The sequence below is a fragment of the Barnesiella sp. An22 genome (assembly GCF_002159975.1).
Taxonomy (GTDB): domain Bacteria; phylum Bacteroidota; class Bacteroidia; order Bacteroidales; family Barnesiellaceae; genus Barnesiella; species Barnesiella merdigallinarum.
Genome location: NZ_NFJR01000008.1, coordinates 1 through 115,343, shown reverse-complemented (window position 1 = coordinate 115,343; position 115,343 = coordinate 1). Strand labels below are relative to the sequence as shown.

At 54.6% G+C, this 115,343-nt stretch carries 90 protein-coding genes and 2 tRNA genes (1 of these 92 running past the window's edge); 49 read left to right on the top strand and 43 right to left on the bottom strand.

The annotated features are described in order from the left end of the window. Positions 1–533, top strand: the final stretch of a protein-coding gene (locus B5F38_RS09395) for a glycosyltransferase family 2 protein (protein ID WP_087409032.1). 640 nt of this gene lie to the left of the window's left edge; 533 of the gene's 1,173 nt are visible here — the last part of the coding sequence; its start codon lies beyond the left edge, outside the window; the stop codon is at positions 531–533. Next, positions 530–1,066 carry a GNAT family N-acetyltransferase gene (locus B5F38_RS09390; protein WP_087409031.1) on the top strand — a complete coding sequence of 179 codons (537 nt, stop codon included), beginning with the start codon at positions 530–532 and terminating at the stop codon, positions 1,064–1,066. Before B5F38_RS09395 ends, B5F38_RS09390 begins: the two co-directional genes overlap by 4 nt. Here the strand turns inward: B5F38_RS09390 and B5F38_RS09385 are convergent. Further along, positions 1,063–1,650 carry a YqgE/AlgH family protein gene (locus tag B5F38_RS09385; RefSeq protein WP_158096865.1) on the bottom strand — a complete coding sequence of 196 codons (588 nt, stop codon included), beginning with the start codon at positions 1,648–1,650 and terminating at the stop codon, positions 1,063–1,065. The genes B5F38_RS09390 and B5F38_RS09385 overlap by 4 nt on opposite strands. A 190-nt stretch (positions 1,651–1,840) precedes the next feature. On the opposite strand from B5F38_RS09385, the gene B5F38_RS09380 reads away from it, so the two are divergent. Then, a complete protein-coding gene (locus B5F38_RS09380) occupies positions 1,841–2,761 on the top strand; it encodes a cation diffusion facilitator family transporter (RefSeq protein ID WP_087409029.1) in 921 nt (306 codons plus the stop codon). A gap of 60 nt (positions 2,762–2,821) precedes the next feature. Here the strand turns inward: B5F38_RS09380 and B5F38_RS09375 are convergent, their stop codons facing one another. Next, entirely contained in the window at positions 2,822–3,577 is a 756-nt protein-coding gene (locus B5F38_RS09375) for a LuxR C-terminal-related transcriptional regulator (RefSeq protein ID WP_087409028.1), read from the bottom strand. 104 nt (positions 3,578–3,681) lie between these two features. Between B5F38_RS09375 and B5F38_RS09370 the strand changes: the two genes are divergently transcribed. From B5F38_RS09370 to B5F38_RS09345, 6 genes are all read left to right on the top strand, one after another. Then, complete coding sequence (locus B5F38_RS09370) at positions 3,682–4,338, top strand: DUF1349 domain-containing protein (protein WP_087409027.1); 657 nt, start codon at positions 3,682–3,684, stop codon at positions 4,336–4,338. 350 nt (positions 4,339–4,688) lie between these two features. Then, positions 4,689–5,162, top strand: coding sequence for a hypothetical protein (locus tag B5F38_RS09365; protein WP_087409026.1), 474 nt, complete (start codon positions 4,689–4,691; stop codon positions 5,160–5,162). A 90-nt stretch (positions 5,163–5,252) separates the two neighbouring features. Next, positions 5,253–6,986 carry a lysine--tRNA ligase gene (lysS, locus tag B5F38_RS09360; protein WP_087409025.1) on the top strand — a complete coding sequence of 578 codons (1,734 nt, stop codon included), beginning with the start codon at positions 5,253–5,255 and terminating at the stop codon, positions 6,984–6,986. 26 nt (positions 6,987–7,012) lie between these two features. Beyond that, the gene (locus B5F38_RS09355) at positions 7,013–8,011 is read left to right on the top strand and encodes an NAD(P)H-dependent glycerol-3-phosphate dehydrogenase (protein ID WP_087409024.1); all 999 of its coding nucleotides are present in this window, start codon (positions 7,013–7,015) and stop codon (positions 8,009–8,011) included. Positions 8,012–8,032: 21 nt separating this feature from the next. Next, positions 8,033–9,376: a glucose-6-phosphate isomerase gene (locus B5F38_RS09350; RefSeq protein ID WP_087409023.1), complete on the top strand. Its 1,344-nt coding sequence runs from the start codon at positions 8,033–8,035 to the stop codon at positions 9,374–9,376. A gap of 135 nt (positions 9,377–9,511) precedes the next feature. After that, positions 9,512–11,365, top strand: coding sequence for a T9SS type A sorting domain-containing protein (locus B5F38_RS09345; protein WP_087409022.1), 1,854 nt, complete (start codon positions 9,512–9,514; stop codon positions 11,363–11,365). Between the two features lie 117 nt (positions 11,366–11,482). Here the strand turns inward: B5F38_RS09345 and B5F38_RS09340 are convergent, their stop codons facing one another. From B5F38_RS09340 to B5F38_RS09330, 3 genes are all read right to left on the bottom strand, one after another. Beyond that, positions 11,483–12,853 (bottom strand): SusF/SusE family outer membrane protein, encoded by a 1,371-nt coding sequence (locus B5F38_RS09340; protein WP_143240959.1) that lies wholly within the window; start codon positions 12,851–12,853, stop codon positions 11,483–11,485. Positions 12,854–12,868: 15 nt separating this feature from the next. Beyond that, positions 12,869–15,178: a glycoside hydrolase family 31 protein gene (locus B5F38_RS09335; protein WP_087409020.1), complete on the bottom strand. Its 2,310-nt coding sequence runs from the start codon at positions 15,176–15,178 to the stop codon at positions 12,869–12,871. 210 nt (positions 15,179–15,388) lie between these two features. Further along, positions 15,389–16,195, bottom strand: a complete 807-nt coding sequence (locus B5F38_RS09330; RefSeq protein ID WP_143240958.1) for a hypothetical protein — start codon at positions 16,193–16,195, stop codon at positions 15,389–15,391. Positions 16,196–16,331: 136 nt separating this feature from the next. Here B5F38_RS09330 and B5F38_RS09325 point away from each other — a divergent pair, with 136 nt between their 5' ends. From B5F38_RS09325 to B5F38_RS09300, 6 genes are all read left to right on the top strand, one after another. Beyond that, positions 16,332–17,075 carry an HAD-IA family hydrolase gene (locus tag B5F38_RS09325; RefSeq protein WP_087409018.1) on the top strand — a complete coding sequence of 248 codons (744 nt, stop codon included), beginning with the start codon at positions 16,332–16,334 and terminating at the stop codon, positions 17,073–17,075. A gap of 13 nt (positions 17,076–17,088) precedes the next feature. After that, positions 17,089–18,147 (top strand): 3-dehydroquinate synthase, encoded by a 1,059-nt coding sequence (gene aroB / locus B5F38_RS09320; RefSeq protein WP_087409017.1) that lies wholly within the window; start codon positions 17,089–17,091, stop codon positions 18,145–18,147. A gap of 116 nt (positions 18,148–18,263) precedes the next feature. Then, positions 18,264–18,339: transfer RNA gene (locus B5F38_RS09315), tRNA-Pro, on the top strand. 263 nt (positions 18,340–18,602) lie between these two features. After that, positions 18,603–19,217: a flavodoxin family protein gene (locus tag B5F38_RS09310; RefSeq protein ID WP_087409016.1), complete on the top strand. Its 615-nt coding sequence runs from the start codon at positions 18,603–18,605 to the stop codon at positions 19,215–19,217. Positions 19,218–19,704: 487 nt separating this feature from the next. Next, on the top strand, positions 19,705–20,586 hold the full coding sequence (locus B5F38_RS09305) for a hypothetical protein (protein WP_241147844.1): 882 nt from the start codon (positions 19,705–19,707) through the stop codon (positions 20,584–20,586). 8 nt (positions 20,587–20,594) lie between these two features. Further along, a complete protein-coding gene (locus B5F38_RS09300; protein WP_087409014.1) occupies positions 20,595–24,452 on the top strand; it encodes a T9SS type A sorting domain-containing protein in 3,858 nt (1,285 codons plus the stop codon). A 139-nt stretch (positions 24,453–24,591) separates the two neighbouring features. On the opposite strand, the gene B5F38_RS09295 is transcribed toward B5F38_RS09300, so the two are convergent. Beyond that, positions 24,592–25,830, bottom strand: a complete 1,239-nt coding sequence (locus B5F38_RS09295) for a multidrug effflux MFS transporter (RefSeq protein ID WP_087409013.1) — start codon at positions 25,828–25,830, stop codon at positions 24,592–24,594. Between the two features lie 230 nt (positions 25,831–26,060). Between B5F38_RS09295 and B5F38_RS09290 the strand changes: the two genes are divergently transcribed. Then, entirely contained in the window at positions 26,061–26,555 is a 495-nt protein-coding gene (locus B5F38_RS09290) for an outer membrane beta-barrel protein (RefSeq protein WP_143240957.1), read from the top strand. 7 nt (positions 26,556–26,562) lie between these two features. Then, the gene (locus B5F38_RS09285; RefSeq protein ID WP_087409011.1) at positions 26,563–27,708 is read left to right on the top strand and encodes a hypothetical protein; all 1,146 of its coding nucleotides are present in this window, start codon (positions 26,563–26,565) and stop codon (positions 27,706–27,708) included. Positions 27,709–27,781: 73 nt separating this feature from the next. On the opposite strand, the gene B5F38_RS09280 is transcribed toward B5F38_RS09285, so the two are convergent. Beyond that, on the bottom strand, positions 27,782–28,285 hold the full coding sequence (locus tag B5F38_RS09280) for an RNA polymerase sigma factor (RefSeq protein ID WP_025278265.1): 504 nt from the start codon (positions 28,283–28,285) through the stop codon (positions 27,782–27,784). 288 nt (positions 28,286–28,573) lie between these two features. On the opposite strand from B5F38_RS09280, the gene B5F38_RS09275 reads away from it, so the two are divergent. Genes B5F38_RS09275 through B5F38_RS09265 form a run of 3 tightly spaced genes read left to right on the top strand, consistent with a single transcriptional unit; the run spans position 28,574 to position 32,039 of the window. Further along, positions 28,574–29,938, top strand: a complete 1,365-nt coding sequence (locus tag B5F38_RS09275; protein ID WP_087409010.1) for an NfeD family protein — start codon at positions 28,574–28,576, stop codon at positions 29,936–29,938. A 38-nt stretch (positions 29,939–29,976) separates the two neighbouring features. After that, positions 29,977–30,720 (top strand): 3-deoxy-manno-octulosonate cytidylyltransferase, encoded by a 744-nt coding sequence (gene kdsB / locus B5F38_RS09270; protein ID WP_087409009.1) that lies wholly within the window; start codon positions 29,977–29,979, stop codon positions 30,718–30,720. Continuing rightward, entirely contained in the window at positions 30,717–32,039 is a 1,323-nt protein-coding gene (locus B5F38_RS09265) for a pitrilysin family protein (RefSeq protein WP_087409008.1), read from the top strand. The genes kdsB and B5F38_RS09265 overlap by 4 nt, the downstream gene beginning before the upstream one ends. A gap of 83 nt (positions 32,040–32,122) precedes the next feature. Here the strand turns inward: B5F38_RS09265 and B5F38_RS09260 are convergent, their stop codons facing one another. The 12 genes from B5F38_RS09260 to B5F38_RS09205 all read right to left on the bottom strand — a co-directional run bounded on the left by B5F38_RS09260 (position 32,123) and on the right by B5F38_RS09205 (position 47,175). Then, entirely contained in the window at positions 32,123–32,329 is a 207-nt protein-coding gene (locus B5F38_RS09260; protein ID WP_087409040.1) for a hypothetical protein, read from the bottom strand. A gap of 106 nt (positions 32,330–32,435) precedes the next feature. Next, complete coding sequence (locus B5F38_RS09255) at positions 32,436–32,921, bottom strand: ferritin (RefSeq protein ID WP_087409007.1); 486 nt, start codon at positions 32,919–32,921, stop codon at positions 32,436–32,438. A 504-nt stretch (positions 32,922–33,425) separates the two neighbouring features. Beyond that, on the bottom strand, positions 33,426–34,436 hold the full coding sequence (locus B5F38_RS09250; RefSeq protein ID WP_087409006.1) for a GGGtGRT protein: 1,011 nt from the start codon (positions 34,434–34,436) through the stop codon (positions 33,426–33,428). Between the two features lie 18 nt (positions 34,437–34,454). Further along, positions 34,455–35,156 carry a nitrogen fixation protein NifU gene (locus B5F38_RS09245; RefSeq protein ID WP_025278272.1) on the bottom strand — a complete coding sequence of 234 codons (702 nt, stop codon included), beginning with the start codon at positions 35,154–35,156 and terminating at the stop codon, positions 34,455–34,457. Positions 35,157–35,448: 292 nt separating this feature from the next. Next, positions 35,449–37,500 (bottom strand): hypothetical protein, encoded by a 2,052-nt coding sequence (locus B5F38_RS09240; RefSeq protein WP_087409005.1) that lies wholly within the window; start codon positions 37,498–37,500, stop codon positions 35,449–35,451. A gap of 202 nt (positions 37,501–37,702) precedes the next feature. Further along, positions 37,703–38,833 carry a helix-turn-helix transcriptional regulator gene (locus B5F38_RS09235; RefSeq protein ID WP_087409004.1) on the bottom strand — a complete coding sequence of 377 codons (1,131 nt, stop codon included), beginning with the start codon at positions 38,831–38,833 and terminating at the stop codon, positions 37,703–37,705. Between the two features lie 87 nt (positions 38,834–38,920). Then, positions 38,921–40,753 (bottom strand): hypothetical protein, encoded by a 1,833-nt coding sequence (locus tag B5F38_RS09230; protein ID WP_087409003.1) that lies wholly within the window; start codon positions 40,751–40,753, stop codon positions 38,921–38,923. 4 nt (positions 40,754–40,757) lie between these two features. Continuing rightward, on the bottom strand, positions 40,758–42,920 hold the full coding sequence (locus B5F38_RS09225; RefSeq protein WP_087409002.1) for a hypothetical protein: 2,163 nt from the start codon (positions 42,918–42,920) through the stop codon (positions 40,758–40,760). Beyond that, positions 42,917–43,213: a RyR domain-containing protein gene (locus B5F38_RS09220; RefSeq protein WP_087409001.1), complete on the bottom strand. Its 297-nt coding sequence runs from the start codon at positions 43,211–43,213 to the stop codon at positions 42,917–42,919. The genes B5F38_RS09225 and B5F38_RS09220 overlap by 4 nt, the downstream gene beginning before the upstream one ends. A gap of 109 nt (positions 43,214–43,322) precedes the next feature. Next, positions 43,323–44,546, bottom strand: a complete 1,224-nt coding sequence (locus B5F38_RS09215; RefSeq protein ID WP_143240956.1) for a hypothetical protein — start codon at positions 44,544–44,546, stop codon at positions 43,323–43,325. Between the two features lie 98 nt (positions 44,547–44,644). Continuing rightward, on the bottom strand, positions 44,645–45,883 hold the full coding sequence (locus B5F38_RS09210; protein WP_143240955.1) for a hypothetical protein: 1,239 nt from the start codon (positions 45,881–45,883) through the stop codon (positions 44,645–44,647). Between the two features lie 92 nt (positions 45,884–45,975). Further along, the gene (locus B5F38_RS09205; protein WP_087408998.1) at positions 45,976–47,175 is read right to left on the bottom strand and encodes a hypothetical protein; all 1,200 of its coding nucleotides are present in this window, start codon (positions 47,173–47,175) and stop codon (positions 45,976–45,978) included. A gap of 294 nt (positions 47,176–47,469) precedes the next feature. Between B5F38_RS09205 and B5F38_RS09200 the strand changes: the two genes are divergently transcribed. From B5F38_RS09200 to B5F38_RS09165, 8 genes are all read left to right on the top strand, one after another. Next, on the top strand, positions 47,470–47,859 hold the full coding sequence (locus B5F38_RS09200; RefSeq protein ID WP_158096864.1) for a DUF1573 domain-containing protein: 390 nt from the start codon (positions 47,470–47,472) through the stop codon (positions 47,857–47,859). Between the two features lie 2 nt (positions 47,860–47,861). Continuing rightward, on the top strand, positions 47,862–48,932 hold the full coding sequence (locus B5F38_RS09195) for a DUF1573 domain-containing protein (protein WP_087408996.1): 1,071 nt from the start codon (positions 47,862–47,864) through the stop codon (positions 48,930–48,932). Positions 48,933–48,955: 23 nt separating this feature from the next. Further along, positions 48,956–50,053 (top strand): methylmalonyl Co-A mutase-associated GTPase MeaB, encoded by a 1,098-nt coding sequence (gene meaB / locus B5F38_RS09190; protein WP_087408995.1) that lies wholly within the window; start codon positions 48,956–48,958, stop codon positions 50,051–50,053. A gap of 12 nt (positions 50,054–50,065) precedes the next feature. Beyond that, a complete protein-coding gene (locus B5F38_RS09185; protein WP_087408994.1) occupies positions 50,066–50,587 on the top strand; it encodes an FHA domain-containing protein in 522 nt (173 codons plus the stop codon). 270 nt (positions 50,588–50,857) lie between these two features. Next, positions 50,858–52,339 carry a TaqI-like C-terminal specificity domain-containing protein gene (locus B5F38_RS09180; RefSeq protein ID WP_158096863.1) on the top strand — a complete coding sequence of 494 codons (1,482 nt, stop codon included), beginning with the start codon at positions 50,858–50,860 and terminating at the stop codon, positions 52,337–52,339. Continuing rightward, positions 52,332–53,066, top strand: coding sequence for a hypothetical protein (locus B5F38_RS09175; protein ID WP_087408992.1), 735 nt, complete (start codon positions 52,332–52,334; stop codon positions 53,064–53,066). The genes B5F38_RS09180 and B5F38_RS09175 overlap by 8 nt, the downstream gene beginning before the upstream one ends. A 17-nt stretch (positions 53,067–53,083) precedes the next feature. After that, entirely contained in the window at positions 53,084–55,585 is a 2,502-nt protein-coding gene (gene galB, locus B5F38_RS09170; protein WP_087408991.1) for a beta-galactosidase GalB, read from the top strand. Positions 55,586–55,779: 194 nt separating this feature from the next. Next, a complete protein-coding gene (locus B5F38_RS09165) occupies positions 55,780–56,031 on the top strand; it encodes a hypothetical protein (protein ID WP_143240954.1) in 252 nt (83 codons plus the stop codon). A gap of 950 nt (positions 56,032–56,981) precedes the next feature. Here B5F38_RS09165 and B5F38_RS09160 read toward each other — a convergent pair. The 4 genes from B5F38_RS09160 to B5F38_RS09145 all read right to left on the bottom strand — a co-directional run bounded on the left by B5F38_RS09160 (position 56,982) and on the right by B5F38_RS09145 (position 64,306). Next, positions 56,982–58,319, bottom strand: a complete 1,338-nt coding sequence (locus tag B5F38_RS09160) for a leucine-rich repeat domain-containing protein (RefSeq protein WP_087408989.1) — start codon at positions 58,317–58,319, stop codon at positions 56,982–56,984. A 530-nt stretch (positions 58,320–58,849) separates the two neighbouring features. Continuing rightward, a complete protein-coding gene (locus tag B5F38_RS09155) occupies positions 58,850–60,502 on the bottom strand; it encodes a diphosphate--fructose-6-phosphate 1-phosphotransferase (protein ID WP_087408988.1) in 1,653 nt (550 codons plus the stop codon). Between the two features lie 145 nt (positions 60,503–60,647). Further along, positions 60,648–62,477, bottom strand: a complete 1,830-nt coding sequence (locus B5F38_RS09150) for an LTA synthase family protein (RefSeq protein WP_087408987.1) — start codon at positions 62,475–62,477, stop codon at positions 60,648–60,650. Positions 62,478–62,536: 59 nt separating this feature from the next. Next, positions 62,537–64,306 (bottom strand): LTA synthase family protein, encoded by a 1,770-nt coding sequence (locus tag B5F38_RS09145; RefSeq protein WP_087408986.1) that lies wholly within the window; start codon positions 64,304–64,306, stop codon positions 62,537–62,539. Positions 64,307–64,413: 107 nt separating this feature from the next. On the opposite strand from B5F38_RS09145, the gene B5F38_RS09140 reads away from it, so the two are divergent. Further along, on the top strand, positions 64,414–65,262 hold the full coding sequence (locus B5F38_RS09140; RefSeq protein ID WP_087408985.1) for a hypothetical protein: 849 nt from the start codon (positions 64,414–64,416) through the stop codon (positions 65,260–65,262). Positions 65,263–65,352: 90 nt separating this feature from the next. Here B5F38_RS09140 and B5F38_RS09135 read toward each other — a convergent pair whose 3' ends face one another. The 5 genes from B5F38_RS09135 to B5F38_RS09115 form a co-directional block, all read right to left on the bottom strand. Continuing rightward, positions 65,353–65,976, bottom strand: coding sequence for a hypothetical protein (locus B5F38_RS09135; protein ID WP_087408984.1), 624 nt, complete (start codon positions 65,974–65,976; stop codon positions 65,353–65,355). Between the two features lie 2 nt (positions 65,977–65,978). Next, positions 65,979–67,079 carry a hypothetical protein gene (locus B5F38_RS09130; RefSeq protein ID WP_143240953.1) on the bottom strand — a complete coding sequence of 367 codons (1,101 nt, stop codon included), beginning with the start codon at positions 67,077–67,079 and terminating at the stop codon, positions 65,979–65,981. Further along, entirely contained in the window at positions 67,076–67,459 is a 384-nt protein-coding gene (locus B5F38_RS09125) for a hypothetical protein (protein WP_087408982.1), read from the bottom strand. The genes B5F38_RS09130 and B5F38_RS09125 overlap by 4 nt, the downstream gene beginning before the upstream one ends. 156 nt (positions 67,460–67,615) lie before the next feature. Next, positions 67,616–69,007, bottom strand: coding sequence for a DUF5309 family protein (locus B5F38_RS09120; RefSeq protein ID WP_241147843.1), 1,392 nt, complete (start codon positions 69,005–69,007; stop codon positions 67,616–67,618). Positions 69,008–69,099: 92 nt separating this feature from the next. Beyond that, positions 69,100–69,861, bottom strand: coding sequence for a hypothetical protein (locus tag B5F38_RS09115; protein ID WP_087408980.1), 762 nt, complete (start codon positions 69,859–69,861; stop codon positions 69,100–69,102). Between the two features lie 316 nt (positions 69,862–70,177). On the opposite strand from B5F38_RS09115, the gene B5F38_RS09110 reads away from it, so the two are divergent. After that, positions 70,178–71,818 (top strand): fumarate hydratase, encoded by a 1,641-nt coding sequence (locus B5F38_RS09110; protein WP_087408979.1) that lies wholly within the window; start codon positions 70,178–70,180, stop codon positions 71,816–71,818. Positions 71,819–71,902: 84 nt separating this feature from the next. Here the strand turns inward: B5F38_RS09110 and B5F38_RS09105 are convergent, their stop codons facing one another. The 7 genes from B5F38_RS09105 to B5F38_RS09075 all read right to left on the bottom strand — a co-directional run bounded on the left by B5F38_RS09105 (position 71,903) and on the right by B5F38_RS09075 (position 78,546). After that, on the bottom strand, positions 71,903–72,538 hold the full coding sequence (locus tag B5F38_RS09105) for a DNA alkylation repair protein (protein WP_087409039.1): 636 nt from the start codon (positions 72,536–72,538) through the stop codon (positions 71,903–71,905). 43 nt (positions 72,539–72,581) lie between these two features. Further along, positions 72,582–73,604 (bottom strand): PDDEXK nuclease domain-containing protein, encoded by a 1,023-nt coding sequence (locus tag B5F38_RS09100; RefSeq protein WP_087408978.1) that lies wholly within the window; start codon positions 73,602–73,604, stop codon positions 72,582–72,584. A 189-nt stretch (positions 73,605–73,793) separates the two neighbouring features. Continuing rightward, positions 73,794–74,540 carry a bifunctional demethylmenaquinone methyltransferase/2-methoxy-6-polyprenyl-1,4-benzoquinol methylase UbiE gene (gene ubiE, locus B5F38_RS09095; RefSeq protein ID WP_087408977.1) on the bottom strand — a complete coding sequence of 249 codons (747 nt, stop codon included), beginning with the start codon at positions 74,538–74,540 and terminating at the stop codon, positions 73,794–73,796. Between the two features lie 27 nt (positions 74,541–74,567). Then, positions 74,568–75,521, bottom strand: a complete 954-nt coding sequence (locus tag B5F38_RS09090) for a phosphoribosylaminoimidazolesuccinocarboxamide synthase (RefSeq protein ID WP_087408976.1) — start codon at positions 75,519–75,521, stop codon at positions 74,568–74,570. 248 nt (positions 75,522–75,769) lie between these two features. Then, positions 75,770–76,786: a PhoH family protein gene (locus B5F38_RS09085; RefSeq protein WP_087408975.1), complete on the bottom strand. Its 1,017-nt coding sequence runs from the start codon at positions 76,784–76,786 to the stop codon at positions 75,770–75,772. A 130-nt stretch (positions 76,787–76,916) separates the two neighbouring features. Continuing rightward, positions 76,917–78,020, bottom strand: a complete 1,104-nt coding sequence (gene mutY, locus B5F38_RS09080; RefSeq protein ID WP_087408974.1) for an A/G-specific adenine glycosylase — start codon at positions 78,018–78,020, stop codon at positions 76,917–76,919. A 214-nt stretch (positions 78,021–78,234) separates the two neighbouring features. Then, on the bottom strand, positions 78,235–78,546 hold the full coding sequence (locus tag B5F38_RS09075) for a hypothetical protein (RefSeq protein ID WP_143240952.1): 312 nt from the start codon (positions 78,544–78,546) through the stop codon (positions 78,235–78,237). A 280-nt stretch (positions 78,547–78,826) separates the two neighbouring features. Here B5F38_RS09075 and B5F38_RS09070 point away from each other — a divergent pair, with 280 nt between their 5' ends. The 10 genes from B5F38_RS09070 to B5F38_RS09025 all read left to right on the top strand — a co-directional run bounded on the left by B5F38_RS09070 (position 78,827) and on the right by B5F38_RS09025 (position 89,641). Continuing rightward, complete coding sequence (locus tag B5F38_RS09070) at positions 78,827–80,155, top strand: DUF3843 family protein (RefSeq protein ID WP_087408972.1); 1,329 nt, start codon at positions 78,827–78,829, stop codon at positions 80,153–80,155. 34 nt (positions 80,156–80,189) lie between these two features. Beyond that, positions 80,190–81,020, top strand: a complete 831-nt coding sequence (locus B5F38_RS09065; protein WP_087408971.1) for an alpha/beta hydrolase family protein — start codon at positions 80,190–80,192, stop codon at positions 81,018–81,020. A gap of 105 nt (positions 81,021–81,125) precedes the next feature. Continuing rightward, entirely contained in the window at positions 81,126–81,542 is a 417-nt protein-coding gene (gene uraH / locus B5F38_RS09060; RefSeq protein WP_087409038.1) for a hydroxyisourate hydrolase, read from the top strand. A 401-nt stretch (positions 81,543–81,943) separates the two neighbouring features. Further along, entirely contained in the window at positions 81,944–83,188 is a 1,245-nt protein-coding gene (locus B5F38_RS09055) for a 3-phosphoshikimate 1-carboxyvinyltransferase (protein WP_087408970.1), read from the top strand. Beyond that, positions 83,185–83,601, top strand: coding sequence for a phospholipase (locus tag B5F38_RS09050; RefSeq protein ID WP_087408969.1), 417 nt, complete (start codon positions 83,185–83,187; stop codon positions 83,599–83,601). Before B5F38_RS09055 ends, B5F38_RS09050 begins: the two co-directional genes overlap by 4 nt. A gap of 12 nt (positions 83,602–83,613) precedes the next feature. After that, complete coding sequence (locus B5F38_RS09045) at positions 83,614–84,435, top strand: metal ABC transporter permease (protein WP_087408968.1); 822 nt, start codon at positions 83,614–83,616, stop codon at positions 84,433–84,435. A 48-nt stretch (positions 84,436–84,483) separates the two neighbouring features. Beyond that, complete coding sequence (locus tag B5F38_RS09040; protein ID WP_241147842.1) at positions 84,484–87,267, top strand: tetratricopeptide repeat protein; 2,784 nt, start codon at positions 84,484–84,486, stop codon at positions 87,265–87,267. After that, on the top strand, positions 87,254–88,795 hold the full coding sequence (locus B5F38_RS09035; protein WP_087408967.1) for a bifunctional response regulator/alkaline phosphatase family protein: 1,542 nt from the start codon (positions 87,254–87,256) through the stop codon (positions 88,793–88,795). Before B5F38_RS09040 ends, B5F38_RS09035 begins: the two co-directional genes overlap by 14 nt. 9 nt (positions 88,796–88,804) lie before the next feature. Beyond that, the gene (gene tsaE / locus B5F38_RS09030; protein WP_087408966.1) at positions 88,805–89,227 is read left to right on the top strand and encodes a tRNA (adenosine(37)-N6)-threonylcarbamoyltransferase complex ATPase subunit type 1 TsaE; all 423 of its coding nucleotides are present in this window, start codon (positions 88,805–88,807) and stop codon (positions 89,225–89,227) included. 30 nt (positions 89,228–89,257) lie between these two features. Further along, positions 89,258–89,641, top strand: coding sequence for an immunity 17 family protein (locus B5F38_RS09025; protein WP_087408965.1), 384 nt, complete (start codon positions 89,258–89,260; stop codon positions 89,639–89,641). On the opposite strand, the gene B5F38_RS09020 is transcribed toward B5F38_RS09025, so the two are convergent. Next, complete coding sequence (locus B5F38_RS09020) at positions 89,545–89,997, bottom strand: hypothetical protein (RefSeq protein ID WP_241147841.1); 453 nt, start codon at positions 89,995–89,997, stop codon at positions 89,545–89,547. The genes B5F38_RS09025 and B5F38_RS09020 overlap by 97 nt on opposite strands. A gap of 212 nt (positions 89,998–90,209) precedes the next feature. Here B5F38_RS09020 and B5F38_RS09015 point away from each other — a divergent pair, with 212 nt between their 5' ends. Further along, positions 90,210–91,184 (top strand): FimB/Mfa2 family fimbrial subunit, encoded by a 975-nt coding sequence (locus tag B5F38_RS09015; RefSeq protein WP_087408964.1) that lies wholly within the window; start codon positions 90,210–90,212, stop codon positions 91,182–91,184. A 133-nt stretch (positions 91,185–91,317) separates the two neighbouring features. Here the strand turns inward: B5F38_RS09015 and B5F38_RS09010 are convergent, their stop codons facing one another. Next, positions 91,318–91,854, bottom strand: coding sequence for a methylated-DNA--[protein]-cysteine S-methyltransferase (locus tag B5F38_RS09010; RefSeq protein ID WP_087408963.1), 537 nt, complete (start codon positions 91,852–91,854; stop codon positions 91,318–91,320). An 82-nt stretch (positions 91,855–91,936) separates the two neighbouring features. Continuing rightward, positions 91,937–92,758 (bottom strand): hypothetical protein, encoded by an 822-nt coding sequence (locus tag B5F38_RS09005; protein WP_087408962.1) that lies wholly within the window; start codon positions 92,756–92,758, stop codon positions 91,937–91,939. A gap of 157 nt (positions 92,759–92,915) precedes the next feature. Between B5F38_RS09005 and B5F38_RS09000 the strand changes: the two genes are divergently transcribed. The 8 genes from B5F38_RS09000 to B5F38_RS08965 all read left to right on the top strand — a co-directional run bounded on the left by B5F38_RS09000 (position 92,916) and on the right by B5F38_RS08965 (position 109,266). Then, the gene (locus tag B5F38_RS09000) at positions 92,916–93,605 is read left to right on the top strand and encodes a phenylalanine--tRNA ligase beta subunit-related protein (protein WP_087408961.1); all 690 of its coding nucleotides are present in this window, start codon (positions 92,916–92,918) and stop codon (positions 93,603–93,605) included. A gap of 225 nt (positions 93,606–93,830) precedes the next feature. After that, entirely contained in the window at positions 93,831–94,793 is a 963-nt protein-coding gene (locus B5F38_RS08995; RefSeq protein WP_087408960.1) for a hypothetical protein, read from the top strand. Positions 94,794–94,854: 61 nt separating this feature from the next. After that, positions 94,855–96,042, top strand: a complete 1,188-nt coding sequence (locus tag B5F38_RS08990) for a dicarboxylate/amino acid:cation symporter (protein ID WP_087408959.1) — start codon at positions 94,855–94,857, stop codon at positions 96,040–96,042. 77 nt (positions 96,043–96,119) lie between these two features. Continuing rightward, a complete protein-coding gene (locus tag B5F38_RS08985) occupies positions 96,120–101,912 on the top strand; it encodes an alpha-2-macroglobulin family protein (protein ID WP_087408958.1) in 5,793 nt (1,930 codons plus the stop codon). Positions 101,913–102,247: 335 nt separating this feature from the next. Then, entirely contained in the window at positions 102,248–103,894 is a 1,647-nt protein-coding gene (locus B5F38_RS08980; RefSeq protein ID WP_143240951.1) for a hypothetical protein, read from the top strand. Between the two features lie 21 nt (positions 103,895–103,915). Then, entirely contained in the window at positions 103,916–105,310 is a 1,395-nt protein-coding gene (locus B5F38_RS08975; RefSeq protein ID WP_087408956.1) for a DUF5723 family protein, read from the top strand. A gap of 408 nt (positions 105,311–105,718) precedes the next feature. After that, positions 105,719–107,755: a hypothetical protein gene (locus B5F38_RS08970; RefSeq protein ID WP_143240950.1), complete on the top strand. Its 2,037-nt coding sequence runs from the start codon at positions 105,719–105,721 to the stop codon at positions 107,753–107,755. Positions 107,756–107,808: 53 nt separating this feature from the next. Beyond that, complete coding sequence (locus tag B5F38_RS08965; RefSeq protein WP_087408954.1) at positions 107,809–109,266, top strand: hypothetical protein; 1,458 nt, start codon at positions 107,809–107,811, stop codon at positions 109,264–109,266. Positions 109,267–109,409: 143 nt separating this feature from the next. Here the strand turns inward: B5F38_RS08965 and mdh are convergent, their stop codons facing one another. From mdh to B5F38_RS08940, 5 genes are all read right to left on the bottom strand, one after another. Further along, positions 109,410–110,348, bottom strand: a complete 939-nt coding sequence (gene mdh / locus B5F38_RS08960; RefSeq protein WP_087408953.1) for a malate dehydrogenase — start codon at positions 110,346–110,348, stop codon at positions 109,410–109,412. Positions 110,349–110,540: 192 nt separating this feature from the next. Beyond that, positions 110,541–111,152: an L-threonylcarbamoyladenylate synthase gene (locus tag B5F38_RS08955; RefSeq protein ID WP_087408952.1), complete on the bottom strand. Its 612-nt coding sequence runs from the start codon at positions 111,150–111,152 to the stop codon at positions 110,541–110,543. A 264-nt stretch (positions 111,153–111,416) separates the two neighbouring features. After that, positions 111,417–112,583: an IS256 family transposase gene (locus tag B5F38_RS08950; protein ID WP_087408951.1), complete on the bottom strand. Its 1,167-nt coding sequence runs from the start codon at positions 112,581–112,583 to the stop codon at positions 111,417–111,419. A 285-nt stretch (positions 112,584–112,868) separates the two neighbouring features. Further along, a complete protein-coding gene (locus B5F38_RS08945; protein ID WP_143240949.1) occupies positions 112,869–113,834 on the bottom strand; it encodes an acyltransferase in 966 nt (321 codons plus the stop codon). A 325-nt stretch (positions 113,835–114,159) separates the two neighbouring features. Next, positions 114,160–114,247: transfer RNA gene (locus B5F38_RS08940), tRNA-Ser, on the bottom strand. Between the last annotated feature and the right edge of the window lie 1,096 nt (positions 114,248–115,343).

Genomic DNA, 115,343 nt, shown 5'->3' with positions numbered 1-115,343 from the left:
TGGCGGGGTACCACAACTACTACCTGCCCACGCCCATCATCCACTACAAAGGCGAGAGCACCAAGAAGGGGAGCCTGCGCTACGTGCGCATCTTCTACGAGGCGATGCTCATCTTCTTCGAGAAGCACTACCCGCATTACAGCAAGGGGTACTACCTGGCGGTGAAGTTCTCGATCTTCTTCCGGGCCATGCTGGCCGCCGCCCACCGCATCGTGCTCCGTCCCTTCCGCCGGCAGGGCGAGGGCGACAAGCGCGAACGGGGCGAATGGTATATCCTCTCCCGTGAGTCCGATCGTGTAGCCGGCCTCATACCCGGCACTCCCCGCGCCACGGCCATAGAGTCGATGCAACAACTGCCGGCCCCCCGCAAAGGGTCGCCCCTGCGCTACATCGTGCTCGACTCGGGGCTGCTCACCTACCGCCAGATTATCGACATCGTGCAACAGGGTTGCCACGACCGCAACCGGTTCCTCATCTACAACCCGCAAGCGCAAGTCATTGTCTCACCCAAAGAAATCCATACCCGGCCATGAACTACCTCACTGGAAAACAGATTGCCCTCCGGGCTCTCGAACCCGAAGACCTCGACATCCTCTACCGCTGGGAAAACGATACCACGCTGTGGCAGCACGGCTGCACCGTAGCGCCGCTGTCGCGCTACCTGCTCAAATGCTATATTGAGAATTACACGGCCGACATCGCCCGCGACAACCAGCTGCGACTGATGATTGTACGGCGCGACAGCCTCGAGCGGGTGGGACTCATCGACTGCTTCGACTACGACGCCTCCAACCGGCGGGCCGCCATCGGACTGCTCGTCGACCCGGCCTGCACCCGTCAGGGGTTGGGCCGCGATGCGCTCGAGACCTTCATGGAGTATGCCTTCCGATTCCTGCATCTGCACCAGCTCTATGTGCATATTGCCGTGTGCAACACGGCCAGCCTGGGGCTCTTCCGCGCCTGCGGATTCAGGGAGTGCGGCCACCTGGCCGACTGGGTGCGGCTGCCTCACGGCTATACCGATGCCCTCGTATTCCAGAAAATCAATCCCGCAGAAAACGACTAATTGAGCGACGGCTCTTGCGGCGAGTTGAGCCACAACAGATACCCCTCGCCCATGCTGCGCACCGTCTCGCGCCAGAAAGTATCGTCGGTCGCCGCCAGACAACTGGCTGCCGACTGCATGGTGGTGACCGCCCACGACTCTTGCCGCAGCTCGCCGTCGAGCTGGCCGGGCGACCAGCCGCTGTAACCGATGAGGAATTTCACGTGGCGGCACACACTCTCGTCGCTGCGCATGAAGTCGAGCAGCATGTCGAAATCGCCATTGGCAAACAACCCCGGCGCCACCTCTACCGCCCCGGGCAGCGAGGCGATGTCGTGCAGGAAAAACAGGTGGTCGGTACCCACCGGACCACCGCAATAGACCGGTATCGAAGGGATGTGTCCCACCCCCTCGAGCAATTCGTCCAAATGGTATTGTGTAGGGCTGTTGAGCACGAATCCCACGGCCCCCTTTTCGGAATATTCGGCCAGACAGATGACAGCCCGGCGGAAACACCCCTCGTCGAGAAAGGGCTCGGCTACCAGCAGAGCTCCCCGATGAGGCTCAATCAGCTGTCGGCGTATATGTAACGACTCGATGTGCATATCTCCTCCTGTTTGTATCTCTACAAACTTACAAAAAAGTGGCGGAATTTGAAACACCCGAGACGATTTTCGTCTCCTCATCGGACAAAACGCTATGTAGAACAGGTATAAATTAACGATTATGCTACCCCAAACGATATAACCTAACTCAAAACACTCTATATTTGCACTGTTTTTATCTCACTTTGCAATGAACGAGACCGAACAAATAAGCGACATCGACCGGGAGAAAAAAGCGGCCCGGGTCACCTGGGTGGGATTCTTTACCAACCTCATCCTCTCGGCTGCCAAAATCGTGGCCGGCGTAGTGGGCCGAAGCAGCGCCATGGTTGCCGACGGTATCCACTCGCTATCCGACTTTGTGACCGACTTTATCGTCATCATCTTCATCAAAATCTCGTCCAAGAACGAAGACAGCGGCCACCCCTACGGACACGGCAAATTCGAGACCTTTGCCACCATGCTCATCAGCTTTGCCCTCTTCATCGTAGCCATCGGCATCTTCTACTCGGGCAGCGTGAAGATATACGAGGTGCTCAACGGGCGCACCATCGAGCGGCCCACCTACCTGGCCCTCATCATGGCCGCCGTATCGATTGTGGTGAAAGAGGGGCTCTACTGGTATACCATCATCATCGGGCGCAAAATCGAGAGCCCGGCCGTCATTGCCAACGGCTGGCACCACCGGTCCGACGCCTTTTCGTCGATAGGTACCCTCATCGGCATCTCGGGCGCCATGTTCCTGGGCGAACGCTGGCGCATACTCGACCCCATCACCTCGGTTATCGTGGGCATATTCATCATTGGCGTGGCCTACAAGCTGGCCCGTCCCAGCATACAGGAGCTGCTCGAAATGTCGCTTCCCCAGGAGATCGAGCAAAACATCGAGCAGAAGATACAGGCGACCCCCGGGGTCATCACCTTCCACCACCTGCGCACCCGCAAGAACGGCAACGCCTTCATCATCGACATGCACATCAAGGTCGATGCCCGTTCGTCGATTGTCGAGGCTCACGACATCGCCACCCACGTAGAGAACAACCTCAAGGCCGCCTTTGGCAAACACACCCAGGTAAACGTGCACATCGAGCCCTACCAGCCTAAAGCCTGAGCAGCCCCCTGTGGTTACCACCGCAAGCGGGGAGGCACACAGCCGCCACACGCCACACGGTCAGAGCAACCCCAGGTCCTTGGCCACGCGGCACGCCTCGATCGAGTTGCGCACCTGCAACTTGGCCAGAATCTCCTGCCGATGCCGGCTCACGGTATGGACACTGATTGAGAGTGTATCGGCTATCTGCTTACTTATCAACCCCTTGTCAATCAGCCGAAGTACCTGAATCTCGCGGTCGGACAAAATCTTGGACTCGCCGCGCGCCCCCAGCTCGACCACGGCCCCCGTGACCGTATCGACCAGATGGCCCCCGCCCGGCCAGTCGAACGACAGCGGACCATACAGGCACAACGCCAGCCACAGCGAGTTGTTGAACGGGTCGGACACATAAAACATGCGGTGGCACACCCACAGACAATCGCCCGAGGGCGACCGCATGCGCAACTTGCTCACCAGGCAGTAGTGCTGGCGCCTCTCCCTGGGCAGGCGCTTCACGAAGTTGAAGAAACGCAACTCCTGCAAATACTTGTCATACAAGTCCTCGCGAGGGATCAACCCCAATATGTTCTCCTCCCAAATCGAGGCTATCGACTCTTCGGTGCCGGGGCGCTTCAGATTGAGCGTCCTGGCGAATCCGCCATAATAGAGGTAGCTCACGTTGGCGTGCATGTCGCTCAAAACCGACACCGTACCCTCCAGCAGGCTGTAGCTGCGAGCCACCCTCTTGTAGCGCTCCAGCTCGTCGAGGTAACGGCGCCCCTTGGCACTGTCCTGCTTCAGAAACAGACTGTTAAGTTTACCGACTATATCCACGATAGAAAATGGTTATTTATAATCATTGTATATTCTATTTCAGCTCTATACATTTGCAAATATAAAAAAAGTAATGGTTATTTACTACTTATAGACATATACAAATGAAACGCTCAATTCTGTTAACCCTTGCCGTGCTGCTGGCAGCCGCCACGGGCATGGCCCAATCGTTAGAAAAAATGCAATGGTTCAACGAACCCGAACAATGGGAAATCAAAGACAACACCCTCTCCATGTTTGTAACCCCCAAGACCGACTACTGGCGCATCTCGCACTACGGCTTCACCGTCGACGATGCCCCCTTCTACTACGCCACCTACGGCGGTGAGTTCGAGGTCAAGGTCAAAGTCACCGGCGACTACAAGACCCGATTCGACCAGGCCGGCATCATGCTGCGCATCGACCACGAAAACTACATCAAGGCCGGCATCGAGTTCGTCGACGGCAAATTCAACCTCAGCACCGTGGTTACCCACCACACCTCCGACTGGAGCGTCATCACCCTCGACAAGGCCGTGCCCTACATCTGGATCAAGGCCGTGCGCCGTCTCGATGCCGTCGAGGTGTTCTACTCGTTCGACGACAAGGAGTACACCCTCATGCGCAACGCCTGGCTGCAAGACAACACCCCCGTTCAGGTGGGCGTGATGGGTGCCAGCCCCGACGGCGACGGATTCCGCGCCACCTTCGAGCACTTCAAGGTAAAACACCTGCCCGACATGCGCCGCCTCGAATGGCTGAAAAAGAACAGTGCCCAATAAGGGACAAGTTGCTATACGTCCCAATCCCGCGAGCTCCTCACCCCCGACGAGCCCGCGGGATTTTCTTTCTCCGTCCCTTCCCCGCCGGCATGCCGCGCCACAACGTGGTGGCGTTCGTCATGCCGCGCCACGACGCGGAATCCAGAGATACCGGCAAAATTACCCGCAAAATACATTTTCCTTTGTGACACTTGCCTGGACCCCGCATCGCCGTGCGGGGTGACACGGTGCGCATCGGGTGCGGGGGTATCCTCGCAACGGGGTGACTCCCTCTTTTTATCAACAGGCCACGGCGGGGCGGGGCGGACGACCGAAATTTGCAGCAGAACCACTTAAATGCAAATTCCGACATGAACGAACGCAACGTAATCAACGGCACCCTAGCGTCGTATCTGGCTTGGGCGGCCGACCTGGTCTCCCCCATCCGCTGGTTTCTGCTGGCGGCGCTGGCTCTGGTGCTGGCCGACCTGAAATTCGGCATCGATGCGGCCCGCCACCGGGGCGAGGTCATCCGCAAGAGCCGGGCCGTGCGACGCAGCATCAACAAGATTATCGACTACATCTGCTGGATACTGGTAGCCACGAGCTTCGGCCAGGCATTCGGCACCCCCTTCGGCATACCGGTGCTGCCGGCCATCGTGCTGCTGGTGGTCTACGGCTGCGAAATCAACTCGTGTTTCAACAACTACTTCGAGGCCCACGGCAGCCGGTTGCGCATCAACATCTTCAAGTGGTTCAAGGGCAAGAGCGACATCATCGCCCCCGACGAGGACGACGACAAGCCGGACGACACCCCCAGGCCCCCGCACGAGACAACGCCCTGAATGACCGTTCGATAACAATAATTTACGCCAAATCGTAGACGTTTTCGCCTAAAGTTTTGTATTTTTGCGAAAATTTACAAACTTACGTCTATGAATATTCTCGATCTGAGCGAACAAGAGATCATTCGCCGCAACAGTCTTGACGAGTTGCGCAAAATGGGCATCGAGCCCTATCCCGCAGCCGAATATCCGGTAAATGCTTACTCTCAGGAAATAAAAGATAATTTTGTCGACGGTGCCGAAGAGCCCCGTCAGGTATCTATCGCCGGCCGCATCATGAGCCGCCGCATCATGGGCAAGGCCTCGTTTATCGAGTTGAAGGACTCGGTGGGCCGCATCCAGGTATATATCTCGCGCGACGACCTTTGCCCCGGCGAAGACAAGGAGCTGTACAACACGGTATTCAAGAAGCTGCTCGATATTGGCGACTTCGTGGGTATCCGCGGTTTCGTATTCCGCACACAGACGGGCGAAATCACCGTACACGCCCAGGAACTGACGGTACTCTCCAAATCGCTGCGCCCGCTGCCTATCGTCAAGATGAAAGACGGCGTGGCCTACGACTCGTTCGAAGACCCCGAACTGCGTTACCGCCAGCGCTACGTCGACCTGGTAGTAAACGAGGGAGTAAAAGATATTTTCATCAAACGTACGAAGGTCTACACCTCGATGCGCGAGTATTTCAACGCCCGCGGCTATCTGGAGGTCGAGACCCCTATTCTGCAATCGATTCCCGGCGGTGCCGCCGCCCGGCCCTTCATCACGCACCACAACGCCCTCGACATTCCGCTCTACCTGCGCATTGCCGATGAGCTCTACCTCAAACGCCTCATCGTGGGCGGCTTCGAGGGGGTATACGAGTTCTCCAAGAACTTCCGCAACGAGGGTATGGACCGCACCCACAACCCCGAGTTTACCTGTATGGAGATTTACGTCTCGTACAAGGACTATAACTGGATGATGGACTTCACCGAGAAGATGCTCGAGAAGATTTGCATCGACGTGAACGGTACCGACCAGATCAAGGTGGGCGACAACGTCATCAGCTTCAAGCCGCCCTTCAAGCGCATCACCATGCTCGACGCCATCAAGGAGCACACCGGCATCGACATCAGCGGCATGAACGAAGCACAACTGCGCGAGGTGTGCAAGCAGATAGGCGTAGAGATCGACGAGACCATGGGCAAGGGCAAGATCATCGACGAAATCTTCGGCGAAAAATGCGAAGGCCACTACATACAACCTACCTTCATCACCGACTATCCCATCGAGATGTCGCCCCTCACCAAGCGTCACCGCCACAACCCCGAGCTGACCGAGCGCTTCGAGCTCATGGTCAACGGCAAGGAGCTGTGCAACGCCTACTCCGAGCTGAACGACCCCATCGACCAGCGCCTGCGCTTCGAAGAGCAGCTGCGTCTCTCGGAGAAAGGTGACGACGAGGCCATGTTTATCGACAACGACTTCATCCGCGCCCTCGAATACGGCATGCCCCCCACGTCGGGCATGGGTATCGGCATGGACCGCCTCGTGATGCTGATGACCGGCCAGACCACCATACAAGAGGTGCTCTTCTTCCCGCAGATGCGTCCCGAGAAGGTACAGAAACGCGACAAAGAGGCCGCCTATACTGCCATAGGTGTACCGGCTCAATGGGTAGCCCCCATCCAGAAAGCCGGCTACCTCACCGTAGCCGACCTGGCCGAGGCCAACCCCAACAAGATGCACCAGGAGATTTGCGGCATCAACAAGAAATATAAACTCGACCTGGCTAACCCCACGGTCGACGACGTAAAAAATTGGGTAGAAAACGCAAATAAATAATCCTCCAAAAAGCCCTATCCTATCACATGACCATTCCCGGTAAAATAGCGATCATGGGGGGCGGCAGTTGGGCTACGGCGCTGGCCAAGCTGACGCTGAACAATGCCGACAGCATCCTGTGGTACATGCGGCGCGACGACCGTATTGCCGATTTCAAGCAAACCGGCCACAACCCGGTGTACCTGTCGGATGTCGCCTTCGACACCTCGCGCATCCACTTCAGCTCCGACATCAACGAAATTGCCGAAGCGGCCGACACCCTGATACTGGTGACGCCCTCGCCCTACATGAAGGCCCACCTCAAGAAGCTGGACACCGACATCAGCGGCAAATTCGTAGTGACGGCCATCAAGGGCATCGTACCCGACGAGAACATGATTGTCACCGAGTATCTGCAAACCTTCTATCACGTGCCCGAATCGCAGTTGGCCGTCATCGGCGGCCCCTGCCACGCCGAGGAGGTGGCCCTCGAACGACTCTCCTACCTCACCGTGGGATGCAACGACCTGGAGCGGGCCCATGCGCTGGCCAACGCCCTCAACGGAGCCAAACTGAAAACCATCGTCTCGACCGACGTCAGAGGCATCGAATACTCGGCCGTGCTGAAAAACGTCTACGCCATTGCCGCCGGCATCTGCCACGGCATGAAGAGCGGCGACAACTTCCAGGCCATGCTTGTCTCCAACGCCCTCAACGAGATGAACCGCTTCTTGCGGGCCGTATCGCCCTGCGAACATCGAAACATCAGCGACTCGGTGTACCTGGGCGACCTGCTGGTGACCGCCTACTCCCGCTTCAGCCGCAACCACAATTTCGGCTCCATGATCGGGCGCGGTTATTCGGTCAACGCCGCCAAGATGGAGATGGAGATGATTGCCGAGGGATACTACGGCACCAAGTGCATCTACGAGATAAACGAGCGCTACCACGTGAACATGCCTATCCTGCAATGCGTTTATGATATACTATACAAAAAGGTATTGCCCCGGCATGCCATCGAAAATATTTACGATACATTTCTATAATCAACAAATAGAGTCAAAGCTATGAAATCAATCGAATTGAACATCGAAAAAGCTTTAGGAACCGTATCCAAGAGCGACGTCTTCGCTTTGCAAGACAAAGCTGCAAACGGCATCGAAATGCTTCACAAAGGTACCGGCAAGGGTAACGACTTTCTGGGTTGGCTGCACCTGCCCTCCGAAATAACCGAAGCCCATCTGGCCGACCTCGAAGCCACAGCCCAACAGATGAAAGAGCGCTGCGACATCGTAGTCGTTATCGGTATCGGCGGCAGCTACCTGGGTGCCAAAGCCGTAATCGAGGCCCTCTCGGATACCTTCGAGTTCCTGCACCACGAACATAAAAACCCCATTGTCCTCTTTGCCGGACAGAACATCGGCGAGGACTACCTGTATGAACTGCAAACCTTGCTGAAGGGGAAATCGTTCGGCATCGTCGTTATCTCCAAATCGGGAACGACTACCGAGCCGGCCATCGCCTTCCGTCTGCTCAAGGAGCAACTCGAGGCTCAAGTGGGCAAAGAGGAGGCCAAGCACCGCATCGTGGCCATCACCGACGCCCACAAGGGTGCCCTGCGCAAACTGGCCGACACCGAGGGTTACAAGACTTTCGTCATCGCCGACAACGTAGGCGGCCGCTTCTCGGTACTCACCCCCGTAGGTCTGCTGCCCATCGCCATCGCGGGCTTCGACATCCGCGCCCTCGTGGCCGGTGCCGTTGCCATGGAGAAGGCTTGTGGCGAAGAGGTTCCCTTCGAGCAGAACCCCGCCGCCATCTATGCCGCTACCCGCAACGCCCTCTACCAGAGCGGCAAGAAGGTCGAGATTCTCGTCAACTTCAACCCCAAACTGCACTACTTTGCCGAGTGGTGGAAACAACTCTACGGCGAGAGCGAAGGTAAGGACCACCTGGGCATCTTCCCCGCTTCGGTCGACTTCACGACCGACCTGCACTCGATGGGTCAATGGATTCAGGAGGGCGAACGCATCATCTTCGAGACCGTGCTCTCGGTAGCCCAGATGAAGCACACGGTTACCATCCCCTCGGACCAGGAGAACCTCGACGGCCTCAACTATCTGGCTGGCAAACGCGTAGACGAGGTGAACAAGATGGCCGAGCTCGGTACGCAAATCGCCCACGTCGACGGCGGTGTGCCCAACCTCAAAATCGTGGTTCCCGAACTCACCGAAACCTATCTGGGCCAACTCATCTACTTCTTCGAGAAGGCTTGCGGTATCAGCGGCTACATCTTGGGCGTGAACCCCTTCAACCAACCGGGCGTAGAGGCTTACAAGCGCAACATGTTCGCCCTGCTCAACAAACCCGGCTACGAAGAGGAGAGCAAAGCCATCCAGGCTCGCATCTGACCATCGCACTTCTGGTGACAATTATAAAGCAAAAGCCTGCCGATTTTCGGCGGGCTTTTACTTTATATAGCTTTTCAGTAACATTTTTCCATATATTTACCTATCTTTACGGGGTAAACTTTATTCGTTCGAGCTATGAAAAAACTGATTGCTCTTCTGTGGGCGCTTTATGGCCTGCAAGCGACACAAGCCGCCATCGAATCTCCCGTCGCTCTCCCGGCTACCGATGTGACCACCACCTCGTTCACAGCCAACTGGCAGCCCGTCGAAGCGGCATCGGGCTATCAACTGAATGTTTTTGCCTACACAATGGCCGATTCGGGTACCCCCGAGACCTCGATTACCGAAAGTTTCGAGGGGCTGGTCCCCACCACGCTGGGATCGAAGCGCAACAAATACATCGACTTCGACCGGTCGACCCTGCCCGAGGGGTGGAGCCTCGACGTAACCGGCGGCTCGGTGCGCCAGCTCTACACCACGACGGTCGCCACCGACACCACCTCGGTACACTCGGGCACGATAGCCCTCGCCTTCGATTCCGAGCGCGACTCGATAGTCACCCCCATCCTGCCGGCTCCCGCTTCACGGTTTTCGTTCTGGGTCAAGAATGCCAACGGCAACGGCACCGTAGCTGCCTACGGTTACGACGGCAACCAGTGGAGCCTGCTGGGCGAAACCTCGACCATCTACTACCCGGCTGGCGGCATCGTGGAGTATAGCCGCGAAATTCCCGTGGGGTGCATCCGGTTCAAAATCACCTACACCGACGAGGCTCCCGACATGAACAGCCCCACCGCCATCGACGACATCGCCATCACCTACGGCGGAATGGTCAAGACACGCGACTATCTGATAGAAGGGTTGGAGACCACAAACACTTCGGTCCCCGTAAGCGGTCTGCAACCCGATACCGACTACTTCTATACGGTACAGAGCATCCAGGGCAACGAACGCTCGGCCGAGTCGAACATCGTCGATGTCTTCGGCTTTGCCGGCTCCCTCGAAACACCCCGCCTCAACGACTTTACCGAAGTGCACGGCGGGCAGTACACCGCCAACTGGAGCACCGTAATCGGGGCCGACGGCTACGTGCTCTACAACATCTATACCCACACGGCCCAACGCGACGAGCCGGGACAGACGGTTCTCTATGAGAACTTCGACGCCTTCACCGGCGGCACCGTAGAGCTACCGGTCGACGACATGGGCGGCACCAACTACGATGACTACACCACCGTGCCCGACTGGTCGGCCTTCTACGGCTGCTGGACCGGCGGCATGCTCGGCGGTATCAGCATCTCCACCCCCACCATCGCCATGAGCAACACCGGCGGATACACAGCCAAGGCCCGCATCTACGGAGCCATGGGCGACCAGGTCGACTTCAACAACTACTACCAGACGGGGAATGCCGAGAAAAAGAGCGTCACACTCTCCCACCCCGGCTACAACGAGGTCACGATTACCTTCGACCACAGCAGCCCGACGACCAGTCTCGAAATCTACTTCCGACAGAGAGACTATACGCAAGAGATGTATCTCGACGAACTCACCCTCACCCAGAACCTCTCCACGGGCGACAGCTTCAGCTACAACTACGACTACCGGCTCGTCGAGGGACGACGCATCAACAGCTATACCTTCACCGACCTGCCCCAGGCGTGGGGCGACCGCTTCGCCTTCCGCATGAGTGCCTATGCCGAATCGGACGGCAAGCTCTACCAGTCGTCGTGGACCGCGCTGACCGAGGTTCCCCTCCCGGCCAGTGTCGAGAATCTCGAAAGCGACCCCGCCGGGGTGAAGGTGATGACCCGTCCCGGCGGCCTCGTCGTACGCCTGCAAGCCTCGTGCCCCTTGACGGTCTATAACCTGCAAGGGCAACTGGTACGGCAACAGCCGGGCCTCGAAGGCGACAATACCCTCGACCTGCAACCCGGCCTCTACCTGCTGCGCTGCGGCAACCACACCCTCAAGGTGGTGGTACCGTAACCCGCCGGCCGGCCAATTCTACACACAGATAGACACATACCTGACAGAAAAATCGAAGGGGCACCGACCGATACCGTTGTATCGTGCAGTGCCCCTCTCGTTTACAGGTCGCACAGATTAGCGTACCAGCACTTTAAGATTAGCATAATTCAATCCTTTTTCGTCGCGCAACACGACCACATAACAACCACGCGCCAAGGTTATATCGGTACTCCCGACAAAATTGCGCTGGGCAACCAGTCGCCCGTCAAGGGCAAATATATGGGTCTGCAAAGCCACTGCAGTCGTGGTGTGCAGCGACAGCGTATGATTCCACGCATACCAGGTGAGGCCGCCCAACTCCTCGACGGGAGCGATGCCGCTGCCCCCGATGGTCTCCTCGGTATCGACGCGCATCTTCATCCGATTGAGGTCGAGCGTGATGATACACGGGTCGGTGGCAGCCACGGTAAACTTGTAGTCGTTGCCCTCGACAAACGAGTTGTACTCATAGACTACGTCGTGCTCCTCACCGGGGTGAACCGGCTCGTCGCGGGTCGTGGCCACATAGCAGCGTTCCCAGGTACCCCGCCGGCGCAGGAATTTGAAATCGCCGCCCTGCACCTCGCCCTGCCAGCGGTATACACCGTCGGCAATGGGGTCGAGCACCATCGGGTGCGAGTTGTCCCACCCACAGGGCATGGCGGCACCTGCGGCAAATACCGAGAGGGGGAAGGGATCCTCGATCAGGTCGGGTTCGAACTTCTCGACCGTCATGGTCATGTGGAGCAGATCGACCTTGATTTCGTAGTAGCCGTCGCCGCTGCGGTCCGAGGCGATGCTCCATTTGTTATCCTCGCCATTCAGCCGCATGTCGAGCGGTTGACCTATCTTGTCGGCAATCGGGCAGTCGCCCGTGAGCGCCGGGTGATACTTGTCGTCCCATGTCAAGTGCGGTATGAACATGAAGCTGCCACACTCGTCGCCCTCGTCGTTGTAGCGCATCACCCCTTTGTAGTAGAATATATAGGGATACTGCGTATCGGGAACGAGTTGCTTGGCATCCTGGAATTTCCAGAACTGAATCTCGCGGTTGAACGGGCCGCCGATGATGTAGAGATTCTTCGGCAACTCTATCCGCTCGGCTTTCAGACTCTTCTCCTCACCGTCGACGGTAAGGGTGAGCCGGTATACATCGGTCTTGTCGGCATAGCGGATGCTCATGCCCCGCTCGTCGGGGTCGGCCTCGTGCAGGGGTATGGAGTCGCCCAGAGGGTTGTTGCTGCCACACTCCTGAATATACTGGGTAGTACCGTCGGTTACCTTGAAGAGATCTTCGACCATAGGCCCTACATACTCAAACCGATTGGCGTTGTCGCTCACCGGCGAGAATACCACCGGACTCTTCAGCTCGGCCGTATCGCCCACGAGTTTCCATTCGGCGCCTGCTGCCGGAAACATGCCCCACAGCAAGGCAAAAGCAACTATATATTTACCTGCTTTTCCCATAACCGCCTCCTCCTTTTATTCAACGGTGAGGGTTATGGTTTCGCTGCAAGCCGTAGCGGGTACCGAGATGACAATCTTCTTACCCTCGGCGTCGTATTCATAGTCGGCAGCCGTACCGTCGGCGTATGTTACCCGGGCAGGAGCCTCGTCGCGAGCCAGAATCTCGAGGCGATAAGAGCGCGACTGAGGCATGCCCTCGAACGAGCCGGTGCGCGGATAGATGGTGCAGACGGTCTTCTCTCCGTCGCTCTGCTGGGTGATGCGGGTAAAGGTATAGGCGGTTTCGTAGTCGGCACTGTTGCCGGCATCTTCGTAGAAGTTGAACTCACCCTCGGCACCCGGAGCAAATTGCAGAATCAGCGTTTCGGGGCGCTCCTTCAGGTGCATGATGCGCGGGTAGAGCGGCACGATAGCCCCCTCGCGATAGTAGTAGGGAATCTGGTCGCGGGTAAAGGTGCGCGTCACCACACGACCGCCGTCGAGCACCTGGCCGGTCATCACCTCGTACCACTTGCCTTCGGGCAGCCAGATGGTCTTCTCGCTCTGGTTCGTACCGTTGTCGGTAGCCGTGATGGGGGCAGCCAGAATGTCGTTGCCAAACATGTACTGACCCTCGTAGCGGTAGGCCTCGTCGGCCTCGGGATAGTCGTAGTACATGGGGCGGCAGATGCCTACGCCCGTGTCGTACGACCAGCGGGCCATCGTATAGATATAGGGGATAAGGGCGTAGCGCAGATAGATGGCATCGCGCATCTGCTCGAAGTTCTCATATTTCCAGATACGGCGCTCGATGTGGCCGGCAGCCGTCGAGTGGGTGCGCAAGATGGGCGAGAACACGCCGTATTGAATCCAACGCAGGTAGAGCTCGGAGTTGTTGGGCCAGTCTTGAATGTGGCCGCCGATGTCGTGGCTCCAGTAGCCATAGCCTACATTGGAGGCGGTAGCGGTGAAATAGGGCTGGAAGGCCAACGACGAGAAGGTCGAATGCGAGTCGCCCGAGAATCCGATAGGATAGCGGTGGTTGCCCAGTCCGCCCCAGCGGTGGAAGATGAAGGGACGGTCCTTGCCTTGCAGCTTCTTGTCGTTGAAGAAGACATGGTTCAACCAGAAGGTGTTGCCCAGGTTGGGTTCGTTCTGGGCAATCATCCATTGTTGCCAGTCGACCCACCAGAAATCGACGCCGATATTCTCGTGCGGGCGCAGAATGTGCTCGAAGAAGGCTTCGTAGAAATCTTTGTTCTCGATATTCCAGCGGATGGTACCGTCGGCATTGGTCAGGCTGTCGGCCGTGATGTCGGAATAGCGGTTGGACAAGTCGGCATACAAAGCCTCGTAGTTATCCTCTTTAGGGAAAACACCATCGGCCGGGTGCAGGTTGAGCGTCGTGTTGAGGTGCTGCTCGTGCAACCAGGCGATAAAGCCGGCCGGGTCGGGAAAGAGCTCCTTGTTCCAGCTCCAGCCGGTCCACTCGGTACCGTTGGTATCGCCGGTCTTGCCGTTGCGGTGCCAGTCCATATCGATGACGAGCACATCCATGGGGATGTCGCGCGAACGGATGTCGTTCACAATATCCCGCATGTCCTGCTCGGTATAGCGTTGATATTTCGAATACCAGTAGCCAAAGACGTAGAGCGGAGGCAACGGCATTTTACCGGCAATGCGGGTGAAATCGTACAAAGCCCGCTTGTAGTCGTGACCGTAGCCCATGAAATACAGGTCCAGCGAGTTGGGGTCTTTGCGTTGGGCCACCCAGTCCATACCCCCGTCGGGGTCTTTCTCGAACATCAGGCTCAGGCTGCCATCCTTGCGGGGCTCGCGCTCGTCGATTACCGCCCAGCCCGACCGCGACAGCAAACCGTTCTCGAGCCATTCGCGCACATCGCCCTCGGCATTGTCGAGGGTACGGGTGGTACCTTTCAGGTTATAGGGGTCCTCTTTCCCGGGATACCACACCTCTTCGGCACCATTCACCTCGAAGGCTATCTGCAGGTTGTGGTCGCAACGGTCATTGTTCACCGGGTAGGTACCCAACTTGTACTGCAGCTCCAGCTTGTCGGTCGTGATATAGAGGTAACCGTCACGCTCTTCTTGCGTGAAACGGGGTACCGGCAAGTTGCGGTTGATGACCACAAACGAAGCCCGATCTTCGAACTGTTTCTTTTCGCTGTATTCGATACGAATCATTTCGGGAGTCAACACCGTGAAACGCATGTTTCCCGATTGGACAATGGCGGCCTCGTTGGCTACCGGATTGTTTTGTGCCCAGCCTCCGAACGAGAGCAGAAGAGTGGCGGCACTTAGGAGCATTTTTTTAATGTGATTCATGAATCTATAAATTTAAATAGATGTTTAAGGTCATTACACTTTTATGACAAAAAAAAGGCAACCAACCCTTATAGGCCTTTTGAAAAAATTTCGCCGTGTAGCCTAACAGACTCAAAGAGAATAAAAATAAATAGAAAAAGAAGAGGCCACCCCCGCGAAGGGGTAGCCTCGGTACATGCTGTTACAATGCGTTATCGGCAACGGCGAGCGTCAATCTTCCGACTCCAGCTCGGCGTCATACTCTGCGGCATCGCCCACCGTATCGTCGTCTTCCAACGCTTCAGAATCGGTAAGGATAGCTTTGACAAAGGTCGGTTTTTCGTTAAACAGCACCACGGCCGACTGATAACCGTCGGGGGTGATAAACTCCACCCGGGCCACGGTGCCCAACACCTCGGCCGTATCGCGACCGGCATACTGGGCCAGCGACTCGTACGACCCGATATAGTCCTCGACGTTCACGCCCACAAACTGGTCGTAAGCCGCCTTGGCCTCTTCGTATTTACGGATGTAGGAGAAGTCGCGCTCCTTGTCGAATTTCACATAGGCCTCGTGATTTTCGGGCAAACGCTCCATGGCCAGTTTGTAGCCCTCGATTTTCGAGGCATAGTTGCGGTCGTTGCCATGGGCACGCTGGGCCTCCTGCAGTTTGCGGGCATAGTCGGCCCGGCGGGCAAACTGGCTGTTCTCGTCGAGCTTGTAGTTGTGCTCGGCCACCTCCATCTCGTATTTCAACTGTTGCTCGGTAGATACATAGGTATCGATTGCCGCTTGACGACCGGCCCGGAGGCTGTCGGCAATAGTCACCTCGTGCAGGGCCTCGACCTGAATCGAATCGACCTGGTCGGGGGTCAACCCCTCATCGGCCGACAAAACCCACGTACCGGCTTTCAGTTCCGATTTTACATACTCTTTGAACGCGCCGGCATAGTCGCCGTCGGCTACGTTGCTCCCGCAAGCACACAGAAGCACGCTCAATGCACAAGCCGGGAACCATTTTCTGATAACTGTCTTCATATCTCAACTATAATTTTTCACAAAAATAGTGAATGCTATTTTATAATCAAAAGATAAATCGAAGCATTCACAAATTTCCTCTTTGGCAAATTATTTCAAAAACTCTATTTTTGTATAAACAAACTACCGATAGAAGATGTGCGAAATTGAAGCTATCCAAAACTACCTGATCAAACATAACGCCGCGTGCATCGACCCCAAGGCCGCTCTCATCGACATGGACGGCGTGCTCTACGACTCGATGAAAAATCACGTCGAGGCCTGGTATCGCACCCTCACGCCCATGGGCATCCGCTGTACCCGCGACGAGTTCTACCTCCACGAAGGCCGGACGAGCAGCAGCACCATACGCTGCCTGTTCGAGAAGCAATTCGACCGGCATCTCTCCGACGAGGAGTGCGCCCGCATCTACGACATCAAGAAGAGAATCTTTGCCGAACTGCCCGAAATTGTCCCCATGCCGGGTGCCGACCGCATGCTGCAACGCCTCCTGGCCAACGGCATACGCCCCGTGCTCGTCACCGGGTCGGGACAGAGCTCGCTGCTCGACCGCCTTGACCGTGACTATCCCGGGGTATTTGCCCCCGATTGCAAGGTGACGGCCTTCGATGTGAAGATAGGCAAGCCCAACCCCGAGCCCTACCTGATGGGGCTGACCAAGGCCGGCGTCAAGGCCAACGAGGCCATTGTCATCGAAAACGCCCCGTTGGGTGTCACGGCCGGTGCTGCCGCCCGGGTATTCACCGTAGCCGTCGATACCGGACCCATCGAGGCCCAGGCCCTCACCGAGGCCGGTGCCGACCTGGTGTACCCCTCCATGCCCGACTTTGCCGACCGGGTAGACCACCTCATCGAAATCCTGCGTACCACCAACCGATAACCCCCTTTGCCCTATGGAGCCGCAAAAACTGATATTTACCGCACAACCCGGCGAGGCACTCACTCGTGAAATCGAACGCATCGCCCCCGACAACCTCTTTGTCCTCTGCGACACCCACACCCGGGCCCTGTCGTTGCCCCTGGTGGCCGAGTCGCTCCCCCCATCGACCCGCTACATCGACATCGAGGCGGGCGACACACACAAGACCCTCGAGGCTCTCGCCCACGTGTGGGACGAACTGAGCCGCCACGGGGCCAGCCGCAAGTCGCTACTCGTGAATCTGGGCGGGGGTATGGTCACCGACCTGGGCGGATTTGCCGCCGCCTGCTTCAAACGGGGCATCCGGTTTATCAACATGCCCACGACCCTGCTGGGCGCCGTCGATGCGGCCGTAGGTGGAAAGACCGGCGTCAACTTCAACGGACTGAAAAACGAAATCGGCGCCTTCCGTCCGGCCGATACCGTAATCATCTCCACCCGGTTCTTCCACACCCTGCCCCACGAAGAGCTGCTCTCGGGCTATGCCGAGATGCTGAAGCATGCCCTCATCGACAGCCCGGACTCCTACCGGGCCCTGCTCGACTTCGACCTCGCGGCCCCCGACTGGGACCGTCTGCTCCGGTTGCTCGAAGAGTCGGTGCAGGTGAAACAGCGCATCGTTGCCCAAGACCCCCTCGAGACCGGCATACGCAAGGCCCTCAACCTGGGGCACACCGTAGGACATGCCTTCGAGAGCCTGTCGCACCGACGGGGTACGCCCATCCCCCACGGCTATGCCGTAGCCTGGGGACTCGTGTGCGAGCTGCTGCTCTCGCACCACTACCTGCGATTCCCTTCCGACCTCATCACCGGCCTGGCCCAATACATCTACCGCCACTACGGAGCCTTTGCCATCACCTGCAAAGACTACGAAACCCTCTACGAACTGATGACCCACGACAAGAAAAACGAGGCCGGACACATCAATTTTACCCTCTTGCAGGCCATCGGTCACCCCGTTATCGACCAGCATGCCGACAAGGAAGAGATATTTGTTGCCTTCGACCTCTATCGCGACCTGTTTAAATTATAAATTTATCTACTCTCATTTACAATCAGTTATGAGAAACAGCAAAAAAAGTTGCAAAAAAAGTCCACAAAAATTTTGTCATTGTAAAAAATAGAGCTACTTTTGCATCACCAAATCAGCGGGGTGTAGCTCAGCCCGGTTTAGAGTACGCGTCTGGGGGGCGTGTGGTCGCAAGTTCGAATCTTGTCACCCCGACTGAATGAAAGGCTTGATAATCAAGTGATTATCAAGCCTTTTCTTTTTATCCACGCCTAACCCGCACCCCGCGGGAGGGCTGCATAAGGGGGAAGGGAACAACACCGATACTCTGAAATTCATACCCTACTCCTACTTTTGATTGCAATCGGCAAAGACCGGTAGAAATGCAAAACATTCATATGCGGGTACAACTATCCACAATCTATCTATTTCGAAACAGGCGCAAAAGAGTTATTTTTGTAGAGCTAAAAACAAACACTATGAAAGTTTTACTGATTAACGGAAGCCCCCATAAAGAGGGGAATACCTTCATTGCCTTGTCGGAAGTAGCCAAGACTTTGGAAGCCAATGGTATCGAAACCGAAATCGTATCCATCGGCGCCAAGGCGGTTCAAGGGTGCATCGCCTGCGGACGCTGTAGAGAGTTGGGCCGGTGCGTATTCAATGACGAATTGTACAACCGGGTGAGAGAACAGCTGGAGGGTGCCGACGGCATCGTGATAGGGTCGCCGGTCTATTATGCCGGTCCTAATGGTTCGCTGTGCGCATTGCTCGACCGCCTGTTCTACTCCGCCGGATCATTGCTGGCCTACAAGCCGGCAGCCGCGGTTGCCGTGTGCCGCCGCGGAGGAGCCAGCGCCACCTTCGACCGGCTGAACAAATATTTTACCATCAACAACATGCCGGTAGTCTCGTCGCAATACTGGAACAGCGTGCACGGCCGCACTCCGGGCGAGGCCTCGCAAGACATCGAGGGGCTGCAAACCATGCGTACCTTGGGCCGCAACATGGCGTGGATGTTGAAGAACCTGAAGCAGGGCGGAGAACCCATTCCCGAGCAAGAGCCGTGGACGCCGACCCACTTCATCCGCTAATACATTCTCCTCATCGGTCCCGACTGGGGCCCGCTACATTATATAAATATTACATAGTAGAGCAATATGCCGACACCCCCCGCTTGTAACCGATAGAGAAGAGAGTCCAGAATTTTGTCTAAATACCCGGGCAAAATTCTGGACTCTCTTTTTCGGCAGCAAACAGAATCGAGCCGTCCCATACAGCCCCTGTCCCCTCCCTTTGAAGAGAGCCCTAAAAGGCCTACTTTATCTATCATGAAACACTCCAACTCGAGATAACCCCCTCATCAACAAGGAATCGTCTCAATTACGCTTTTATTTTAATTATATATTGGAAACACTTTTTATATTTAAAAAGCGAACTTCTACCAGAAAATTTACTACTTTTGAATATCTGAAAGAAACACAAAGACTCGAAACGACACTAAATTATCCTTAATAATCTATATCAAACCATGTAATTTTAATCGTTATGAGAAAAACATTTTTAGGAGTACTCGTTTTTATGAGTCAACTGATTTTCGCTCAAGGGATTGAGGTAATCAGTACCCAAGCTCTCAAACTCGACGGGCAAGGCGCATTTCTCCCGAAAATAAGTCCCAAGGGAGATTATATTCTGGTAACCGGCGACGACATGAGCGGGTTAAGAAAATTCGATCTCGCCACCGGCGAGCTCTCCACTATCACCAACGACCGCAGCGCAGGCTTCAACGCACAATTTGCCGGCGACGGCTCGATGATTGTCTACCGCACAAGCGAATACAAAGGCCGCTTGCGCTACTCTTCGCTGAAAAGCCTCGACTTGAAAACCGGTGAGACCAAGCAACTGATCAAACCGACCCGCAACCTCGAAGGGGTGAGCGTCGAAGGGGGTACGGTGCTGGCCGTAAACAATGGCAAACTGGTGACCAAACGGCTCTCGGGCGAGAGACTGAAAACGGTTCCGGCTATCCCCAGCATCAAAAACAGCCAACTCTACATCACCGTCAACGGCAAGACTCGCCAACTTTCGCCCAACGGCACCAACGTGGGCTATCTGTGGCCTTCGGTTTCGCCCGACGGCAGCAAGTTGCTCTACTACGTCATCGACGAGGCCAAAGCCTATGTCTGCAACATCGACGGCTCCAACCCCGTTTCGCTGGGCACCCTGCGCGCCCCGGTATGGATGGGCAACGACTGGGTAGTAGGCATGGTCGACTACGACAACGGCGAAGTTGTGACCTACTCGCAAATATTTGCCGTTACGGCTCAGGGGACAAACCGCACGGCTTTGACCGACCAATCGCAAATCTGCATGTATCCTTCGGCATCGGACGATGCTTCGAAAATTGTTTATACCACTCAAAACGGAGAAATTTATTTAATGAAAGTCGCAACCTCTAAATAATTATCACCATGAAACTCAATAAACTTCTTGGAACTGGTTTGGGTGTAGTGTTGGCCCTGTCGGCCAGCGCAAGCGACCTGAACGAAGCTCGTATATACATCAACCCGGGACACGGCGGCTGGGGACCCAACGACCGCCCCATGGCCACCATCAACTATGCACAATTAGACACGCTCGGTTTCTTCGAGACCAACACCAACTTGGTTAAGGCTCTCTCGCTGAAAGACGAGCTCGAAAAAGCCGGTGTGGGATACGTACGGATGTCGCGTACCGTAAACGGAGTGGTTGCCGAGGGTGACAAGAACAGAACCGAAAACGACCAATATACCGAGACTCAACCCGGCGAAAGCGGCACGCAACAACTGGTTACCCTCTCGGTAATCACGCAAGATGTCGAGGCCAACAACATGGACTACTTCATCTCGATACACAGTAATGCGGCCACCGAAGGCACCAGCACCAACTACCCGCTGCTGCTCTACCGCGGTACCGACAATGCCTCGGGCAACGGTCTGACCAATGCCCGCGAGATGGCTCTCGATGCCTGGCAGTATGTCAACAAAAACGACATCACCTACAAATCGGCCTATACCAGCGAAACGTCGAACAACAGCCGGGGCGACATCTCGTTCTACGGCAGCTCATCGGCCAACAGCATGGGCTACACCGGCTATCTGGGCGTGCTGAAACACGGCTGCGACGGGTTCCTCAGCGAAGGGTGTTTCCACACCTACCAACCCGAGCGTCAACGCCTGCTCAACAAAGACTATTGCAAGCAAGAGGGCGTACGCTACGCGCGGGCCATCCGGGCCTGGTTTGGCGACAACAGCGAGACGCAGGGCTGCATCATGGGTACCGTGAAAGACAAATACAACAGCCTCGAAAACGACCTGTATAACTACAAGGTAAACTCGGTCGACGCCTATGCACCGCTCAACAACGTGACCGTGGTTCTGCAGGATGCCGACGGCCAGGAGGTTGCCCGATACACCACCGACAACGAGTATAACGGTGTATTCGTATTCACCGACCTCGAGCCCGGTACCTACAATCTGGTATTCGACATCGAAGGCTTCTGGCCCGAGACCGAGCCCATCGAAGTGGTGGCCAACGAAACGGCCTTTATCAACCAACGCCTGACCGACCTCGAGCACGAGGAACCCTCTGACGAAGAGGTGGTAGAAGAGGTACTCGACTATCCGCACCCAGAACAGGATGGCGATATTGCCGCTGCCGGCTACTACAACTTCACCAAAGACCTCGAGCTCAACGACGTGGCTGCTCTCGAGGGCCTCACCGTACGTCGGGCTATCCTGCGCGACAACAAATACTATGTGCTGGCTGTCGATGCCGACAAGGCTCCCAAGCTGATGGTACTCGACCCCGCCACGGGAGCCCTCATCAAAGAGATGAGCACCGAGGGTATCGTGACCGAAGGCTACAACGGTAAGACCATGCCCTACGTCCTCTCAGACATCGGCTTCACCACCGACGGTGCCATTATCGGTACCAACTCGACCATCATCGGTAAAGAGAACAACGCATACCAGACGGGCGACTTCTACGTATACAAATGGCAAGGCGACGAGACTACCGCTCTCGAGGATGCCAAGCCCGTCGTGCTGGCTACCCTGGCCACCAATACCAGCAACAGCCTGGCCGCATCGGGCAACAACAACTCCAACTTCATTGCCAACACCATTGCCGTGAGCGGCTCGAGCGACGAGTTCCAACTCTACTTCGACTCGCACCCCGGCAACGACTGGACCACCGACTACGACATGCGCTACCTCTGCTGGAACTTCAAGAACGGCGAGTGGATTGGCTACCAGAAAAACAATGCCGACTTTACCGCTCCCCAAATCGGCGAAGCCGCCCAAATCGTACTCTCGCCCCTGGCCAAGAGCCGCTTCATCATCGACGGTACCATCACCAAGCCGCAAGAGTTCATCATCGACTGGATGAGCGAAACGGGTGTCATCCTGGCCGAATTCTCCGAAGATATTCCGGTTGAATCGAAGGGTGCCAACTACTTCCGCTATGCCGACAAGATTTACATGAGTGCTCCCGTCTGCGAAGAGAACGAAGGCACCTACTCCTATAAAGTTCGTCTGTACGATGTAACCAACGGCATCGACCACGCCCAGAACGTAGGCGATACCGAGGCTGCCATCACCTCGAGCGAACTGCTGCCGATGAGCAGTGCAGGCGTAGTCGACAATGCCGACATCGACCTCTACCTGATGGTAGGCAACGACGTGGTACGCTACACCACCAAGGGGGTAGAACAAGCCGCATCGCCGGCCCGTATCTATGCCTACGACCTCTCCTACACCGAGAGCGAAAGCAGCTACACCATCCACTTCAAACTCAACGAAGACGCTACGGCCGTCGACCTGCTCCTCACCAATCCCGAGAGCGGCGAAACGGTAGAGACCATCTCGCTGGGTGCTCTGGAAAAAGGTGAAAACGAAACCACCATCAGCCGCACCGAACTGCCTGCCGAGCAACTCAACTGGAGCATCAAGGCTACGGCCGACAACGTGACCCGCTTCACCAAGGTTTCCGACGACAGCGCTCTCTATCAATACTACGCCCCCTACGGTGTAGCCATCGACAAATCGCCCGAGAGCGACTACTTCGGACGCATCTACGTGACCAATACCGCAGCCGGTACCGTCAGCGCCGGTAACCCCGCACAAGCACAAACCTCGAGCGTAGGCGTATATGTACTCGGTGCCGACATCAGCGACATCACCAACCAAGGCTCTACCGCCTACAAGGGCACCATCTCGTGGAGCGGAAGCACCGGTATGGGTCCCCGCAAAGCTGCCGTAGCAGCCGACGGACGTGTATTCCTGTGCGACGCCAGCGCCGATAACGCCGGTATCTACTACATGGATCCCGAGACCTTCGAAATCACTACCCTGTTCCCGGGTGCTACCAACAACGCAGGCAGCCTCTCGATCGACGGTACCTACGTATGCGGACAAATCACCGCTGTGGGCGTGCGTGGCGAAGGTGCTTCGACCCAACTCTATGCCATAGACAAAACGGCATCGGGCAGCTCGTGGAAGAAGTTTGTCAACGTCTACAACATCGGCGAGAGCAACACCTGGACGGCCGCTCCCAACGAGTCGAAGGCGGCCAGCAGCTATGTAGGCAACGACAACAGCAGCGTGGTACCCGTTTCGACCGGTTACTGGGCAGCCAGCTACCGCGGTGCCGGCAGTAACTCTACCGCCAACCCCTGTATGTTCTATTACAGCGACCAATACGGTGATGCCGTATTCAACTCGGCCGAACCGAACATCATCAGCGAATCGTCGCAAAACGGTGCTTTGGCCGTCAACGAGAAAGAGTCGCTCGTGGCTCTGAGTGTCAACGGTGGCGTAGGCATATACTCCTACAAGATGAAAGAGGGTATCCCCGAAGTAACCGAAGAGTTCAAGATTGTGATGCCCGAAATGGGTGGCTATGTCAACGACTTCGAGTTTGACTATGCCGGTAACCTCTACGCCGTTTCTAACTCGGGCGAACGCCTGTCGGTATGGGCCATGCCTACCTCCGACAACAGCTGCATCACCCCGGCCAAGAAGTCGCTCGTACTCAACAGCGTCTACACCGGTATCGAGAATATGGCTGTCGTTACCCGCATCGCTCCCAACCCCACGACCGGTCTCATCCACATCTCGGCTGCTGCCGAAATAGAGACTGTCGAGGTTTACAACATAGCCGGTGCTCAAGTAATGCGAGTAGCTAACGTAGGAGCCAACACGGTTTCGATCGACCTCGCCGATCTGGCCAGCGGCATCTACTTCGTGAAAGTAAACAACGGCAAGGCCGTGAAGGTAATCAAGAGATAACCACTTTTTTCAATAGCAATCCGGCCGTCGTGCGACGGCCGGGCCTCTCTTAAAACCCTCAAGGGGTTGTGCCGATACGAAATCGGGCACAACCCCTTGCAGTTTATATATACCAAAGGATTCTACAACGCGACACCCGCTACTTCGAACGGCGCAGGAAATCCAGCCGCACAACCGGAATCAACCGGACTTTGAAGCTGTGCCACAGCCCCGTGTGGGTCTGGCGCAAGGCCAACACGGCAAAGCCCAGCGAACAGAGCGAGCAGACGAAGAAGATGAGCCCCGTGGTCGTGAGAATGTCGCCCAACCCTACCAGGGGCGAGACGATGCCGCCGAAAGCGAACCCGGCAGCCCCGAAGAGGGCCGAAGCCGTGCCCGAGTTGGCCCGCTCGCAATCCATGGCCAGCGTCGTGCTGGCCGTGAAGGTGAGTCCCAGCGCAAAGAGCAGCAGGAAGAGCAATGCCTCATACACCGCAAAGCTGCACCCCAGGCCAAGGGCCGCAAACTCGATGGCCGACAACAGAGTCATGCCCACACACCCGACAAACATGGCGTGCTCGGGATTGCTGAATTTCACCGACAGCCCGGCAGCCACCCCGATAGCCAGGGCATTGATGCCGAAAAAGAGGCTGAACTCGAAAGCCGAAAAGCCGTAGTGCTGCTGCATGATGAAGGGCGAAGAGGAGATATTGGCGAAGAGCACACCCATGGCAAAGCCCATCTGCAGCACATAGTAGAGATACCGCCGGTTGCGCAGCACCGTCCCGAAGGTGGTCAGCAACCCCTTCACGCTGCCCCGCTTGCGGAGGTCGACCGGCAGCGACTCCTTGAAATAGAGGTTACCCAGCAACAGCAAAAAGCCGATAACCAGGAGCACCATGAAGATACCCTTCCACCCGATCGAATCGGTAAGGAATCCGCCCAACACCGGCGAAGCGACAGGTGCTACCCCGTTGATGGCTCCGATGATGGCCATCGCCTTGGCCAGATCCTTACCCGTAAAGAGGTCGGTAGCAATGGAGCGCGACACCACGATACCGCCGGCTCCGGCCACACCCTGTATCAGACGGAAGAAGATGAAGCTCTCGATCGAGGTCGATAGCAGACAGCACACCGTCGACACGATAAAGAGTGCCATGGCGGCCAGCAGCGGCGAGCGACGGCCGTAGCGGTCGCTCAACGGACCGAAAAAGAGTTGGCCCAAAGCCAACCCGATCATACTCGACGTGAGGCCCAACTGAACCATCGAAGCCTGCGTGTTGAAATAGCCCACCATCGACGGCAAACTGGGCAGATACATGTCGGTCACAAAGGGACCGAAGGCCGTCAATGCCCCTAACAGTACAAATAAAAAGGGGCCTGTATTTTTACCTTTCATAACTTTACCTTTAAAAACCGTGACAAAATTACCAAGAATGTAGCCACATCTCTACACCGACAACCCGGTTATTAACCTTTTTTCAAGGTTGCCCCTTCATCCAGACCTCCCGCCCCGTCGTCCCCCGCGAGAATGCGTGAAAAAATTTTTTTTATTTAACCCTATTCTCTCCTTTCCGGTGCTCATATTCCCGGAAAGATACCGTATATTTGTTGCTCAAACTTTTGAAGATGAAAAAAATAATAGGACTTTTAGCGGCAGTCATGCTGCTCTCCATAGCGGGTGCCCAGGCCCAATCCTACAACACCAAAAGCCTGGGTGTGTCTGCCGGATACCTGTTCGAAAGCGAAAATGCTCAAGGGGGTATCTTCCTCCACCTGCCCATTGCCAGGAACTGGCGGGTAGCCCCTTCGGTCAACTATACCTTTTCGAACCACAAGCGCAACAACCTCGAGATCAATGGCGACGTTCACTACCTGGTACCCTTCGCCGGACGCTTCTCGTTCTACCCGCTGGCCGGTATCACCTTCCAGAGCTGGCGGGGCAGCGGCCTGCAGACCGACAAGGAACTGTCCAACACCATCAACAAATTCGGCATCAATGCCGGTGCCGGCTTCGAGATGAATCTTTCGCAACGGCTCGACCTCCACATCGAGGGTAAATACATCTTTATCGACCGGTTCCACCAGGCCAACATATCCATCGGTCTGGGGTATAAATTCTGATTTTTCCATGCCGTTGTCGTCGCCTCCTCTGCGCATTCATGTGGTATCGCTGCAGGTGCCCTTTCCCCCCGATTACGGAGGTGTAATCGACATCTACTACAAGCTGCGGGCTCTCAAAAGCGCCGGCTACGAAGTGCTGCTGCATACCTACCAGTACGACCGGCAGCAGGCACCCCAGCTCGACCAGGTGGCCGACCGTGTCTATTACTACCCGCGCAACCGCTCGTTTACTCGTCAGTTCTCGGTCGACCCCTACATCGTCTCGAGCCGACAGTCGTCGCAACTGCTCACCGACCTGCTGGCCGACGATGCCCCCATCCTCTTCGAGGGGATACACTGCTGCGCCCACCTGGCCGACCCTCGCCTGACCAGCCGCTGCAAACTGGTGCGCATGCACAACGTCGAACACGAATACTACGACGGGCTGGCCCGCAAGGCCACCGGCTGGCACCGCCTCTACTACCGGATAGAGGCCACCCGGCTGAAACGCTACGAGGCTATACTCGCCCACGCCGACGCCATCCTGGCCATCACCGAGAGCGACCGTTGCTACTTCGCCTCGAAGTATCCGCAAGTCGCCACGCTGTGGCTGCCCGCCTTCCAGGCCCACGACCGGGTGGCCCCCCTCTCGCCCAAAGGCGACTACATGCTCTACCACGGCAACCTCTCGGTCGAAGAGAACATCGAAGCGGCCCAATACCTGCTGCAACAGGTGGTCCCCTCCACCCCGGGCACATCGTGGGTATTTGCCGGGAAGAACCCCGCCGACCGGCTGGCCCGCCAGATTGCCGCCACCCCGGGAGCCCGGCTCGTGGCCAACCCCTCGGACGAGGAGATGGAGCGCCTCATCGGCGAGGCGGCCGCCAACGTACTCATCACCTTCCAGCCCACGGGCCTGAAGCTGAAACTGCTCCACGCCCTCTACACGGGGGGCCACTGCATTGTCAACAGCAAGATGCTCGTCGGCACGGGTCTCGACCGGGCCTGCCTCGTAGCCGACACCCCGCAGGCCTTGAGCCATGCCGTAGCCACGGTACTGAAGAGCCCCTTCGACCACCAGGCCCGCGAGCGGCGCATCCGCCTGCTCGAGCCATACGACAGCGCCCGCAACATTGCCCGGCTCACCCGACTACTCACAGAAAAAACGCTCTGAACAACCGACAACGGCTATCAGAGCGTCTTCCGGACAGGTAAATCCTCCCTGGACCCATAACACCATACAGTAGCTATTTATAATCTTTCAATATCTCTTGCAACCGCTGCCGGGCAAAAAAGATACGGCTCTTGACCGTACCCAGCGGCAGGTCCATCTTCTCGGCTATCTCGTGGTACTTGTACCCCGCCACGTGCATGGCAAAAGGCACACGATACTCCTCGCCGAAACTGTTGATGGCTTTGGTAATCTCTTTCACGGTATACGACCCCTCGGGCGAAGTGAAACCCGAATCCTGAGGCAAATTCAAATGGTACAGATCTTCGGTCTGGTCGATAATCGTCTGGTTGCGTACCACCCGGCGGTAGTTGTTGATAAAGATATTCCGCATGATGGTAAACACCCACCCTTTGAAATTGACATTGTCGATATATTTATCCTCGTTGTCAAGGGCTTTGAGCGTAGTGTCCTGGAGCAAATCCTTTGCCTCTTCCCGGTTAGCCGTAAGCATGTAGGCAAAATTCAACAGATTGTCTTGCAGATCGAGCAATCGGTCCTGAAATTTTAGAGAGCTCATATTTGATAATTTTTCTGATGATTTTTGTAATTTGTGTTTTGTCTCTTTTCACTACTACTCTGTATTACGAAAATGCACCGAAAATTCACTATCAACTACTACTGTCTGAAATCCCAACATTCTCCCAAAACATCCTCGAGACCTGCTACAATCTCGAGGGGAGCTCAAAAAGATCTATTTTCGCAAAATACAACACAACAATATCGGTTCTGATTATTTTTTTATTTACTTTGTAACATGTTTATTATCTCTTTTTATTTTGTTTCCTGACAATAAACACTTTCGCGTATGAAAAAGTTTCACAAAAATATTTTTTTTATCTTATTCTTTCTTAATCTCTTTGCGGCGAGCGCACAAGATACTATATATCAGATAGATATAGATAAAGAGATTGGCAGCACTACCTGGCGATACCTGCGTACCGGTCTGCACCAGGCGCAAGAAAAGGGTGCCAAAGCCGTCGTTCTCAGGCTCAATACCTACGGCGGGACCGTCGTACATGCCGACTCCATGCGCACCGCCATCCTCAACTGTCCCCTGCCCGTCTATGCCTTTGTCGACAACAACGCCGCATCGGCCGGAGCCCTCATCGCCATTGCCTGCGACAGCATCTACATGCGCTCCAGCGCCAGCATGGGGGCCGCCACGGTGGTGAACGAGACGGGGGCCGCCATGCCCGACAAATACCAGTCGTACATGCGCGCTACCATGCGCGCCACGGCCGAGGCGCATGGCAAAGACTCGACCGGCAACTGGCGGCGCAATCCGCTCATTGCCGAGGCGATGGTCGACGAACGCATCGTGGTGCCTCACCTGTGCGACTCGGGCAAGGTGCTCACCCTCACGGCCAGCGAGGCGATAGCCCAACGCTACTGCGAAGGGACGGTCGAAAGCGTCGACGAACTCATCGCCCAACAGCTGCACCGCGACCGCTACACACTGGAGCAATTCGAGCCCTCGCTCTTCGACGAGATTGCCGGCTTTCTCACCAACCCCGCGCTGCAGGCCATCCTGGTCACCCTCATCTTCGGCGGCATCTTCATGGAGCTGAAGACCCCGGGCGTAGGGCTGCCTGCTGCCGTGGCCTGCACCGCCGCCGTACTCTACTTCGCCCCGCTCTACCTCGACGGACTGGCAGCCAACTGGGAGATTCTCATCTTCGTCGTGGGCGTCATCCTGCTCATCTTCGAGATATTTGTCATCCCGGGCTTCGGCATCGCCGGCATCTCGGGTTTCACACTCATATTCGCAGCCCTCGTGCTGGCACTGGTGGGGAACGTCAACTTCGACTTCGAGTTCGTCCCGGGCCGGGAGATAGGCCGCGGGCTCATCACCGTCTCCGCAGGCTTCATCATCTATTTCGTGTTGCTGCTCCTCTTCTTCAAAAAGCTCACGAGCAAAGGCCCCATCGGCCGGCTGGCCCTGAACTCGGCTCAGGATAAGGACGAGGGCTACATAGGTGTACCGCCCGAACTGCAACAGTACATCGGCCAGACGGGCGAGGCGGCTACCATCCTGCGCCCCTCCGGCAAAGTGGTCATCGACGGCACCCAGTTCGACGCCGTAGCCCTGCACGGCTATATCGAGCAGGGAGCTACCGTGCGGGTGGTCAAGTATGAGAACGCTCAACTCTATGTGGTTGAGGTAAAATAAAAAGAGAAATCAACAACGCTATAAAAACAACTACCGATATGAAATTCATAGGCATCATTCCGGCCCGCTACGCATCGACCCGATTCCCCGGGAAACCGCTGGCCGACATGAAAGGGAAATACATGATTCAGCGGGTATACGAACAGGCCCGCAAAGTGCTCGACCACGTGTGTGTGGCCACCGACGACGACCGCATCTTCAACGCCGTACAGTCGTTCGGCGGAGAGGTGGTGATGACCTCGGCCCAGCACCGCAGCGGCACCGACCGTTGCTTCGAGGCCTACCGCACGCTGGGCGGTCACGAAGATGTAGTCATCAACATCCAGGGCGACGAGCCCTTCATCAAACCCGAGCAGATCGAGAGCCTCATCGCCTGCTTCGACTCGCCCCAAATCCAGATTGCCACCCTCGTGCGGCCCTTCGAGGCGTCCGAGGGATACGAAGCGCTGGCCAACCCCAACTCGCCCAAAGTGGTGCTGAACGAGCGGCACGAGGCCCTCTACTTCAGCCGCTCGGTTATCCCCTACCTGCGAGGTGTGGAACCGGCCGAATGGCTGGCCCGCCACACCTATTACAAACACATAGGCATGTATGGCTACCGGGCCGACGTGCTGGGCCAAATCACCTGCCTGCCCCAGTCGTCGCTCGAACTGGCCGAATCGCTCGAGCAGCTGCGCTGGCTGCAAAACGGCTACACCATCAAGGTAGGTATCACCACCCAGGAGACTATCGGCATCGACACCCCGGCCGACCTGGAAAAAGCTATCACATTACTGCCATGACCACGACTCTCGACCGCATAACCCCTCCGCCTGTGGGGGCATTCCCTCCGCTCGCCCTGCCCGAGCCCCAACGCTATCGCCTGACCAACGGCATCGAAGTGACAGCCTGCAACCTGGGCGACGAAGAGGTATGCCGCGTCGACCTCATGTTCGACGGCGGCTACTATGCCGACATCCGGCCCGGCACAGCCTCGCTCACCCTGCTCATGCTCAAGGAGGGGGCTGCCGGCAAAAGCTCCGAAGCGATAGCCGAGGCCTTCGACTACCACGGGGCCTGGCTGCAAACCACCACATCGAGCCACTACCAGTATGTGACCCTCTACACCCTCAACCGGCATCTCGACACCTGCATCGGTCTGCTGGCCGACATCGTGACCAGCCCCGACTTCCCGCAGCCCGAGTTCGACCGGCTGAAGGAGCGACGCATCCAGCAACTGCTCGTGCAGAACGAGAAGGTCGACTCGCTGGCCTCCGACACCTTCCTGGCACAGATTTTCGGCAGCGAGCACCCCTACGGACGCATCGTCACCCCCGCCCACCTCGAGCGCATCGTCACGGACGACCTCCGGGCCTACCACCGCCAGCACATCCGCCCCGACCGATGCCACATCTTCGTCGCCGGCAAGGTGACCGACCGCCTGCTCGACAACCTGGAGCACCACTTCGGCCAAACGTGGCAAGGTCCCGCCGACGAGCCGACGCCCGACCCCGTCTACCCCATAGAACCGGCCAGTCAGCACATCGCCATCACCCACAAGGAGCACGCCCTGCAATCAGGCATCAGGCTGGGACTGCCGGTCATCAATCGCGACCACCCCGACTTCTTCGCCCTCAAGCTGCTCTGCACCGCGCTGGGCGGATACTTCGGCAGCCGCCTCATGTCGAACATCCGGGAGGAGAAGGGCTACACCTACGGCATCTCCTCGTCGGTAGCCGCCATGCGATACGGCAGCTACCTGGTCATCTCTACCCAGACCGGCACCGAGTTCACCCGCCCCCTCATCGACGAGGTCTTTGCCGAAATCGAGCGGCTGCGCCACGAACCCATCCCCGCCGACGAGCTGACCGTTGTCAAGAACTACCTGCGCGGCGACATGGCCCGCACCCTCGACTCGCCCTTCTCCATTGCCGACTACTACCTGTCGCTCAAGGCTAACGCCCTCACGACCGACTACTTTGCCCGGCAAGACGAGGCCATCCGCCGGCTCACCGCCAACGACCTGCTCGAGGCGGCCCGCCGCTATCTGGAGCCCGACCGCTTCTACATAGCCGTAGCCGGCGACCGCGAGAAGATTCCCGAGTTGTCGCTACCCCGATAACCCGACCTCCGACCCATAAAAAAATCCGGTCCTGCAACCATCTGCAGAACCGGATTTTTTTGCGGCACCCTCACCCGTCGGCACTACCGCAGCACCAGCCGGCGGGGCGAGCCGCTCCACGAGCAGCCCATGCAATAGACCGTCTCGAGGTCGAACCCTTCGAGGCTCTCGCCCTCGTTGCGAGGCACCACCCGATAATCGTCCGTCACATAGACCGACCGCCGTTCGCCCCCGCTGTTCTTCACATACAGGGCCGAGACCTTACATTGCGGGCACAGCAACTTTCTCATCATTCATGCGTTTTTACGATTACACAAAAAAATACCCCGACAGGAACAGAGTTTCTATCGGGGCAATTCTTTTCAATCACAACAGAGGTTTTAACTCAACGATCGATTATTCTCTTTCGCCCAGTTTGTCGTCCAGGAAGAGGACACCCGATTCGTCTTTGCAGCGTTTCAGTTTCTCAACGATGTTGAGAGCGGTAGCCTCTTCTTCAACCTGCTCGCGAACATACCCCCAGAGGAAGTCTTGAGTAGCTTTATCTTTCTCGGCCGAAGCTACGTTGACCAACTCGTCGATCAACGAAGATACGTGGCACTCGTGTTGATATACGTTCTCGAAAGCATCGAGCACGTTTTCCCACTCTTGAGGAACTACGTCGATTTTATCCACTTTAGCTACACCGCCACGTTTAGCCATATAGTCGGCCAAATCGTAAGCATGCTGCAACTCTTCCTGCGATTGTTTACGCATCCAGTTGGCAAAACCGTCGTATCCCAATTTCTTGAAATAGAACGACATCGACAGATAAAGGTTCGACGACCACATCTCGGCCGTAATCTGTACGTTAATGGCTTCTTGTAATTTCTGTGAGATCATAATGCTATGTTTTTTAAGTTTAATATTCAGTTCTCAAAACCACAGAGAGTACTACAAAAATTGTACCAACCGCCAACCGGGCGGCCTATATGCCCCACTGTCAGTATCACGGTATCGCTCCGTCCCCATTTTCATGCCGTATTTTCGCCGTCGGCGCCATCTTGTCCGATTCCCGGCGTGGACATTTTGGCAGGCCACGGCCGGCACGACCTGGATACCGCACCGTAGCACGATATGTTCCAACACTCCTCACAACTCCCAATGCACACCGTGTCACCCCGCACTCAATGCGGGGTCCAGTAAAGTGTCGCTTGCGGGTACCAGCCTTTGCCGGTATTTCTGGATACCGCGTCACAGCGCGAAATGACATGAACGGGTATCCCTGGATACCGCGTCGGAGCGCGGTATGACTAGTCCACTCCGTCACGCTGCGGTATGTCATAAACAAAAACCCCTGCAACTCGCACGAGTTGCAGGGGTTTGTCATATCGATAGTGTTATCGATTACTTGTTCAGGGCTTGGGCTACGTCTACGGCGCAAGCTACGGTGCAACCTACCATGGGGTTGTTACCGATACCGAGGAAGCCCATCATCTCTACGTGGGCAGGTACCGACGAAGAACCGGCGAACTGAGCGTCGCTGTGCATACGACCCATCGTGTCGGTCATACCGTAAGAGGCGGGACCGGCAGCCATGTTGTCGGGGTGCAGGGTACGGCCCGTACCACCACCCGATGCAACGGAGAAGTATTTCTTGCCTCTCTCTACGCACTCTTTCTTGTACGTACCGGCTACGGGGTGTTGGAAACGCGTGGGGTTCGTCGAGTTACCCGTGATCGATACGTCTACGCCTTCGTGCCACATGATGGCTACACCTTCGCGTACGTCGTCAGCACCGTAGCATTTTACTTTGGCGCGTTCGCCTTTGGAGTAGGGGATTTCACGAACCACTTTCAATTCGCCCGTATAGTAGTCGAACTGAGTTTGTACGTAGGTGAAACCGTTGATACGCGAGATGATTTGTGCAGCGTCTTTACCCAGACCGTTGAGGATGCAACGGAGGGGCTCTTTACGTACTTTGTCGGCTTTGGCGGCAATTTTGATAGCACCTTCGGCAGCGGCAAACGACTCGTGACCGGCCAGGAAGGCGAAGCATTTGGTCTCTTCGCGGAGCAGACGGGCAGCAAGGTTACCGTGACCGAGACCTACTTTACGGTCGTCGGCTACCGAACCGGGGATACAGAACGACTGCAGACCGATACCGATGGCTTCGGCAGCGTCGGCGGCGTTTTTGCAACCTTTCTTCAAGGCGATGGCGGCACCTACTACATAGGCCCACTTGGCGTTTTCGAAGCAGATAGGTTGAGTCTCCTCGCAAGTTTTATAAGGATCGAGTCCGTAAGATTCGCAGATGGCGTTGGCCTCTTCAATATCTTTGATGCCGTTGGCGTTCAAGGCAGCAAGAATTTGCTTGATACGACGGTCTTGACTTTCAAATTTCACTTCTCTAATCATAGTCTCTTCCTCCTTATTTTATTCGTTACGGGGATCAATATATTTCACTGCACCGGCCTCTTTGGTGAAACGACCGTAGGTACCGGTTACTTTCTTGAGAGCCTCGTTGGCGTCGGTTCCTTTTTTCACCTCTTCCATGAATTTGCCCATGTGAACAAATTCGTAGCCGATGATTTCGTCGTTTTCGTCGAGAGCCAGCGTCTTGATGTAACCTTCGGTCATTTCGAGGTAACGGGGACCTTTGGCCAGCGTACCGTACAGCGTACCTACCTGGCTGCGCAGACCTTTACCGAGGTCTTCGAGACCGGCACCGATCATCAGACCGCCTTCGGAGAAGGCCGACTGGGTACGACCGTAAACGATTTGCAGGAAGAGTTCGCGCATAGCCGTGTTGATGGCATCGCAAACGAGGTCGGTATTCAAGGCTTCCAAGATGGTTTTACCGGGGAGAATCTCCGATGCCATAGCGGCCGAGTGAGTCATACCCGAGCAACCGATAGTCTCTACCAGAGCTTCTTGGATAACACCGTTCTTTACATTCAGCGTCAGTTTGCAAGCACCTTGTTGAGGAGCGCACCAACCGATACCGTGGGTCAAGCCCGAAATATCAATCACTTCTTTTGCTTTCACCCATTTTCCCTCTTCGGGGATAGGAGCCGGTCCGTGATTAGGACCTTTCTTTACAACACACATGTGTTCTACTTCGTGTGAATAAACCATAATTCGCTCTTTTTATTTGATGAGTATTTTTATGCTCTTTTCAGCGATGCAAAGATAAGTTTTTTTCTTCATGTAAACAAGGGCTTTCCCCGGGCAATCGCATCAAAAAAATAAGGGACCCGGCATATTTATACCTCCCCGGCCGGCGAGGCGAAGGGCGACCTGTAGGCGGCGATGCCCTGTTCTCGATAAAGCAAAGTCCCGGCCTCAAGAGCCGGGACTTGATTCTGTGCGTTACGCAATTTCTGTTTCTCATGCTATCGCGGGCGACATGCCGCTGTAACGACAGCACTTACCGCACGACCGCTTTCCGCACGGTATCGCCCACCTGCACGATATAGACTCCACCGGACAGCGTGATGGTGCGGTCGGTTCCCCGATATACCGGGCGACCTTGCAGGTTATAGACGGTAGCCGGGGCTGACGTGCCCGCTATGTGCAACTGGCCGGGGGTAGTGAAGATGCGGAGGTTATCCCCATCGACCGACTGGATACCGCTCACCTCGTTGCCGGTGAGCTGCACGAGAATGGCAAAGATACGGTAGTTCACCCCTTCGCCCACGGGGATGAGAAGCGTATATACCTCACCCGGCTCGATGTCGTCGCTACCCGTATAGTAGAGGTAGCCGTCGGCTATGTGGGCGTCGAGTATGCGGGTGTCGCCCGAGGGTGTACCAAAGTAGGCTCCTTCGGGAATTTCGGGCAGGGCAATGGAGTCGCCATGCCCGGCGGCAATCATGCCGGTAGCCAGCTTTTCGCCCGGCCATTCTCCCTTGTCAATAGTGATGTCAAACGGGGTTTGCCCATACCATTGTCCCTGGTTGTCCACCAGGGTGGACAGGATATGGTACGACCCGGCATCGGCCGGCAATCCATAGGCGAACGGTTCGATGGTGTCCGTACGGTAGGCATAGACGGCCGAGAAACTGTCGGGAATACCTTCTACCGTGAAGTCGATACCAGCCTCTATCGGGGCTTGGTCATACACCGGGTTTCCGGGTGTAATGTCCAGCGCAATATCCGTCCCGCTCGTATTCCGTTTGTACACCCCATAAGGGAAGCCCTCGCGATACCCGGTCACACCTTCGCCCACCGGTATGGCTATGGCTCCTTCCGTCAAGTAGTCTGTGATTGTCGGCTCCACGAAAAAGCCACCTTCAACGACGTTGTAATTGCCCCATACCTGGTTGACCTCAAACCTGCCCATATATCCCCCCTTAATGGATAATTGAGTACCATCTTGTCGGTTGATAAAGATGTCTTTGTCACGAAATTCATCGCCCGGGGCCGAGTTATTGATGATAACACCGCCTGTGATGGAGATAGTGTCCACCCAGTTAGTCGAAACGCCGGCTCCGAAATAACCGATATTACCGGAAATGAGACCACCGTTGATAACGAGGGATCTCGCTTGATTCATGTAAATTCCTCCACCCGAGTTGGAGCCCTCGCAAACATTGTCAATAATCAGACCGCCATTGAGCGTAAACTGGGAGTAGAGATATCCGTAAATCGCTCCGGCATCTTTTATCCCGTTGTTGCCCGATATTTCTCCACCGTTCATCACGAAGTGTGCTCTCGATCCTGAGATATAGACACCACCTCCTTTGTCGGCTCTGTTGCCCCATATCTTGCCCCCGTTCAGGGTCAAAGCCTCATAGGCAAATATACCTCCACCTCCCGAAACCGAGGTGTTACCGGCCACTTGACCGCCGTTGATGACAACCCTTCTTTCCATCTCACCCGGCTCATCACTACTATCCCAGATAGCGATACCGCCACCCCCGATAGGGCCTAAATTAGTGCGAGTAGATCGATTGCCGGCTATCGCACCGCTTTCGAGCGTGAAGCAAGCTCCCTCCCCATCGACAAAGACACCTCCAAGGGTAAGGCCACCGGTAATTACACCGCCATCAATCACGCCGATGGTATCGGCTGCCTCATACTGAGTGTTCCACTCGTCCGACCCGTCGTCGAACACGAACCGTCCTTCCTCATTTCTATAATACCGGTGCTGGTGCTCCGGAGCTTCGCTCCCCTCTTGACAGTCGCACACCGTGAGTTTGGAAGCATCGACACTGATAACCGGGTTGTCGCCCAGGCCGGTCAGTTGGTAACCATTCAGACACAGGGTAACCACCGCTCCGTCGGCTATGACGAGGTCGGCTTCCAGCCTGGTGTCGCCGGTGAGATAATACATGGCCGGCTGCTCGTCGGTAGAGCCGGTCCCAATCGTGTCCCCGCTTGCCGGTAACGGAATCCATCCGTCGCTGTGGTCGTGGGCACTCAACTGTGAGGTTGTCATTATCGCCAGAAAGGCGATGGCTGTGTAAAGCGATTTCATATCTTCAAGTTTTTAGTGATGGCATCTGTTGTCTCCCTGTCGGGTCAAACAAAAATAACCATAACCCAAAGGCAAAACAACCGCCATCCCCCCCTTACAGAGCAATTTTTGTTGATAGAGCAAAAAAAATTGTTGATAGAGCAAAAATTTTATGTGAATTGGGTGCTGAATGACAGAAAAGGCACAAAAAAACAGGGCTGCCTTATTGCTCCTCTACAAAACTCTTCCGCCACTTGGAGGGCGAGCACCCCTCCTTTTCGGTAAAAATCCGGGTGAAATAACTCAGCGAAAGGAACCCCGACTCCTCGGATATGGCTGCAATCGTCAACTCGGGATGCTCCATCATCTGCTGCTTGGCATACTCGATGCGCAACCCGGCAATCCACTCGCGGAACGAAGCCTGATAGACAGACTTGATGTAGTCAGAGAGGTAGGTGCGGTTGGTGCCCAACTCAAGGGCCAGGTCGCCGATAGTCAGCTTCGGACTGGTATATCTCTGACTCCCAATCCAGGCGGCAAGGCGTATTTCCAGCTTCTTCCGATACGGCTGCGGGCCCAGCAGCATTTCCTCCTCGACGGGAACAAGGTCGTCGGCATCTTCATCTTCGAGAGGTTCCTGCTCCAGGATGCTTTCCACCTGTTCGTAGAAAAGCAGGTAGTTGATGTAGGAGCCATAGAGGTAAATGTAGAACGGTATGGAAGAGAGCACCCACAGGAACAAATACCGGTCGGGCAGGAAGGTGAGCACCCCGCAGCTGACCCCATAGATGACCGCCCACCAAGTGAAGATGGACATCCAGCGGATATAGGCCGCGATATACTCGGAGTGCGTGTCGTCGAACAGACGCACCGCCCATCGGTAGGTGCGGATGAGCCTGCGGGCCAGCCATAGGCCATAGGCCAACAACCACAATGCCAGGAATACCAGCCCCACCTGCTGCACGGGCCCCGAAGGCACGGCCGTGAGAAGGAGGGCCGAAAGGGCGGTGAACAGCGCCCAATAGCCCATGTGCCGCCAGAAGCGACGGCGGGTCAGGAAAAAGCGGTCGAGCAATATGGTAAGGGCTGCACTGAACAACCAATAGGCCATGAAGTAGGTGGAGAGGTTCATCAGGATAGCTTCCTGCTCGTGAAGAGGCCGAAGCCCGCAAAAGAGGTGTACCGAGTAGTTGGCACTCAACACCAGCAAGGCTACACCCATGATGCGGCGCGAACGCAGATAGTTGACGAATATGGGCTTGTCGGGAGTTTTGCCCACCAGAAAATAGCCGGCAAAAAACAGCATCAGCACCAAGGCTATGCCCAATGAATAATCATAGAGAGCAAGATTCATCTTTTCACACTTTGCGACAACAAGATACAAAGGTACAAGGATTTCCGGTTAATTCGCACTCGGAATCGGTCCAAAAAATCAAGATTGTCATTCATACTCGCAGGAATCGCTCTCGGAGGCTTCGGCGGGAATGATACCCATCTTTTTCATCAGGAAACAGGCGTTCATGTTGCGGGCAATGCCAGGTTGCAGGCGATAGGTGAAGGTGAGTTCGTCGCCCTCGATGGTGGCCTCGAACCGGTAATTGCTTATCTGCCCGGGCAACTTCTCGGCCAGTTGGCCCAGCACCAGGTCGTGGGTGGCGATGATGCCGGCGGCACCGGCCTCGACCAACTGCCGCACCAGGGCGAGCGAGCCGGTCTGCTTGTCGACCGAATTGGTGCCCCGCAGAATTTCGTCGAGGATGACAAAGAGTTTTTCGCCGGCACGCAACCGCACCACAATCTGCTGCAGCCGCTTGAGCTCGGCAAAGAAGTACGACTCGTTGTCGGCCAGCGAGTCGCTGGCCCGCAGACCGGTGAAGAGGGGCAGCGGCGTGAAGGTCATGCTGCGGGCACACACGGGGGCTCCCATGCACCCCAGCAGGTAGTTGATACCTATGGTGCGCAGGTAGGTGCTCTTGCCGGCCATGTTGGCCCCGGTGATGACCTGGAAGGAGCCTTCGTTTATGGGGGCCACGTCGTTGCAGACACAGCGGTCGCGGGGAATGAGGGGATGCCCCAACGCCTCGGCCTGCATCACGGGCCGACGGTCGAGCACAATCCGGGGGAAGACGTAGTGCGGATGATTGTAGCGGAAGGTGGCCAGTGAGCAGAGAGCGTCGAACTGCGCCAGCACATCGAGCCAACGGGGCAGTTGCTCGCGGTTCTCGTCGAGCCAGCGATTCAGCGCATTGAGTTGCCGCAGGTCCCACAGCAGAAAGCCGTTGAGTACCGTGAAGCCCACGAAGTTACAGCGTTGGTCGAGGTTGCCGAGCAACCGACGCAACCGGGCCACCCGCTGCGAAACCGAGCCGTGACCGTCGACACACACGCGTTGCAGTTGGCCCAGCCATTCGCTCTCGAAGCGGTTTTGCTCTACCATCTCGAACAGGCGGGCGTAGTGCGACAGGGAGGCCAGCGCGCCATTGAGCTGCTCCTGCAAGCGGGTCACCCGCTTGGCCAGCACACCAGCCACGGCCAGCAAGGCGATAAAGGGCCACACAATCACACTGCCGGCTATCGCACCGGCCAGCCACAAAACGACCAATACCAGATAGAGGACGGGGATGGCGAGAATCAGACGGTGCACCAAACGTCCCGTGCCGAAGCGGGGCAACGCGGCCAACTGCTCCAGCAAACGGCTGTCGGCCGGGCTCTCGCCCGAGCAGGCGCCCCACGACTGGAAGTCGATGCGCAGGTCGGTGCAACGGCTCAACTCCTCGATTGCAGCCTGCCGCCGGCGAATGGTGTCGGCCGTGAGGTCGGGGCTCAACATGGTGCGGGCCAGTGCCTGGCGTCCCACCGCCGTAGCACTGCGGTTGAGGTAGGCAAAGAACGATTTCGATCCGAAGAGGTCGAGGTCGAAACTGTAATCGTGTGTGGGGTCGATAAACTCGTCGCCGCCGTCGATGCCCTCGAAGCGGTATTCGAGCAGAGCGAGTTCCCGCCGAATAGCCCGTTCGCGGCAATCGGCAAACTCTTTCCGGCGGAACCACCGGTCGTGCACCCGGGCCAGCCCCAGAAACACAGCAATCCCGGCCAGAGCCACCGAGCCCCACGCCCAGGCTCCCGCCTCGCGCAGCAGATAGATGCCCGCCACGGCCCCCACAAAGACGACCAGGCGAAGCAACCCGATGAGCCGAATGCGCCCCTTTATCCGCGCCGCCTCCCGGGCGTTGGCTTCGAGACGGTCGCGGTAATCGTGTTGTATCTCTTCCATAAATCTACTCGGCTAAAGGCTTGTTGATGCGCCACAGATATTTCATAATCATGCGGTCATTATCCTTGATCTCTTCATCCAATTGGGCATACGGTTTGAGATAGATATGAGCAAAACAACTATTTTCTATCTCCTTTTTATTTCTCTTTCCCGATTTTATCAACTGATTCTCTTCAGGCGTAGTTGGTCGATACCCCTGAATCAGCCGCTCCATCACCCATCGGTTATGCTCGACCTGGGCCATTTTCTCCAACAGATCTTTATCCGCCAACAGATTCTCGGGTTCCTCCAATCCGAAGCTGCGTAACTTGGTCGGGATGGAGTGCGCGTTGTAAATATTGGACCAACGATATACCGTCGTGAGGCTCTTCCACAGCTCATCGGCCTGGGTATCATCCAAAGGCACCCATTCCTTCTTCTCCGGTTTTATTTTATTATAAATGAAATTGACCCGTTTGGCCTGAAACAGACTGTTATCATCTATATCGTAGCACTCGTCGAGCATGCCGAAAGCCCTCAGCCCATTGTACTGACGGGCCTGCCGCACCAGCTCGATGGTCGAGCACGACACGTTTTGCCGTACCAGTATCGAGAGGGCTCTTTTATAGACCTCCTGCGGCATGTAGAGAGCCGTAGCAATGCTCTTCTGGGGCACCTCGAAACAGATAGCGATAGTGAGCAAACTCCGATTTTCGGCACTCGTCCATGATTCGAGCAATTTCTGTACCAGCCGACTCTCGACCGCTCCCTTTACGAACTCAAACTCAATGTCGGACAACCCCGTGCCCTTATGCTCATAACTGCGCGAGTCATCAAGCGTATCGACTACCCGATAGTCGCATTGCTCAAAGAGCGCACTATATCGGCCTCGCAGCATATCGAACTCGGTATCGGCATTCAGGTCGATAAAGGTGATGCGGGTTTTCAACTTGGGGTCTCGCACAAAGTTGGGATAGTGAGCAATGTGCGCTGCCTTCATGGCCAGAGCCACCCCCATACTGGTCATGCCCACAATGACCAGGTGCACATGGCGATTGCTCTCGTAGTCGATACCTTCGCCGTCGAGCGGAGTATAGACAATGGGGGCTACACCGTCGTTATGCGGGTCGTATTTCCCCCACACCAGCACCTTCTCGGCCCAAGTCTCGTAGAAGTTGAAGGGCAGAAAATCGATTAACTTCTCGGTCCGTTTGTCGTACTCCGTTTTCAAAGACTCCAATTGAGCCAAATCCGATTGATTATCTTTCAACGAATTACGCATTGTCGTGTACCACAAATTGTCGGTATCGGTACGTTTTTTAAACACCGTTTCGACGTTGTTCCGCTGGAATACGGCAAAGGTCGATTGTGCCTCGAACAAGACATGACACCGCTTGCAACCCGCCAGCTCATCACTCACCAGTCTTTTCAAACCGCTCAGCGTTTTGGGGGTATAATGATTCCGCAAAATACGGTTAATCAACGTCACACTCTCGATATTGACTGAATCGTGATCGGTCTCGCCCTCCTCTCCCAAGAGGAAAATCTCCTGACAATCGGACAGATGCAATGTCTCCAAATCTTCACGCGAATCGCGCCCGCCATGCAGGATAATGGTGCGACGGTCTATCTCGTCATCGAGTTTCGACAACAGTTCGTGGCGCACGGTCTCTACCTCGCTGGTCGTCTGGATTACGAACAGATAGGGAATATCTTTAACTCGATTGTCGCTTTGCGCCATTCGGTACAATTGCTTGATGAGCCCGATAGCCATCTTGTCAAACCCGATAATGACATAATGGTTCTTGAATTTATAACTTATCTGTCCCTCACGGGCTCGCTCTACTCGGCGGTCGATGATGTTCGAGAAAATCGAGATAAGCAGTCCGCCCATTAACACCGAACCCGTAATTGAGATAAACAAGGTCAGCACCCTGTTGCCCGTCCCCTCGACCACATACTGGTTGCCCGGGTCGGCAAAATGGTAATAGACATCGAGCAGAATGTTGCGCGGCTCGTTCTCCTTGATGGTGAGCGTACAGCCGGTGACCCACTCGATAACGATAAACAGCAGTATAAAAAAGGCAATAACTACCACCAAAAACAGCAACTGCCACCGAATACCCGACGACAAGATGCGGTCGATACCGATTACCGGGTATCTGAAAAGCTCCTTCAACCGTTTCATTTCCGTTTTACGATTTCAAACCCCGCCGCTTGGATAAACCGCAAGGTCCCCAGGGCTGTATTTCGGTCATACGCTTTCTCGATTTCGGGCAGCTCTTCATAAGGCACCAAGCAGGGGTGCGTCTTCGCCACGTCGTCCCGACGCTCGCCATAGCGCCACCCTTCGGCCAGGCGCGACTGGGCCCACACCTCATGTACGTTTTTCGCCAAGGCTTCAATCAGCGAAGTCAATGCCTCGGGCAACACCTCGCCCGAAGTATCGAGCGGTGCCGGCGTATAGGTCTCTTTTTCCATGATATTACGGATAAACGATTTTTTAATTTTAATAACAAAGATAGTATTATCGGGGAACCGAAACAAATTTCACACCGTCAATCCTACAAAAATCTGTCGAGAGTCCATCTCACCGCAACTCGAGCGTGCGCTGCATCACAAGATGCTCGTGCAGCTCATCGGTCTCGAGATAGAGATTCACCTGATAACGCCCGGCCCGGAATGTGTCGACGGAGCCGTCGGAACGCTCGTACCAAAAGGTTCCCGAAATCTCGAAATCTTTATAGAAGAGGCTCTGCGGGTCGAAAGGCTCGGTCTCCCGGTCTCTGGAACAGGAGTATATGAGATTGCCGTCCAGATAGAACCGGAAGGTCAGTTTCAAGGGGTGACCCGCCTCGAGCGAACGCCACTGAAATCCGGCAATCATGTACTTACAGGCATTGGCCCTGAACTGGAGTTGTCGGGCCACACCCCCTTCGAGGAGAGAGAGTCCGCAATCGTAAGCAACCCAGTCTGTCATCTCCTTCTCGTCGTTGTAGAAGTAGAACACCAGAGCCACCGGCTCAATCCAGCCACGCTGCATAGGCGACCGCTCGACCTCGAACTGCCCGCTGCCCACCTGCCGCCCCTTGTAACAAAGCAGATAGGTGTAACGTCCCGGGTCGTAGGAGTTGCCCGAATCGCTGCCCCAGCCGCACATCTGCAACCAGCCTCCGGCCGGGTCGAGGGTCACCGTGTGGTCAAATCGGCTCGTCTTGCCCGTCTGCTCGTTTCTGATTTCGACATCATATGTAATCTCGCGCTCGACATCCGACAGGCTGGAATATCGGCAACGCATCGCCATATAGCGGGGAGAGACAAAACTCCCGGTGCCCCAGTCGTCGATTACCGTCTGTTCGCTGTCGTTGTTGCGAAACTGGAAATCCGACTCGATGCGAATCCACCCCTGCTCGTCCCAAAGTTCTTCGACCGGGACAATGTGGAGCCGGGAACTAATTATAAGTTCTCCTTTCTTATCTAAAAGCTCATATTCCCACCAGCCCACGGTTTTAAAAGCGGTTCCCTCTTCCGACCCCCAGGCCGGCAGATTGGCCAGCCGGTTCTCACAAATCTGCAAGGGCGCCTCGAAATCATAGCTGTTCACCTTGCCATCGGGAGCCGTCATGCGCACCGTCATCGTAACCTTGCGCTCGATACGCGAGGTTATCCTCGCCACGGGCATCACATAGCGAGCGTTGTTATAAAGCCTATTCTCCGGACGGGAATCCCGTTTACCGTCTTTTCCCACCTCACAAAAATTGAGCGCATGGACTTTATAGCCCCGGTCTCTCTTGAAAAAATCAAACAGTCCCATAAGTCTTATTAGATGAGGTTAATGAGTGATTATGCGAATATACAAAAGCAACAAATAATCCATGGGATCCGCTCTTACCCGAGTCACCCTTTTTCGACCTATTTCATCAAATCGATGGTCTGTTGCATGACCAAATGCTCGGCGAGCTCCCGGGTTTCGAGGTACACCTTCACTTGATAACGTCCGGCCGGGAAAGGGTGCAACTCTCCATTAGAGTCTTCCAGCCGCATGGACCCGGAGACCTCGAAATCCTGTTCAAAAATATCTTGTTTGGTCAGGTCGGGATCATGAGTGACCACATGTGAAGAATTGGAATAGACCAGTCGGCCATCCATATAAAACTTGAATGTCAGTTTCAGCCGATGCCCCTTTTCAAGAGAGCGCCATTGAAAACCGGCTACGGCTTTTTTATACGCATTGGCCTTGAATGTCTGCTGCTTAATCAGTTCGCCTTTGGCCAAATCCAAATTCATGCCACAATCATAAGCTACCCACAATTTCAATTCGTCGTCGGTATTATAGAAATAGAGAACCAGAGCCTCGGGTTCGATCCAACCCTGCTGGCGGGGCGATTTCGCCACTTCGAAGCGGCCGCTTGCCAACCGCTTCCCCTTGTAGGAAAGGGTATAGATATAACTCCCCGGCGAGTAGGATGTGCCCGATTGCGAGCCCCAACCGCACATCTGCAACCACCCGCCACGGGGGTCGAGCGTGGCCGTGTAATCAAAGCTTTTGGTTCGACCCGTCTGCTCATGCTCGATTTCCACATGATAGGTAACTTTCCGCTCCACTTTCGAATAGCAAGTGTATCCACACCGCATCTGTATATACTGGGGCTCTACGAAACTCTTCGTTCCCCAGTCGTCGATTGCGTTGCCGCTGTAATCGATATTGCGAAATTCGAGATGTGTAGTCACATGAATCCACCCCTTCTCCTCCCAAAGGCTGTCCAGCGAGGCGATTTCGAGCGGAGCCTCGATTACCACCCCGTCGTTTTCGTCCAGCACCTCAAACCGCCAGGTACCCGTTTTGGAGAAAGCGGTACGGCTCTCCGACCCCCACCACGGGAGTTGCGCCGATATGTTTTCGGCCGGAGTCAACGGTGCGTCGAAATCATACACATGGACCTTGGAATTGGGCTCGGTGATACGTACTTTCATCTTGACAGTGCGGTCGATACGCGACGTCATCTTCACCACCGGCATGATATAACGCGAGTCGGTATAAAGTTTGAGGCTGGGTAAAGTTTCGCGCTTGCCGTCTTTCCCCACCTCGCAAAATTCGAGCGAGTGAATATCGTAACCTCTATCTTTCTTGAAAAAATCAAATAGTCCCATAAAAATTGAACAAGAATAATAGACAAATTATAAATACCATAAAAACAAACCACCGGGGGACAACCCCGTTCGACTGTCGGGAACCGACGAGGTCAATAAACATCGATAGTGCGCTCCATCACAAAATGCTCGGCGAGTTCTTGGGTTTCGAGATACACCTTCACTTGATAACGCCCGGCCGGGAACGTAGATGAAGAAGTACGATATATCACACCCGAATACATGATTTTTTGCAGGGAACGCCCTATGGTCTCTCCGTTTGAGACCCAAGTGTACAGCAAATTACCATTATAGTAAAATTTGAATGTCAGCTTCAAAGGGTGATTCCCTTCAAGAGACTTCCACTGGAAACCGGCAATCAAACTCGTATAGCTGTCTCCCTTGAATGATTGCTGCTCGACAGGCTTCCCTACAACAATAGTCGATGCACTTTGCAGCTGCCATTTCCTTAACTCGTCGTCGGTGTTATAGAAATAAAGAACCAAAGCCTCGGGCTCGATCCAACCCCGTTGGCGGGGCGATTTCGCCACTTCGAAGCGGCCGCTTGCCAACCGCTTCCCCTTGTAGGAAAGGGTATAGATATAACTCCCCGGCGAGTAAGATGTGCCCGATTGCGAGCCCCACCCGCACATTTGCAGCCAATGGGTACCGTCCCGGGGGTCGAGCGTGGCCGTGTAATCAAAGCTTTTGGTTCGACCCGTCTGCTCATGCACGATTTCCACATGATAGGAGACTTTCCGCTCCACTTTCGAATAGCAAGTGTACCCACACCGCATCTGTATATACTGGGGCTCTACGAAACTCCTCGTCCCCCAGTCGTCGATTGCGTTGCCGCTGTAATCGATATTGCGAAATTCGAGATGCGAAGTCACATAAATCCAGCCCGTGTCCTCCCAAATGTCATCTAATGAAGCGATCTCGAGCGGGGCGCCTATGACCACTCGGTCGTCCTCATCAAGGACGTCGAACTGCCATGTGCCCACCGTGGTGAAATAATCCCGGTTCTCCGAACCCCACCACGGGAATTGCGCCGACATGTTTTCTCCCGGTTTCAGCGGCGCGTCAAAATCATACATATGCACCTTGCCGCCGGGCTCGGTGATACGTACTTTCATCTTGACAGTGCGGTCGATACGCGACGTCATCTTCACCACCGGCATGATATAACGCGAGTCGGTATAATGTTTGAGACTGGGTAAAGTTTCGCGCTTGCCGTCTTTCCCCACCTCGCAAAATTCGAGCGAGTGAATATCGTAACCTCTATCTTTCTTGAAAATATCGAACAGTCCCATAGTTGCAGCATTAGACGACAGTGTATATTCTGCGAATATATAAAATATTTTAAAATTGCCAAACTATCTGACGATAAAGTTTATAGCTCAATGACAGCAACGACAGGCGGGAGACCCCGACCGATTCCCCGACATGAGGAGCGGCAGCACGTTCCCGACCGTCGGGCCCGAGAGTATCCCCCCAATCGTCCGCCCCAAATTCGAGGTACAACGAGTAAACAAATTCGCGTCTTCCTGTTTATATTCCCGTCTAAATTCCCTACATTTGCAAAGAGTAGAAAAACCAATACGAAGATGAAAAAAGAGTTGTGTCTGCTGCTGGCCATTTTGTTTACCCTGTCGCTCTATGCCGGCAACGGGAAGGCCAAGATTACGTTCGAGTCGCCCCGCTACGATTTCGGCTACATCCAGGAATCGAAAGGCAAAGTGACCCACACGTTCGAGTTTACCAACACGGGCAACGCCCCGCTCATCATCGTCGACACCCGCAGCCTCTGCGGCTGTACCGCATCGCGCTTCACCAAAGAACCTATTGCCCCCAACGGCAAAGGCTCTATCGATGTCCAGTTCGATCCCGCAGGACGACCCGGTCCGTTCCGCAAAGAGGTCAAGGTCTACACCAATGCCAGCAAGGCGGCTGTAAAACTTATTATCGAAGGGGTTGTTGTCTCTAAAAAGAAGTAATTATGAAACGTACCCTTTTAGCTTTCTGTTTCGCCTCACTGCTGGCCACGACCCTGGCCCAGCCGCGCATCACGTTCGACGAAAAGGAGCACGACTTCGGCACCTTCGAGGAGGAGACCGGCCGGGTGACACACGTCTTCCGGTTTGTCAACTCGGGCAACGAGCCGCTGGTGGTGACCAACGTGCGCACGACTTGTGGTTGTACTGCCTCGCAATACACCCGAGAACCTGTGGCCCCCAACGATTCGGGTGTCATCAAGGTGACCTATAACCCCAAAGGGCGTCCGGGCCGATTCTCCAAACCGGTCTACGTCACGACCAACGCCTCGACCGACCGCGAGACCCTGCGCATCACGGGGGTAGTCATCGGGTCCAAATCGCGCCGGGCAGCCAACCCCTACCGCATAGGCGACCTGTCGCTGCGCAGCCTGCACATGCCTCTTTTCGACGTACCCAAAGGGCACCTCAAAACAGGCCAGCTCTTTGTGCGCAACGAAGGGAAGAGCGACCTGATTCCCATCTTCAAGCAGGTACCCTCGCATATCACGGTCGAGATGATTCCAGCCATACTCCACCCCGACGAAGAGGGAATTATCAAGATAAGCTACGACCCCGATGCCATCGACGACTGGGGATTCCGTCGCGATGAATTCAAACTGGGATTCGAAAGCGACACCGAGAGCACATTCAACACCATCACCGTATCGGCCAACCTGCTCGACGACTTCGGGTCATGGACAGCCGAAGAGCGGCAGCAAGCCGGCCATGCCACCCTATCGACCGAGGTGGTCGACTTCGGCATCATCAAAGGAAACAAACCCCAAAAGCAAACCCTGACGATTACCAACAACGGGGAATCGAAATTGACCATACACAAGGTGACCAACGAAAACCGGCCCTTGCAAGTAAAACTGAAACGCCACACCATCAATCCCGGAAAGTCGGCCGAGCTGACTGTCGAGGTCGATCCCTCGCTGGCCCGTACCAACCTGCTGAACTGCCGGGTTATGCTCATCACCGACGACCCCAACCGTCCGTCGGTACCCATCCGGGTATTAGGCTCTTTTGAATAACCTCTTAACACAGAAAAAAAATTATGGAACATCCCGAGAACGACGCACAATATGCCGGCCTTGCCGTAAACAAAGGCATTGAACAACCGCCCACGGTCAATCCCTATCTGAAAAAAATGCGGACAGCCCGTCGCCGCTCCTTCTCCGCGGCCGAATATGTAGAGGGCATCATCAAAGGCGACACGAGTATCCTGAGCCAGGCCGTCACACTGGTCGAGAGCAACCGCTACGAACACCAGGCCATCGCCCAGGAGGTAATCGAGAAGTGTCTGCCCCACGCCTGCGACTCGGTGCGGGTGGGTATCACCGGTGTGCCGGGTGCGGGCAAAAGTACCTCGATCGACGCCTTCGGCCTCCACGTGCTCAAGCGGGGCGGAAAACTGGCCGTGCTGGCCATCGACCCCAGCAGCGAGCGCTCCAAGGGGAGTATTCTGGGCGACAAGACCCGCATGGAGAAGCTCTCGGTTCATCCCAATGCCTTCATACGGCCTTCCCCCTCGGCCGGCTCGCTGGGTGGTGTAGCCCGCAAGACCCGCGAGACCATCGTACTGTGCGAAGCCGCCGGCTACAACAACATCTTTGTCGAGACCGTAGGTGTGGGCCAGTCGGAGACGGCCGTGCATTCGATGGTCGACTTCTTCCTGCTCATCCAGCTGGCCGGTACCGGCGACGAGCTGCAGGGCATCAAACGCGGCATCATGGAGATGGCCGACGGTATCGTCATCAACAAGGCCGACGGCAACAACATCGAGAAGGCCAAGCTGGCCCAAGCGCAATTCCGTAACGCCCTGCACCTGTTCCCCCCCACGCCTTCGGGCTGGACGCCCCAGGTGCTCACCTACTCGGGCTACTACGAGATAGGCATCGCCGAGGTGTGGGAGATGATCGACAACTACGTGGCCTTCGTCAAGAAAAACGGCTACTTCGACTACAAGCGTCAGGAGCAGGCCAAATACTGGATGTTCGAAACCATCAACGAACAGTTGCGCGACCATTTCTACCGTAACCCGCAAATCGAGAAGATGCTCGAGGAGAAACAGGCCAAGGTGCTGAAAAACGAGCAGAGCTCGTTCATGGCCGCCAAAGATGTGCTCGACTACTACTTCAACCAAGCCAAATAACAGTTGCCGCCCATGAAACAGGTCATTTGCCCAAAATGCGATAAAGCCTTCACCTTCGACGAGTCGCGCTACGATACCTCGTGCAACATCTCGTTCATCTGCCCGAACTGCCGCAAGCGCTTCGTGATGACCCTCGACGAGATAGAGAGTGCCGAAGGGGGCAGACTCGATACCTCGCACGGCTACATCACCGTGCTCGAGAATGCCTTCGGCTACCGGCAGGAGTTTCCGCTGCACCCGGGCGACAACCTCATCGGCCGCGCCTCGAAGGGGACCGAGGTCGACATCGCCATCGAAACCACCGACATGAGCATGGACCGCCGCCACTGCATCATCCACGTCAAGGAGAAGGGGGGCCATCCGCAACTCACCCTGCGCGACAACCCCAGCCTTACCGGCACCTTCCTGCGCAACACCCTGCTGGGCGACCGCGAGCGGGCCCTGCTTCACGATGGTGACGTGGTGTCGATAGGGGCCGCCACCTTCATCGTGCACATCCCCGGCGAAGAGGAGGACGACGAGTATTTCGAATAAGAATTTTCAATCTTTAGAATGAGAGAAGAAGTATCTAACGCTACTTTACGGAACTGGCAAAAATTGCATGTCGACAAATCAAACAAGTTACTCAGCCGAGCCAATAAAAGCCGGTCGAGAAAACTTGTTTTACCTACCTCTTATCTGCCCGAATATCATCTCGAAGACTATATATCACACCTCCTGTCACTCCCTTATCGCATCGACGACATTATCTATTCGTTGTGCGTTTACAGATTATCCATCTTTGGGCTCATCGACAAAAAACATGTGCAGCAGACTTTTGCCGAATACAATCGATACCAATACATTCCCGAAATAGAATCGAAAGAGATTCTTACCATCGAGAAGGATATTTTAGGCTATATCTATCAGGCCATGACACCTGAAGGAGAGCGAAACAAAAGCGGTAAATATTATACGCTCGAGCATATCGTATCGGACATGACAAGCGATATTTGCCTGTCGAATGACAAACGCTTTTTAGATCCCTGTTGCGGAAGCGGGGCCTTCCTGACCCAAATAGCAGCATCAAATCCCGAGAACTTATACGGAATCGACATCGATCCCTTGGCCGTAATGATAGCGAAAACCAATCTCCTCATTCGCTATCCCCACAACACCTTCTCGCCCCGTATCTTTTGTTTCGATTTCCTGCAAGGCATTACCATAGAGACCCCTCAAACAACAAAAGAGATACTGTCTACCACATTCGACTATATCTATACCAATCCGCCATGGGGAGGAACTCGCCAAAATATCTACCCTTCGGAACACATATCGTCGAAGGAGAGAGCCTCGCTGTTCCTGGAAAAAAGTTATTCGCTCTTGAAAAAGAAGGGAACTCTCAAATTCCTGTTACCTATTTCGATACTCAACATATCAACCCACAACGACATACGCAGTTTCATCTGCAAAAATACGGCCATACGGGAAATACAGATTCATAATCGTAAATTCAACGGGGTATACACCGACTTCTTCGAGATAAAGCTGTCGAAAGAGAAGCCTTCATCATCGATGCAACAGTATACCGTGTGCAAAGAGAATAATTCCTATACAGTCTCTTTCCGGTTCAACCAGACCGATAAATCCATGGCTATCCCTGTTACCACCTCATACGAGGCTGCCATTCTGGGGAAACTCGAACGAAAACGGCACGACGACCTCACTCACAGCATGTGGGCTTTGGGTATCGTAACCGGCGACAATAAGGGTAAATTGAAAACGGAGCCGGCCCCCTCGCTCGAAAAAATTTATACCGGGAAAGAGATAGAGCCATACACGCTGAAAGAGAACAAATACTTTATCCTCTACGATAGAAACCAGTTGCAACAATGTGCAAAAGACGCCTTATACCGGGCTCCCCAAAAACTGGCATACAAGTTTATTTCCAAAAAGTTGATATTTGCCTATGACGACCAAGGCCGACTCTTTCTCAATAGTGCCAACCTGCTGATTCCGTCGGTCGATACGCTTTCCATAAAAAGCGTATTGGCATTCCTGAACTCCGAACTATACCAGTTTATCTATCAGATTCAGTTCAACGACATAAAAATCTTAAAGGGAAATCTCTCGAAACTACCTTTCCCCAAACTCACACCCGAAGAGGACCGATTCCTTTGTACGCAGGTCGACGAGATATTGTGCGGGAACACATCGGCTCGACAAGAAATTGAAGACTTTATATATTTCCTCTTTGATATATCGCAAGAAGAAAGAAACTACATAACGAAATTTCTATATGGATAATCTACTGATAGAACTAAAAAAGCTAATACCACAATTACCGCAGGAAGAAAAAAACAGATTGTCAGACGATGTTCTGGACAAACTGCACTCCATATATCCGTTCAATAAATTCGAATATATCATCTCTCATCTTATTGCCCATAAAATAATTTCCATACAAGATTATTACAATATTCGCTCCTCCTATTTGAATCGGAACAAATATTTGTATATCTTTGAAATTACGGCACCTCGCACATTCGGAGAGAATTGGGCACAACGTCATTTAAATGAAGTTGTACCCGAATTGCAACGCCCCTCTACACTATTGGATCCGGGCTACTCGGGAGAATATGATTTTTGGTACCACGGAATAAAAATAGAAGTAAAGGCATCGAGAGCTGTAAAAAGAGGAAGCAAAGAGACCCTCATTATGAAAGCCTTGAGCTACGGCAGCCCCTTTGGCTTTGATATGAATTTTCAACAACTGAAACCGAAGTGCTGCCATGTTTTCGTATGGATTGGGGTTTGGAAAGACCGAATCATATATTGGGTACTATCCAATGCCGACGTCGTGAACAATCCTCATTACTCGAAAGGGCAACACCGGGGCAACACGGGGGAAGGGCAATTATGGATAAAAGAATCCAACATAAAGGAGTTCACCCCGTATGAAGTGGATGTACGGAATATCTTAAACAAAATAGAACAGAAATATACGGAATCTCAACTCATGACATCATTATAACACTCAATAAAAAATCTATGAAACTACGATTCACACTACTGGTGCTGTTAGCCCTGCCGCTGTGGCTTTCGGCACAAACACAGGTACGCACCGAGACGCTGCTGGAGAAGGGGTGGAAATTCACCCGCGAAGACAACGCGCAATTCAAGGATGCGCAATTCGACGACTCGCAATGGCAGTCGGTCCGCATTCCCCACGACTGGGCCATCTACGGACCCTTCAGTATCAATAACGACAAGCAGAACACGGCTATCGTCCAGGACGGCCAGAAAGAGGCCATGGAGCATGCCGGCCGCACGGGCGGTCTGCCCTTCGTGGGTACCGGCTGGTACCGCCGTTCGTTCGACGTGCCCCAATCGATCGAGGGCAAAAAGTATACGCTGATATTCGACGGCGCCATGAGCCACGCCCGGGTCTACGTCAACGGACAGGAGGCTTGCTACTGGCCCAACGGATACAACACCTTCTTTTTCGACGCCACGCCCTACCTGCGCCCGGGCGAGAGCAACACGCTGGCCGTACGGCTCGAGAACTTCACTGAGAGCTCGCGCTGGTATCCCGGAGCCGGCCTCTACCGCAACGTGCATCTGCTGGTGACCGACGAGGCTCATGTGCCGGTGTGGGGTACGCAAATCGTCACCACCGACCTGAACGACCGCTATGCCAAGGTCGAGCAGAAAACTTCGTGGGAGATGCCCCAGGGGAAATCGATGAGCGACTATGTGATCGAGACCTCGATTGTCGACCCCAGCGGCAAGACCCTGATGACCGAGCGCATGCGCGGCAACGACTTCGACCACAACACCTTCGAGCAGGAGTTTGTCGTTGAAAATCCTGCCGTGTGGAGTCCCGAGACACCCAACCTCTACACCTCGGTTTCGAAGGTCTATGAGGGCAACGAACTGAAAGACGAATATACCACCACCTTCGGTATCCGCACCATCGAGGTGCGCCAGGGCGAAGGCTTCTTCCTTAACGGCAAACCGTTGAAGTTCAAAGGGGTGTGCAATCACCACGACCTGGGCCCGTTGGGCGGTATCGCCAACGAGGCCGGTATCCGCCGCCAAATCCGCATCCTCAAGGATATGGGCTGCAACGCCATACGTACCTCGCACAACATGCCCGCCCCCGAGCTGGTGCGCCTCTGCGACGAAATGGGTATGATGGTGATGGCCGAGTCGTTCGACGAGTGGGCCACCGCCAAGGTACAGAACGGTTACCACCTCGTATTTAAGGAGTGGGCCGAGAAGGACATCGTCAACCTCGTGCGCCACTACCGCAACAACCCCAGCGTGGTGATGTGGTGCATCGGCAACGAGGTACCCGACCAGTGGTCGGGCGACCAGGGCCCCAAACTCACCCTGTGGCTGCAGAACATCTGCCACCGCGAGGACCCCACCCGTCCCGTTACGCAGGGTATGGATGCTCCCGATGCCGTAGTGAACAACAACATGGCTGCCGTGCTCGACGTGCCGGGCTTCAACTACCGCCCCTTCAAGTATATCGAGAGCCAGAAGAATCTGCCCCAAGGCATCATTCTGGGCAGTGAAACGGCATCGACCATCAGCTCGCGCGGTGTCTACAAGTTCCCCGTAGAGCGTCGCTCCATGCCCAAATACCCCGACCACCAGTCCTCCTCCTACGACGTGGAGCACTGCGGATGGTCCAACCTGCCCGAAGACGACTTCATCCAGCACGACGACCTGGCCTACTGCATGGGCGAGTTCGTATGGACCGGCTTCGACTACCTGGGTGAGCCCACTCCCTACTACTCCGATTGGCCCAGCCACTCGTCGCTCTTCGGCATCGTCGACCTGGCCGGTATCCCCAAAGACCGCTACTACCTCTACCGCAGCCACTGGAACCCCGAGGCCGAGACGCTGCACATCCTGCCCCACTGGAACTGGGAGGGCCGCGAAGGTGAGGTAACCCCCGTCTTCGTCTATACCAACTACCCCACCGCCGAGCTCTTCATCAACGGCAAGAGCCAGGGCAAGCGCACCAAAGATCTCTCGGTGACCGTGCACAACAGCGGCGACTCCATCTCGACCGCCCAGTTCAAGCGCCAGCAACGCTACCGCCTCATGTGGATGGATACCCGCTACGAACCGGGTACCGTCAAGGTGGTAGCCTATGACGAGCAGGGCAACGCCGTGGCCGAGAAGGAGATGAAGACGGCCGGCAAGCCCTACCGCATCGAACTCACTGCCGACCGCTCGACCATTGCCGCCGATGGCCGCGACCTCTCGTTCGTCACCGTCAAGGTAGTCGACAAGGAGGGCAACCTCTGCCCCAATGCCTCGAACCAAATCTCGTTCAAGGTGAAAGGCAAAGGCTACTACCGTGCCGGCGCCAACGGCGACCCCACCTCGCTCGAGTCGTTCCAGGAGCCCCGCATGAAGGTATTCTCGGGCATGATGACTGCCATCGTCGCTTCGACCGAAGAGCCGGGCAAAATCACCCTCGAGGCTACCGCCAAAGGACTGAAGAAAGCTACTCTTGTAATCGAGAGCAAATAATACCCACACGCGGCATCTGCCGCGCATACCTCACCACCCCGGCCTCCCCCGAGTGCCGGGGTGTTTTTTATGGTTTCCCGTCACCCCGCACCTCGATGCGGGGTCCAGAAAAGGGAAGGCGTTGGAAACTGTTGCGGGTATTACCTATGCCGACAATTTTGCCCGTATTCCTGGATACCGCGTCGTAGCGCGGTATGACACGGCAAGTCAGCCCGCACCCCGATGCGGGGTCCAGAAAAGAGAAGGCGTTGGAAACTGTTGCAGGTATTACCTATGCCAACAATTTTGCCAGTATTCCTGGATACCGCGTCGTAGCGCGGTATGACAAAAAAAAGGCGGCAGATGTAACCATCTGCCACCGTCACCTGAAAAAAGAAAGAATTGATGCAGTGAGAAATTATCTCACTACCACTTTTCATGAGCAATCGCTCATACGCACCACATAGGCCGGACTTCAGACACAAAGCCATTATACCGTTGCCAGCATAAACCAGTCGTCCCGTGGTCGTATATACCCGGCAATCCCAATCGGGACCAACCTCTCACAACTTGTAGATTCCCGATTCGGGTATAACCTGGTGTCCCCTCGTACATTGATAAAAAGTTTTTTCTCTAACAATCGTCACCGAATAGACTCTCCGAATATAATTTATCGAACGCTTCAATCCTATCACCTGCATAAGGAGCCGGGCCGTCAAATAGCCATAGCCGCCTATGCAACCACAAATTATATAACATAGAGAATCACAAGCAACGAATCGGAGCCCCCAAAACAATTCCTCACAAAAGTCACTCCGGCAAATAAGATTTCATAATATCGTGTTTCATATCTGTCTTCCTGTTCCCCTTGAGGATAGACGTTTAAAAAACGAAAGCGTAGGGAACAATCTGTCTATCTTCACGGAGGCATCGCCAAACGCCTATTCACGAAATAAACAGCCCACCCCACGCTATGCCATATAACAACACCCCTTGCCGGGGTGGATGTTGGCAAGCAGGAGCGTTTTTTTGACTGCCCGATCCTTCGTGAATTGAAATTTGGCGATTTCCCATGAAAGGATAAGCAAAAACGCTTTCTCAAAAACATGTCTGCCCTCGCAGAGAGAAATCCCTCCCCCGAAGGCCATGACCGACCACGGAAACCTCTCAACAGCGACAGAGCAACTCTATCTGCTACCGGGATATACCATCGCGGTCACGAGACAAAGATAGCATAACCCGATAATAAAAGCAATACCCTCAACCGGTTTTATTTCCACTTACTCCGACAGGGGGATAGCCGTCATACCCGCCGGATATTCCCTGGATTCTGCATCACGGTGCGGAATGGACCAGGCACAAAAAAGGCGGCAGAGTAATACTCCCTGCCGCCCAATCGTATCGAATAGATTCCTATTTACTTCACCCAAACCTTCTGCGACCGATTGCCCGCACATACGATATAGAGGCCTGCACCCGGCAACAATACCGTAGATTCGTCGCCCGCATAAACCAACTGCCCCATGGCCGTATAGACCCGATAAGCCTCATCGACATACTCTACATACAGGGTATGACCTACGGCATAGACGCGCATATCGTTGTTATCGACCGATTCCACGCCGGTTGGCGACTCCATGATGTTCGTAAAATTACTCCAATACGAAGCCTTCTGATATGCACTTTTACTGCCGGCAGGCACATACAAGGTAGCCTCATAATCCTCAAAAGTATTAGCATCGATTACAGGAGGCAGCTCGGCATAAATATATATATCCTGCAAATTATCACACCGGTCAAAAGTGTACTCACCGATACGAGAGACCGATTTGCCGATGGTCACCGAAGTCAACTCCTTGCAATAGCCGAATGCCGAGGCCTCTATGCTCTCCACAGTCGGTGGAATCGTCACCGAGAGTAACCCTGCACAAGCACAAAAAGCCGAAGGCCCGATGTGCTCCACCGACAGGGGAATTTCTATCGAGCTCTTTCCACCCGGACATGCACAAAGCGTAGTCCTGTCCTTGTTATAGAGTACACCGTCTAACGACGAATAGGCCAGATTCTCTTCCGAGACCGTAATCTCTTTTAAATTAAGGCTACCCACGAAGGGATTGGCTTCGATAGTTGCCACCGACGCGGGTATCATCACCGACTCCAAACTGGTACTTGAGAAAGCACCCTCCCCAATATAGTTTACGGCGTCTCCCGGTGAAACAGACTCTAAACTCGTACAGTTCAAAAAGGCCGAAGACCCAACATACTCTACTGAATCGCCCATAACCACCGACTCCAGTCCGGTACAGCCATTGAAAACACCTTCGTTGATACGTTTCACCGACGCAGGTATCACTATCGATTGCAGACTGATACACCCAGAGAAAGCATATTTACCAATCACCTCTATCCGCTCACTCCATATCACCTCGCCCAACCGTTTACAACCACTAAAAGAATAATCGCCTATCGTTATCAACGACTCGGGAAGCGTCAACTTTTTCAGATTCGCACAACCTTCAAAGGCCCAGTTTCCGATACTTGTTACCGAATAGTTTTCCCCGTCGTAAGACACTATCGAAGGGATTACCACATCACCCTCATAGGTCGGTTCAAAAGCCGATTCACGAGTGACCGTGACCTCTTCGCCGTTAATCTCGTAATAAATCCCTCCCGATTGAAAGTCATAGGCATCAACTCGAAAGATTCCCATCAGCAAGAATATGCCTACAAGACTTCGATACTCCTGTGTTTTCATGTTTAGATAAATTTTGTATTTGTATATAAAACGGGGCCACAAATACAATATTATAAAAAATAAGAGCTATTTATAAGATTCTGCTACACTTACGAGAAATTTCTATTAACTATACCGCAATTTCCAGAACACAATTCTTTCATATTCCATATCGTATTACCTTCAGTCCATATTTCTGGATTCCGCATCAAGTGCGGAATGACCGCTCGACGCGTCGTAGCGCGGTATGACACAGCAAGTCACCCCGCACCTCGATGCGGGGTCCAGAAAAGAGAAGGCATTGGAAACTGTTGCAGATATTACCTATGCCAACAATTTTGCCAGTATTCCTGGATACCGCGTCGTAGCGCGATATGGCACACTCTCCGCAGTGCGAAATGGACCAGGCAGTGGAGTCCGGAGTGATATATACACAAAAAATACCCCCGGCCCGGAACGCTCCGGGTCGGGGGATTTTTGCAAGCCGCAAGTGCGGATTTTTTGGATTGGTTTATTGATAACGGGCATGACGCCCTTTTGCTAAATCGGGATTAGTCGATTTTGCCGTTTTGCTCGAGCATCAGGGTCTTGGTGGGCTGGTCGCAAACCTCGGTGGGACCAAAGTATTGGATAGGACCGGGGTATACGTAGCAGGTGTTCATAGCCCACTCGTCGCGATGTGCGGCAAAGTATTTGAAGGGTGCACCGTCGAGGTGAACGAGGGCTTTTTGGATAACCGGTTTCATCTCGCCGTGGCGACGCTCCATGTTCATCATCATGGTTACGGGCACACCGCCGGCAATCCATTCGCTGGCCGGTTTGGTGGTGTTGCGTACCGACGACATGTAACCCGTGCGGCCTTCGCCTACGAGCAGCGATGCGGTGTAACCCAGCGAGTAGCAGTAGTCGGCGTCGAAGTTGGAGGGATCGGCGCAACGGCCTTCGTAACCGAAGAAGTGGTATTGAGTAGCGAATTTGCCTACATATTTACCGGCTTCTTTCATCTCGGCCAGACGGCGACCTACCATCTCGCCCAGCAGTTTCTCGGTCTCGATGAGCGATACCTGTACGTTTCCGTGGGGGTCGCGGTCGAGCGTGAGCTGACGGGCCACACCCTCGGGCAGGCTGGCGTAGATTGTCGAGTTTTCGGGCGAGAGGTGTTTGATGATATAGTTTCTTTGCTCCGATTTCTTGATCATGGCAAACTCGGCACCATTCTTGGCCAAAAAGTCGTTGAGTTCGGCGATAAGGCGCTTCATGGCGGGGATGAACTCGATGAGACCTTCGGGAATCAGCACCGTACCGAAGTTGAAACCTTTGGCAGCACGAGCGGCTACGATATCGGCGATATAGTTTACGATGTCGTCGAGGGTCATCTGTTTGGCCTCAACCTCCTCGGAAATCAAGCAGATGTTGGGTTGCGTTTGCAGAGCGCACTCCAGAGCGATGTGCGAAGCCGAACGGCCCATCAGTTTGATGAAGTGCCAGTATTTCTTGGCCGAGTTGCAGTCGCGTTGGATGTTACCGATAACCTCGGAGTATACCTTGCAGGCGGTATCGAAACCGAAGGAGCACTCGATCATCTCGTTCTTCAAGTCACCGTCGATGGTCTTGGGGCAACCGATTACCTGTACACCGGCACCGATTTGTTTGTAGTATTCGGCCAATACGCAGGCGTTGGTGTTGGAGTCGTCGCCACCGATGATAACCACGGCTTTGATGCCCAACTCTTTGATGATTTCGAGACCGCTGTCGAATTGCTCTTTCGTCTCGAGTTTGGTACGACCCGAACCGATGATATCGAAACCACCCGTGTTGCGGTAGTCGTCGATGATGTCGGCAGTGAGTTCCATATATTTATGATCGATGAGTCCGCCCGGGCCCAACAGGAAACCGAAGAGACGGCTATCCTTGTTCATGGCTTTGAGTCCGTCGAAGAGACCCGAAATCACGTTGTGTCCGCCAGGAGCCTGACCACCCGAAAGGATTACACCCACGTTGATGGCAGGATACTCTTTCTTGGGAGCGGCTTCGAAACGAAGCACGGGCATGCCGTAGGTGTTGGGGAACAACTTGGCGATAGCCTCCTGGTCGGCCACCGATTGAGTGGCTTTGCCTTCGACGATGGTTACGCCGTTTTTGATGGCTTCGGGCAGCTTGGGCTGATACGAAGCACGAGCAGTTTGAAGTGCACTTTTCTTCATTGTAATCACTTTTATTTGTGTATGTTTGCTTTATCTTTTTTAGCTGGGCAAATTTCGCATTTTTTTTTCAAAGAGCCAAACAGCTGGGTATTAAATTCCCATTTCGTCCCAGAGAAACGATACGACCAGGAAGCCTGTCTCTTTTTTACTCATCAGCCCGCATCGAGTAGCTCTCGAAATAGTGGCCGGTGAGGATGAGGTTCGAGATATTCCAGGCCTCGCGCTGCCGCGGGACGAGGGGCGACCGGGTGTCGCCCACCACGCTGCGGTCCCAATAGACGGCGCTCTTTACCGGGGTGCGCAACAGACTGTACCCGAGCCCCTTCCAGGGATATTCGTTGCAACCCATCACATCGAGCAGTGTGGGGTAGATGTCTATCTGCCCGGCCACCGCCTCGTACGAAACAGTATAAGGTGTATTCAGCAGCAGGAGGGCCACCTCGCGGTCGGCCAGCGTACGGGTGGTGCGCCCCTCGAGCACATTCAGTCCCAGCTCGTCGTGGTCCGACACGATGGCCACGACCGAACGGTCGTAGAGTCCGCAAGCCTGCAGCGAGTCGATAAACTGGCCCAACTGACGGTCGAGCCGGTGGAAGGCCTCCATCGTGTTGATAAGTTCGTGCGACGACGTGGGGTATTGCGACAGGGCGGTGGGCTCGACCGGCTCACCGTTGGGAGCGTGGGTCGAGATGGTAACCAGCTGGGCAAAGAAGGGCTGGGGTGTCTGGCGCAGAATGGCGAGGCCCCGGGCCAGCATGGTAGAGTCGTCGAGTATCTCGCTCGACTCGAAAGCGCTCTTGTCGTAGAGGGTGTCGAACCCATAGGCGGGCGAAGTCTCCACCTGGTTCCAGTCCTGCGCCCGGTCGCAAACGATATTGAGGGTGCGGTACCCCTTCTGCTTCAGGGCATGGCCCAGGGCAGGATAGCGATTATCGCCATAGAGCACCGCCGTAGCCCCCGTGCGCACGGGCAAAAGGCCGGTATTGAACATGAGGTGGCCGTCGCTCGAACGGCCATCCTTCACCTGCGGTATCAGATGGAGAGCCGCGAAGGTCCCCTCTTGCCTCAACAGACGGTTCAGTCGGGGCATAATCTCCACCCCGCCTACCGTGCGGTCGAGCATCCACGAGTTCATCGATTCGACGACGATGAGAATCAGGTTGCGCCCCGGCTCCACGGCCAGACGGTTATCGGTATAGCGGGGCATGCCGGCCAGGTAGTTGTCGACGGTTGCCCGTTCGTCGGCCGTCAACTCGTCCGACTGTACCAGCGACGACACCAGCACATAGCCCGTGTAAGGCACTACCCCGTGATAGATGAGGTATTCGCGGTAATTATAAGGAGTGATGAAGGCGGTCCAGGGCGATTCGCGGTCGGCCGACGCCCGATGGTAAATCTGGTACGACCGTCCACCGTAAGCCGCCAAGGCTATCACCAGCGACACGGCGGCAGTTATCCACCGCACACGCGGCGAGGGGTACGACCGCTGCTTCCCGAAATAGAGCAGATAGGCCGCCAGCAACAACAGAGTAGGGACGAAAAGGGTGACATCGCGCCAGCGAAGCAGCCCCCGCACGCTGTTGAACAGCACGCCGTTCACGTTGTCGAAGAGCAGAAACGACGAGTAGGGCATCACATCTTCGTAGACCCGGGCATAACAGCTCTGCGCCAAGCAGAAGAGATCGAAGAGGAAGAGCGGGATAAAGACCACCCACCGGCGGCGGGTGAAGAGCAGAAGGGGCAAGGAGAGTACCAAAGCATCGTCCACCGTAGGCAAGAAGGCCAACAGCGTGTCGCCTATCGGCCGTCCCTGAGGCAACAGGATGCGCAGATTGAAGATGGTCGAGCACTTCAGCTCGATATGCAGATACTCGATGGGATAGACGAAACAAAGCACCACGAGCAGGTGGAAGAGCAGGTATCGTCCCTCGCACGCCCAGGTATAAGCCGACAACCAGTTTCTGTTCAATCGCATGGCATTCACTCACATTCGATGCAAATGTAGTGAAATAAAAATTGATATGGCTCCCCCAACTATCGTTTTATAGTAAAATAGCCACGTGTTATCATCTGCCTAGAAATGTCCCAAGCCTCAATCTGCTGAGGAACCAATGAATCGTCGGGGGTGCCATAGACCGCCTTGTTCCAACCGACCGCACTGCACACCGAAGACCGTAAAATACTATGACCAAGCCCCTTCCACAGATACTCGTTGCACCCCATCACATCGAGCAGTGTAGGATAAATATCAATCTGCCCCATAACAGACTTGTGGGTATACTTCAATCCAGCATTGGCCACTATAAAGGCGACTTCGATATCGTTGTACCCTGGTACAGAACAGGGCTCGAGCAACTGATTGTGATCCGAGGCGATTGCAATAACCGTATTTTCATACAATCCGTTAACCCGTAGAGAATCGATAAAGGCGCCTATACAGCGGTCGGTGTAATGCATTACCTCCATGTAGTTACGTACCTCGGTCGGGAAACCTTCAGCATTCGACAATGCAGTAGGTCGAGTCGGGGTATTGTAAGGCTTGTGCGAAGACCCCGTAATGAGTTGATAGAAAAAGGGAACTTTCTCTGTTTTTATCTGCTCAATAGCCCGTACCATCAACAAACTGTCGGGAACAACTTCTGCACCATTTAGCCGATCCCAATTATGGTCATAGCCATAAGCCTCACTCGCCTCGGCCTGATTCCAATAATTATTGCAATCGACCGTCATACTCACAGCTGTATAATTTCTCTGTTTCAAGGCTTTGGCAATCGAATAGTAATCAAGATTGGCATATCGGGTGGCCACTGCTCCACTCTGCAAGGGGAGCAAACCGGTATTGAACATAAACTGCCCGTCGCTCGAACGACCGTCTTTCACCTGAGGAAACACATGCACAGCTACGATAGAGTTACTATCGTTAGCGATCCGGTTGAGACAGGGAGTCACTTCTACCCCGCCAAACTGCTGGCCAATTACCCACGAATTGAGAGATTCTACAATAATCAAGACCAAATTTTTCCGGTTGTTTCCTTGAATCAAATTATCTGTATAACAGGTATAATCGTCGAAAAAAGAGTCGATTTTAGCCCGCTCCTCATCCGACAGTTCAGGCTCGGGTATCAACCCGGTTACCAACTGATAGAGCGTATATCCACACAAGCCATTATTGTCGATATAGAGTATATTGTTGGGATAGGTCATAAAACGATCGATAAAGGCTGTATACTGTCCCGACTTTATGTCACGCACCGAAAGCATGGCATAAAAAGCTACAGCTATTCCCACAATGGCTGCAATCGGCCACCACAGCCGCTTCCGCTCGGCCAAGACCCGCTTCTGGAGAAACAATTTATAAACTACAGCCGTCAACACAGTAGGAAGCAGGGCCAGCCAGTCAACCCAACGTGCCGATGCCAATGCACTGTCGAGCAGCAACGGTGATACGTTCTCGACCAACAGGAACGACGAGAAGGGTATGATGTCGAGATAATTGCGATAGTACCACACAGCCGAGAGACAGAACAGATCGACCAACACCAGCACAATAAAAATAAGGCCCCGTTTTTTCAACACAAACAGAGGCGACATGAGAATCATAGCATCAATCAGAGTCTTGATTACATGGTTCGGTACCGATGACACCATGTTGGTAGGTCTCACCACCTGCATGTACAACAGCCATATAACCGAGGCAACCGAAATAACCAGCAAAATAAAAAATGCCCATGTATATATATTCTTCTCGAAAAAAGACAAAATAGGTTTCCCTACTTTTCTCTTCAGACTATTTACGATTTCCATTACTCACTTTTCAAAGCGGTCACAAATATTATAAAAAAATCCGAACACACAATCCATTCAATTCTTAAAAAATTTTTAATTTTGTCTGATTCTTTGTTCTATCCCTTATGAAAAAAGAGAGTATATGGCTCGTACCCGTAGGCGGACTGGCCAATCGCATGAGGGCAATCGACTCGGCCGTAGCCCTGAGCCGGCAATGTGGCAGCGAGTTGCACATCGTGTGGTTCAAGGACCCGGGGCTGAACTGCCGGTTCGACCAACTGTTTGCCCCCATCGATCGGCCGGGGGTTACCGTCACCGAGGCTTCGAGGCTCGACTTGCTGCGCTACGACCGCCCCCGCCGGAAAAACTTCTTCATTCCCAGCCTGTTCCAGCAGCCGGCATTCGACCGCCGCATGTACGAGATGGATACGTCGCGACGCTTCCGCGAGCATTTCGATTTCGAGGCGTGGGCCCGAGGCCACAAGGTCTACATCGCCGCCTTTGTCTACTTCTACGAACCCCGCACCGAGTGGGACCGCTTTGCCCTCTTCGAACCGCACCCTCTCCTGAAGCAGGAGATTGAGACGCGCCGGGCCCGATTCGGCGACCACACGATAGGGGTGCATATCCGTCGTACCGACAACGCCATCTCCATCGCCCAAAGTCCTACCCGACTCTTTGTCGACCGCATGCAGCAGGAGATCGATCGTAACGCCGATACCACCTTCTATCTGGCGACCGACTCCGAAGAGGATAAGGCCCTCATCACCGCCCGATTCGGCGACCGGGTATTCTGCTCGCCCCACCGGGCCGACCGCAACAGTCTCGAGGGGATGCGCGAAGCCCTCATCGAACTCTATCTGCTCTCGCACACCCGGCAGGTGCTCGGCTCGGTACACAGCTCATACTCCGAGACGGCTGCCCAGATAGGGCACATCCCTTACGAACTGTTGCAGAAAAAGGAGCCCCGATAAAACAGCAAGCCGGCCCCGGAGTGGTTGCCCCGAGGCCGACTATCCAGAGAGCCGGCAGCGTTTCTGCGACACGATGTCGGTCGCCCTGCCCTACTTGACGATGCTGCGCAACATGGCGGCCGCCTGCTCGGGCTGCCCCAGAATCTCGTAGACGAGAGCCGCACAGGTGTAACAAACCACCTGTACCAGCGAGTCGGCAATCTCGTACTTGTCGGCATCGGCCTGCGGATAAGCCACGTAACGGGCCGTCTTCACCCGATGCGCCTCGACGCGAGGCGGCAACGAGTAATAGTCGAGACACTTCTGGCCCCCCACGTTGGAGAGCACGCACACCGGAGTTGCCACGCCGCCGCGGGTGTAAAGGTTGAATTGCAACTCATAGGCGGGCGAGGTGTGGTCGATAAACGAGGTAACCGGCTGTCGCCACCCCTCCATGCAAAACTCGGTCATGCGCCACACATCCGAGGGCAGCACCACCCGGCCACTGCCGTCGGGCTGACGCTCGGGTTGCAGCGACGAGGCGCAGTCGGTCTGCGGCAACAGTTCGACCGGGGTCGAAGCCCACACCGACAGCAGCGCATCGGGCAACTTAGCCCGAATATACTGCTCGACATCGATGCCCACCTCCAACTTTACCGAGGCATTGCTCACATCGGTGAGCTCCTCCATGTTTATCTTGACCCGTTCGACGAGGTCATTGACACTTATCTCCATCGCTACCCCCTCTTCTGTTTCAGAAAGTTATTTTCGTCGACATAGATATCCCCCTCGGCCAGGGTGTCGCTCCACAGCTTCAACTTGCCACTCATCCCCTCGGGCGAAATTCGGGTCGAGCTTTGCACCTGCCCGGCACTGTCGAGTTTCGACAGCGTTATCTGCTGAGGTGTGACCAGTATCTGATGCGAGCCTGAGTCGTCGGACTGACTCAATGTCAGGCGAATATTATCGTCCGTATCCCAGTCGATGACCAGATTTTTCTCATCGGGTCCCCAGAATACCAATCCCTTCATCGTGGGGCTGATAATGATGTCGCACTGCTCCTTCGAGACGCGTAACTCACCGCTCTGCGAAAGGAAAGTACCCGACTCCAGATGGCGGATTTCGCCGTTACACAGCTCCCACGAAGAGTTGCCGCTGGTCGTTCGGATCGTCTGCTGCTGATCCAAGACCATCAGTTGGTCGGGCAGCATCTCCAACCGGTCGGCCACGGCGTAGAAGTGGGCAACCTCCTCCCAGTTCGACGACGCCCCGGGCGACAGACTGGTACTCCCCACCGAATCCTTCACCCGATAATAACGGCCCATGAAATAGACCACATCGACCACTCCGTTGGCACACGTGTAGGTTGCATCGCCATTCCACTGACCTCGATACATATATATCGGTCGGATGGCATCGTCGAAGGTCAGCGGCGTTACATAGTCGCGCCAGACCGAACCGTCCCATACCAGGGTGATAATGGCGGCCGAGTCGGTTACCACGGTCAAGGACGATCCCTCCTTCAATGCCGGGAACAGATGCGACCCGGCATAACCGGCCACATAGACAAAACTGGCCGGCTGGCCGCTCTCGACCGCCGGGCTAAAGGTGGCCGGGTCGGTGACCACGCCGAAAAACGGAGCGGGTGCCGCATGGTTGGTGTCGTACCATGAGCGGCCCGTAGAGTCCCATACCCAGATAGACTGGGTTTTGCCGTTGATGAAAAACTCGCCGGCCAAACCACCCTCGGGGTAGGCCGAGAGAAGCGCGTCGAGCCCGTAGAAAAATCCCAGGCACCCGTTTTGTCCGCGCAAATGACTGTGTTCTCTTACCTTCATCGTCTTTTCTTTTTCTTTAATTGTGTAAATACCAAATGGAACCGCTCGGCCGCCTGCTCGATGAGAGCCGGCGTGGAGACCTCCTCGTCGGAGAGGCCATAGGGTTCCTGCCTCAAATAGTCGCGGGCCGCCTGCCACGAGCGAATACCGGGCACCAACTGGTAGGTCTCCTGCTCTACCCGGGTATCGGGTATCTCCATCAGCACAAAGCGCCGGCCGTATCCCCGGCTCTGCTCCAGTGCCTGCTGCAACGCCTCGTCTTCGGTCGAGAAGAGGCCGTTCACGCCGTCCCACGCGCGAAACTGAACCCGACGGGGCACCCCGTTCACCACGACCGAGGTACTCAAATTGCCCAATCGGGTCTGATAAATCTTGTTCATAGTTCTCCTTTCTTCTAAATTGAATATTGCCCACCTGCCGGTGGTCCAGAAAAAAACGGGGCAACCGGCTCGCCAAAATACCGGTTGCCCCGTTCAGTCCCCCTTGTTCAGATTTCGTTGCGAGCCGGGGGTGAGCCGGTCAGTCTTAACGGTTTATCATCCGAGCGGCTCGATGCGCATGTGAGCTGCCGGATAACGCAGCGTCAAGCAGCTGGCCTCGGTCAGTACCAGGGCATCGGTATTGCGCACGCCCGCCTTCTTGAGGTCGAGCTCCTGTGCACCGAAAGGCACATGCGACCACTTCTGGATGAACTCGGGATCGAAGATAAAGCCGTAGTCGTGCATGCCGCAGTCGTCGAACACCTCGGAGTAAAGCACATACAGTTTACCGAACTTCGAGCTGATTTCCGAGAAGTCGATGCCCCACTTCACCTTGTCCTCGCGAGCCATCACCACCTTGGTCATCTCAATCTTGTTGATAAGTCCGATGAAGACCGAACCACCAATCAGGATTTTACGCTTGTTGCCACCGTTGCCCGTGAAGGCCTGACGCATCATGTCGATCAAGTCGTCTTGCGTCATCTCTTTCGTCGGGTCATAGGTGTAGTGGTTACCGGCCTGCCACCAGATACCGCCCGTGAGCATCACGTTCTCCTTCTTGCGCGGGTCGAAAATCGTATTCTTCACCCCGAACATGAAGCTCTTCTCCATACCCAGACGCATGTCGTAGATGGCAGCCTCTTCGGCATCCGAGAAGTCCCACTCGACCTCTTTGTTGGCTATCTTCTGGAAGGTCGACTGCTCGATTTGCATCTTGAAAATCTGGCAATAGTTCTGACTCTTGACGGGCAATGCCGAGAACTGTGCCGTCTGTACGTCGAGTTCGGTAGCCGCACGGCCCATGCGGATGAGCTGTTTGTTGGCCGGAATCGAAGGCACACAATTCTCTACGGTACCGATTTTCATGCCGTTTACGGGATAGACCGTGAGCGAGCCGGTCTCCTCGTCTTTGGCGGCGATATAGAGCACCAGGTCGGCATTCGACTGGGTAGTACCGTCGGGCTCATACCCTTTCACGCCCTGCACGAGAATCGTCTCGGATACCTCGAAGATGCTGTTGTCCACGGCATCGATCTTGGCCTTCTTGTGCGACTCGTCGGCCGAACCCGAAGCGGGTGCCGTATACGCGGTTTTCGTAAACGACTTGGTGGGTTTCACGTCGACCGAATAGTAGTCGACAATCATCGACGACGACTTGCGGGCACCATTCCATCGCGACAACTGGTCGATGGGGGTCGACATGGGCCGGATGCGCACGATGCGCTTGTCAATCTCGTTGCGCAACAGCGAGGGGCTACCCTCGCGCACCAGGTCGGTAGTGAGCGGTTCGCCGGTCACGAGCTTACCGCCCGACACACCGGGGATAATGGCTGCCAGCGCCAGGCCACCGTCGAGCAGCCCGTCCCAAATCTGCCAGCAAACTACCAGAACCAACAGACCCGCCAGCCAAAGCAGCGGAGTTTTCCACTTCGTTAGAAACTGTTTCATCTCTTCTTTCAATTTTTCAAAATTCAACAAAAACATAGGATTACAAAAATTTAATTAGGGTATCAAACTCTTCACTCTCCAGACAACCGGGGCTACATGTCCCACACGCTGCGACGGCGACGGTTGCCAAAAACCGGCGACAGCTCGGAGGCGTCCGACTCGAAACTGCCCCCGTTGCGCATGGGAGGCAACGAATCGCCACCCCGCTCGCGACGCTCGAAGACGATGCGCTCGTTGCGGCCCCGCACCTCGCCGTCGCGCTCGGCACACGACAAATCGCGGTCGTAGTAGAGCCCCTTGAAGAGCAGGTTCAGCACCTCGTCGTTCAACTCGCCCATGAACACATGGTTGCACAGGTGGTACACCCGGTCGAGGAAACCCTCGAACTCGGCATCGTTCATCCCCTTCTCGGTCTTGAAGCGCTCCATGCAACGGCTGCTCTTCTCGAGATTCTCGCGCATTTGCGACTCCAGTTCGTTGAACCGGGCCACCCGCGACAGATACTCGTCGTTGGCCCGACGCACCTCGGCCATGCGGTTTTCGTCCCGGGCACAGTCGAGCATATCGCGCCCGAAGTAGCGCACGCAGGCTACCAGCGCATCGTCGCCACCGATTACATCGGAGATGAAAGCCCCCATCTTGGGATTCGACATGAACAACTTGCACAGCTTGCTCTGGTCGTCGGCCAGCCGCTCATAGCGCTCGTTGCGGTACGAGTCGTACTCCTCCAGGGCATCGAACAGCTCGTCGTCGTTATCCAAGGGCCGGGTCGGGAATCGGTCCAAAAGCTTCTCTACGAGCAAATCGCGCGATTTCCGCCGATTGCGATTTTCTTTCTGATAATTCTTTTCCATAAATTTAATTGATTAGATTTCCCATATATGGTACCGCAAAGTAAACCCCGCACTCGCCCCCTTTTATGGCAGCTTCATACAAACTCGACTCCCGTCGAAAGATTTCGCCATCGGCGAAACGATTACCGAAAAATTTCTTTACCTTTGTTACACGAAAACAGGATGCGGTTCGGGATAAAAAATATCGGAAAACAGGTGCCGATATTTTATTCTCCGCTCACCTTTCGCTATTTTTGTGGCACGATTGACCGCGGCTCTCCGCCCGTGCGGAACCGACACATCGACCGACAACTCAAACTAAATAACATATATAACTATGGCTATTACACCGTTCAAGTATCAACCCATGTTCCCGCTGGGCGAAGATACGACCGAGTATTATCTGCTTACGAAAGACTATGTGTCGGTAAGCGAGTTTGAAGGGAAACCCATCTTGAAAATCGAAAAAGAGGGACTCACCGCCATGGCCAACGCCGCCTTCCGCGACGTGTCGTTCATGCTGCGCCGCTCGCACAACGAGCAAGTGGCCAAAATCCTGAGCGATCCCGAGGCCAGCGAAAACGACAAATACGTGGCCCTCACCTTCCTGCGCAATGCCGAGGTAGCCGCCAAAGGCGTTCTGCCCTTCTGCCAGGATACCGGTACGGCCATCATCCACGGCGAAAAAGGCCAGCAGGTCTGGACCGGATACTGCGACGAAGAGGCTCTCTCGCTGGGCGTTTACAAAACCTACACCGAGGAGAACCTGCGCTACTCGCAAAACGCTCCCCTCTCGATGTATGAAGAGGTGAACACCAAATGCAACCTGCCTGCACAAATCGACCTCGAGGCTACCGAAGGCATGGAATACCGCTTCCTCTGCGTAACCAAAGGCGGCGGCTCGGCCAACAAGACCTACCTCTACCAGGAGACCAAGGCCATCCTCAACCCGGCCACTCTCGTGCCCTTCCTCGTTGAGAAGATGAAAACCCTCGGTACGGCTGCCTGCCCGCCCTACCACATCGCCTTCGTTATCGGCGGTACTTCGGCCGAGAAGAACCTGCTCACTGTCAAGCTGGCCTCGACCCACTACTACGACAACCTGCCCACCACGGGCAACGAATATGGCCGCGCATTCCGCGACGTAGAGCTCGAGAAACAGGTACTCGAAGAGGCTCACCGCATTGGCCTCGGTGCACAGTTCGGCGGCAAATACTTCGCCCACGACGTGCGCATCATCCGCTTGCCCCGTCACGGCGCATCCTGCCCCGTAGGTCTGGGTGTAAGCTGCTCGGCCGACCGTAACATCAAGTGCAAAATCAACAAAGAGGGTATCTGGATCGAGAAGCTCGACAGCAACCCCGGCGAACTCATTCCCGAGGAATTGCGTCAAGCCGGCGAAGGCAATGCCGTGAAGATAAACCTCAACCAGCCCATGAGCGAAATCCTCAAGGAGCTCGACAAATACCCCGTAGCTACCCGCCTCTCGCTCAACGGTACCATCATCGTAGGCCGCGACATCGCTCACGCCAAACTCAAAGAGCGCCTCGACCGTGGCGAAGACCTGCCCCAGTACATCAAGGATCACCCCATCTACTACGCCGGTCCCGCCAAGACGCCTAAAGGCATGGCCTGCGGCTCGATGGGCCCCACGACAGCCGGCCGTATGGACCCCTATGTAGACCTGTTCCAAAGCCACGGCGGCTCCATGATCATGCTCGCCAAGGGTAACCGCAGCCAGGCCGTTACCGACGCCTGCAAGAAACACGGCGGCTTCTACCTGGGCAGCATCGGCGGTCCTGCCGCTATCCTGGCCCAGAACAACATCAAGAGCATCGAGTGCGTAGAGTATCCCGAGCTCGGCATGGAGGCCATCTGGAAAATCGAGGTAGAAGACTTCCCCGCATTTATCCTCGTCGATAACAAGGGCAACGACTTCTTCAAACAGATCAAACCCATCTGCCCCGCCCACAAATAATCTCGCGGGACAAGCTCCAATACACCGGCGGGGCTGCCTCACTGAAGAGGCAGCCCCGCTGTATTTTTACAAGATGCTATTCATCTACTTTCCCCGCTTCTCCTTCTCGAGAAGGTGCTTTACCGCCAACCGATAGGTATAACGCACATTCGGGTCGCTATGGTCCCAAGTGTCCAGTTCATCGAGAATCAACTGTGGGAACTTCTTGCTGATATCTCGCAACGCATTACCTACCGATTTTCTCACATACTCGCTCGAATCGGCCTTGTGTCTACTCAAAAAAGCAACAGCCTCCAAAGGATGCTCCTTGAAATAGGGCCGCGAGGTCCATATCCTCAACCCCTCGGTAACAGCCCGTACTACATTCGGATGACCATCGGCCAACCATTCAGCAATAAGAGGCAAAGCTCTTTCATATCCACGCTCTTTACAAATAAAGTCAAACGATTTGGCCAGCATCTCCTGCACACGCCAATTCTCATCGCGGCTCACCCGTTCTTTCAAAAAACTCAGGGCTTTTTCATTGTCTACTCCGGCATACCCCAATAAAACAACCGACAGCATACGCACCTGATAAGCCGGATGTTTGAATAATTCGAGCGAAAGACCGTAACACTCTTCGTCACTACACGACTCGTGTATCCGATGAGCCGCATCCAAAATATGCTGAAATCCATTTTCAACCGTTACAATATGGGCAATAATCTCTTCGAGGTTCATATTCATTAGGTTTATCTATCGCTGGAGTATGAAACCGCGCAATTCAATCGAGATTCTGAGCATGAGATTTGTGCTCCATCATCTCGCGTACACTGTTTACCTCGTCGATAAGTTGTGTTTGCGAAGGCAGATACAATTTATATTCACGGGCCAGTATGGTTTTATTGTCTTCGGGAAGAGCCATCTTCACGGCCGTATCGTTCTTGCTGGTACACAAAAGGATTCCTACGGTGGGATTCTCGTCGGCCATCTTTTCCACCCGGTCGTAGTAGTTGACATACATTTGCAACTGTCCCAAGTCCTGGTGAGTCAGTTTGCCCGTCTTCAACTCAACCACCACAAAACATTTCAGCAACCGGTTGTAGAAAACCAAATCGGCAAAAAATTCGTCATCCTCCAACAAGATACGTTTCTGCCGGGCCACAAAAGTAAAACCCTGCCCCAGTTCGAGCAAGAAGTGCTGCAAATGAGTGATGATAGCCGACTCCAAATCTTTTTCATAATAGGTTGCCTGAGGCTTCAATCCCAAAAACTCCAAATACATGGGGTCTTTGATAATCTCTTGCGGCGACTGCGGCATGCGCTCCTTTCGCGCCACAGCCAACACCGACTCCTTGTCGTTGCTCAACAACAGCCGTTCGTACAACTGGGAGTTTATCTGCCGCTCCAGCTCCCGGGCCGTCCACGCATTGTTCACGGCCTCCAGTTCGTAATACTCCCGTTTATCCACATCGGGTATCTGTATAAGAGTTCTGTACTGAGTCCAATTCAATTGTGAACGCAGTGCGTTCTCAATTGGATACAAACGATAAAACTGGCGACAAAAAGAAAGTTGTCGCACCGAAAATCCGCTGCCATAGTCGGGTTCCAACTGCTTGGCCAGGTTCTTTATCAGGTAACTGCCATAGTCGGCCCTCTCTTTTCCCTGTTGCTCCTCCTCAAAAATGCGGCGTCCCAACTGCCAATACATCTGAACCCGGCAGAAATCCACACTACGCACCGCATGAGCACGAGCCGCATCGATAATGCCGCGGATGTCGTTCAAAAACAGTTCTTCCTTTTTCATATCTCCATCCATGGTATTTACTTGTCAGACTTATACATACAAATATAAACAATTCCTTTCACTTGACCAAATGCAGAAGGGTCCCCTCCGAAAACAGGCAGGGCCCGACGAACGGCAAGCGTTCGCGGGCCCTGTATGGTTGGGCTGTCGGCCTCGTAGGCGAAAGACTTTCCGCCTCGGCCGATGTGTTTAGCCTTTCTTTTTCTCCCCGATGTAGATGGTGCAGGCACCGAAGGTGAGGCGGCGGCAATAGCAACGGTCGAAGCCGGCACGACGGAAGATGTCGAGCATAGCCTCGCCCTGCGGCACGGCAGCCACCGAGCGCGGCAGATAGCTGTATGCGCTGCGGTCTTTCGATACCAGGCGACCTATGAAGGGGATAAAGGTATAGGTATAGAACTTATAAAGCTGGCGGAAGGGAAAACGCTCGGGGGTCGACAGCTCGATGACACACAATGCACCACCGGGACGGAGCACCCGATACATTTCGCGGAATCCCGCCTCGAGGTGTTCGAAATTGCGCACCCCATAGGCCACCGTCACCACGTCGAAGCTGTTGTCGTCGAAGTCCATCGACAGGCAATCCTGCACCTCGAAGAGGATACGGCGCTGGGCATTGCGCTTGACCGCCTTCTCGCGGGCAATCCGCAACATACCCTCCGAGAGGTCCACACCGATAATCTGGTCGGGGTTGAGCCGCTCGTCGAGCAGCAGGGCCAGGTCGCCCGTGCCCGTAGCCACATCGAGTATATGGCGGTGTGGATAGCGCCGCAACATCTTCACGGCCACCCGGCGCCACCAGCGGTCTATGCCCACGGTCATGGTACGGTTCATCGCATCGTAGGCCGGCGCAATGGAGTCGAACATCTCGCGCACCTGCGTGGTCTTGTCGGTCTCCTCGTTATAGGGTTTTATCTCTTCTGCTTTATAGTCCATTCGTCATGTAATCCTTTCTCCGCCCCCTTATTTCTTGCGGCTGTTCAGGAAGTCGGTCACGTTCTTCTCGATACGGGCAGCCAGGTCTTCGCCTTCGGCCTTGACAAACTTCTCGCCCACGATGTGCTCGTAGAGTTCGATGTAGCGGTCCGATACGCTGTTGCAATACTCCTCGGTCATCTCGGGCACCTTCTGACCCTCTTTGCCCTGGAAGCCGTTTTGAATCAGCCATTGGCGCACAAACTCTTTCGAGAGCTGACGTTGCTCTTCGCCACGGGCCAGACGCTCCTCATAACCATCGGCATAGAAGTAGCGCGACGAGTCGGGCGTGTGGATTTCGTCGATCAGGATAATCTTGTCGCCAATCTTACCGAACTCATATTTCGTATCTACGAGGATGAGCCCCTTCTGAGCGGCCATCTCGCAACCACGTTGATAGAGGGCCAGGGTATATTTCTCGAGTTGCTCGTAGTCCTCGCACGAAACGATGCCGCGGGCAATGATTTCGGCCTTCGAGATGTCCTCGTCGTGACCCTCGGCAGCTTTGGTCGTAGGCGTGATGATGGGGTGCGGGAATTTCTCGTTCTCCTTCATACCCTCGGGCATGGTCTCGCCGCACAGCGTACGGTTGCCAGCCTTGTATTCGCGCCAAGCGTGACCCGTCAAATACCCCCGTACAACCATCTCGACCTTGAACGGTTCGCAACGCAGACCCACGGTCACCATCGGGTCGGGAGTAGCCACTTTCCAGTTCGGAAGAATATCGGACGTAGCGTCCAGGAACTTGGCGGCAATCTGGTTCAGCACCTGTCCCTTGTAGGGAATACCCTCGGGCAGAATCACATCGAAGGCCGAGATACGGTCGGTTACCACCATCACCAGCAACTCGTCGTCGATGTTGTACACATCGCGCACTTTACCATGATATACACTCTTTTGTCCGGGAAATTTGAAATCGGTTTTTACCAAAGCATTTTTCATTTCTGTAATACTTTTTCTGTTTATAATATAGTCGTTGTATGTCCTCTGTAAAGACACGGCAAAGATACAACATAAAAACGAGATAGCACGTCAATTAAAACAGATTAAGCATTACCCGCGTCGACAATCTTTCTCCCCACACGATACCGCTGCCCCTCCCGGGCCATGCACTCAAAAGGGCGATATTCACCCCGCCCAATCCCCATAAGTCTTTCGCTCCGTCGGGGCTAACCAACCGCCCACAGGCCTCACGCCTCAGGCTTCTCCTTACCGGCCTCTTTGGCAGCGGCACGCTCCTGCTTGCGGGCCTCGGCAGCCTTGCGCTCCTTCTCGTCGTGCTTTTCGTAAGCCTCGACAATGCGCTGTACCAACTTGTGGCGTACAATATCCTTTTTGCCGAACTCCACGCGAGCTATACCCTCGACATTCTTCAATATACTTATCGCCTGCACCAGACCCGACGTCTGCGAAGCCGGCAGGTCTATCTGCGTCATGTCGCCCGTGACTATCATCTTGGCGTTCATGCCCAGGCGGGTGAGAAACATCTTTATCTGGTGTGTCGTGGTGTTCTGCGCCTCGTCGAGAATGATGACCGCATCGCTCAACGTACGGCCGCGCATGAAGGCCAACGGAGCAATCTGTATCACGTTCGACTCCATGTACTCCTTCAGCTTGGCGGCCGGAATCATATCTTCCAGCGCATCGTAGAGCGGTTGCAGATAGGGATCGATCTTGTCCTTCATGTCACCCGGCAGGAAACCCAGCTTCTCGCCGGCCTCCACGGCGGGACGGCTCAGGATAATCTTCTTCACCTCCTTGTTTTTCAGAGCCTTCACGGCCAGAGCAATAGCCACGTAGGTCTTGCCCGAACCGGCCGGCCCCAGGGCAAACGTGAGGTCGTTGTGGGCAAAAGCCTCGACCAGCTTCTGCTGGTTGGGCGTGCGGCCCGTGATGGGCTTGCCGTTCACCCCGTAGATGATAAGGTTCTCCAGCGGTTTCACGGTCTGCGGCTCATCGCCCTTGATGATGTCGATAATCACCTCTTCGCCCAGTTGGTTATACTCGGCACAATATTTCTCGAGCTGCTTGATTTTCTGCTCGAAAAGTTCGGTCTCCTTCTCGTCGCCGATTACCTTCATCACATTGCCCCGGGCAGCGATGCGCACCTTGGGGAAAAGATTCTTAATCACCTGCACGTTGGCGTTGTTCACACCGTAAAAAGTCACCGGATCGACGGCGTCCAATATAATTACTCTTTCTATCATTCGGCTGTTTCCTGTTCTTGGCCCGGCCTGTACACACCCGCCTGCCCCCTCGACCTTCACGCAGTCGACGACACAAGCCCGATACCTCCCGGGCAACTTATGCAAAAATAAAAAATTATCTGTTCATTTCTCAAAACAACGAGGGATAATTCATCGACATCTTTTCGAAGAAGCCCTCGGTAAGGCGCGACACCGCATAGTCTCCTATAGCTCCGGCCTCGATGCGCAGATAGCCCGGCATGGCAGGCTTCTGCTCGGTCTCGACCACATAAAAGCGGGCATGGATTACCCGGTGCGAAAGCACATGCTTGCAACTGTACACCTGGGCCGACACGCTCACCCGACCGGCCCCGGCAAACAGTTCGCCCCACACCTCGCTCTGCTGCAGGGCGTCGAGCGGCTGCTCTTCGGCCGTCTCGACAAGCGGCAGCTCATACAGATTGCGCCAGATGTCGCGACCCTCGCGCCGGCGCACCCAGGTATAACCCTCGTGCCGCACATAGAAGTAGTTGAAGTAGCGGGGCTTCACCACCGTGCGTCCCTGCTTCACCGGCAGCTCCTCCACCCGGCCCGTCGCCAAGGCCATGCAGCGGTCGGCAAAGATGCACCCGCCGCACTGCGGCGAGCGGGGCACACAATAGAGCGCCCCGAACTCCATCATCGCCTGGTTGTAACCGCCGGGGTCCTGCCGGTCGAGCAGCTCGTCGGCCAGGGCGGCAAACAGCTTTTTGCCTTCGGTCGTGTCGATAGGGGTGTCGATGCCGTAGATGCGCGAGAGCACCCGATAGACGTTGCCGTCGACTACGGCATGAGGCAACCCATAGGCAAACGAGGCAATAGCCGCCGCCGTGTAGTCGCCGATACCGGGTAGCGAACGTATGTCGTCGTAACTCCGGGGGAACTCCCCGCCAAACCGCTCGACCACCTGCCGGGCAGCAGCCAGCAGATTGCGGGCCCGGCTGTAATAGCCCAGCCCCTGCCACAGTTTCATCACCTCGTCGTCATCGGCCGCAGCCAACGCCCGCACGTCGGGGAAGCGCGACACAAAGCGGTTGTAGTATTCATACCCTTGTACCACCCGGGTCTGCTGCAAGATTATCTCCGAAATCCAGATGCGATACGCATCGGTTATGCCCCGCCACGGCAACACCCGGTGATTCCGGGCATACCAGTCGTGCAGGTCGGCGGCCAACGGCGATACGGCCTCGTTCGATAGTTCTTCCTTTCGTCTCATATTCCATGCAAAGATAGGACACACCGTGGGTAGAAGCAAATTTATTTGAACACACCGATACCACAACCGCTCCCTCCCCTTCTTCATCTCGACAACCCACCAATAGCAGGAGTCGAATGGAGGATAATATTGGTTGCCATTGCCACAAAAAGAGAGGCAGAAACCGATGGAAAATACCACCTGTCTCTGCCTGTTCCAAGCAAATCACTACAAACTATCGTTTATCCATGATACCAAATTTCACCCATTCCTCCTGAGGGAAACCGCTTTTAATCAAATAACGGAGGACATTGGCCTGGTCCTTTACCTCACAGAGCTGAACATTGGCTTTCCGCAGCTTCTCCGACACCTCGGCTCTAAGAGCATCTACTTCCCGAATCATCTCTATTGCTTTCGACGCTTCGGCTTCCAATTTATCAACAGCCGCTGTACCGATGCCCAATTTGGAAAGTTCTTGAAAATGAGACCTGATTCCTGCCACCATAGTTAACGCTTTTTGTGCATTTTGCTCAAATGTCTTTGACATAAACATTATAAATTTTAAATAAAACAAGGATCTACAACGCATCGAAATGCGCATGGATCCATAGCAAATATACGAAAAAAAACTTTTTTTTGTAACCTTAAAAAAGCAACTTTTTATATATAATTCACTCATTTCCAATCTATATAGAATCTCGTCCAGATAGATTTCACTCTATCCACACGACACAGATCGAACCTCAATCGGTACAAAAAAGTGACCGCACAAAACCGTCTTTTCCGATTTATACTTACATTTGCAATCGTACCTAATTTTTTTCGTTATGACCAACGACAAACAGCGCATATACAGCGGAGACTGGAAACCCCTGCATCCCTACACCGGCTCGGCATCGACCGACCTCTACTACATTACCCTGGCCAACAAAGTATTGGCCGCGATTCGTTCCATCGAAAACGACCTGGCCGAAGACGACTACCGTAAAATCGACCCCTCGGAACAGAAAGAGCTGGCCTGTATCCTCACCGCCTACTTCGAGGATGTCATCTCGCAAACCGGCATCTTCCAGGCCTTCTCCCGCGTCTATCAACAGAAGTATGGCAAACCGCTGCCCTTCTATTCCCTCGACAGCGACTACACGCCCGGCGAAATCAATACCGAGGACATCCAGTTCCTCATCTGGCACTACCACATGCAGCTCAACAACCTCGACATTGCCTACTCGCCGGCTCTCGATACTTTTGCCGCCATAGCCGCCGACGTGATGGAGTTGTTCGAGGCTGAATACGAAACGGCGCCCGAAAACGAAAAACTGCTCCACTACCTTCAACCCGACGAGAAGGAGCAGCACAACCTCTACGCGCTGCATGCACGCTTCCTGTGGCTCTGCACCCAGTCTTACCTCTTCTCCAACAACGGATACCTGCTCGAAGACCAGGCCGAAGCGCTGGCCGACGAAGCCAAGGAGAACGGACTGGAAGACCAGATTCCCGACATGGTCAACCAACTCTGCAACGACTTCGGCTTCAACCAGGTCACCGAGTTCATGCGCCTCACGCCGCCCCACTGGCTGGCCGAGGTTCTGGGTCCGGAATCGCCCCTCTACGACTCGCTCAGGAGCATGGGCCACAAATACACCGGCTACTACCGCTACGAAGGGGGCGACGACCGGGTGACCCGCTTCCGCCACATCGCCACCGACCGAGTGCTCGAGGTGACCAACCGCTCGCTCGTGGGACTGCCCCGCGACATGAAAAACCCCTCGCTCATCCTGCGCACCGGCTTCGTCGAATGGAACGGCGAATGGTGGCTCTCGGGACAGATTACCAGCTACGAAGATAGCGAAGACCTCATCGGCCAAATCACCGGCGACGACGACGAATACAACCTGTTCGAACCCGACGACGACCTGCCCGACGACGAACAGCAGATTATCCTCACCGACATCCTCTCGACCACCGTGGGCGAAGAGGGGCAGACACTCGACGAGTCGGATACCGCCTGGCAGGCCATGCTGAGCGACGAGATAGGCGAAGACTTCTTCATCGCCCAGGTCGAGGCCGGCCAGATAAAAGGACTCCAGTTCTACGACGACCCGGGCCGACTGTTGCTCGATAACCTCCGCTTTGTCACCGAATACATAAAACGATAAACACTTTAACTTTAATCATTTAAAAGAATTCATCATGAAAAGATTATTGCTGCTACCCATCACCCTGCTGCTCTGTATCGTCAGCCTCTGTGCCCAACAAGTCGACACCGTCACGATACACAGCAAAATGGGTCACGACCTGAAAAATATGGTCATCCTGCCCAAAAGCTACGCCGAGGGCAACACCCGGTACCCGGTTGTATACCTGCTGCACGGCTGCGGCGGCAACTACGCCTCGTGGATTACCATCAAACCCGAGTTGCCCCAACTGGCCTCGCAATACAACCTCATCATCGTCTGCCCCGACGGACTGATAAACAGCTGGTACTGGAACAGCCCGCTCAATAAGGACATGCAGTTCGAGGACTACATCTCCGACGAAGTCATCCGCTATACCGACTCGCACTACCGCACCATCGCCGACCGCAGCGCCCGGGCCATCTCGGGTCTCAGCATGGGCGGCCACGGTGCCATGTGGAACGCCATCCGTCACCGCAACGTATTCGGTGCCGCAGGCAGCATCAGCGGCGGCCTCGACATTCGCCCCTTCCCCACCAACTGGAAGATGCAGAACCAACTGGGCGAATTTGCCTCCAATAAAAAGCGTTGGGACGAGCATACCGTCATCAACCTCATCCCCTCGCTCAAAGACGGCGACCTGGCTATCATCATCGACTGCGGAGTCGACGACTTCTTCCTCGAGGTCAACCGCCGGGCCCACCAATCGCTGCTCGACCACAACATCAAGCACGACTACATCGAGCGACCAGGGGCTCACAACAATGCCTATTGGAACAACTCCATCGACTACCAGTTGCTCTTCTTCCACAAATTCTTCGCACAGCCCAAAGAGCCGAAGAAATAACAGCCCTGCCGGGCATAGAGGGGGATGCCAAAACACGTACAGCCAACGAGCTATCGACGAATTAAACGATTGTCTAACCTATTATAAAACCAAACTTTTATGGCTATGAACAAAAATCTAATTCTTACAGCCCTGCTGACTATCCTGTTTTCCACCGCCTCGATGGCACAAGAGAAGGTCTATCAACTCTCCAGTCACATCCTCGACATCAACGCCGGCCAACCGGCCACGGGGGTAACCATCCAACTCTCGCGGCTGGCCGACGGGCAGTCGTGGCAACCGGTCGATGCCAAGACCACCGACGCCAACGGCCGGGTGAAGGAGTTTCTCGAGAAACGCCCCGGCACCGACAACCGGGGCATCTACAAGCTCACCTACCTCGTAGGTCCCTACTTCGAGGCGCAGGCGCAAAAGTCGTTCTACCCCTTCATCGAGGTGGTATTCGAGATTACCGACGACAGCCACTACCATGTGCCCATCACCCTGTCGCCCTACGGATACTCGACCTACCGGGGCAATTGAGCGATTTATAAACAAATTACGAGATACGGTACTCCGTTTCAACAAAATTTTCCAAAGCCCGTTAAATAGTTAATAAAATAATTTGTTATACGACAATTACGTTAAAAACAGTTTGATTTTAAACTATCTGATTGGAATATTGAGCAATACGCCTTATATTTGTACCATGTTTTTTCATAGTATTAGATTTAAGGTTTACAAATTGGCTGTCGTGAGACAGCCTTTTTTTATTTTATATGCTCCCCTGCTACGCCGACAGTCACCTCTGCCGCGCCCCGGAGCAGAGCTCCCGTCCAACCGGGCGAAATACTCGGCGATTTCGCACGAAATCTCCGGTAGATAACCTGCCTATCATTCCTCTTTTTTTGCTAATTTTGCACCCAAATCTCATGGTAAGCCCTATGAACTATCAAGTTTTCGCACCCACCGACTGCTCGGCCACCATCGTACTGCCCACCTCCAAGAGCATCAGCAACAGAGCACTCATCCTCAACGCCCTGTGCCGCGACGCCATTCCCGTCGAGAACCTCTCGGAGTGTGACGACACGCGGGTCATGCGGCAGGCCTTTGCCGGCAGTAGCCCCGTCGTCGACATCCACGGTGCCGGCACCGCCATGCGATTCCTCACCGCCTACTACGCCCAACGGCCGGGCAGCCGCATCACCCTCACCGGGTCGGCACGCATGCAACAGCGCCCCATCCGTATTCTGGTCGACGCCTTGCGCTCGCTGGGGGCCGACATCCGCTACACCGCCCGTGAGGGATTCCCCCCTCTCGAAATCTGCGGTCGCGAGTTGAAGGGCGGCGAACTCACCCTGCCCGGCGACGTCAGTTCGCAATACATCTCGGCCCTGCTCATGATAGCCCCCCGCATGCACTACGGCCTCACCCTTATCCTCACCGGCGAGATGGTATCGATACCCTATATCGAGATGACCCTCGGCATGATGGCCCGCTTCGGCATCGAGGCCCGGCGCACGGGAAACACCATACGGGTACCGGCCGGCGAATACCGCCCCGCCCCGTTCCGGGTCGAACCCGACTGGTCGGCAGCCTCCTACTGGTACGAGATTGCGGCATTGGCCCCGGCGGGCACCATCACGCTGCCGGGTCTCTCGACCGAAAGTCTGCAAGGCGATGCCCGCATTGCCGCCCTGTTCGAACCGCTGGGTATCAATACCCTGTTTTCTTCAGACGGAGCAAAACTAATAAAATCGGACCACCGCACAACCGAATACCGCTGCGACCTCTCCGAACAGCCCGACCTGGCCCAAACCCTCGTCGCGACCTGCTGCCTGCTGGGAGTTCCCTTCCACTTCACCGGACTGCAAACCCTGCGCATCAAGGAGACCGACCGCATTGCCGCCCTCTGTGATGAGCTTATAAAATTAGGATATAAACTATTATCTTCGGACAGTACACTCACCTGGAACGGCGAAACCGTCACCCCCGGCGAGTCGCCCGTCATACAAACCTACGACGACCACCGCATGGCCATGGCCTTCGCCCCGGCAACCTTCCGCTTCCCCGGCATCACCATTGCCGACACGGCCGTTGTCGACAAATCGTATCCCGGCTATTGGGACGACCTCGCCCGGGCCGGCTTCACCCTCACCCCCCGGGAGAAAGGAGATATTTCGCTATGATTATACTCGTCATCGCCATCGTACTGCTGGGTCTCGTCACCTACTACTTCCACCGCCGCGACCAGCGCAAACAGGCCGCTGCCGGCACACCGCCCCCGGCCGAAGAGAAACCCGCACCGCCGCAAGAGTGTTGTGGGCAGCACCTCGTGTGCGAGCGCGACAGCCTGCTGGCCGGGGTGAGCAAGGCCATCGAATACTACGACGACGAGGAGCTCGACGAATGGAAGGGGACCCCGGCCGACCAGTACACCCCCGAGCAGGTAGAGCACTTCAGGGACATTTTCTACACCCTCCTGCCCACCGACGTGCCGGGATGGGTACGCAGCCTGCAACTGCGCCAGATCGAGGTACCCGAAGCCCTGCGCGACGAGATTCTGCTCGTGGTCAACGAGCAAAGAAACATCGACAAATAACCACCGTTTACAATGGATATTTTCAATTATACATTTTTTCAAAATGCCCTGTGGGCGCTCCTCCTCATCTCGATTATCAGCGCCATCATAGGCACCTATATCGTAGCCCGGCGCATGCTCTTCATCACCGGAGGTATCACCCACGCCTCGTTCGGCGGATTGGGTATAGGCTACTTTCTGGGAATAAGCCCCACCCTCTCGGCTCTCTTCTTCGCCATACTATCGGCGCTGGGGGTCGAGTGGATGTCGCGCGGGAAAACCGTGCGAGAAGACTCGGCCATCGCCGTCATCTGGACACTGGGCATGGCCGTCGGCATCATCTTCATCTTCATGACACCCGGCTACACCCCGGGGCTCACCGAGTTCCTCTTCGGCAACATCCTCACCATCACCCGCACCGACATCCTGGTGTTTGCCGCCTTTGCCGCCCTGCTCGTCGTCTACACCCTGCTGCAATACCGCCGCATCGTCTACACCGCGTTCGACACCGATTTCGCCCATACCCGCAGTATCAACACCCGGCTCATCAACTACATCATGACCTTCTTCGTAGCCACGGCCGTGGTCCTCTCCATCCGGTTGGTAGGCATCATGCTGCTCATCTCCATCCTCTCCTTGCCGCAGATGATAGCCGAGCTCTTCTGCCACCGCTTCCGCGACATCATCTGGCTCTCGGGACTCATCAACCTTCTGGCCGGTATCGGCGGGCTGCTGCTCTCCTACTGGCTCGACGTGCCGGCCGGCGCCACCATCGTCTTCACCCTCATCGTCGTCTACCTGGTAGCCAAGCTCCTGACGAGTCAGATGCAACGCACCGTAGCCAAAAGACAATAAAACCGCCGTTTTTCAGTTTAAAAATATGGCTTCTTATCCCCGTAGCGTTTGAAAAAAAGAGTAATACATATCGTCGTTCTGCTGGTGACCCTGGCGCTCGTATCCTGTTCGACCAAGAAGAATACGGCCTTCACCCGCTTTTACCACAGCTTTACGACCCGCTACAACGTCTATTTCAACGGGATAGAAAACTACAAGGAGCAGATGAAAAACATGGAGACCGAGTATCAGGACAACTTCACCGACCTCCTCTACATGCACCCGGCCCAAGCCTATGCCAACCCCAAGGACCCGCAACCCTCGGGCAGCTTCGACCGCACCATCGAGAAGTGCCAGAAAGCCATCCAGCTCCACTCCATCAAGAAGAAGCCCAAGCGCGACTCCCGAAAGATGAGCGACCCCAAATATCGCGACTACCTCAAGCGCGACGAGTACAACCCCTTCATCCACAACGCCTGGCGACTGATGGGCCAGGCCCAGTATTACAAGGGCGAGTTCCTCGAGGCCGCAGCTACCTTTCTCTACATCTCGCGTCACTTCACCTGGATGCCCGACCTCGTAGCCGAGGCCAAGCTCTGGCAGGCCCGATGCTACATTGCCCTGGGCTGGCTCTACGAAGCCGAAGACATACTCCAGAAAATCAACAACGACAAGCTGCCCGAGTCGCAAAACAACTGGTTTGCCACCGTCAATGCCGACTACCTCATCCGCAGCGGCCAATACCAGAAGGCCATCCCCTTCCTCGAGACCGCCATCAAGTCGGCCCCGAGCAAGCAACAGCGCATCCGGCTCACCTTCCTGCTGGGGCAGCTCTACGAAAAAACCGGGGTCAACGCCAAAGCCTACGAGACTTTCGGGAAGGTCATCTCCATGAACCCGCCCTACCGCACCGAGTTCAACGCCCGCATCAAGCAGACCGAGGTCTTCTCGGGCAAAGACATCACCAAGGAGGTGAAAAAGCTCACCCGCATGGCCTCGCGCGACCGCAACAAAGAGTACCTCGACCAGGTCTACTACGCCATCGGCAACCTCTACCTCTCGCGTAAGGATACCCTCAAGGCGATGGAGAACTACCGCCTGGCCAACCAGAAGAGCACCCGCAACGGCATCGAGAAGGCCATCTGCCAGGTGACCCTCGGCGACCTCTACTTCGACCGGCGCGAATATGTCGACGCCCAGCCCTGCTATGCCGAGGCCCTGCCTCTGCTCAAGGAGGATTTCCCCCGCTACGACCTGCTCTCGCGGCGCTCCACCGTGCTCGACGAGCTGGTAGTCTACGCCCAGAATGTCGAGTTGCAGGACAGTCTGCAAGACCTGGCCGCCATGAGCGAGACCGAGCGCAACAAAGCCATCCAGCAGATTATCGACGACCTCATCAAGAAAGAGAAGGAAGAGGCCGAAGCCCTTCAGCGCGAAGAGTATCTGGCCCAGCAACAGGGGCCCCAGTTCAACAGCAACAACGCGGCCAAGAACAACGCCACCCTGATTTCGGGCGACAAGTCGTGGTACTTCTACAACAAAACCATGGTAGCCGCCGGTAAGACCGAATTCCAACGCATCTGGGGTAGCCGTAAGCTCGAGGACGACTGGCGCCGCCGCAACAAGTCGGGATTCTCGATGAGCGACTTTGCCGAGAAAACCGATGGAGGAGGCGACACCGAGGAAGGCATGGAGGTCGACGAGAACGGCATGCCCCTCGAGGAGAGCCCCGACAGCGCCCAGCTGGCCGATGCCGAGGATCCCCACAAACCGGCATTCTACCTCAAGCAGATACCTCTCACCCCCGAGGCCCTCGAGGTCTCGAACGAGGTGGTGGCCGAAGGTCTCTTCAACATGGGTATCATCCTCAAGAACAAGCTCGAGGACTACCCCGCCGCCATCGCCAACTTCAACCTGCTCGAAGAGCGGTTCCCCGAGAACCCCTATCGGCTCGACGTCTACTACAACATGTACCTCATGTACATGCGCAACGGCGACGAAGTCACCGCCGGCATCTACCGCGACAAGATACGGTCTACCTTCCCCGAGAGCGCCTATGCCCAGGCCATGGCCGACCCGCACTACCTCGACAACCTGCGGCGCATGAGCACCGAGCAGGACTCCATCTACGAGGATACCTATGCCGCCTATCTCGCCAACAACAACGCGGCCGTGCACCGCAGCCGCCAGTATATGGAGGAGAAGTATCCCCTCTCGCCGCTCATGCCCAAGTTCCTATTCCTCGACGCGCTCGCCTACGTGGGCGACAAGCAGTACGACAAATTCAAGGCCGGGCTGAGAGACCTGCTCGAGCGCTATCCGCAAGCCGACGTATCGCCCCTGGCCACCACCATGCTCAAGGGGGTAGCTCAGGGCCGGCAGGTAGCCGAGGGCAGCGGCAACCTGCGGGGCATGCTGTGGAAGGCCCGTCTGACCAACGACACCACGACCGTCCTCAACGACACGGCCCAGGTAGCCTTCACCCAGGACCTCAAGGCTCCGCACGTGCTTCTGCTGGTCTACGCCACCGACAGCGTATCGTCCAACCAGTTGCTCTTCGACGTGGCCAAACACAACTTCACCACGTTTGTTATTAAAGATTTCGACCTCGAAATAATGACCTTTAACGAAATAAGTATGTTAGTTGTCAAAGGATTTAATAACTTTGACGAGTTGTCGCACTATCGCCGGTTGCTCGACCACAGCGAGACATTCCGCTACCCGCCCGGTGTCAAGCCCGTGATGATCAGCGAAGACAACTTCAAGAAACTGCTCGAAGGATACAGTTTCGAAGACTATTTCTTATTTCTTGAAAACAACCCGCTACCAGAAGAGCCTTATGAAGAACGGTAAAATACTTTGGGCCGACGACGAAATCGATTTGCTGAAACCGCATATCCTCTTCCTCCAACAGAAGGGATACGACGTCACCACCGTATCCAACGGCCGCGACGCCCTTGAAAAAGCGGCTCACGAGGCTTTCGATCTCATCATTCTCGACGAGAACATGCCCGGCTTGAGCGGTCTCGACACCCTCAGCCAAATCAAAATGGACAACCCCTCCATCCCTGTGGTCATGATTACCAAGAGCGAGGAGGAGAACATCATGAACCAGGCCATCGGTAACAAAATATCCGACTACCTCATCAAACCCGTGAATCCCAACCAGATACTCCTGTCAATCAAGAAGAATCTCCACCACAAGGAGATTATCCTCGAGAAGACCTCGAGCGACTACCGGCAGGAGTTTCAGCACATCAGCAGCCAGATAAACGACTCCTATTCGTGGACCGACTGGTACGAGGTGTACAAGAAACTGGTATTCTGGGAACTGGAGCTCACCCAGGCCGAGAGCGACATGGACGAACTCCTCACCCTGCAGAAGAGCGAGGCCAACAGCGCCTTTGCCAAGTTTGTCAAGAAGAACTACGAAAAGTGGATTACCGGCGGCGAACACCCCCTGATGAGCCACGAGCTCTTCAAGACCAAGGTATTCCCCCTCATCGACAACGGTGAGAAGGTATTCTTCATCCTCATCGACAACTTCCGCCTCGACCAGTGGCGGGTCATCAAGCCGCTGCTCAGCGAATACTTCACCGCCGAGGAGGACCTCTACTTCAGCATTCTGCCCACGGCCACACAATATGCCCGCAACGCCATATTCTCGGGCCTCATGCCCAACCAGATTGCCCGCATGTTCCCCGACCTCTGGGTCGACGAAGACGAGGAGGAGGGCAAGAACCTCAACGAAGCGCCTCTCATCCAGACGCTGCTCGACCGCTTCCGCAAGCGCTACTCCTTCTCCTACAACAAAATCAACGAGTCGGCTTTCGGCGAGAAGCTCATCCAGAACTTCCCGCAAATCGAGAACAACCAGCTCAACGTCTGCGTGCTCAACTTTGTCGACATGCTCTCGCACGCCCGCACCGAGTCGAAGATGATTCGCGAGCTGGCCTCGACCGAGGCGGCCTACCGCTCCATCACCGAGTCGTGGTTCAAGCACTCGTCGGCGCTCGACCTCTTCCGCAAAATCGCCGAGAAAGATTTCAAGATCATTCTCACCACCGACCACGGTACCGTACACGTGAACAACCCCATCAAGGTAATCGGCGACAAGAACACCAACACCAACCTGCGCTACAAGGTGGGCAAGTCGCTCAGCTACAACCCCAAGCAGGTTTACGAAATCAAGTCGCCCGAGCGCTACGGACTGCCCTCGCCCAACATCAGCTCTACCTACATATTTGCCACCAACCACGATTTCTTTGCCTACCCCAACAACTACAACTACTACGTGGGCTACTACAAGGATACTTTCCAGCACGGCGGCATCTCCATGGAAGAGATGATGATTCCACTGATTACACTCACCAAAAAATAGAATACGATTATGCACACCCTTGTCATAGAAAACCTCGACCAGATAAACAAGACCGCCCGCCAGTTCATCGAACTCATGGCCGACTACACCGTCTTTGCCTTCCACGGCGAGATGGGCGCGGGCAAAACCACCTTCATCAAAGCCATCTGCGAAGAGCTGGGCGTCGAAGACCCCGTCAACAGCCCCACCTTCGCCATCATCAACGAATACCGTTCGGCCACGACCGGCGAACTCATCTACCACTTCGACTGCTACCGCATCAACAAGCTGCAGGAGGCCTACGACCTGGGAGCCGAGGACTATTTCGCCAGCGGCGCCCTCTGCTTCATCGAGTGGCCCGAAAAGATTGAGGAGCTGCTCCCCGACGATTGTGTAAATGTAGAGATTACCGAGACCGACGGCGGCGTCCGCACCGTCAACATCGACCTGTAATCGGCCGTCCAACCGCAACCGTCGTCCGCCATGCACCACGCCCCCGCCCTCATACCGGCCCTTATCGTGTTGAGCCTGTTCCTCATCTCGGGACTGCTCGCACTCGGTGCGGCCCTGGGCAACTGGGGGTGGTTCTTCAACAGCAAGAACTGCCGGCTATTCACCTCGCGGCTCACCCGCGGGCAAGCCCGTTGGCTCTACGGTATACTGGGGGCACTCATCCTGCTGATGACGGCAATCATCGCACGCGACATGCTGTCGCAAACGGCGTCCACCCGCGAACCACAACCCCACGCGGCACCGGCATCGCCCACGCTCTACCTCGGCTGCAACACGTCGACAAACGACTCGGGCAACACCACATTCTCCATCGTCAGCGCCTCGGCAAAGAGCGGCGCAATCTCCCGGTCGTGAAACCCGGCTATGCCGCACCCGATGCGGGTCACATAGAAGAGCAGCTCGCGGTGTGCCCGGGCAAAGGCGAGAAACTCGTCGACATAGGGCTTGATAGTCTCCACCCCGCCCTGCATCGTGGGTATGGCGTATGACTGCCCTTGCAGCCCCACACCCTGCCCCCACACCGCACCGAAGTGCCGCATGGCCACACGAGCGGCTCCGCCGCCGTGCATACCGGCCAGATTGCTGCCAAACACAAACACCTCGCCGGGTGCCAGCGAAGTGATACACTCCGGGGTGAACCGCCTCGGTCCTGCTGTCCGGCCACCCGCCTCTCGAGCCGTCGAACGCTCCTTGTTTTCTTCCTGTTTCATATCTGCTTGCGAGCCTGTGGCTCGATACCAAAAGTAAGCAAATTCTTTCGATTACACACCCTCTGCCCTCCATTTTTCACACACGCCCCGGCAGCGCTCCCCATCCTTTGCGCTGCACCCGGTTCGGCCTGCGTTTGTCAGCACAAACAATTCGCAGCACGGGTTGTTATATATCCACAACATCTTACCGAACCACTTTAATAAACTGAATTATGAGAAAGATTCTGTTTGGGGCAACCGCCCTGCTGCTCGTGCCGGCCCTCTCGGCCTGCTGCGACGACAACAAGACCACCGACGAACCGGCTCAACCCGAGGCGGTACAACTGATCACCCCCAATGTGAGCGCCCGCATTGCCGACCCGCTCAACCAAAATCCCTTCACGGGCATCCTCGAAATCTATCCCTGCTATGCCGAGACCTCGACCTACTACGGCAACTACATCAACAGCAAAAAGACCGTATTCAACGGCTACTACACCATCATCGACGGACACATATACGGCGAGTACAACCGGCCGCTGCAACTGCCGGTCGGCACCTACAACATGGTCTACTGGGGCACCCCGAAATACGACGACCCCATCTACAACACCCCCGCCATCAACGAGCCCGGTATCACCCAGGATGCCGACCTCTCGACCCTCTACTTCAGACTGCGGGCCAACACCGACGGCACCTACATGCCCGTCTATGACCTGGTACACGCCGTGAAACCGGCCAACGTGGGACAGGAAGACCTGCAGGCGGCCCTCACCCGCGTGACGGCCGGCATACGCATCATTGCCAAGATGCAGGACAACTCCGAGTTCAACCCCTCCATCACCAACATCCAGGCCCGTATCGGCGGCATTGCCGAGAAGATGAACTTCTATACGGCCGAGGTCGAGAACACGACCAAAGTCGTTAAGTTCGACCTCGAACGCTCCGACGACAATACCATCATGAGCAACGCCACCGTCATGCTCTTCCCCTCGGCCGAAAATCCTCCGCTCGAGCTCATCATCACCCTGGCCAATGGTACCGAACACACCCTGTCGAAGAACCTCAGCTCTACCCTATCGCCCAATACCAAGCTCACCCTCAACATCGTTTTGGGCGAAATCCTGTCGGGCGAAACGCCGGGCGACTTCTCCATCGAAGACTGGAACGAAGTGAGCGAAACCATCGAATTCCCGATTATCAACTGAATACGACCAAGTCCATAGCGAGGCTGTCGATACAACCTCCCCCCCCCCTCAAACAGCAAGGCGACCCCCGGTCCTCGGGAGCCGCCTTGCTGTCGTATCTTCGTTCTACGGTTATCCGTTCGATATACAACCGTTACACTATCTTTTCAGGCACAGCGCCAGCCCGGCACTCCACCCCCTCGAGCCGCAGCAAAGCCGCCTTGCGTTCCACCCCACCGGCATACCCGGTGAGGCTGCCGTCGCACCCCACCACCCGATGGCAAGGCACCACGATACTCACGGGATTGTGCCCCACGGCGCCGCCCACGGCCTGTGCCGACACCCGGCCACCGCCCCGCTCGCGCTCCAGTTGCCGCGCTATCGCCTTGTAGGTAACCACCTCGCCGCGCGGTATCTGCTGCAACAGCCGCCACACGGCCAGCCGGAAATGGCTCCCCTCCAGCCGCAAGGGCGGAACCGCCCCGGGATTTTCGCCCGCAAAGTAGCGGTCGAGCCACACACGGGTCTGGTCAAAGAGCGGTAACGCCTGAGCTTCGCAGGCCGGCAGGCCGGCCTCGGGGTAATACTTCTGCCCGTCGAACCACAGCCCCGTCAGCCGCTCCCCGTCGCTGGCCATCGTCATCGGTCCCAGCGGCGAAAGGTATCCCTGTCTGTAACGAAAAAGTTCCATCCTGCCGATATATAAAAACGACAAGCCTCGGGCATTGCACACACCCGGGAGCTCGGTATTGTAACGATAATTTGCGATTCGATTATTGCGGTTGAGCCGGATTCTCGGGCTCCGACTGTGCAGGCTCCGCAGCAGCGGCAGCCTCGTCGGCTACGGCGAGTTGTTCGCTCGCCTTAATCTGCTCATACAGGGTCACTATCATAAAGGCCGAAATGATGAGCGTCACCACCACGCCTACAATCAAGGCAATAAAGCCGATGATATTCAGTACTATCATCATCAGAACAGCAAGAATGATTTTCCCCATGTTCCCGTGAGTCATCGACCAACTGCGTTGAATGGCATCGAATACCCCCAGGGAGGAATCGTCGACATAGGCCAAAACCGTAAACATCAGGCGCAGGACCAGATACAAAGCGACCAGCGAGAAGAGGATGGAGACAATGCCCGATACCCCGCTGAACATCATACCCAACGTGTATCCCAACTCATAGGGATTGGAGAAATCGGCAACGGCCAAACTCGACCCGAGACCGGCTACCAAAATGACAACCCCGACCAACATGGGCAACATGCAGATGAAACTCACCACCACGTTCAACACAATCAAGCCGCCCAATTTAGGCAACATCTGTCCGAATGTCGAGAACGAAGGCTCTTCGCCCGCATGGGCATTCAGCATGATTTTATTCATACTGGCACTGAACCATACCGACAAAACGAGGCTTACGATATAGAAAAGCCAGTACCGGATCGAAGTCATATCGCTGCCCCCCAGCAAAGAGACAATCCACGACACCACCATGATTCCCAAAAAGAGGCCGAGCATGACAATAAAGTGCTTACGGGTCAATGCCCACCCCGTCTTCAATGCGCCGTTAGGCGACAGCAATTGTGCTTTCATATTGTTTGTTATTTAATCGATAATCTTAATCAACTCTTGCAAATATAATATTATTAACAGAATTGGCCCTATTCACAGACAGAAAAAAAATTTTATACCCCTTTTCATTTGCCTCTGCAGCCACCTTTCACTACCTTTGAAGAAAAACGCATTACACATGAAAACCGTCTCTATCGAAAAGGAGTTTGCCGCCACCTGCCCGGCTCTCCGCATCGGGGTCATCCAGGCCCGGGTAGCCAACAGCGAGAGCGACCCGGCACTGTGGCAGCTCATCGGTGAGGAGGAGGCACGCATCGCCTCGACCTACCGGCTCGACGAAATCAACAAACGCCCCGCCATACAGGCCACCCGCAAGGCCTACCGAGCCTTCGGGAAAGACCCCAACCGCTACCGGGTATCGTCCGAAGCGTTGTGCCGCCGCATCGTCAAGGGCTTGGGCATCTACCGCATCGATACCCTCGTCGACCTGGGCAACCTCGTCTCCATACGGGCCGGATACTCCATCGGAGCCTTCGACGCCGACCACATCGACGGCGACCACCTCACTCTGGGAGTAGGCCGCGAGGGCGAACTCTTCCACGGCATAGGCCGGGGCGTGCTCAACATCGAGGGGCTGCCCGTCTACCGCGACCGCACCGGCGGCATCGGCACCCCCACCAGCGACGAGGAGCGCACCAAAATCTCGCTCGACACCCGTAGCCTGCTGCTCCTCATCAACGCCTACGGCGAGGAGATGCCTCTCGACCAGACCATCGACTGGACGGTCGAGCTGTTGAAGCAGTTCGTCTCGGCTACCGACATCGATACAACAATCGTCGCCGCCTCGCAGTTCGTCCTCTCGGAATAGGCCCTGAAACCAAAGAAACTGCCGTTCAGAAAACCCGATTACGAGTACAGCCAGCCGCTTCGACCGCATGAACAACCGGAACTTGAGACAGGCATCGCATACCACGCAGTCCTTTTAGAATACATTTAACTTCATTTGGGAGAGGAATTGGCGACAGAAAACTTTGTCGGGGAATAAAAGATCTATAATTTTACGTATTGTTCCGTTCTAAAAAATTAGGTAGAAATGAAAAGTAAGATGATTTCCGTATGGGCGGTTTTACTGCTGGGTACTTCCCCGATTTGGGCACAGAAGTATCACGATGCCATTGTAGAGGATGCTTGTGGCCCCGTGAAGATGATAAAGAGTGACGGGGAAATATTCACTTATGATTCCGACGGTCGCTTGACGGCAGTCGACCATGAAGATGTGCCGGATGCCAAATATGACAGCAACGGTTATCCGGTGGAGAGGTGCAGCAACGTGTGTACGCAGTACGAGTATAATGCCGACGGACAACTCACCTCGGAAAGCTACGAGACGTTGCTGGGTGTAATGGTTATCGATTACTCATACAATTCGAAAGGCGATCGGGTTAAAAAGATGACAACGTATAGTTTCTCCCTGATGAGTGTCGATACTTACCGGATTCTCCGTTATGACGACAGAGGTAACTGGATTGAGCGGGAAGTGCTGCATCGTAGTACGGACGACAATGGCAAGTTGGGGAACAGCAAGGTAACCAAAGAGACCCGAGAGATAATCTATTTCACACCGACAGCACCGTCGGGAAACTCTTCTCCGGCTTCCGGCACCGACAACTCCGACTGGGCATCGCTGCGCGAAAGCCTCATCGGGAAACAAATCACCCCCAATTCACCGGCATCGACGGGCTGGCAGGCTCTCATAGGCAAACGTCTGTCACTCATCACCTACGGCATCTCGCAAAACGGGCAGGAGGTAAACCGGTTCCAATGCCAAACGGGCGAATACATCAAACTCGGCAGCGACGGAATCCTCTACTGGGAAAACCGCTGCGACGGCAACACCTCTTACCGGTACCGGATCGACGGCAAACGCATATACCTCACCCAAATTTCGGGAAAAGAGACCGGCGACAAATGGCTCGAACTGACCCGCCAAAGCAACGGGCTCATCAAGACCGAGAGCAATCTGGGCACCTACCGCTACTTCAGCATTGTCAACTAAATCTTCGAAAAACAGCTATCAACCCGATTTTTATCTCTACCTCATACACAAACTACCGATTATGAAAAAATTCCGCATCTCGCTCCTCTGGCAAGTGCTTATCGCCATCGTGGCCGGCATCGTGCTGGGGCAGTTCCTTCCGGCGCCCGTGGCCCGACTGTTTGTCACCTTCAACGGGCTCTTCGGCAACTTCCTCAACTTCATCATCCCGCTCATCATCATCGGCCTCATCATCCCCGCCATCGCCGACCTGGGCAAAGGGGCCGGCCGACTGCTGCTCATCACGGCGCTCATTGCCTACGGCTCTACCGTATTCTCGGGATTCTTCACCTACTTTACCGGCGAAGCCATCTTCCCCCGGCTCATTGCCCAGTCGGCCCAAACCGCAACGGTCGACAACCCCGGCGAGATGGCCCTGAAACCCTTCTTCACCGTCGAGATGCCCGCCCCCTTCGACATCATGACCGCCCTGCTCCTCTCCTTCTGTATCGGCCTGGGGCTCTCGGCCATACCGGGCAACACGCTGCGCATGGCGGCCGCCGACCTGCGCGACATCGTCACCCTACTCATCGAGAAGGTCATCATACCGCTGCTGCCGCTGCACATCTTCGGCATCTTCCTCAACATGACCATCTCGGGACAGGTAGCCTCCATCATCTCGGTGTTTGTCAAAATCATCATCGTCATCTTCGTGCTGCACATCCTGCTGCTACTCATCCAGTTCTCGCTGGCCGGACTCGTAGCCCGCAAGAATCCCCTGCGCCTGCTCAAGAACATGCTGCCCGCCTACGCCACGGCGCTGGGCACCCAGTCGTCGGCAGCCACCATACCTGTCACGCTGGCCCAGACCCTTAAAAACGGGGTGAGCAAAAACATCGCCACCTTTGTTATTCCCCTGTGCGCCACCATACACCTGTCGGGCAGCACGATGAAAATCACCGCCTGCGCCATGGCCATCATGATGATGGCCGGCATACCCATACACACGCTCGATTTCAGCGGCTTCATCTTCATGCTCGGCATCACCATGGTCGCCGCACCCGGGGTTCCCGGCGGTGCCATCATGGCTGCACTGGGTGTGCTCGAGGGAATGCTCGGCTTCGACGAGACGGCCCAAGCCCTGATGATTGCCCTCTACATCGCCATGGACAGCTTCGGCACCGCCTGCAACGTGACGGGCGACGGAGCCATCGCCGTAGTCGTGGACCGCATAAACGGAAAAAGCGGAAACCTCGTGCAGCGTTCGTAGCAGACAAAGCATCTGTATAGATATAGACTGTTAAGTAAATTTTATTTATAGTAGTCCAACATATTAACATTCCGCGTATGAAAAAAGGCACATGGATTATCGTGGCTACTCTCTTTTCAATAGGAGCTATCGTCGGAGCCAGCGCTCTGACCCACACCTCGGATTCTATGAAACAGGAACTATCGGCCGAAGAGCAGATAAAGGCCGCTCCCAAAGAGGCCCTCGACTCGGCCACCATCGACCTGAAGCAGGCCCTGGCCCGGCACGACACACCGGCCGTCATCGCCTCGCTCATGAAACAGTCGGCGGCCCGGCTGCTCATCGACCGCGACACTCTCCCCGCCATCATCGGACAGACCGAATCGCTGGCCGACCGTTCGAAAAACCCCGTCGAGCAGAGTCTGCTGCGCCTCATCTCGGCCCGGCTGTACCACCTCTACCTCGAGGATAACTACCGGATACGCCTGCGCGACGAGGTCGACGACTTCTCTCAGCCGCTCGAGACCTGGAGCGCCAACATGTTCCTGGCCAAAATCGACACCCTGCTCACCCGGGCTACAGCTCCCGTACAGGAACTGCTGGCTACGCCGGTAAGCGCCTATCGCCAGGCCCTCACCATCGGCAGCGATTCGATTTTCCGCCCCACCCTCTACGACTTCGTGGTGGGCGAAGCCATCGACCTCTACAAACAGGAGAGAGGCTACTCACCCCTCCAGCCGGTAGCCCGCAAGGAGCTGCTGGTTCCTGCACAGAAGTTTACGACCATCGTACTGGACAATAAGAAGCAGCCCGACGGCCGCATACTCCAACTCTATGCCGACGCCCTCAAGGCCCACGCCGCCGAGACCGGCTCGGCCCCGCTCATGATGTGGGACCTGCAACGCCTCGAATACCTGGGCGAAAGCCTCTACAACAACGACGAAGAGGAGCTCTTCGGCAACTACATCGACCTGCTGGGCAGTCTGCTCGAGAGCTACCGCGACAAGCCCTATTCGGTCGAGGTGGCCTCGACCCTCGCCTCCATCCTGTGGAATACCGACCGCTACGACAATGCCCGCCGGGCTCTCGACCTTTGCGAACAATGGACGGCCGCTTTCCCGAAATACCGCAACATCAACCGGCTGGTAAATCTGCGCAACACCATCACCGCCAAAGAGGCTTCTGTTAAAGTCTCTACCCTCCTCTACCCGGGCGAAATCGACAGTGTGAGACTTTCATACCGCAACGTCGACAGCCTCACCCTGCGCATCTACCGCCAACCCGAACCCCTGCCCATCGACATGCAGGACAACGACCTGAAGCAACCGGAATGGGACTTCGGCGACTGCATTTATGACCACGACTACGCCATAGGCGAACCGCTCTCGCTCGTGACCCGCCAACGCACCCTCGCCTTCCCCCAACTGGGTCCCGGCCTCTATGTAGCCAAAATCCTCATCGACGGCAAACCCAACCCATCGACCACCCACTTCACCGTATCGGGAGTGAAAACCATCACACGAGCAGCCTCCGACAAGCACATCGAGTTGCTCGCCGTCGATGCCCGCACAGGCAAGCCTCTGCCCAAGGCCGAGGTTACCCTCTACGCTTCGCCCTATTTCTTAGGTCAAGAGAGTGTCGAAAAGGCCCGACTCCGCACCGACAAGAACGGCCTCTGCCGCATCGAAACCGGCGACGAGGGATTCCTCTTTACCCAGGTTTCCACCCCGCTCGACCGCTTTGCTCCGGCCGACCGTCTCTCATTACCAGGCTGCTACGACGACAGCGACGACAGCGATACCCGCACCGCACTCTTCACCGACCGCTCGCTCTACCGGCCGGGACAGACACTCTACTTCTCGGGCATCCGCTACATCAACTCGACCGACGAACACCGCACCGTAGGCGGCGAGCACTGCACCGTATCGCTGCTCGACCCCTCGTCGCGCGAGGTAGCCTCGACCCAGGTTGTCACCGATGCCTACGGCCAGTTCACCGGCTCGTTTGTCATTCCCCGCGGTAATCTGCTGGGCAACTATACCCTGCGCGTGAACCAGTCGTGGGGCGACCGGCTCTCGGTATCGGTAGCCGAATACAAACTGCCCATGTTCCGCGTCGAGTTCAAGCCGGTGACCGAGGGCACCAGCTTCGGCCAACCCATCACCCTGCAAGGCTCGGCCCGCAGCTACAGCGGCGTACCTCAGGCCGGGGCCTCGGTGCGATACACCATCTACCGCCAGGCCAACCCCTTCTTCCGGTACTTCCTTCCCTCCGGCCGCAAAGAGATTGAGAGCCGCACCACCACGGTCAACGCCTCGGGCAATTTTTCCATCACTTTCACGCCGCAACGCATCAGCTCCCAATCGTTCATCAACCAGGAGCAAGCCTATATATACAGCATCGAAGCGTCCGTCACCGCCCCCACCGGCGAGACGGTAGAGCAATCGACTACCGTACAGGTAGGCGACTCGCCCTACTTCATCACCGTCACCGCCCCCCGATACCTCGACAAGTTCAAGTCGGCCGGGCAAATCAAGGCACAGGTGCGTACCCTCAACGGACAAACCGTCGACCGGGCCTGCCGGCTCGTATTCTACTCGCTCTACGACGTCGAAGGGGAACCGCTCGACAGCCTCAAAATCAAGATGCAGGTGGGCGAGGTGACCATCGGTGCCGACGGCCACGCCCTCTACCCCGACTTCTCGAAATGGGCTTCGGGCCCCTATCGCATCGTGGCATTCAGCAACGACGAATCGAAACGGATTATCCGGTCGGAGTGTAACTTTGTATTGTACAGTGAGAAAGACAAAAAACCGCCCCGCTTTGCCGAAATATGGCTTCCCCGTACCCAAATCACGGCCGAAGTGGGCGAAACGGTGAAGATTCCCGTAGGCACCTCGCTGCGCGAAGGGTACATCTTCTACTCCATCTATACGGCCGACCATCTGGTCGAGACCCGCATGCTCAAACTCAGCAACAGCTGCAAGACGCTGTCGGTCAAGTTCGACAAGTCGTTCGGCGGCATCGCCACCATCAGCCTGCTCACCGTGCGCGACGGCGAAATAAAAACCGCCCAGGTAACCATACGACAGGCTCTGCCCGACCGCAAACTGAATATCAAGACCGAGTCGTTCCGCGACAAACTGCTGCCGGGGAATGCCGAGAACTGGACCTTCTCGGTGACCGACGCCCAGGGCAATCCCGTCGAGGCCCGCTTCATGGCCGAGATGTTCGATGCCTCGATGCAAGCCATCAGCACCCACAGCTGGCACTTCAGCGCACCGGCTCCGGCACCCTGTACCTGCATCTCGACTCGACCATCGACCTCCTACTCTTATGGACGCTCCATCGAAGCCGAAGAGATTCCGGCCCGGCTCGCCGTACCCGGCGAGACCGCCACGCAGTTCCTCTACCTCAATCTGTTGAACGGTAGTAACAGACGTTTCCCCATCTTCGCCTCTAATGCGGTAGCATCGGGCATACAGATCAATGAGGCCGAAACTGCACTCGACGAGGTAGTGGTGACCAAGAGTGCCAACACCGCTATGGCCAAGGGCTCGGCCTCACCTGCACTCGAAAGCCGCGAAGAGAGCGGCGGTTCCCAACCCGACGAGCCCCTGCGCACCGGCGAGGTAAGCACCGCCTTCTTCTACCCCTCGCTCACCACCGACTCGCTGGGACAGGTATCTGTCTCGTTTACCGTACCCAACGAGAACACCACCTGGCAATTCCTCGCCCTGGCCTACACGCAAGAGCTCCTCTCCGGCCAATACGAGGCTCAGACCGTGGCCAGCAAACCGCTCATGGTGTCGCCCAACCTGCCCCGCTTTGTCCGGCAGGGCGACCACGTGACCATCGCCACGGCCGTGCAAAACCAGAGCAACAGCCACCAGGAGGGGACCGTACGCTTCGAACTCTTCGACCCCTATACCGACAAGGTGCTCCACTCCAGCCAGTCGGCCTTCATCCTTGAGCCCGGCGAAAACCGTACGGTCGACTACTCCTTCACCGCACCCGAAGGGGCCGAACTGCTGGGATTCCGCGTCAAGGCATCGACCCTGCAATACAGCGACGGCGAACAGCAGATTCTGCCCGTGCTCCCCACCCGCGTACTGGTGACCGACAGCAAACCCTTCTACATACCCGGCGGCGAGCAGACCGTCCCGGTTGTCATACCCGGCATGGAAGAGAAACTGAAATCGCCCACCGTCGAAAGCCTGCGCATGACGCTGCAATACTGCAACAACCCCGCCTGGTATGCCGTACAGGCGATGCCCGCCCTGACCGACATCGACGGCAGCGACGCCATCTCCATCTCGGCCACGCTCTATGCCAACAGCCTGGCCGCATCGATGGTCCGCAGCAACCCGCTCATCGCCCGTGCTATCGAGCTGTGGAAGGCCTCCGGCAACCGGGACCTCACCTCGCTGCTGGCCCGGAACGAAGAGCTGAAGCAGGTACTCCTCTCGGCTACCCCCTGGGTGCTCGAGGCCGATAACCAGACCGAGCGCATGCAGCAGCTGGCCACCCTCTTCGACACCAACCGGGCCGACCGCCTCTCACGCGAGGCCATCCTCAAACTGCAAAACCTCCAGGGCAGCGACGGCGGCTGGAGCTGGTTCCAGGGCATGTCGGCCAGTCCCTGGGTGACGATGAACATTCTCGAGAGCTTCGCCCGATTGCGCGCCCTGGGTGTACCCCTCGATGACAGCACGATACACGAGATGCAGGTCAAGGGCATCGGCTACCTCGACCAGACCATCGAGCGGCAACGCAAGCGCGAGCCCAACGCTCCACTCACCTACAACGACATCTGCTACCTGCACGTACGCTCCTCGTACCTCGACATCCCGCTGGCCGGCGACATGCTCGGGCTGCACAAGGCTATGGTCGAGCAACTCAAGCAGTGGATCAACTTCTCGACCATCGAGAAGGCTTACGCCGCCGTAGCCCTGCACCGCTACGGATTCACCGACGTGGCCCGCGACATTGTAGCCTCGCTGCGCCAGTACGCCGTGACCACCCCCGACAAGGGGATGTTCTGGCCCAACAACCGCTCGAGCTACGGCTATAGCAACAGCGCTGTGCAGGAACAGTGCGCACTCATCGCCGCCTTCACGACGGTCGACCCCGTCGCCACCGAACTCGACGAGATGCGTCGCTGGCTCCTCGCCCAGAAACAGACCAACGAGTGGGAGTCGGTACCCTCGACCCTCGAGGCCATCTACGCCCTGCTCTACGGCGGCTCCGACTGGCTGGCCTCCAGCTCGACCCGACCCGTCATCGTATGGGGAGGAAAGGTCATGAAATACGAGCCCGAAGACCCCTTCCTGGGACTGACCGAACTTACCCTGTCGGGCAACCAGATAACGGCAGCCGAGGCCGAGGCCGTCGTCTCGACCGACCAGCAGCAACCCTCGTGGGGAGCCCTCTACTGGCAATACTTCGACGATGTCAAGAACGTATCGGCCGCCTCGGTCAACGAGCTGGCCATCGACCGCCAGATACTCGTGCGACAACCCTCGGGTACCTACCGTCCCATCAGCCAGGTAGCCCCCAAGACCGGCGACCGTGTAGCCATACGGCTCACCCTCACCGTGGGGCAAGACATGCAGTTTGTCTGCCTCACCGACGCCCGGGCCGCCTGCTTCGAGCCGGTAGACCAACTCTCGGGCTACCGCTGCCGCGAGAGCATCTGCTACTACCAGGAGGTGAAAAATGCCGAGACCCGCTTCTACTTCGACTACCTGCCCAAAGGCACCTACGTCATCGCCTACGAACTCGACATCGACCGTCCCGGCGACTACACCCAGGGACTCTCGTCCATACAGTGCCTCTATGCCCCGCAGATTATCGCCCGCACACCGGCACAAACCATCGTTGTCAAGTAACGCCGGCTTCCGACCGACACTCGTCATACTCCCCCTCCGACCGACCGCCAACGGCTCGGAAGGGGAGTTTTTATTGCCCCATCCCTACAAGTTTAATAAATTTTACAAAAACTCATAAAAGGGTTATTTTCTATAAAAAAGATGCCGATAGTATAAAAATAAATAAATAACTTTGCCATCGAAAGAGGGATCTACCGCTGTTTTATACGAACTTATCGATTCAATACTTTTTTATGAAAATTACAAAATTTATCACAAGTAGCTTATTCTTAGGGCTACTTTCCTCTTTTGCTTCGTGTATTGATGCCGATTATGATTTCAAAAAAGACATCGATTTGGAAGTAACCGTAGGAGGAAATCTAAGTTTACCCATCGGACAGACCGATACCATCCGACTCAGCCGAATGATTGAAGAGGGCGATGTGCTCCATGTAATCGACGGACGGTACGTAATCAGCAAATCCGACAATATCACAGAAGACATCGACGCCATCGACCCGGTAATTATCGACGACTTTTCGCCCAAATTCGAGCTTTATACGCGTGATTTCCAGGCTGCCACAACCGAGCTGCCACAGATTCCCGGTCTGGAGATGCCCGACATCGAAATCGCCTTCGAAGCCAACATCAACACGGCCGAGAACTTCAACGTCGATACCGAACTGCCAACCGAAGTCAAACACGTACGAAGCGTACGGATTACCGATAACAACGGCGACGACCTGCACGTCGAGCTCTCTATCGACATCTCGGGCATGCCCGATTTTCTGCCCCGCATCTACCTGTCGGGTGCCGAGCTGGCTCTCCCCGAATTGATTGACTTCGACATCGAACCGAACGGCGAACTCGCACGCGAAGGCTCGTCGATATTCATATCGAAAACCATCGAACTGACCAACGGCACAGGCCACGTATCCGTTCCCTTGACCATCTACGGATTCTCCAACCCCACAGTCGAGAACGGACACCTGCTCATCACCGACGAAATTGCCTTGAAGGGCCTCGTCTATGCCGACAAACAATCGATCGGACTCGAAGACCTCACCAATACAACCGTATCAGTTCAACCCAACCTCAATCTCTCTACCCCCCAGATTCGTATCAAAGGCGTATCGGGTACCGTCGTTCCCAACGTCGACATCAATACCTCGGTCTCGCTCTCCGATTTGCCCGACTTCCTCAAGGAAGAGGGGACCTCACTCGAAATAAAAGACCTCGCTCTCAACCTGTCGGTACAAAACCCCATCGATGCCCCCATCTCGGCCAGCTTCGAAATATCGCCGCTCGACGAGAACGGCCAGGTAGTCAACGGCAATGTAGTTTCGCTTGCCCTCAAGGTCGCTGGCGGCGAAAGAACCACCTTCCAGATCGACCGCAACTCGCCCCTCATCACCTCGGGCTCGCTCACCTCGCTACTCAGCACCATCCCCGACCAGCTCGACATCAAAGTGACCGAAGTGAAAATCGAGAGCGAAACCAACGACCAAACCATCGAATTGGGTAAAGGTGATTACAACCTCAACATCGACTACGACATAAACGTACCGCTCGAGTTCGACAACCTCCGCATCTTCTACACCGACTCCATCGACAACCTCCGCAGCGATCTCGCCGACGTCTCCGACAAAATCAAGCACCTCGAGCTCGACGTCGTTGTCGACAACGCCATCCCGCTGGGTCTCGTTCTCTCGGTCAAACCGCTCGACCAGAATGGCGACCCCATTACCGGCCTCACTCTGCCCGAAGGCGTAGAGATCAATGCCGCGCCCAACAGCGACAATGCCATACAATCGACTCACGTCACCCTCAATATCGAGGAGGTTCGCGAGAATGCACTTCAGGAACTCGACAAGCTGGAATTCAAGGTCGAAGGCAGCAACCAGGACAACCACGACGTCACCCTGCGTCCCGACCAGTTTATCGTCGTACACCTCTCGGCTCGACTCCCCGAAGGAGCACAAATGGACTTAGAAGATTTGTAACGGATTTAAAGCTAACAAACAATGAAACACGCTATAAAACATGTTGCGAGCATCGCCCTCGCCCTGACGCTTTCGGCCGGGCTATCGGCCCAAACCACGCTCAACTCCTCTTACTTCATGGAGAAGATGACCAAGCGCAACCAACTGAACCCGGCCCTCAAGACACCCAACAACTACGTAAGCATGCCGAGCCTCGGCAACTTCTACCTGGGTGTCAACTCCAATCTGGGGTTGGGCACCTTCCTCTATCCGCGCGACAACAAGCTGGTGACGTTCCTCCACGAGAGCGTACCGGCCGACGAATTCCTCAATAAGCTCACCCCCAACAACACCATCGAACTCGACTTGGGGCTCGACCTCATCTCGTTCGGCTTCTGGGCCTGGGGCGGACAAAACACCTTCAACCTCGCGCTCAAAAGCAACACCGGTGCCTACCTGCCCAAAGAGATTTTTCAATTCCTCAAAACCGGACAAGAGGCTACCGGCGTAACCCGCTACGACATGAGCAACGTAACAGCTACCACCAGCAACTACCTCGAACTGGCCTTCGGTCATGCCCGCGACATCACCGACAAGCTGGGCGTGGGTGCCAAAGTGAAAGTGCTGCTCGGTGCCGCACATGCCGAGGCCCGCATCGACCGTATGGACATCTCCATGTCGCAAAACGAATGGACCATCAAACAAGCCGGACACCTGCAAGCCACCTCGCTGCTCGAACTGACCACCGACCCCGAGACCGGCGAAGTCACCGGATACGATTTCGGCAACCATTTCGGAGTAGCCGGATTCGGGCTGGGATTCGATCTGGGTGCCACCTACGAAATCATCGACAACCTCACCCTCTCGGCCGCCCTCACCGACATCGGCTTCATGCGCTGGAACAACCTCACCCGCGCCGAGACCGACCCCAATAAAGAGTTCCGGTTCTCGGGATTCGACAACATCGGTGCCGAAGACGACGAGAACGGCGACAACCCCTTCGACCAAAAGGCCGACCAGTTGGGCGACGACCTCAAAGCTTTAACCAAATTCTACCAATCGGACACCCAGTCGGTGAGCAACTCGCTGCGCACCACCCTGCGCGTGGGTGCCGAGTATGCCGTACTCGACAACGCCATCTCGTTCGGTCTCCTCTCCACCACCCGATTCGTCGGTTACCGCACCTATGCCGAAGGCATGGCAGCCATCAACTTCCGTCCCCTCTCGGCCCTGCACCTCACCGTCAACGGGTCGGTATCCAACATGGGCAGTTCGGTAGGCGCCATCCTCAACATCTGCGCTCCGGGCTTCAACTTCTTCGTCGGTACCGACTACTTTGCCACGAAGTACTCCAAGCAGTTCATCCCCATCAATCACGCCCGGGCCAACCTCAGCTTCGGCTTCAACATCACTTTCGGGAAGAATCATAAAATCTGAACTATACGACAATCTATATTCCAAGGGGCCTTCTCAAGTTCGGCTTGAGATGGCCCCTGTTTTTATTACAAACTCTCGTTATCTGCAAAATCTCCTTAAACAATCTCGAGGATGCCCCCCCAATTGTCTCCGTTTTTTACCCTCTCCACTCCTCTCTGCCACCGGGCAGCGAACCGCCCGCCACACCCATACCACACACCCGATAAAGTCTTTAACCAATATATGTTTTTTTTTGCATAATAATAGATTTGTCGAAAACTTTTACTATCTTTGTAAAAGATAGGATGCGGTTCGGCATAGCCAAACTTCGAAACTTCGTTTCGGTTTGTCTCTGCTCTCAACTTTCACTATCTTTGAAAACTATCGAAAAAACAACAGCGTCCTCATTCAAACCAAACTGAACCTGCCATGAAAACACAATCACTACTTTGGAGTTTCGCGCTGATATGTCTCGGCTGCATCGCCGGGCAAGCACAGGAGTATGAATATGTTCCCATCGTGCGAGAGAATGTTCGATGGACATTTAGTAATCAAGAAGAGAAAATGACTCTTTTACTGGATAATCGATATATTGATGGGAAATTGTATGCCTACGCTTATATGCCCGACTTTTCGTTCAGGACAGATATCATGATATTCCTGCGCGAAGAGAATAAAGTCGTCTATCGAATAGAGAAAAATGTATTAGATTCGGTCCCCTTGAAATCCGAGATTCCCATCTATGATTTCAATGTAGAGCAGGCCGGCGATACCATGTGGGCCTGGCACAACGACCCGCCTTATTTCGGCATGGAGGTCGAGTGGATCGACACGATACTCATCAACGACACATTCAGAAAACGAATCAAACTAAAAGATGTCGACGGAGTCTGCATCGAAGGGATAGGCTATACCGGCAAACGGAATAATCTCTACTACCCTTTCTGCAATTCCGACACCGAAACGAAAACAAAATATCTCGATTGGGTAGAAACTGTCGAAAATATAGAGAACCGACTTATCTACCAGCCCGAGTGGTCCAGATTGGGCACCTATGAATATGTGCCTTTCGTGCGTGAAGGGGTGAAGTGGGGGTATGACGAATGCTATCGTTTCGAGGGAGATACGGTAGTCGGCGGGGTGTCGTACAAGAAATGCTATGTGAGCGAGAGTTGTCCTTTTGAAGAGAGGCAGACACTCTATGGTCTGGCTCGCGAAGAAGACCGGGTGGTCTATTGCTTGCGTCCCGGCGACGAGCAGGAGACGGTGCTCTACGATTTCAGCGTCAAGAAGACCGGCGAGCGGGTACCTACCCGGCTCCATCCCGATGGCGAACCGGTGATGCACATCGACACCATAGCCGTGAATAACGACCAGTTGCGGCGACGCATCAAACTGCCGTCAGGCAGTTATATCGAAGGATTCGGAAGCCTCGAACCCTGCCGAGGATTCTTCTTCCCCTTCGAAGCTACGACAGAAGAAATCGAAGACCCGCACAACCGGCTCGGATACATAAAGAATATGGAGACCGGCGACTATGAATACAAAGGGACAGTCAACACGCTGCGCGACGAGTGCGAGTTTGGCCGATCGTACGAACCGTTTGTCAAAGAGGGCGATTATGAATATGGTTATTACGAGGTCGATTATACCTTTTCCAGCGAAGGTGAATTAAGTGGTAATTATGTTCACTATCGCATAGCCGGCGATACGACCATCAATGGCAAAGCATACAAGAACATCTATATCGCATTCGAATGTCCCGACTGGGAAAGAATCTCCCCGGCCTATCAAATCAGGGAAGAGGACCGGAGAGTTTATATCTGGGACGGAACAACCGAAACCGAAGGGATAGGTTATGATTTCAACCTGACTAAAGGTGATGAAATCGTCTTGACCAAACCTCCGTACAACCCTTTATACAGACAAGTATCGGTGTCCGACGTCAAAACCGTCGAGTTTGCCGGGAAAGAGCGCAAGTGCATCTACTTCAAGAACGATTACGGCCACTATGTCGGCTATTGGATGGAGGGCATCGGCGACATGAACCAGGGTACCTTCTGGACCTTCTTTTTTGATGATTGCTCGATAGAAGACTATTCATGGTGCAACAATCCTCTGCAATATATCTATTACCAACGGGTAAATGGAGAATACCTCTATTTACAGGATTCCTTTAATGAAACTCCCCTGGACGACGGTAACTGTATACTGGCCGTAGGCGAGACCCGTGTAGCAACCCTGCGCATTGCCCGCACGCCCGATGCTCTGGTAGTGACCCTGCCGGGCAGCGGCTACCGCCTGGCCGAACTCATCGACACCACCGGCCGACTGGTGTGGTGCGAATACCTCGACGGTGAACCGGGCGAGGTCTCTGTCCCCACTACCGCCCTCGCCCCGGGCGTCTATGTGGTAGCACTCACCGACAATCGCGGCAAGCGCACGGTGCAGAAAGTAGGGTTGTAGCAAAACAATACGCATAAAACCAAGCCAGAGAATAACCTAAAACAGTATCGAATATGAAAACACATTTACTACTATATACGTTTACGGCAATTTGTCTCGGCTGCATCGCCAGTCAGGCACAGGAGTATGAATACGTCCCCTTCGTACGGGAAAATGTAGAGTGGTTCGATGGCGACAAATATCGGTTTATAGGCGACACGATTGTCGAAGGAAAAACCTATAAGAAGTGTTACCAAAGCAACTCTTGCCCGTTCGAAGACAATATGCGGCTCTATGGACTGGCTCGCGAAGAAGACCGGGTGGTCTATTGTCTGCGCCCCAGCGACGAACAGGAGGAGATGGTGGAAGAGATAATCTACGATTTCCGGGCCGAGAAGGCGGGCGATCGGGTTTATCTGTCGTGGGAAAACACGTACGATGGGAATGAATGTATCATAGCTCAAATAGATACCATTCCGGTCAATGGCGGGAAACGCCGCCGGATAGAATTACAGGATTCATATCAAGGGATATATATCGAAGGTATAGGCAGCATCGGCCCCAGCCAGGGTCTATTCCATCTGCTGTTTACTATTCCCACAGAAATAGGTTATACCTATAAGACCCTCGATTATGTCAAAAATATAGAGACCGGCGAGTATGAGTATGTCAACGGCCGGAAAGATCCTTGCGAGATGGAGTATGAATATACTCCCTATGTAAAAGAGTGCTGTTTCGGTTACTACCATTACGACCCGGGTGATGTACGGGGTTACGACTTGGATCAGTTTTATCACTATTTCATTACAGGCGAGAAGGTGGTCGATGGAAAAACGTATAAGCAACTTGTCGAGTCGCGTAACTGCAATTTCTCCTCGGGGACAGAGGTGGCACTTGTGCGGGAAGAGAATCAGAAGGTCTATCTGCTGGATGGGACGAGAGAGTGGTTGTTGTATGATTTCTCCCTGGAGAAAGGCGATATCTTTACCGTCGAGGCCGATTCGCCGTTGAACCCTACGGGGAAAGAGTTGAAAATCCCGGTTACCCATGACTATGTTACCTATTGGGTTGGGCAGGTGCGCAAGGTGATATTTCTGGAAGGGTATAGCCCTTGGATAGAGGGTTTAGGCACTACCGACCGTCTGCCTTTACACCCCTTTGACCCCGATTGCGGCACACAGTGTGGCGACAAACTCTATTACCAACGTATCGATGACGAGTTTGATTATTTGGACAATATCTACAACCGGTTCGACATTATTGAGCCTTGTACATCGTCGGTTAGTACGACAGAAGCTGATGCCCTGCGCATCGCCCGCACACCCGATGCTCTGGTTGTGACCCTGCCGGGCGACGGCTACCGCCTGGCCGAACTCATCGACACCACCGGCCGACTGGTGTGGTGCGAATACCTCGACGGTGAACCGGGCGAGGTCTCTGTCCCCACTACCGCCCTCGCCCCGGGCGTCTATGTGGTAGCCCTCACCGACAACCTCGGCAAGCGCACGGTGCAGAAGGTGGGGTGGCAGTAAATGCCATCTACTCAACCATACCGACACCTCTCCGACCACCGGGGAGGTGTTTTGTTATCTTCCCCCTCCACTCCCGCTACAAAAAAACTGCCGCCCGGTGTACAACCGGGCGGCAGCCTAACGAAATATAACGGGGTTATACCTTATTTCAGAGCGTCGGCAAGAGCAGCGTTGGTCTTGTGAACGGCAGCGGCGCTCTTGGCAAATGCCTCTTTCTCGGCGTCGTTGAGTTTCAGTTCAACCACTTTCTCGATACCGTTGCGGCCCAATACACAGGGAACACCGATGCAGAGGTCGCTTTCGCCATATTCGCCTTCCAGCAAAGCGCTGCAAGGAACCAGACGTTTCTGGTCGCCCAGTACAGCCTCAACTACCGAAGCCGAAGCAGCACCCGGAGCATACCAGGCCGAAGTACCCAGCAGACCGGTGAGCGTAGCACCACCTACCATCGTGTCGGCAGCTACTTTTTGCAGAGCCTCGGCGCTCAGCAATTCCGATACCGGCATACCTTTGTAGGTAGCGTAACGGGTAACAGGAATCATCGTCGTGTCGCCGTGGCCACCGATTACGAAACCTTCAACTTCCGACAGGTTGGCGTTCAAAGCCTGGCTCAAATAGTATTTGAAGCGCGAGCTGTCCAAGGCGCCACCCATACCGATGATGCGGTTTTTGGGAAGACCCGATACCTTGTGAATCAAATAAGTCATCGTATCCATCGGGTTACTTACACACAGGATAACGGCATTGGGAGAGTATTTCAATACATTCTCAACAACCATTTTCACGATACCGGCGTTTACACCGATCAACTCCTCACGAGTCATACCCGGTTTACGAGGAATACCCGAGGTGATTACTACCATATCCGAATTGGCCGTAGCCTCGTAGTTGTTGGTTACACCTTTGATACGCGAAGAGAATCCTGCCGTAACAGCAGCCTGCATCATATCCATGGCTTTGCCTTCCGACACGCCTTCTTTAATATCAAGCAGAACAATCTCATCTGCAATTTCTCTGAATGCTAATACGTTTGCGCAAGTGGCGCCCACGTTTCCAGCTCCGATAACCGATACTTTAGACATAATTGTTAGGTTTATAAAGTGAATTATACAATAATATTTTTTCGTTCTCTCTGTTTGGCAAATTTACAACTATTTCGACATTATGGAAAAATTTCCACAATTAAATTTTTATAAACTTTGCATAATCTTTTAACCGTCTGTAACAACAATATAACAATCTACATACCAATATTTTACAGTTGCAATCCGATCCTATTCCTCCAGCTCGCCCTTCCCTTCGCGCAGCACCACCGGCTCGTCGCCCGTGCAATCGACCGTGGTCGAGGGTATAGTGCCCCCTTCGCCGCCGTCGATCATGAGGTCGGCCACCGACTCATACCGCTCGGCAATCAACTCGGGATCGGTGCCATATTCGGGCTCCTCCTCGTCGATGGCCACCGAGGTGGTGAGCAGCGGGTTGCCCAGCACCTCGGCCAGGGCCAGCGTAATGGCATTGTCGGGGATACGAATTCCCACCGTCTTGCGATTTTTGTAAATCTTGGGCAACGAGGCACTCGTGGGCAGAATAAAGGTAAAGGGGCCGGGCAGGTTCCGCTTCAGCAGTTTGAAGTACGAGTTGCTCATCTTGGCATACTCGCTCACCCAACTCAAATCGCGGCAGATAATCGACAGGTTCACCTTCTGCGGGTTGATGCCCTTTATCTGGCAAATCCGCTCCACGGCCCTCACGTTGAGGGCATCGCAACCCAGGGCATAAATCGTGTCGGTGGGATAGATTACGATGCCGCCGTCGCGCAGCACCGCCACCGCCTTGGCTATCTCGCTCTCGCTGGGGTTGGTTTCATAGATTCTCAATCGTTTCATAATTCCGGCTTAAGGTCCGCCAAGATAGTCATTTTTTTATATTTCAACAATATTTAAGGCTTTATTCCGGCCTTCCGACCCCGAATTTCCGGACTTTATGGCAAATTGTTTGTAGCAAATAGCAGCTCTATCTCTATTAAATTCAAGATCAATCGGTAGTGTTTCATTTAGTGTGTCTGGAGTGAGTCTTCAGACCTCTTAGTTTTGCAAATATATCAATTTATCTGTTAACTCATCAGCAGGCATGCCTGCCGATGAGCATTTTTATTCGTCCGGGAATAGAGTCCTGTCAAGATCGATTCTCGGGACCTGTCTCAGGTAGGACTTCTTGTCCATGGCAGTCTTTCCCATAAGCAGGATGACCGATTCCTCGTTGGGCATTGCCCCGCGCATTCTCGTGACCCGCCTAAAGTCCTTCTGCAGCCGCTCTATCCAATTCGTGGTGTAGATCATGGACTGGATGCGGTGGTCATAATTCAGGTAAGTGAAATACGCCTTGTAGGAAGCATCCTCACCACGTCTCCTGATACTTCTGTAATACCTGCCCCATTTAGCACAGAACTGCTGCCACTCATTCCAGGCCTGTTCCACGGTATAGTTTCTGTCTCCTGTGCGGAAGACCTGCCTCAGGTCGTCAGCAACATCCCCCTTGTCACCGTTGCGGACATCGCTCAGTATGTTGCGCTTCAAGTGGGTGGTGCATCTCTGGAGGCTGGTGCCGGGAAACACTTCGCTGATGACATCATCAAGTCCCTTGAGACCATCCGCACATATGAGCCCTATTTTCGAGACACCTCTCTCATAAAGGTCATTGAGCATCTCTCCCCAGCCGAGGGCGCTTTCCGTAGGCTTGTTATAGATGCCGAGAATCTCCCTGGTCTTGTCCTCCTTGACGGCAAGGATGACATAGAAAGCTTCCGTATCAACGCTGCGCTTGCGGTGGATCTTTATATGGACGCAGTCGATGAACACTACAGGATAATAGCTCTCCAGAGAGCGTTCAAGCCACTCGGTGACATCACGGCGCATATAGTCGAGCATCCTCGATATGCTAGCCTTGCTGTAGTGCTCTCCATAGATATCGTTGAACACTTCCCCGACCTGTTCCTGCGTCAGGCCTTTGGTATACAACGTGCCGGCAAGACGTTCACACTCTTCCTCCTGATCGCGCTGTATGGCCAGTATGCGGGGATGGAAGTTGCCGTATCGGTCACGAGGTATACGGAATGTCAGTGTCCGGCCATGACCGTATGTCCTGCCGGGACGGTAGCCGTTGCACTTGTTGCCGGCTATGCCTTCTTCCTGAAGATACTCCCTGCGTTCTGACACCATGAGGCTCTCAAGCATTATCTCCATCAGGTCCTGTAACCCGTTTTCTTTTTCCGTATGCTTGCATATTAGCTCGGAAAGTTGTTCCTTTGTGAAATCCATAAAGTCTACTCTTTTTTAGGTTTTGTTTGTTTTGCTTTTACAAATCTAAAAAATCTGTAGACTTTTTTATTATCCTATCTCAGACACACTTTTTGAAACAGTATCGATTAATCAGACAAATTTATAAAATAGAATAGCTAAAATACTGAAAATATGAATAGTCAAGATAGGAACTTAATTACAAACAATATCCACTGTACATTAACTTAGGCACTCCTACAAACGGCCTAGCTACAAGTCTAAAACTACCATTAAGCAGAATTTATAAATTTAGATAAAAAACCTTTATTCCCCAATCATAAAATGAAGTCTCGATTTCCGAACTAAATTTGTCATCAAATAGGCTATACCTCCACCTATGATAAAATTAATAAATACAACAATGAAAGGAGGAAAATTCTCCAAAAATTTAAATGTTATATATATAAGAGGAGAATGGAACAAATATAATCCAAAACTATTTTTACTAACAGCTTCAATAAATTTATTTGTTTTATTAGGAATAATATAGTATAAAATAATAATAAGTATAGATGTTGATACGACAGCAATACTATGAATCTTAAAGCTGCATACAAAAGCTACTATTATTAATAGATATAACAAAAACGGACTAATTCTTTGGAATATAGAACATATATCTTTTTCATATAAGTTTATTATAGTTCCTATATAAAAATATATAGAATATTTCATAATGTTATAAAATTGAAATATATTAGTTACTTTAGGACTTATTAAGCTAAAAATACACAAAATAAGATATACAAAAAAAACAGTATATAAATTATTCAATTTTATCTTAGAGAAAAAGAGTTTGAAAATAACAAATATTGCAAACAACGTAGGTAAAAACCACAAATGGCCAACAAGACCGCCTGTAAAGCACATTTGCTTTATAATGGCCTTTATTGTAATATATTCATATCCAGGTATATGAAATATATATTTTATAGGATTCATCCATAAAAACATTATACAATAATAGGGGAGTATCACTCTTTTAATTTTATTAAGAATAAAAGAATTTGTAGATTTATTTTTTTTCACAGAGAAATAAAACAAATAACCCGAAATTGCAAAAAAGATCTCAAGTTGTACTACATTAATACAATCCTTAAGGAAATTGAAAAAAGAAGAAGATTGCGCTGTTTGCATTATATCCCATGAATCTGAATATAAAATCATACTATGCCCTAAAACTATTAGTGTTATAGCCAAAGCCCTTATGTTTACTATTTTATAATTCATATACAAATATTAAAAAAACACGCAAATGTAATAATATCTTTCTTAAATCGCTACTTCTTCCATAATTTATATCCAGAAACTGACGCCCACATTCCCTGCATTTATACTGCTGTACCTGCTTCCTTTGTCCATTTTTGACTACATGTGAAGACCCACAGAAAAAGCATTTTTTGTACCATATTTATAAAATCTTCACAAAGATATTAAAATCAATATTTTACTGAGATTTCATCCTGAATTTTGTCGACTAGGCCTCGAATTTCCGGGCTTTACGGCAAATTGCCCCAACAAAAAAGCCGCTACGACAATGTCGCAACGGCTTCGGCGGAGTAAGGGGGATTCGAACCCCCGATACGCTTTTGACGTATACACGCTTTCCAGGCGTGCCTCTTCAACCACTCGAGCATCACTCCATGAGGTTGTTCCCTTAAAAGCGGTGCAAATATAATATAAATTTCGGGTTCGGCGAAAGTTTTTTCAAAAATAGTGCACCGCGTGAATTAAAGTCACCCCGCACAACGATGCGGGGCCCAGTTGTGAGCCGCTTGTGGGAAACATAGAAACGTACGACCCGTGCGTTCTAAAAAGAGGTACGAGCAAGGAAACGACCCAGATGTGAAATCACTGCCCGGGTATCTCTAGATTCCGCATCACGGTGCGGAATGACTCTCCCCGTCACCCCGCACAACGATGCGAGGTCCAATTGTGAGCCGCTTGTGGGAAACGTAGGAACGTACAACCCGTGCGTTCTAAAAAGAGGTACGAGCAAGGAAACGACCCAGATGTGAAATCACTGCCCGAGTATTTCTGGATTCCGCATCACGGTGCGGAATGACTCTCCCCGTCACCCCGCACAATATCGCCCGTATCCACCAGCCCTTGGCTCTCTCCATTATCCCCCTTTTTAGCTCCCGGGGTGTTACAGCATGTGAGTACTAAAGGCAAAACAACTAAGTAAAAACATTACGTTTTCTTTTGAGTGCTCATCAGAAGTTTAAGGGAAAGTAAGAAATTCAAATCGGGAATAACAAAACATATCATAATACACCCAAACATATTGTTTACCTGCTCAAACAAGAATAACAACCCCATAAAGAATATGGTATAAATAGAATACAAAAACAACAATATGCTTAAAACTGACCTCAATACCCGATGTTTAATAAGCAACAGGAATGCTATAATTATCAGACAACAACCTATACCTAAAAGTGTATAGGAGAGATCTTCAAGATCAAGAGAAAAACTTATTCCCGACCCCAACAGTGTGAGACCTTGTAAGATCCACCAAATAGATAAGACTGTAATAAAATGCTTGTTAAACCACTTCATATTCAATCGCTTTTAAGTTTTATTCCAGGAGGCAAAATACTTGAAACGCTGTACGACTACCGCCTCGGTTACCGTTGCCTGATTCAATAAACGAGGCCGTGTTTCCCCACTACCGGTTCTCGTTCGAATGTAGTATCGTTCAACTCTTCAAGACCATCAATCATAGGTTCCCATACT

Bases quoted from the DNA above. Each gene is read 5' to 3' on its own strand.
- B5F38_RS09390 (WP_087409031.1), top strand. From the start codon at position 530: ATGAACTACCTCACTGGAAAACAGATTGCCCTCCGGGCTCTCGAACCC.
- B5F38_RS09385 (WP_158096865.1), bottom strand. From the start codon at position 1,650: ATGCACATCGAGTCGTTACATATACGCCGACAGCTGATTGAGCCTCAT.
- B5F38_RS09380 (WP_087409029.1), top strand. From the start codon at position 1,841: ATGAACGAGACCGAACAAATAAGCGACATCGACCGGGAGAAAAAAGCG.
- B5F38_RS09370 (WP_087409027.1), top strand. From the start codon at position 3,682: ATGAAACGCTCAATTCTGTTAACCCTTGCCGTGCTGCTGGCAGCCGCC.
- B5F38_RS09365 (WP_087409026.1), top strand. From the start codon at position 4,689: ATGAACGAACGCAACGTAATCAACGGCACCCTAGCGTCGTATCTGGCT.
- lysS (WP_087409025.1), top strand. From the start codon at position 5,253: ATGAATATTCTCGATCTGAGCGAACAAGAGATCATTCGCCGCAACAGT.
- B5F38_RS09355 (WP_087409024.1), top strand. From the start codon at position 7,013: ATGACCATTCCCGGTAAAATAGCGATCATGGGGGGCGGCAGTTGGGCT.
- B5F38_RS09350 (WP_087409023.1), top strand. From the start codon at position 8,033: ATGAAATCAATCGAATTGAACATCGAAAAAGCTTTAGGAACCGTATCC.
- B5F38_RS09345 (WP_087409022.1), top strand. From the start codon at position 9,512: ATGAAAAAACTGATTGCTCTTCTGTGGGCGCTTTATGGCCTGCAAGCG.
- B5F38_RS09340 (WP_143240959.1), bottom strand. From the start codon at position 12,853: ATGGGAAAAGCAGGTAAATATATAGTTGCTTTTGCCTTGCTGTGGGGC.
- B5F38_RS09335 (WP_087409020.1), bottom strand. From the start codon at position 15,178: ATGAATCACATTAAAAAAATGCTCCTAAGTGCCGCCACTCTTCTGCTC.
- B5F38_RS09330 (WP_143240958.1), bottom strand. From the start codon at position 16,195: ATGAAGACAGTTATCAGAAAATGGTTCCCGGCTTGTGCATTGAGCGTG.
- B5F38_RS09325 (WP_087409018.1), top strand. From the start codon at position 16,332: ATGTGCGAAATTGAAGCTATCCAAAACTACCTGATCAAACATAACGCC.
- aroB (WP_087409017.1), top strand. From the start codon at position 17,089: ATGGAGCCGCAAAAACTGATATTTACCGCACAACCCGGCGAGGCACTC.
- B5F38_RS09310 (WP_087409016.1), top strand. From the start codon at position 18,603: ATGAAAGTTTTACTGATTAACGGAAGCCCCCATAAAGAGGGGAATACC.
- B5F38_RS09305 (WP_241147844.1), top strand. From the start codon at position 19,705: ATGAGTCAACTGATTTTCGCTCAAGGGATTGAGGTAATCAGTACCCAA.
- B5F38_RS09300 (WP_087409014.1), top strand. From the start codon at position 20,595: ATGAAACTCAATAAACTTCTTGGAACTGGTTTGGGTGTAGTGTTGGCC.
- B5F38_RS09295 (WP_087409013.1), bottom strand. From the start codon at position 25,830: ATGAAAGGTAAAAATACAGGCCCCTTTTTATTTGTACTGTTAGGGGCA.
- B5F38_RS09290 (WP_143240957.1), top strand. From the start codon at position 26,061: ATGAAAAAAATAATAGGACTTTTAGCGGCAGTCATGCTGCTCTCCATA.
- B5F38_RS09285 (WP_087409011.1), top strand. From the start codon at position 26,563: ATGCCGTTGTCGTCGCCTCCTCTGCGCATTCATGTGGTATCGCTGCAG.
- B5F38_RS09280 (WP_025278265.1), bottom strand. From the start codon at position 28,285: ATGAGCTCTCTAAAATTTCAGGACCGATTGCTCGATCTGCAAGACAAT.
- B5F38_RS09275 (WP_087409010.1), top strand. From the start codon at position 28,574: ATGAAAAAGTTTCACAAAAATATTTTTTTTATCTTATTCTTTCTTAAT.
- kdsB (WP_087409009.1), top strand. From the start codon at position 29,977: ATGAAATTCATAGGCATCATTCCGGCCCGCTACGCATCGACCCGATTC.
- B5F38_RS09265 (WP_087409008.1), top strand. From the start codon at position 30,717: ATGACCACGACTCTCGACCGCATAACCCCTCCGCCTGTGGGGGCATTC.
- B5F38_RS09260 (WP_087409040.1), bottom strand. From the start codon at position 32,329: ATGAGAAAGTTGCTGTGCCCGCAATGTAAGGTCTCGGCCCTGTATGTG.
- B5F38_RS09255 (WP_087409007.1), bottom strand. From the start codon at position 32,921: ATGATCTCACAGAAATTACAAGAAGCCATTAACGTACAGATTACGGCC.
- B5F38_RS09250 (WP_087409006.1), bottom strand. From the start codon at position 34,436: ATGATTAGAGAAGTGAAATTTGAAAGTCAAGACCGTCGTATCAAGCAA.
- B5F38_RS09245 (WP_025278272.1), bottom strand. From the start codon at position 35,156: ATGGTTTATTCACACGAAGTAGAACACATGTGTGTTGTAAAGAAAGGT.
- B5F38_RS09240 (WP_087409005.1), bottom strand. From the start codon at position 37,500: ATGAAATCGCTTTACACAGCCATCGCCTTTCTGGCGATAATGACAACC.
- B5F38_RS09235 (WP_087409004.1), bottom strand. From the start codon at position 38,833: ATGAATCTTGCTCTCTATGATTATTCATTGGGCATAGCCTTGGTGCTG.
- B5F38_RS09230 (WP_087409003.1), bottom strand. From the start codon at position 40,753: ATGGAAGAGATACAACACGATTACCGCGACCGTCTCGAAGCCAACGCC.
- B5F38_RS09225 (WP_087409002.1), bottom strand. From the start codon at position 42,920: ATGAAACGGTTGAAGGAGCTTTTCAGATACCCGGTAATCGGTATCGAC.
- B5F38_RS09220 (WP_087409001.1), bottom strand. From the start codon at position 43,213: ATGGAAAAAGAGACCTATACGCCGGCACCGCTCGATACTTCGGGCGAG.
- B5F38_RS09215 (WP_143240956.1), bottom strand. From the start codon at position 44,546: ATGGGACTGTTTGATTTTTTCAAGAGAGACCGGGGCTATAAAGTCCAT.
- B5F38_RS09210 (WP_143240955.1), bottom strand. From the start codon at position 45,883: ATGGGACTATTTGATTTTTTCAAGAAAGATAGAGGTTACGATATTCAC.
- B5F38_RS09205 (WP_087408998.1), bottom strand. From the start codon at position 47,175: ATGGGACTGTTCGATATTTTCAAGAAAGATAGAGGTTACGATATTCAC.
- B5F38_RS09200 (WP_158096864.1), top strand. From the start codon at position 47,470: ATGAAAAAAGAGTTGTGTCTGCTGCTGGCCATTTTGTTTACCCTGTCG.
- B5F38_RS09195 (WP_087408996.1), top strand. From the start codon at position 47,862: ATGAAACGTACCCTTTTAGCTTTCTGTTTCGCCTCACTGCTGGCCACG.
- meaB (WP_087408995.1), top strand. From the start codon at position 48,956: ATGGAACATCCCGAGAACGACGCACAATATGCCGGCCTTGCCGTAAAC.
- B5F38_RS09185 (WP_087408994.1), top strand. From the start codon at position 50,066: ATGAAACAGGTCATTTGCCCAAAATGCGATAAAGCCTTCACCTTCGAC.
- B5F38_RS09175 (WP_087408992.1), top strand. From the start codon at position 52,332: ATGGATAATCTACTGATAGAACTAAAAAAGCTAATACCACAATTACCG.
- galB (WP_087408991.1), top strand. From the start codon at position 53,084: ATGAAACTACGATTCACACTACTGGTGCTGTTAGCCCTGCCGCTGTGG.
- B5F38_RS09165 (WP_143240954.1), top strand. From the start codon at position 55,780: ATGACACGGCAAGTCAGCCCGCACCCCGATGCGGGGTCCAGAAAAGAG.
- B5F38_RS09160 (WP_087408989.1), bottom strand. From the start codon at position 58,319: ATGAAAACACAGGAGTATCGAAGTCTTGTAGGCATATTCTTGCTGATG.
- B5F38_RS09155 (WP_087408988.1), bottom strand. From the start codon at position 60,502: ATGAAGAAAAGTGCACTTCAAACTGCTCGTGCTTCGTATCAGCCCAAG.
- B5F38_RS09150 (WP_087408987.1), bottom strand. From the start codon at position 62,477: ATGCGATTGAACAGAAACTGGTTGTCGGCTTATACCTGGGCGTGCGAG.
- B5F38_RS09145 (WP_087408986.1), bottom strand. From the start codon at position 64,306: ATGGAAATCGTAAATAGTCTGAAGAGAAAAGTAGGGAAACCTATTTTG.
- B5F38_RS09140 (WP_087408985.1), top strand. From the start codon at position 64,414: ATGAAAAAAGAGAGTATATGGCTCGTACCCGTAGGCGGACTGGCCAAT.
- B5F38_RS09135 (WP_087408984.1), bottom strand. From the start codon at position 65,976: ATGGAGATAAGTGTCAATGACCTCGTCGAACGGGTCAAGATAAACATG.
- B5F38_RS09130 (WP_143240953.1), bottom strand. From the start codon at position 67,079: ATGAAGGTAAGAGAACACAGTCATTTGCGCGGACAAAACGGGTGCCTG.
- B5F38_RS09125 (WP_087408982.1), bottom strand. From the start codon at position 67,459: ATGAACAAGATTTATCAGACCCGATTGGGCAATTTGAGTACCTCGGTC.
- B5F38_RS09120 (WP_241147843.1), bottom strand. From the start codon at position 69,007: ATGAAACAGTTTCTAACGAAGTGGAAAACTCCGCTGCTTTGGCTGGCG.
- B5F38_RS09115 (WP_087408980.1), bottom strand. From the start codon at position 69,861: ATGGAAAAGAATTATCAGAAAGAAAATCGCAATCGGCGGAAATCGCGC.
- B5F38_RS09110 (WP_087408979.1), top strand. From the start codon at position 70,178: ATGGCTATTACACCGTTCAAGTATCAACCCATGTTCCCGCTGGGCGAA.
- B5F38_RS09105 (WP_087409039.1), bottom strand. From the start codon at position 72,538: ATGAACCTCGAAGAGATTATTGCCCATATTGTAACGGTTGAAAATGGA.
- B5F38_RS09100 (WP_087408978.1), bottom strand. From the start codon at position 73,604: ATGAAAAAGGAAGAACTGTTTTTGAACGACATCCGCGGCATTATCGAT.
- ubiE (WP_087408977.1), bottom strand. From the start codon at position 74,540: ATGGACTATAAAGCAGAAGAGATAAAACCCTATAACGAGGAGACCGAC.
- B5F38_RS09090 (WP_087408976.1), bottom strand. From the start codon at position 75,521: ATGAAAAATGCTTTGGTAAAAACCGATTTCAAATTTCCCGGACAAAAG.
- B5F38_RS09085 (WP_087408975.1), bottom strand. From the start codon at position 76,786: ATGATAGAAAGAGTAATTATATTGGACGCCGTCGATCCGGTGACTTTT.
- mutY (WP_087408974.1), bottom strand. From the start codon at position 78,020: ATGAGACGAAAGGAAGAACTATCGAACGAGGCCGTATCGCCGTTGGCC.
- B5F38_RS09075 (WP_143240952.1), bottom strand. From the start codon at position 78,546: ATGTCAAAGACATTTGAGCAAAATGCACAAAAAGCGTTAACTATGGTG.
- B5F38_RS09070 (WP_087408972.1), top strand. From the start codon at position 78,827: ATGACCAACGACAAACAGCGCATATACAGCGGAGACTGGAAACCCCTG.
- B5F38_RS09065 (WP_087408971.1), top strand. From the start codon at position 80,190: ATGAAAAGATTATTGCTGCTACCCATCACCCTGCTGCTCTGTATCGTC.
- uraH (WP_087409038.1), top strand. From the start codon at position 81,126: ATGAACAAAAATCTAATTCTTACAGCCCTGCTGACTATCCTGTTTTCC.
- B5F38_RS09055 (WP_087408970.1), top strand. From the start codon at position 81,944: ATGAACTATCAAGTTTTCGCACCCACCGACTGCTCGGCCACCATCGTA.
- B5F38_RS09050 (WP_087408969.1), top strand. From the start codon at position 83,185: ATGATTATACTCGTCATCGCCATCGTACTGCTGGGTCTCGTCACCTAC.
- B5F38_RS09045 (WP_087408968.1), top strand. From the start codon at position 83,614: ATGGATATTTTCAATTATACATTTTTTCAAAATGCCCTGTGGGCGCTC.
- B5F38_RS09035 (WP_087408967.1), top strand. From the start codon at position 87,254: ATGAAGAACGGTAAAATACTTTGGGCCGACGACGAAATCGATTTGCTG.
- tsaE (WP_087408966.1), top strand. From the start codon at position 88,805: ATGCACACCCTTGTCATAGAAAACCTCGACCAGATAAACAAGACCGCC.
- B5F38_RS09025 (WP_087408965.1), top strand. From the start codon at position 89,258: ATGCACCACGCCCCCGCCCTCATACCGGCCCTTATCGTGTTGAGCCTG.
- B5F38_RS09020 (WP_241147841.1), bottom strand. From the start codon at position 89,997: ATGAAACAGGAAGAAAACAAGGAGCGTTCGACGGCTCGAGAGGCGGGT.
- B5F38_RS09015 (WP_087408964.1), top strand. From the start codon at position 90,210: ATGAGAAAGATTCTGTTTGGGGCAACCGCCCTGCTGCTCGTGCCGGCC.
- B5F38_RS09010 (WP_087408963.1), bottom strand. From the start codon at position 91,854: ATGGAACTTTTTCGTTACAGACAGGGATACCTTTCGCCGCTGGGACCG.
- B5F38_RS09005 (WP_087408962.1), bottom strand. From the start codon at position 92,758: ATGAAAGCACAATTGCTGTCGCCTAACGGCGCATTGAAGACGGGGTGG.
- B5F38_RS09000 (WP_087408961.1), top strand. From the start codon at position 92,916: ATGAAAACCGTCTCTATCGAAAAGGAGTTTGCCGCCACCTGCCCGGCT.
- B5F38_RS08995 (WP_087408960.1), top strand. From the start codon at position 93,831: ATGAAAAGTAAGATGATTTCCGTATGGGCGGTTTTACTGCTGGGTACT.
- B5F38_RS08990 (WP_087408959.1), top strand. From the start codon at position 94,855: ATGAAAAAATTCCGCATCTCGCTCCTCTGGCAAGTGCTTATCGCCATC.
- B5F38_RS08985 (WP_087408958.1), top strand. From the start codon at position 96,120: ATGAAAAAAGGCACATGGATTATCGTGGCTACTCTCTTTTCAATAGGA.
- B5F38_RS08975 (WP_087408956.1), top strand. From the start codon at position 103,916: ATGAAACACGCTATAAAACATGTTGCGAGCATCGCCCTCGCCCTGACG.
- B5F38_RS08970 (WP_143240950.1), top strand. From the start codon at position 105,719: ATGAAAACACAATCACTACTTTGGAGTTTCGCGCTGATATGTCTCGGC.
- B5F38_RS08965 (WP_087408954.1), top strand. From the start codon at position 107,809: ATGAAAACACATTTACTACTATATACGTTTACGGCAATTTGTCTCGGC.
- mdh (WP_087408953.1), bottom strand. From the start codon at position 110,348: ATGTCTAAAGTATCGGTTATCGGAGCTGGAAACGTGGGCGCCACTTGC.
- B5F38_RS08955 (WP_087408952.1), bottom strand. From the start codon at position 111,152: ATGAAACGATTGAGAATCTATGAAACCAACCCCAGCGAGAGCGAGATA.
- B5F38_RS08950 (WP_087408951.1), bottom strand. From the start codon at position 112,583: ATGGATTTCACAAAGGAACAACTTTCCGAGCTAATATGCAAGCATACG.
- B5F38_RS08945 (WP_143240949.1), bottom strand. From the start codon at position 113,834: ATGAATTATAAAATAGTAAACATAAGGGCTTTGGCTATAACACTAATA.